Origin of the sequence: Acidovorax sp. SUPP3334 (assembly GCF_030159055.1) — a bacterium.
In the GTDB taxonomy this organism is placed as follows: domain Bacteria; phylum Pseudomonadota; class Gammaproteobacteria; order Burkholderiales; family Burkholderiaceae_C; genus Paracidovorax.
Map to the genome: position 1 here is coordinate 1 of NZ_BQXQ01000017.1, position 110,850 is coordinate 110,850.

The 110,850-nt window shown below is 65.8% G+C and carries 103 protein-coding genes, 1 tRNA gene and 6 pseudogenes; 43 read left to right on the forward strand and 67 right to left on the reverse strand.

What is annotated here, in order from left to right; translation table 11 throughout:
- Positions 1-60 precede the first annotated feature (60 nt).
- The 9 genes and pseudogenes from AVHM3334_RS11350 to AVHM3334_RS11390 all read right to left on the reverse strand — a co-directional run bounded on the left by AVHM3334_RS11350 (position 61) and on the right by AVHM3334_RS11390 (position 11,838).
- A complete protein-coding gene (locus AVHM3334_RS11350; RefSeq protein WP_284412340.1) occupies positions 61-423 on the reverse strand; it encodes a hypothetical protein in 363 nt (120 codons plus the stop codon).
- A 3-nt stretch (positions 424-426) separates the two neighbouring features.
- Positions 427-1,353: a hypothetical protein gene (locus tag AVHM3334_RS11355; protein WP_284412341.1), complete on the reverse strand. Its 927-nt coding sequence runs from the start codon at positions 1,351-1,353 to the stop codon at positions 427-429.
- Between the two features lie 122 nt (positions 1,354-1,475).
- Positions 1,476-1,952 carry a GNAT family N-acetyltransferase gene (locus AVHM3334_RS11360; RefSeq protein ID WP_284412342.1) on the reverse strand — a complete coding sequence of 159 codons (477 nt, stop codon included), beginning with the start codon at positions 1,950-1,952 and terminating at the stop codon, positions 1,476-1,478.
- Positions 1,953-2,372: 420 nt separating this feature from the next.
- Entirely contained in the window at positions 2,373-2,999 is a 627-nt protein-coding gene (locus tag AVHM3334_RS11365) for a LysE family translocator (RefSeq protein WP_284412343.1), read from the reverse strand.
- A 125-nt stretch (positions 3,000-3,124) separates the two neighbouring features.
- Positions 3,125-4,561, reverse strand: a complete 1,437-nt coding sequence (locus tag AVHM3334_RS11370; RefSeq protein WP_284412344.1) for an NAD-dependent succinate-semialdehyde dehydrogenase — start codon at positions 4,559-4,561, stop codon at positions 3,125-3,127.
- Positions 4,562-4,747: 186 nt separating this feature from the next.
- Positions 4,748-6,220, reverse strand: a complete 1,473-nt coding sequence (locus tag AVHM3334_RS11375) for an efflux transporter outer membrane subunit (RefSeq protein ID WP_284412346.1) — start codon at positions 6,218-6,220, stop codon at positions 4,748-4,750.
- A gap of 32 nt (positions 6,221-6,252) precedes the next feature.
- Positions 6,253-9,501, reverse strand: a pseudogene (locus AVHM3334_RS11380) (efflux RND transporter permease subunit).
- Positions 9,502-9,526: 25 nt separating this feature from the next.
- Positions 9,527-10,777 (reverse strand): efflux RND transporter periplasmic adaptor subunit, encoded by a 1,251-nt coding sequence (locus AVHM3334_RS11385; protein WP_284412347.1) that lies wholly within the window; start codon positions 10,775-10,777, stop codon positions 9,527-9,529.
- A 218-nt stretch (positions 10,778-10,995) separates the two neighbouring features.
- Entirely contained in the window at positions 10,996-11,838 is an 843-nt protein-coding gene (locus AVHM3334_RS11390; protein ID WP_284412349.1) for an alpha/beta hydrolase, read from the reverse strand.
- Between the two features lie 166 nt (positions 11,839-12,004).
- Here AVHM3334_RS11390 and AVHM3334_RS11395 point away from each other — a divergent pair, with 166 nt between their 5' ends.
- From AVHM3334_RS11395 to AVHM3334_RS11405, 3 genes are all read left to right on the forward strand, one after another.
- Positions 12,005-12,916 carry a LysR family transcriptional regulator gene (locus AVHM3334_RS11395; RefSeq protein ID WP_284412351.1) on the forward strand — a complete coding sequence of 304 codons (912 nt, stop codon included), beginning with the start codon at positions 12,005-12,007 and terminating at the stop codon, positions 12,914-12,916.
- A gap of 161 nt (positions 12,917-13,077) precedes the next feature.
- Positions 13,078-13,434, forward strand: a complete 357-nt coding sequence (locus AVHM3334_RS24040) for a VF530 family protein (RefSeq protein ID WP_502869894.1) — start codon at positions 13,078-13,080, stop codon at positions 13,432-13,434.
- A 229-nt stretch (positions 13,435-13,663) separates the two neighbouring features.
- On the forward strand, positions 13,664-14,026 hold the full coding sequence (locus AVHM3334_RS11405) for a DUF4148 domain-containing protein (RefSeq protein WP_284412353.1): 363 nt from the start codon (positions 13,664-13,666) through the stop codon (positions 14,024-14,026).
- Positions 14,027-14,074: 48 nt separating this feature from the next.
- Here the strand turns inward: AVHM3334_RS11405 and AVHM3334_RS11410 are convergent, their stop codons facing one another.
- The 4 genes and pseudogenes from AVHM3334_RS11410 to AVHM3334_RS11420 all read right to left on the reverse strand — a co-directional run bounded on the left by AVHM3334_RS11410 (position 14,075) and on the right by AVHM3334_RS11420 (position 19,441).
- Positions 14,075-15,049, reverse strand: a complete 975-nt coding sequence (locus AVHM3334_RS11410; protein WP_284412355.1) for an alpha-E domain-containing protein — start codon at positions 15,047-15,049, stop codon at positions 14,075-14,077.
- 71 nt (positions 15,050-15,120) lie between these two features.
- Positions 15,121-15,189 (reverse strand): annotated as a pseudogene (locus tag AVHM3334_RS24045) (alpha-E domain-containing protein); the annotation flags it as partial.
- Between the two features lie 85 nt (positions 15,190-15,274).
- On the reverse strand, positions 15,275-16,735 hold the full coding sequence (locus AVHM3334_RS11415; RefSeq protein ID WP_284412357.1) for a circularly permuted type 2 ATP-grasp protein: 1,461 nt from the start codon (positions 16,733-16,735) through the stop codon (positions 15,275-15,277).
- 141 nt (positions 16,736-16,876) lie between these two features.
- Entirely contained in the window at positions 16,877-19,441 is a 2,565-nt protein-coding gene (locus tag AVHM3334_RS11420) for a DNA internalization-related competence protein ComEC/Rec2 (RefSeq protein ID WP_284412359.1), read from the reverse strand.
- 212 nt (positions 19,442-19,653) lie between these two features.
- Here AVHM3334_RS11420 and AVHM3334_RS11425 point away from each other — a divergent pair, with 212 nt between their 5' ends.
- Both AVHM3334_RS11425 and AVHM3334_RS11430 read left to right on the forward strand, forming a co-directional pair.
- Entirely contained in the window at positions 19,654-21,324 is a 1,671-nt protein-coding gene (locus AVHM3334_RS11425; protein WP_284412361.1) for a methyl-accepting chemotaxis protein, read from the forward strand.
- 209 nt (positions 21,325-21,533) lie between these two features.
- Entirely contained in the window at positions 21,534-21,992 is a 459-nt protein-coding gene (locus tag AVHM3334_RS11430) for a RidA family protein (protein WP_284412363.1), read from the forward strand.
- 219 nt (positions 21,993-22,211) lie between these two features.
- Here the strand turns inward: AVHM3334_RS11430 and AVHM3334_RS24050 are convergent, their stop codons facing one another.
- The 5 genes and pseudogenes from AVHM3334_RS24050 to AVHM3334_RS11450 all read right to left on the reverse strand — a co-directional run bounded on the left by AVHM3334_RS24050 (position 22,212) and on the right by AVHM3334_RS11450 (position 29,256).
- Complete coding sequence (locus AVHM3334_RS24050) at positions 22,212-23,180, reverse strand: methyl-accepting chemotaxis protein (protein ID WP_502869895.1); 969 nt, start codon at positions 23,178-23,180, stop codon at positions 22,212-22,214.
- A 10-nt stretch (positions 23,181-23,190) separates the two neighbouring features.
- Positions 23,191-23,901: pseudogene (locus tag AVHM3334_RS24055) on the reverse strand (MCP four helix bundle domain-containing protein); the annotation flags it as partial.
- Positions 23,902-24,048: 147 nt separating this feature from the next.
- On the reverse strand, positions 24,049-26,400 hold the full coding sequence (gene parC / locus AVHM3334_RS11440) for a DNA topoisomerase IV subunit A (protein WP_284412364.1): 2,352 nt from the start codon (positions 26,398-26,400) through the stop codon (positions 24,049-24,051).
- Between the two features lie 15 nt (positions 26,401-26,415).
- Positions 26,416-27,198, reverse strand: a complete 783-nt coding sequence (locus tag AVHM3334_RS11445; RefSeq protein ID WP_284412526.1) for a lytic transglycosylase domain-containing protein — start codon at positions 27,196-27,198, stop codon at positions 26,416-26,418.
- 75 nt (positions 27,199-27,273) lie between these two features.
- Positions 27,274-29,256, reverse strand: a complete 1,983-nt coding sequence (locus AVHM3334_RS11450) for a DNA topoisomerase IV subunit B (protein WP_284412366.1) — start codon at positions 29,254-29,256, stop codon at positions 27,274-27,276.
- Positions 29,257-29,402: 146 nt separating this feature from the next.
- On the opposite strand from AVHM3334_RS11450, the gene AVHM3334_RS11455 reads away from it, so the two are divergent.
- From AVHM3334_RS11455 to AVHM3334_RS11480, 6 genes are all read left to right on the forward strand, one after another.
- Positions 29,403-30,617, forward strand: a complete 1,215-nt coding sequence (locus AVHM3334_RS11455) for an MFS transporter (protein WP_284412368.1) — start codon at positions 29,403-29,405, stop codon at positions 30,615-30,617.
- 11 nt (positions 30,618-30,628) lie between these two features.
- Positions 30,629-30,820, forward strand: coding sequence for a hypothetical protein (locus AVHM3334_RS11460; protein WP_284412370.1), 192 nt, complete (start codon positions 30,629-30,631; stop codon positions 30,818-30,820).
- Positions 30,821-30,887: 67 nt separating this feature from the next.
- Positions 30,888-31,445, forward strand: a complete 558-nt coding sequence (locus AVHM3334_RS11465; protein ID WP_284412371.1) for a class I SAM-dependent methyltransferase — start codon at positions 30,888-30,890, stop codon at positions 31,443-31,445.
- 35 nt (positions 31,446-31,480) lie between these two features.
- A complete protein-coding gene (dapA, locus tag AVHM3334_RS11470; RefSeq protein ID WP_284412373.1) occupies positions 31,481-32,374 on the forward strand; it encodes a 4-hydroxy-tetrahydrodipicolinate synthase in 894 nt (297 codons plus the stop codon).
- 52 nt (positions 32,375-32,426) lie between these two features.
- Positions 32,427-33,515: an NlpB/DapX family lipoprotein gene (bamC, locus tag AVHM3334_RS11475; RefSeq protein WP_284412375.1), complete on the forward strand. Its 1,089-nt coding sequence runs from the start codon at positions 32,427-32,429 to the stop codon at positions 33,513-33,515.
- 19 nt (positions 33,516-33,534) lie between these two features.
- The gene (locus AVHM3334_RS11480) at positions 33,535-34,314 is read left to right on the forward strand and encodes an MBL fold metallo-hydrolase (protein WP_284412377.1); all 780 of its coding nucleotides are present in this window, start codon (positions 33,535-33,537) and stop codon (positions 34,312-34,314) included.
- A gap of 145 nt (positions 34,315-34,459) precedes the next feature.
- Here AVHM3334_RS11480 and AVHM3334_RS11485 read toward each other — a convergent pair whose 3' ends face one another.
- From AVHM3334_RS11485 to AVHM3334_RS11495, 3 genes are all read right to left on the reverse strand, one after another.
- Positions 34,460-34,744 (reverse strand): hypothetical protein, encoded by a 285-nt coding sequence (locus AVHM3334_RS11485; RefSeq protein ID WP_284412380.1) that lies wholly within the window; start codon positions 34,742-34,744, stop codon positions 34,460-34,462.
- 200 nt (positions 34,745-34,944) lie between these two features.
- Positions 34,945-35,463: a hypothetical protein gene (locus AVHM3334_RS11490; RefSeq protein ID WP_284412381.1), complete on the reverse strand. Its 519-nt coding sequence runs from the start codon at positions 35,461-35,463 to the stop codon at positions 34,945-34,947.
- A 39-nt stretch (positions 35,464-35,502) separates the two neighbouring features.
- On the reverse strand, positions 35,503-36,639 hold the full coding sequence (locus AVHM3334_RS11495; RefSeq protein WP_284412383.1) for a JmjC domain-containing protein: 1,137 nt from the start codon (positions 36,637-36,639) through the stop codon (positions 35,503-35,505).
- Between the two features lie 52 nt (positions 36,640-36,691).
- Between AVHM3334_RS11495 and AVHM3334_RS11500 the strand changes: the two genes are divergently transcribed.
- Positions 36,692-37,216, forward strand: a complete 525-nt coding sequence (locus AVHM3334_RS11500; RefSeq protein ID WP_284412385.1) for an FKBP-type peptidyl-prolyl cis-trans isomerase — start codon at positions 36,692-36,694, stop codon at positions 37,214-37,216.
- A 117-nt stretch (positions 37,217-37,333) separates the two neighbouring features.
- On the opposite strand, the gene AVHM3334_RS11505 is transcribed toward AVHM3334_RS11500, so the two are convergent.
- The 4 genes from AVHM3334_RS11505 to coaBC all read right to left on the reverse strand — a co-directional run bounded on the left by AVHM3334_RS11505 (position 37,334) and on the right by coaBC (position 40,250).
- Complete coding sequence (locus AVHM3334_RS11505) at positions 37,334-37,858, reverse strand: outer membrane lipoprotein (protein ID WP_284412387.1); 525 nt, start codon at positions 37,856-37,858, stop codon at positions 37,334-37,336.
- 173 nt (positions 37,859-38,031) lie between these two features.
- Positions 38,032-38,478, reverse strand: a complete 447-nt coding sequence (gene dut / locus AVHM3334_RS11510; RefSeq protein WP_284412388.1) for a dUTP diphosphatase — start codon at positions 38,476-38,478, stop codon at positions 38,032-38,034.
- Between the two features lie 9 nt (positions 38,479-38,487).
- Positions 38,488-39,006 (reverse strand): hypothetical protein, encoded by a 519-nt coding sequence (locus AVHM3334_RS11515; RefSeq protein WP_284412390.1) that lies wholly within the window; start codon positions 39,004-39,006, stop codon positions 38,488-38,490.
- Between the two features lie 23 nt (positions 39,007-39,029).
- Entirely contained in the window at positions 39,030-40,250 is a 1,221-nt protein-coding gene (coaBC, locus tag AVHM3334_RS11520) for a bifunctional phosphopantothenoylcysteine decarboxylase/phosphopantothenate--cysteine ligase CoaBC (protein WP_284412392.1), read from the reverse strand.
- A gap of 101 nt (positions 40,251-40,351) precedes the next feature.
- Here coaBC and pyrG point away from each other — a divergent pair, with 101 nt between their 5' ends.
- From pyrG to AVHM3334_RS11555, 7 genes are all read left to right on the forward strand, one after another.
- Positions 40,352-42,022 carry a CTP synthase gene (gene pyrG / locus AVHM3334_RS11525; RefSeq protein ID WP_284412394.1) on the forward strand — a complete coding sequence of 557 codons (1,671 nt, stop codon included), beginning with the start codon at positions 40,352-40,354 and terminating at the stop codon, positions 42,020-42,022.
- Between the two features lie 48 nt (positions 42,023-42,070).
- Complete coding sequence (gene kdsA, locus AVHM3334_RS11530; protein WP_284412396.1) at positions 42,071-42,928, forward strand: 3-deoxy-8-phosphooctulonate synthase; 858 nt, start codon at positions 42,071-42,073, stop codon at positions 42,926-42,928.
- Between the two features lie 3 nt (positions 42,929-42,931).
- Positions 42,932-43,222 (forward strand): DUF1330 domain-containing protein, encoded by a 291-nt coding sequence (locus AVHM3334_RS11535; RefSeq protein ID WP_284412398.1) that lies wholly within the window; start codon positions 42,932-42,934, stop codon positions 43,220-43,222.
- Between the two features lie 58 nt (positions 43,223-43,280).
- Positions 43,281-43,769 carry a hypothetical protein gene (locus AVHM3334_RS11540; RefSeq protein WP_284412399.1) on the forward strand — a complete coding sequence of 163 codons (489 nt, stop codon included), beginning with the start codon at positions 43,281-43,283 and terminating at the stop codon, positions 43,767-43,769.
- 109 nt (positions 43,770-43,878) lie between these two features.
- Positions 43,879-45,165: a phosphopyruvate hydratase gene (eno, locus tag AVHM3334_RS11545; protein WP_092744375.1), complete on the forward strand. Its 1,287-nt coding sequence runs from the start codon at positions 43,879-43,881 to the stop codon at positions 45,163-45,165.
- Between the two features lie 81 nt (positions 45,166-45,246).
- Complete coding sequence (locus tag AVHM3334_RS11550) at positions 45,247-45,525, forward strand: septum formation initiator family protein (protein ID WP_284412402.1); 279 nt, start codon at positions 45,247-45,249, stop codon at positions 45,523-45,525.
- A gap of 25 nt (positions 45,526-45,550) precedes the next feature.
- The gene (locus AVHM3334_RS11555) at positions 45,551-46,132 is read left to right on the forward strand and encodes a hypothetical protein (protein ID WP_284412404.1); all 582 of its coding nucleotides are present in this window, start codon (positions 45,551-45,553) and stop codon (positions 46,130-46,132) included.
- Positions 46,133-46,212: 80 nt separating this feature from the next.
- Here the strand turns inward: AVHM3334_RS11555 and hslO are convergent, their stop codons facing one another.
- Complete coding sequence (gene hslO, locus AVHM3334_RS11560; RefSeq protein ID WP_284412405.1) at positions 46,213-47,202, reverse strand: Hsp33 family molecular chaperone HslO; 990 nt, start codon at positions 47,200-47,202, stop codon at positions 46,213-46,215.
- Positions 47,203-47,236: 34 nt separating this feature from the next.
- On the reverse strand, positions 47,237-47,761 hold the full coding sequence (locus AVHM3334_RS11565) for a gamma carbonic anhydrase family protein (protein ID WP_284412407.1): 525 nt from the start codon (positions 47,759-47,761) through the stop codon (positions 47,237-47,239).
- A gap of 48 nt (positions 47,762-47,809) precedes the next feature.
- Between AVHM3334_RS11565 and AVHM3334_RS11570 the strand changes: the two genes are divergently transcribed.
- The 3 genes from AVHM3334_RS11570 to AVHM3334_RS11580 all read left to right on the forward strand — a co-directional run bounded on the left by AVHM3334_RS11570 (position 47,810) and on the right by AVHM3334_RS11580 (position 51,341).
- Positions 47,810-48,613, forward strand: coding sequence for a ferritin-like domain-containing protein (locus AVHM3334_RS11570; RefSeq protein ID WP_284412409.1), 804 nt, complete (start codon positions 47,810-47,812; stop codon positions 48,611-48,613).
- 103 nt (positions 48,614-48,716) lie between these two features.
- Positions 48,717-49,982 (forward strand): EAL and HDOD domain-containing protein, encoded by a 1,266-nt coding sequence (locus tag AVHM3334_RS11575; RefSeq protein ID WP_284412411.1) that lies wholly within the window; start codon positions 48,717-48,719, stop codon positions 49,980-49,982.
- Between the two features lie 75 nt (positions 49,983-50,057).
- The gene (locus tag AVHM3334_RS11580) at positions 50,058-51,341 is read left to right on the forward strand and encodes an EAL and HDOD domain-containing protein (RefSeq protein WP_284412412.1); all 1,284 of its coding nucleotides are present in this window, start codon (positions 50,058-50,060) and stop codon (positions 51,339-51,341) included.
- 22 nt (positions 51,342-51,363) lie between these two features.
- On the opposite strand, the gene AVHM3334_RS11585 is transcribed toward AVHM3334_RS11580, so the two are convergent.
- The gene (locus AVHM3334_RS11585; protein WP_284412414.1) at positions 51,364-52,302 is read right to left on the reverse strand and encodes an AraC family transcriptional regulator; all 939 of its coding nucleotides are present in this window, start codon (positions 52,300-52,302) and stop codon (positions 51,364-51,366) included.
- 121 nt (positions 52,303-52,423) lie between these two features.
- On the opposite strand from AVHM3334_RS11585, the gene AVHM3334_RS11590 reads away from it, so the two are divergent.
- Positions 52,424-52,813 (forward strand): nuclear transport factor 2 family protein, encoded by a 390-nt coding sequence (locus tag AVHM3334_RS11590; RefSeq protein WP_284412416.1) that lies wholly within the window; start codon positions 52,424-52,426, stop codon positions 52,811-52,813.
- 125 nt (positions 52,814-52,938) lie between these two features.
- On the opposite strand, the pseudogene AVHM3334_RS11595 reads toward AVHM3334_RS11590, so the two are convergent.
- The 5 genes and pseudogenes from AVHM3334_RS11595 to pyrB form a co-directional block, all read right to left on the reverse strand.
- A pseudogene (locus AVHM3334_RS11595) lies at positions 52,939-53,535 on the reverse strand (Bug family tripartite tricarboxylate transporter substrate binding protein); the annotation flags it as partial.
- A gap of 118 nt (positions 53,536-53,653) precedes the next feature.
- On the reverse strand, positions 53,654-54,556 hold the full coding sequence (gene xerD / locus AVHM3334_RS11600; protein ID WP_284412449.1) for a site-specific tyrosine recombinase XerD: 903 nt from the start codon (positions 54,554-54,556) through the stop codon (positions 53,654-53,656).
- 84 nt (positions 54,557-54,640) lie between these two features.
- Positions 54,641-55,603, reverse strand: a complete 963-nt coding sequence (locus tag AVHM3334_RS11605) for a tripartite tricarboxylate transporter substrate binding protein BugE (RefSeq protein ID WP_284412451.1) — start codon at positions 55,601-55,603, stop codon at positions 54,641-54,643.
- Positions 55,604-55,848: 245 nt separating this feature from the next.
- Positions 55,849-56,598 (reverse strand): sulfite exporter TauE/SafE family protein, encoded by a 750-nt coding sequence (locus AVHM3334_RS11610; protein WP_284412453.1) that lies wholly within the window; start codon positions 56,596-56,598, stop codon positions 55,849-55,851.
- The gene (gene pyrB, locus AVHM3334_RS11615; RefSeq protein ID WP_284412455.1) at positions 56,592-57,620 is read right to left on the reverse strand and encodes an aspartate carbamoyltransferase; all 1,029 of its coding nucleotides are present in this window, start codon (positions 57,618-57,620) and stop codon (positions 56,592-56,594) included. The genes AVHM3334_RS11610 and pyrB overlap by 7 nt, the downstream gene beginning before the upstream one ends.
- A 190-nt stretch (positions 57,621-57,810) precedes the next feature.
- Here pyrB and AVHM3334_RS11620 point away from each other — a divergent pair, with 190 nt between their 5' ends.
- A complete protein-coding gene (locus tag AVHM3334_RS11620; RefSeq protein ID WP_284412457.1) occupies positions 57,811-58,731 on the forward strand; it encodes a LysR family transcriptional regulator in 921 nt (306 codons plus the stop codon).
- Between the two features lie 61 nt (positions 58,732-58,792).
- Positions 58,793-59,698 carry an AEC family transporter gene (locus AVHM3334_RS11625; protein WP_284412458.1) on the forward strand — a complete coding sequence of 302 codons (906 nt, stop codon included), beginning with the start codon at positions 58,793-58,795 and terminating at the stop codon, positions 59,696-59,698.
- Between the two features lie 42 nt (positions 59,699-59,740).
- Here AVHM3334_RS11625 and AVHM3334_RS11630 read toward each other — a convergent pair whose 3' ends face one another.
- The 3 genes from AVHM3334_RS11630 to queG form a co-directional block, all read right to left on the reverse strand.
- Entirely contained in the window at positions 59,741-60,493 is a 753-nt protein-coding gene (locus AVHM3334_RS11630) for an LrgB family protein (RefSeq protein WP_284412460.1), read from the reverse strand.
- 10 nt (positions 60,494-60,503) lie between these two features.
- Positions 60,504-60,863, reverse strand: a complete 360-nt coding sequence (locus AVHM3334_RS11635) for a CidA/LrgA family protein (RefSeq protein WP_284412527.1) — start codon at positions 60,861-60,863, stop codon at positions 60,504-60,506.
- Positions 60,864-60,936: 73 nt separating this feature from the next.
- On the reverse strand, positions 60,937-62,055 hold the full coding sequence (gene queG / locus AVHM3334_RS11640) for a tRNA epoxyqueuosine(34) reductase QueG (protein ID WP_284412462.1): 1,119 nt from the start codon (positions 62,053-62,055) through the stop codon (positions 60,937-60,939).
- A gap of 12 nt (positions 62,056-62,067) precedes the next feature.
- Here queG and tsaE point away from each other — a divergent pair, with 12 nt between their 5' ends.
- From tsaE to AVHM3334_RS11665, 5 genes are all read left to right on the forward strand, one after another.
- Complete coding sequence (gene tsaE, locus AVHM3334_RS11645; protein ID WP_284412464.1) at positions 62,068-62,583, forward strand: tRNA (adenosine(37)-N6)-threonylcarbamoyltransferase complex ATPase subunit type 1 TsaE; 516 nt, start codon at positions 62,068-62,070, stop codon at positions 62,581-62,583.
- A complete protein-coding gene (locus AVHM3334_RS11650) occupies positions 62,580-64,019 on the forward strand; it encodes an N-acetylmuramoyl-L-alanine amidase (protein WP_284412466.1) in 1,440 nt (479 codons plus the stop codon). Before tsaE ends, AVHM3334_RS11650 begins: the two co-directional genes overlap by 4 nt.
- Before the next feature lie 44 nt (positions 64,020-64,063).
- Positions 64,064-64,396, forward strand: a complete 333-nt coding sequence (locus tag AVHM3334_RS11655) for a cupin domain-containing protein (protein WP_284412468.1) — start codon at positions 64,064-64,066, stop codon at positions 64,394-64,396.
- Between the two features lie 186 nt (positions 64,397-64,582).
- Positions 64,583-64,810 carry a YMGG-like glycine zipper-containing protein gene (locus tag AVHM3334_RS11660; protein ID WP_284412470.1) on the forward strand — a complete coding sequence of 76 codons (228 nt, stop codon included), beginning with the start codon at positions 64,583-64,585 and terminating at the stop codon, positions 64,808-64,810.
- 292 nt (positions 64,811-65,102) lie between these two features.
- Positions 65,103-65,999 carry an alpha/beta fold hydrolase gene (locus AVHM3334_RS11665; RefSeq protein ID WP_284412472.1) on the forward strand — a complete coding sequence of 299 codons (897 nt, stop codon included), beginning with the start codon at positions 65,103-65,105 and terminating at the stop codon, positions 65,997-65,999.
- Positions 66,000-66,046: 47 nt separating this feature from the next.
- Here the strand turns inward: AVHM3334_RS11665 and AVHM3334_RS11670 are convergent, their stop codons facing one another.
- Positions 66,047-66,691: a DedA family protein gene (locus AVHM3334_RS11670; protein ID WP_284412474.1), complete on the reverse strand. Its 645-nt coding sequence runs from the start codon at positions 66,689-66,691 to the stop codon at positions 66,047-66,049.
- A 78-nt stretch (positions 66,692-66,769) separates the two neighbouring features.
- Here AVHM3334_RS11670 and mutL point away from each other — a divergent pair, with 78 nt between their 5' ends.
- Both mutL and AVHM3334_RS11680 read left to right on the forward strand, forming a co-directional pair.
- The gene (gene mutL / locus AVHM3334_RS11675) at positions 66,770-68,764 is read left to right on the forward strand and encodes a DNA mismatch repair endonuclease MutL (protein ID WP_284412475.1); all 1,995 of its coding nucleotides are present in this window, start codon (positions 66,770-66,772) and stop codon (positions 68,762-68,764) included.
- A 36-nt stretch (positions 68,765-68,800) separates the two neighbouring features.
- Complete coding sequence (locus tag AVHM3334_RS11680) at positions 68,801-69,487, forward strand: PA4824 family protein (RefSeq protein WP_284412476.1); 687 nt, start codon at positions 68,801-68,803, stop codon at positions 69,485-69,487.
- A 21-nt stretch (positions 69,488-69,508) separates the two neighbouring features.
- Here the strand turns inward: AVHM3334_RS11680 and AVHM3334_RS11685 are convergent, their stop codons facing one another.
- Positions 69,509-70,675 carry a glycerophosphodiester phosphodiesterase gene (locus tag AVHM3334_RS11685; RefSeq protein ID WP_284412478.1) on the reverse strand — a complete coding sequence of 389 codons (1,167 nt, stop codon included), beginning with the start codon at positions 70,673-70,675 and terminating at the stop codon, positions 69,509-69,511.
- A gap of 453 nt (positions 70,676-71,128) precedes the next feature.
- On the opposite strand from AVHM3334_RS11685, the gene AVHM3334_RS11690 reads away from it, so the two are divergent.
- The 9 genes from AVHM3334_RS11690 (at position 71,129) to AVHM3334_RS11730 (ending at position 81,168) form a co-directional block, all read left to right on the forward strand.
- Entirely contained in the window at positions 71,129-71,962 is an 834-nt protein-coding gene (locus tag AVHM3334_RS11690) for an alpha/beta hydrolase (RefSeq protein WP_284412479.1), read from the forward strand.
- A 75-nt stretch (positions 71,963-72,037) separates the two neighbouring features.
- The gene (locus AVHM3334_RS11695; protein WP_284412480.1) at positions 72,038-72,253 is read left to right on the forward strand and encodes a hypothetical protein; all 216 of its coding nucleotides are present in this window, start codon (positions 72,038-72,040) and stop codon (positions 72,251-72,253) included.
- Positions 72,240-73,232 (forward strand): tRNA (adenosine(37)-N6)-dimethylallyltransferase MiaA, encoded by a 993-nt coding sequence (gene miaA / locus AVHM3334_RS11700; protein WP_284412482.1) that lies wholly within the window; start codon positions 72,240-72,242, stop codon positions 73,230-73,232. The genes AVHM3334_RS11695 and miaA overlap by 14 nt, the downstream gene beginning before the upstream one ends.
- The gene (locus AVHM3334_RS11705) at positions 73,229-73,945 is read left to right on the forward strand and encodes an ABC transporter ATP-binding protein (protein WP_284412483.1); all 717 of its coding nucleotides are present in this window, start codon (positions 73,229-73,231) and stop codon (positions 73,943-73,945) included. Before miaA ends, AVHM3334_RS11705 begins: the two co-directional genes overlap by 4 nt.
- A 17-nt stretch (positions 73,946-73,962) precedes the next feature.
- Entirely contained in the window at positions 73,963-76,641 is a 2,679-nt protein-coding gene (locus tag AVHM3334_RS11710; RefSeq protein ID WP_284412484.1) for an FtsX-like permease family protein, read from the forward strand.
- Positions 76,642-76,865: 224 nt separating this feature from the next.
- Positions 76,866-77,573 carry an IPTL-CTERM sorting domain-containing protein gene (locus AVHM3334_RS11715; protein ID WP_284412485.1) on the forward strand — a complete coding sequence of 236 codons (708 nt, stop codon included), beginning with the start codon at positions 76,866-76,868 and terminating at the stop codon, positions 77,571-77,573.
- A 67-nt stretch (positions 77,574-77,640) separates the two neighbouring features.
- Positions 77,641-78,591 (forward strand): collagen-like protein, encoded by a 951-nt coding sequence (locus tag AVHM3334_RS11720; protein ID WP_284412487.1) that lies wholly within the window; start codon positions 77,641-77,643, stop codon positions 78,589-78,591.
- A gap of 96 nt (positions 78,592-78,687) precedes the next feature.
- Positions 78,688-79,740, forward strand: a complete 1,053-nt coding sequence (locus AVHM3334_RS11725) for a tetratricopeptide repeat-containing glycosyltransferase (RefSeq protein WP_284412528.1) — start codon at positions 78,688-78,690, stop codon at positions 79,738-79,740.
- Between the two features lie 282 nt (positions 79,741-80,022).
- The gene (locus AVHM3334_RS11730) at positions 80,023-81,168 is read left to right on the forward strand and encodes a lipocalin-like domain-containing protein (protein ID WP_502869893.1); all 1,146 of its coding nucleotides are present in this window, start codon (positions 80,023-80,025) and stop codon (positions 81,166-81,168) included.
- 99 nt (positions 81,169-81,267) lie between these two features.
- On the opposite strand, the gene AVHM3334_RS11735 is transcribed toward AVHM3334_RS11730, so the two are convergent.
- The 6 genes from AVHM3334_RS11735 to AVHM3334_RS11760 all read right to left on the reverse strand — a co-directional run bounded on the left by AVHM3334_RS11735 (position 81,268) and on the right by AVHM3334_RS11760 (position 87,256).
- Positions 81,268-82,260, reverse strand: coding sequence for a branched-chain amino acid ABC transporter permease (locus AVHM3334_RS11735; protein ID WP_284412488.1), 993 nt, complete (start codon positions 82,258-82,260; stop codon positions 81,268-81,270).
- Positions 82,261-82,275: 15 nt separating this feature from the next.
- A complete protein-coding gene (locus AVHM3334_RS11740; protein ID WP_284412489.1) occupies positions 82,276-83,160 on the reverse strand; it encodes a branched-chain amino acid ABC transporter permease in 885 nt (294 codons plus the stop codon).
- A 60-nt stretch (positions 83,161-83,220) separates the two neighbouring features.
- Positions 83,221-84,426, reverse strand: a complete 1,206-nt coding sequence (locus AVHM3334_RS11745) for an ABC transporter substrate-binding protein (protein WP_284412491.1) — start codon at positions 84,424-84,426, stop codon at positions 83,221-83,223.
- 49 nt (positions 84,427-84,475) lie between these two features.
- Positions 84,476-85,675, reverse strand: a complete 1,200-nt coding sequence (locus AVHM3334_RS11750; RefSeq protein ID WP_284412492.1) for an ABC transporter substrate-binding protein — start codon at positions 85,673-85,675, stop codon at positions 84,476-84,478.
- Positions 85,676-85,775: 100 nt separating this feature from the next.
- Positions 85,776-86,486, reverse strand: a complete 711-nt coding sequence (locus AVHM3334_RS11755) for an ABC transporter ATP-binding protein (RefSeq protein WP_284412493.1) — start codon at positions 86,484-86,486, stop codon at positions 85,776-85,778.
- Entirely contained in the window at positions 86,483-87,256 is a 774-nt protein-coding gene (locus AVHM3334_RS11760) for an ABC transporter ATP-binding protein (protein ID WP_284412495.1), read from the reverse strand. The genes AVHM3334_RS11755 and AVHM3334_RS11760 overlap by 4 nt, the downstream gene beginning before the upstream one ends.
- Positions 87,257-87,617: 361 nt before the next feature.
- Here AVHM3334_RS11760 and AVHM3334_RS11765 point away from each other — a divergent pair, with 361 nt between their 5' ends.
- The gene (locus AVHM3334_RS11765; RefSeq protein WP_284412496.1) at positions 87,618-89,408 is read left to right on the forward strand and encodes an ABC transporter transmembrane domain-containing protein; all 1,791 of its coding nucleotides are present in this window, start codon (positions 87,618-87,620) and stop codon (positions 89,406-89,408) included.
- 125 nt (positions 89,409-89,533) lie between these two features.
- Here AVHM3334_RS11765 and AVHM3334_RS11770 read toward each other — a convergent pair whose 3' ends face one another.
- From AVHM3334_RS11770 to AVHM3334_RS11880, 23 genes and pseudogenes are all read right to left on the reverse strand, one after another.
- A complete protein-coding gene (locus AVHM3334_RS11770) occupies positions 89,534-90,016 on the reverse strand; it encodes a DUF1178 family protein (RefSeq protein ID WP_284412497.1) in 483 nt (160 codons plus the stop codon).
- A 33-nt stretch (positions 90,017-90,049) separates the two neighbouring features.
- A complete protein-coding gene (locus AVHM3334_RS11775) occupies positions 90,050-90,355 on the reverse strand; it encodes a DUF2818 family protein (RefSeq protein WP_284412498.1) in 306 nt (101 codons plus the stop codon).
- Positions 90,356-90,392: 37 nt separating this feature from the next.
- Positions 90,393-91,886 carry an NADH-quinone oxidoreductase subunit NuoN gene (gene nuoN / locus AVHM3334_RS11780; protein ID WP_284412500.1) on the reverse strand — a complete coding sequence of 498 codons (1,494 nt, stop codon included), beginning with the start codon at positions 91,884-91,886 and terminating at the stop codon, positions 90,393-90,395.
- A 24-nt stretch (positions 91,887-91,910) separates the two neighbouring features.
- Positions 91,911-93,386 carry an NADH-quinone oxidoreductase subunit M gene (locus tag AVHM3334_RS11785; protein WP_284412501.1) on the reverse strand — a complete coding sequence of 492 codons (1,476 nt, stop codon included), beginning with the start codon at positions 93,384-93,386 and terminating at the stop codon, positions 91,911-91,913.
- Between the two features lie 13 nt (positions 93,387-93,399).
- Entirely contained in the window at positions 93,400-95,433 is a 2,034-nt protein-coding gene (nuoL, locus tag AVHM3334_RS11790) for an NADH-quinone oxidoreductase subunit L (protein ID WP_284412502.1), read from the reverse strand.
- 28 nt (positions 95,434-95,461) lie between these two features.
- The gene (gene nuoK / locus AVHM3334_RS11795) at positions 95,462-95,770 is read right to left on the reverse strand and encodes an NADH-quinone oxidoreductase subunit NuoK (protein ID WP_005793248.1); all 309 of its coding nucleotides are present in this window, start codon (positions 95,768-95,770) and stop codon (positions 95,462-95,464) included.
- Positions 95,767-96,435 (reverse strand): NADH-quinone oxidoreductase subunit J, encoded by a 669-nt coding sequence (locus AVHM3334_RS11800; protein ID WP_284412504.1) that lies wholly within the window; start codon positions 96,433-96,435, stop codon positions 95,767-95,769. The genes nuoK and AVHM3334_RS11800 overlap by 4 nt, the downstream gene beginning before the upstream one ends.
- Before the next feature lie 34 nt (positions 96,436-96,469).
- Positions 96,470-96,982, reverse strand: coding sequence for an NADH-quinone oxidoreductase subunit NuoI (gene nuoI, locus AVHM3334_RS11805; protein WP_092744422.1), 513 nt, complete (start codon positions 96,980-96,982; stop codon positions 96,470-96,472).
- A 12-nt stretch (positions 96,983-96,994) separates the two neighbouring features.
- On the reverse strand, positions 96,995-98,071 hold the full coding sequence (gene nuoH, locus AVHM3334_RS11810; protein ID WP_284412506.1) for an NADH-quinone oxidoreductase subunit NuoH: 1,077 nt from the start codon (positions 98,069-98,071) through the stop codon (positions 96,995-96,997).
- A complete protein-coding gene (nuoG, locus tag AVHM3334_RS11815) occupies positions 98,068-100,206 on the reverse strand; it encodes an NADH-quinone oxidoreductase subunit NuoG (RefSeq protein ID WP_284412508.1) in 2,139 nt (712 codons plus the stop codon). The genes nuoH and nuoG overlap by 4 nt, the downstream gene beginning before the upstream one ends.
- 14 nt (positions 100,207-100,220) lie before the next feature.
- Entirely contained in the window at positions 100,221-101,576 is a 1,356-nt protein-coding gene (nuoF, locus tag AVHM3334_RS11820) for an NADH-quinone oxidoreductase subunit NuoF (protein WP_284412510.1), read from the reverse strand.
- Positions 101,573-102,130: an NADH-quinone oxidoreductase subunit NuoE gene (gene nuoE, locus AVHM3334_RS11825; protein ID WP_284412511.1), complete on the reverse strand. Its 558-nt coding sequence runs from the start codon at positions 102,128-102,130 to the stop codon at positions 101,573-101,575. Before nuoE ends, nuoF begins: the two co-directional genes overlap by 4 nt.
- Positions 102,127-103,380 (reverse strand): NADH-quinone oxidoreductase subunit D, encoded by a 1,254-nt coding sequence (locus AVHM3334_RS11830; RefSeq protein ID WP_284412513.1) that lies wholly within the window; start codon positions 103,378-103,380, stop codon positions 102,127-102,129. The genes nuoE and AVHM3334_RS11830 overlap by 4 nt, the downstream gene beginning before the upstream one ends.
- A 27-nt stretch (positions 103,381-103,407) precedes the next feature.
- Positions 103,408-104,016: an NADH-quinone oxidoreductase subunit C gene (locus AVHM3334_RS11835; RefSeq protein ID WP_284412515.1), complete on the reverse strand. Its 609-nt coding sequence runs from the start codon at positions 104,014-104,016 to the stop codon at positions 103,408-103,410.
- A gap of 10 nt (positions 104,017-104,026) precedes the next feature.
- Positions 104,027-104,506, reverse strand: a complete 480-nt coding sequence (locus AVHM3334_RS11840) for a NuoB/complex I 20 kDa subunit family protein (protein WP_007849129.1) — start codon at positions 104,504-104,506, stop codon at positions 104,027-104,029.
- A gap of 24 nt (positions 104,507-104,530) precedes the next feature.
- Positions 104,531-104,890, reverse strand: a complete 360-nt coding sequence (locus AVHM3334_RS11845; protein ID WP_092744429.1) for an NADH-quinone oxidoreductase subunit A — start codon at positions 104,888-104,890, stop codon at positions 104,531-104,533.
- Positions 104,891-104,963: 73 nt separating this feature from the next.
- Positions 104,964-105,048: transfer RNA gene (locus tag AVHM3334_RS11850), tRNA-Leu, on the reverse strand.
- Positions 105,049-105,170: 122 nt separating this feature from the next.
- On the reverse strand, positions 105,171-105,545 hold the full coding sequence (gene secG, locus AVHM3334_RS11855) for a preprotein translocase subunit SecG (protein WP_284412517.1): 375 nt from the start codon (positions 105,543-105,545) through the stop codon (positions 105,171-105,173).
- A gap of 40 nt (positions 105,546-105,585) precedes the next feature.
- Positions 105,586-106,329 (reverse strand): triose-phosphate isomerase, encoded by a 744-nt coding sequence (gene tpiA, locus AVHM3334_RS11860; RefSeq protein WP_284412519.1) that lies wholly within the window; start codon positions 106,327-106,329, stop codon positions 105,586-105,588.
- Positions 106,326-107,318: an NAD(P)H-quinone oxidoreductase gene (locus AVHM3334_RS11865; protein ID WP_284412521.1), complete on the reverse strand. Its 993-nt coding sequence runs from the start codon at positions 107,316-107,318 to the stop codon at positions 106,326-106,328. The genes tpiA and AVHM3334_RS11865 overlap by 4 nt, the downstream gene beginning before the upstream one ends.
- A gap of 91 nt (positions 107,319-107,409) precedes the next feature.
- The gene (pnp, locus tag AVHM3334_RS11870; protein WP_284412523.1) at positions 107,410-109,656 is read right to left on the reverse strand and encodes a polyribonucleotide nucleotidyltransferase; all 2,247 of its coding nucleotides are present in this window, start codon (positions 109,654-109,656) and stop codon (positions 107,410-107,412) included.
- A 208-nt stretch (positions 109,657-109,864) separates the two neighbouring features.
- Positions 109,865-110,131: a 30S ribosomal protein S15 gene (gene rpsO / locus AVHM3334_RS11875; RefSeq protein ID WP_007849123.1), complete on the reverse strand. Its 267-nt coding sequence runs from the start codon at positions 110,129-110,131 to the stop codon at positions 109,865-109,867.
- A 127-nt stretch (positions 110,132-110,258) separates the two neighbouring features.
- Positions 110,259-110,702, reverse strand: a pseudogene (locus AVHM3334_RS11880) (aminotransferase class I/II-fold pyridoxal phosphate-dependent enzyme); the annotation flags it as partial.
- A 47-nt stretch (positions 110,703-110,749) separates the two neighbouring features.
- Here AVHM3334_RS11880 and AVHM3334_RS11885 point away from each other — a divergent pair.
- A pseudogene (locus tag AVHM3334_RS11885) lies at positions 110,750-110,850 on the forward strand (IS5/IS1182 family transposase); the annotation flags it as partial.

Consider the following 110,850-nt stretch of genomic DNA (forward strand, 5'->3'; position numbering starts at 1 on the left):
CCGGGCCTGCAAGGCCCATCATGCACAAGGCGCAGACCGCCGCAGGCCCTCATCACGCATTCAAACGGCTGCTGGCGCCCACTCGTCCCTATTGGGATTCGTCAAACATGGGTTGTGAGAGGCTCCCTTATACCCAGTCCGGGGATCTGGATAGGGCATTCCATAAGCGAATATTTTGGCCTCCGCTGTCTCATTGATCAGCTGCTGACAAACAGATCCATTGCACAGCGCAAAGCTATCTCCTTTGGCCCAAGCCTTCACCTCATAATTCACAACGGTACGCACGAAAAATACAATATCTTCCTGTGACGGCGGCATGGAAGAACAGTTAACACAAAGAAAGCGACCATAATCAGCAGCCAACACCGCAACTGCAATGGAAACGAGGCCCGCAGCCACCACCTTCCGATTGATTTTCTCCATGAGTTACTTTCCATTCAATGATTCGATGATTTTTTTCGACTCAGCACGCCCCAACTTGCGCTGCTCTTCAGAAAGTCCCGATTCAGCCCCATTCAGAAAATTACTCTTGAGCAAGGCCTGCCGTTTTGATTCATCGCGACCCGCCAGATAATGCCATGCGTGTGCATAAGCGTAGGAAAGCGTGGGATCGTAAAGATCGCTGAATACCGCATTCGGACGCTCGGGCACAGGTTTGTTGCCGTACACATCGGAAAGGAGCAGCAGAGCACCGATCTGCCCTTGCTGTGCAGCCACGTTCAACCATGAGACTGCCTGCCCCTGCCACTCTTTGACTCTCGGGTGTTCCAGAGTTTGAGGACCAGTGGATGTACCCCATTTTCCCAGGGGCCCCGCTGTGTAGAAAGCCACCATCGCCTCCAAATCCCCGTCTTTCGCCCAACCGCTCAAAATCTCCGAGCGTAGTTCGTAATCAGCATCTGAAAGGCGGGCACACATCTGGCTTTGGGCATGCACTTTGGAATCCAGAGCGGCAGTTTGAGCCGTCACACCCGAACGGCTCTTTTCTGCCACCGCTGCCTCCCTGTTCAGGTCGGCAGAGGCACAAAAAGAAAGCCCTGCGACGACCTCCTCCTGTATCGGCCGATCTTTTTTACCTTGGCGATATTCAACAACGCCTTGCCAGACAGGACGCACCGGTGTTTTCAAACCGCTTGCAAGCAATTTGGCACTCACCGACGGAGGGGCATTTTTATCCCCTGAATTGAGGTCGCTGGACGAACTGTTCCCTAAATTTTTTTGGGAGGTTTTGCCCAGAGGGGTCGTTTCGGCATATTTACTTGCCGGCAAAACATTCCCCTGCCATCGCACCAAAGCAATGCCCCCTCCAACAATCAATATTGCACCAATGATAAAAAATGCATTAATCTTCATTCGCGTGCAATTTTATTAATAAATAAAAAATGATTGATTTTATTTCGTTCTTGCCGCAATTCACCGTACGTCAATTGCTCGACTTCAGCTTCAATGACAAGGGAATTCAAATCATGCCATTTTTATTTATCCACCATGATGCGATGCCCCATCGATTCATTGCGACTTTTTTGAAGGTGGGCCCAACGCTCTGACTCAACCGCCATCTCCGACACGGAAAGTTGTGGCGTGAAGTGAATCCCGGCACAACTCAAGCTTCTGGCAAATTTCCAAAATCCACAGGAACTGGCGAGTTCTCTCACGACGGTGATGGGAATTTTGTAATTTTGGGCGAGGAAATTCAGCAAGGCTGTGCCGTAGCCCTGACGCCGATACGCGCTGAGAATTTCGACGTCATAGACATAGACACGGTCATTCAAAGGAGAGACTGCATAACAAGCCTCTCCTACCGCCATTCCCTCGCGATTTTTGATCACGACTTTCACATCCGGATTGGGTGCTGTGAACGTCATATAGTAATTTCTTGTCACATCCATGGTGATCTCTGGAACATGAGCGAGGCGCTGACGCGCACGCCAGTTGGACAGTAAATTGATCATTTTTATTCTCCCTATAATTTATTTAAATACCGGAAAAAATTCGAATCCCATCAAGCCCCACGGGCATTTTTCAGAGGGTTCAAAAAAGATAAGCTGGATGACTTTAGCGATTTGCGTTTCGCCCGTACAGGCAATTTGTTGCAAACCGTTTTTTTTATTGAAATCGTTCTGGCTCGATAACCGAAACCACGCAGGTGGGTCATGGGGCGATATTTCGGAATCCTCTCGGCAACGTCCGAGGCAGCCGTGCCACGGAAAGCATCGGCCCTTATCGACTGGTGCCAAGGTTTCCATCACCAGGATGGAGCGCAGAACGTGAGCAGATAGCCGGCGCACCCATCGCAAGGCGCATCAATGCATGACTACCGTCGTTTTTCCCTGAGCCGCAACCCGGAGAAAAGCCGCGCCTATTTCGAAAGGCTAGCGGCCCGCGATCATCTTGAGGCCCAGCCCCAAGAACACCGTGCCGGCCACCCGGTCCAGCCACAGGCCGGCGCGGGGCCGGCGGTTCAGCCAGGCACCGATGGCGCCGGCAAAGTAACCGAGCAGCCCGAACAGCAACGCCGCCTGCAGCGTGAAGACGAGCCCCAGCAGGCCCAGCTGCAGTGCGACGTTGCCTTGCGCAGGCACCACGAACTGCGGCAGGAACGACAGGAAGAACAGCACCACCTTCGGGTTGATCGCATTGGCGAGCATGCCCTTGAAGAACAGGTTCCCGAGCGATTGCGCCGGTGCGCCCGAGGCATCGACGCGGCTGGCGCCGGGGCTGCGCAGCGCCTGAATGCCCAGCCAGATCAGATACGCACCGCCCAGCCACCGCAACCCCGTGAAGGCGACGGGCGACGCGGCGATCAGCGCGCTCACTCCCACCACGGCCAGCAGCGTGTGGCTCAGGCACCCCAGCGCGCAACCCAGGCCGAACACGATGCCCTGCCATCGCCCCCGGGACATGCCCATGCCCAGCACGAGCAGGTTGTCAGGGCCGGGCGTGGCCGTGATGAGCACGGCGGTCAAAAGGAAAGCAAGCAGCTGGGCGAATGTGAGCATCGGGCCATGATATTCGCGCCTCGCCCCTGCCAGCCGGTGGCGGACTGCGCAGGGCTGAGACACCGCCTGCCCACCCAAAAAAAGGCCGCGCTGTGCAGCGCGGCCATGTCACTCGCCAGCGGCGATCACACGTTCATGATCGACACGAGGCGCGTGTTCAAGTGGGCTTCCACCGCTTCGGAACCGCCTTCGGAGCCGTAGCCCGAATCCTTCAGGCCGCCGAAGGGCAGTTCGGCCGCAGGCGCGGCAGGCTGGTTGATCCACAGCATGCCCACTTCCAGGCGCTGCGACAGCAGGTGCGCGTTCTTGAGCGAGCGCGTGAAAGCGTAGCCGGCCAGGCCGAACGGCAGGCGGTTGGCTTCGGCGATGGCGTCTTCGATCTTCTCGAAACCGCGCACCGCGGCCACGGGGCCGAAGGGCTCTTCGTTGAAGATGCGGGCCGACAGCGGCACGTCGTTCAGCACGGTCGGCTGGAAGAAGTTGCCTTCGGTGCCGATGCGTTCGCCGCCGGTGGCCAGTTGCGCGCCCTGCTGCACCGCGTCGGCCATCAGGTCGGCCATGGCGGTGATGCGGCGCGGGTTGGCCAGCGGGCCCATCTGGGTACCGTCGGCCATGCCGTTGCCCACCTTGAGGCCCTGCGCGTGGCGCGACAGCGCGGCCACGAACTCGGCACGGATGCTTTCATGCACCAGGAACCGCGTGGGCGAAATGCACACCTGGCCCGCGTTGCGGAACTTGGCGCCGCCGGCGGCCTTGATGGCCAGTTCGACATCGGCGTCTTCCGCCACGATCACCGGAGCGTGGCCGCCCAGTTCCATGGTCACGCGCTTCATGTGCTTGCCGGCGAGGGCCGCCAATTGCTTGCCCACGGGCGTGGAGCCGGTGAAGGTCACCTTGCGGATGATCGGGTGCGGGATGAGGTAGTTGGAGATTTCGGCCGGATCGCCATAGACCAGGCCCACCGTACCGGCCGGCACGCCCGCGTCCGCGAAAGCGCGGATCAGTTCAGCCGGGCTGGCCGGGGTTTCTTCCGGCGCCTTCACGAGGATCGAGCAGCCGGCCGACAGGGCGGCCGCCAGCTTGCGCACCACCTGGTTGATCGGAAAGTTCCAGGGCGTGAAAGCCGCCACGGGGCCCACGGGGTCCTTCACGACCATCTGGCGCGCGGCCAGGTTGCGGGACGGCACGATGCGGCCGTACACGCGCTGCGATTCGTCGGCGAACCACTCGATGATGTCGGCGGAGGCCATGGTCTCCATGCGGGCCTCGGCCAGGGGCTTGCCCTGCTCCTGCACCATGATCGCGGCGATGGCGTCAGCGCGTTCGCGCATCAGGGCGGCGGCGCGGCGCATGGTCTTGGCGCGGTCCACCGCGGGAATGTCGCGCCAGGCTTCGAAGCCCTTTTGCGCGGCTTCCAGGGCACGGTCCAGGTCGGCCTTGCCGGCATGCGCCACGCGCCCGATCTCCTTGCCGGTGGCGGGGTTGTGCACGGCGATGGACTTGCCGTCGGCGGCGTCCTGCCACTGGCCTGCGATGAAAAGGCGGGTGCTGGGGTAACTCATTGTGTGAATGCTCCTGCTGACTGGATGGGTGAAAAGAAGGGGCGAACCCTGCCGCGGGCGCCGAGGCCGCGCGGCAGCAACGGGCAACTATAGGCCCGTTCGCCCAGGCGTGCAGCCCGTCGGGAGACACCCGCGGCGGCCGTGTGGGAGCAGCCCTCGAAGCCCGCCGCCGCGGCCTTGCACCGGTCAGGGCCGCGCGGCGGCCACCTGCGCCGGGGCATCTCCCCAGCCACCGCCCAGCGCGCGAATGAGCCCCACCGTCGCCGTGTATTGCGCGGTGCGCACCTGCAGCGCCTGGCGGCGGTTGCGCAGTTCGCTGCGGCGCGCGTCCAGCAGTTCGAGCTGGCTCACCAGGCCGTTTCGGTAGCGCGAGTCCGACAGCTGGGTCGCCCGCGCGGCGGCCTGCACGGCGCGGCTCTGGGCTTCGGCCTGGCCTGCCAGCAGGCGCAGTGCGCCCAGTTGGTCCTCCACCTCGCGGAACGCCGTGAGCACCTGGCCGCGGTGCGCTGCCAGTGCGCCTTCCAGCCGGGCGCGGGCGCCCTCTTCCTGCGCGGCGCGCTGGCCGCCGTCGAAGATCGGCAGCGACAGCAGCGCGCCGATGCCCCACGAGCGGGCCGACCACTTGAAGAGGTCGCCCAACTCGGGCGAGGCATAGCCGCCATTGCCGGTCAGCGTGACGGCCGGAAACCAGGCCGCCTGCGCCACGCCCACGCGCGCCTGCGCCGCGAGCACCGAGGCCTGCGCCGCCGACACGTCGGGCCGGCGTGCCAGCACCGTGCCGGGCACGCCGGCGGGAATCACCGGCAGCACGGCTTCGCCAGCCGTGCCTGTACCGGCGGCGGGCGCCACGGTGAAGCCGCTGGCCACATCGCCCACCAGCACCGCCAGGGCGTTGTTCAGCAGCACCTGCTGGCGCTCCAGCGCCAGCGCTTCGGACTCGGTGGCGGCCACTTCCGTCTGCACGCGCGCCACGTCCAGCTCGGCCACGTCGCCGGCCTGGTAGCGCCGCTGCGTGAGGCGCAGCGTGTCGCGGTAGGCGGCCATGCTTTCCTCCAGCAGCGTGCGCTCGGCCTGCACCGAGCGCCATTGCAGATAGGTCTGCGCCACATCGGCCTGCACCATGAGCCGCGTGCTCTGCAGCAGCGCGTCGCGTGCCTGCGCGTCGAGCCGCGCGGCGTCGCTGGCCTGCGACAGGCGACCGAACAGGTCGAGTTCGTACGACACGTTCAGGCCGGCCGTGGCCAACGTGGCCGGCACCGGGCCGCCCGTCGCGGTGTTGGCGCCCGCCTGGCGCGAAACGCCCGTGGACACGCCGACCTGCGGGGCGCGATTGGCATCGGCCGAGCGCAGCAGCGCACGGGCTTCTGCCAGCCGCGCGGCGGCCTCCTGCACGGTGGTGTTGCCGCGGCCGGCACGTTCCACCAGGCCATTCAGCACCGGGTCCTGAAAGCCCAGCCACCATTCGCCGCGCGGCTGCGCTTCGGCAGGGGGTGCCGTGGTCCAGGACCGCGCACCGTCGGCCTCGCTGAACGTGGCCGGCACGGCCACGCCGCCATGCTCGGGTGCGGGGGCGACCGGGCTGCTCATGCAGCCGGCCAGCACCAGGGCTGCGGCCAGCGGCACCAGGCGCGACCAGGACGGCATAAAAATCGACTTCATGGGGGCAGTCATTGCAAGACTCCTTCGCTCGCTCATTCGTCATGCCCGCGTGGCGATGCCAGCACGGGGTGGGCCACGGCGCCGGGACCGGCCCCGGGAGCACCGGACGTACCGGTCAGGGGCGCGGTGTGGCTGCCGTGCTGCTGCAGCGGCCGGTTGCCGGCCAGGCGGCGCAGCACCACGTAGAACACCGGCGTGAGGAACAGGCCGAAGGCCGTCACCCCGATCATTCCGGCGAAAACCGCCACGCCCATGGCGCTGCGCATTTCGGCGCCCGCGCCGGTGGACAGCACCAGCGGCAGCACGCCCATCACGAACGCCAGCGACGTCATCAAGATGGGGCGCAGCCGCAGGCGGCTGGCCTCGATGGCGGCCTGCACCGGCGTGCGGCCGGCAAACTCCAGCTCGCGGGCGAACTCCACGATCAAGATCGCGTTTTTCGCGGACAGCCCCACCAGCACGATGAGCCCGATCTGCGTGAACACGTTGTTGTCGCCGCCGCTCAGCCACACGCCCGTCATCGCGGCCAGCAGGCCCATCGGCACGATCAGGATGATGGCGATGGGCAGCGTCAGGCTCTCGTACTGCGCGGCCAGCACCAGGAACACCAGCAGGATGGCGATGGGGAACACCAGCACGGCGGAATTGCCGGCCAGGATTTCCTGGTAGGTCAGCTCAGTCCATTCGAAGCTGATGCCCTGCGGCAGCGTCTCGGCGGCGATGCGCTCGATGGCGGCCTGCGCCTGGCCCGACGAGAAGCCGGGCGCGGGCCCACCGTTCACATCGGCCGACAGGAAGCCGTTGTAGCGCATGGCGCGCTCGGGGCCGAAGCTGGGTTCGAGCTTCATCAGCGCCGACAGCGGCACCATCTCGCCCGTGGTCGATCGCACCTTGAGCAGGCCCACGTCCTCGGCCCGCGCGCGGTAGGCCGCATCGGCCTGTACACGCACGCTGTACGTGCGGCCGAACTGGTTGAAGTCGTTGGCATACAGGCTGCCCAGGTAGATCTGCAGCGTCTCGAAGATGTCGGTCACCGGCACGCCCAGTTGCCGCGCCTTGGTGCGGTCGATGTTGGCGTACAGCTGCGGCACGTTGACCTGCCAGCTCGTGAACAGGCCCGCGAGTTCCGGCGTCTGGTACGCCTTGCCCATGAAGGACTTCACGGCGGCGTCCATGGCTTCGTAGCCCAGCGAGGCGCGGTCTTCGATCTGCAGCTTGAAGCCGCCCGTGGTGCCCAGGCCCGCCACGGGGGGCGGCGGGAACATGGCGATGAACGCGTCCTGGATGCTGCCGAAAGCCTGGTTCAACTGCCCCGCCACGGCGCCGCCGCTCTGGTCTGCGCGGTGGCGCTCGGCGAAGGGCTTCAGCGTGACGAACACGATGCCGGAGTTGGAGCTGTTGGTGAAGCCGTTGATCGACAGGCCCGGGAAGGCGATGGCGTCTTCCACGTTGGGGTTCTTCTTGACGATCTCGCCCATGCGGCGGATCACGTCTTCGGTGCGGTCCAGCGTGGCGCCGTCGGGCAGCTGCGCGAAGCCCACCAGGTACTGCTTGTCCTGCGCGGGCACGAAGCCGCCCGGCACGATCTTGAACAGGCCCCAGGTGGCTGCCACCAGTGCGGCGTAGATGACCAGCATCAGCGCCTTGCGGCCGATGACGCGCTTGACGCCGCCGCTGTAGGCTTCGGAGCCGCGGTGGAACACGCTGTTGAAGCGGCGAAAGAACCCGCCCAGCACCTTGTCCATGCCGCGCGTCAGAGCGTCTTTCGGCTCATGGTGGCCCTTGAGCAGCAGTGCGCTGAGCGCGGGCGACAGGGTCAGCGAATTGATCGCCGAGATCACCGTGGAGATCGCGATGGTCACCGCGAACTGGCGGTAGAACTGGCCCGTGAGCCCGCTGATGAAGGCCAGCGGCACGAACACCGCCACCAGCACCAGCGCGATGGCGATGATGGGGCCGGACACTTCGCGCATGGCCTGGTACGTTGCCTCGCGCGGGGTCAGGCCCGCCCCGATGTTGCGCTCCACGTTCTCCACCACCACGATGGCGTCGTCCACCACGATGCCGATGGCCAGCACCAGACCGAACAGGCTCAAAGCGTTGATCGAAAAGCCCAGCAAATGCAGCACGGCGAACGTGCCCACCACCGACACCGGCACGGCCAGCAGCGGAATGATGGAGGCGCGCCAGGTCTGAAGGAACAGAATCACCACGACCACCACCAGCGCCACGGCCTCCAGCAAGGTCTGGATGACCGACTTGATCGAGGCGCGCACGAATTGCGTCGGGTCTTAGGCGATGCGGAACTCCACGCCCTCGGGCATGTTCTTTTGCAGCTCGGCCATCGTCTTGCGCACGTTGGCCGAGATGTCCAGCGCGTTGGAGCCCGGCGCCTGGAACACGCCCATGCCCACGGCCGGGTCGTTGTTGAGCAGCGAACGCAGTGAGTAGTCGGCCGCGCCCAGTTCCAGCCGGGCCACGTCGCGCAGGCGCGTCACCGCACCGTCGCTGCCCGTCTTGACGATGATGTCGCCGAACTCCTCTTCCGTCGTGAGGCGCCCTTGCGCGTTGATGGACAACTGCATGTCCACGCCCTTCAAGCCGGGCGACTGGCCCACCACGCCGGCGGCGGCCTGCACGTTCTGGCCACGGATGGCGGCCACCACATCGGCTGCGGACAGGCCGCGCTGCGCGACCTTCTGCGGGTCGAGCCAGGCGCGCATCGAATAGTCGCCGCCGCCGAAGATCTGCACCTGGCCCACGCCGGTGATGCGGGCGAGCCGGTCCTTCACGTTGAGCACGGCGTAGTTGCGCAAATAGTCGATGCCGTAGCGTCCGTTGGGCGAGACCATGTGCACGACCATGGTGAGGTCGGGCGCGCTCTTGACCGTGGTGACGCCCAGGCGGCGCACTTCCTCGGGCAGGCGCGGCTCGGCCTGCGAAACACGGTTTTGCACCAGTTGCTGCGCCTTGTCGGGGTCGGTGCCCAGCGCGAAGGTCACGGTCAGCGTCATCACGCCGTCGGTCGTGGCCTGGCTGCCCATGTAGAGCATGCCTTCCACGCCGTTGATGGATTCCTCCAGCGGCGTGGCCACGGTTTCGGCGATCACCTTGGGGTTTGCGCCCGGATACTGGGCGCGCACCACCACGGAAGGCGGTGCGACCTCGGGGTATTCCGAGATCGGCAGCGCGCGCAGCGCGATCAGCCCGGACAGGAAGATGAGCACCGACAGCACCCCGGCAAAAATCGGGCGGTCGATGAAAAAGCGGGAGAGATTCATGGCGTTCTTTCTTGGCGCTCCGCGATCACGCTGCGGGCTGCTTCACGGCGGTGCGGGCCTGCTGGGCCCCGTCGCCGCCCAGTTCGGCCTTGGCGGTCATGGGGACGTCTTGCGGGGCGACCTGGGCACCGGGGCGCACGCGCTGCAGGCCGTTCACCACGATGCGCTCGCCGGCCTTCAGGCCCGAGGTGACGACCCGCAGGCCGTTCACCGGCGCGCCGAGCTGCACTTCGCGGTATTCGGCCTTGTTGCCTTCGCCCACCACCATCACGTACTTCTTGTTCTGGTCGGTGCCCACGGCGCGCTCGTTGATGAGCACGGCCTGGGTGTTCTTCACCTGGCCCATGCGAATGCGCGCGAACTGGCCTGGAATGAGCACGCCGTCGGCGTTGTCGAACACGGCGCGCACGCGCACGGTGCCGCTGCGGGTATCGACCTGGTTGTCGATCAGTTGCAGGTGCCCGGTGTGCGGCGTGCCGCCCGCCGTGCCCGTGCCCATCTGCACCGGAATGCTCTCGATGAGCGTGCGTGCGCTCTTGCCCGAGCGCAGGCCTTCCAGCGCCTTGGCCACGATCTGCTCGTCGGCGTCGAAGCTCGCGTAGATAGGGCTGACCGACACCAGCGTGGTCAGAATCGGCGCACCCGCGCCAGCGGCCACCAGGTTGCCCACCGTCACTTCGATACGGCCCACGCGGCCGGACACCGGGGCACGCACTTGCGTGTACCCCAGGTTCAGGCGCGCCGTCTGCAGTGCGGCTTGCGCGGCACGCAGGTTGGCATCGGCCTCTCGCTGGGCGTTCACGCGCTCGTCGTGCTCGCGCTGGGCGATGGCACGCTCTTCCCACAGGCGGGTGGCACGCTCCATCTCGCTGCGGGTGTAGGAAACGCGGGCCTGCGCGGCGACGACCTGCGCTTCGGTGCGGTCCACTTCGGCCGCATAGGGCGCGGGGTCCACGGTGACGAGCAGGTCGCCCTGCTTGACCAGCGAGCCTTCACGAAAGTGCACCGCCTGGACGGCGCCGCCCACGCGGGGGCGGATGTCCACGCGCTGCACGGCTTCCAGCCGGCCCGAGAATTCATCCCACAGGGCGATCTCCTGCTGCAGCACGGCTGCCACCGACACCGGCACGGCAGGCGGCGCGGCCTGGGGGTTGGGGGATTCGGCATGCGATGGTTGCAATCCGAAGACGGCACCGCCAGCGGCGGCGACGGCGGCTGCAGCGCCGGCGGCAGCCCACCAGCGGCGACGGGAAGGCATGGATTGTTGCGGGTTCATGGTGGAAGTCCTCCGGGTTTGTTCAAACGGCAAAAACGTGAAATCGATCGGGCAAAGCACGCCCCTTCCGGCACGCAATGGCCAGAAAAAGCAGGAAACAACGGGATGCCGCTGCAAACGGCGATGCGCAGCATCGAACCTCAACCACCGTTGAGGTCAATGCGCGCCGCGGTCAGCCGTCAGCAGCGGTCAGTAGGCAATGGGCAATCAGCGGGTGTTCAGGACGGTGCGGTCCATCGGGTGGCCTCGAAGAAAAGGCGGAACTGCGCCTGGACCTCTGGCGCACAGGGGCACTGGCCATTGCCGGACTGCAGCAGCGCGTCGGGCCATTGGTTTGCCTTGGTGAACACGTGCCGCGTGACCTCAAGCCCGGCGGCCTGCAACCGGGCGGCGTAGGCCAGCGCCTCGTCGCGCATGGGGTCGTCATCGCCCACCAGAACCAGGGTGTGCGGCAAACCTGCCAGGCGCTGGGCCATCGCGGGAACCGCATAGGGATGCTCGGCATCGCGGGTGCAGCGCAGGAACTGCAGCCACCCGTCGGCCCACTTGCAGGCCGTGGACTCGCCCATCGCCGCGCGCACCGAAGGCGTGCCGCCGCAGGGATCGAGCATGGGAGAGAGAAGGATTTGCCCCGCCAGCGGAGGATGGGCCTGGTCGCGCGCCATCAACGCCACACCGGCGGCCAGATTGCCGCCCGCCTCTTCGCCGGCCACATACACGCTGGCGCCGGGACCGGCCAGGCGGGTGCGATGCTTGTGCACCCACTTGAGCACGGCGTACCCTGCATCCACCGGCTGGGGGAAAGGATGGTCGGGCGAGAGCGGGTACGCGACCGAAACCACGAGCGCGCCGGCACGCTCCAGCAGTTGGCCGACCGTGCAGCCGTTGTCCAGATCGCCCGCCACGAAGGCGCCGCCATGAAAATGCACCACCAGCGGCAGTGTTTCTTTCGGCTTCTTGCGGCCATACATGCGCACGGTCACCTCCTGCCCCTTGGCCACCTCAATGGTGGTGTCGGTGCAGGAGGACGATGGGAGCGATGTAGGTTGGGTGCTGGACATGGCGGTGACCGGACAAGACCGGGTGATGTGAAATGTAGCGACGCGACCGCCCACAATAAATCCGCCAAACGCCACAGCTCTGTTTCCGATTGCACAACAATCGGCGGCGTCGGCCCGTGTGAAAATTCCCTGGCCCCATTCGGGGCCAGAGAGAGAAGGAGAACCCATGGACCAGATCCAGGCCATGCGGATATTCGCGAGGGTGGTGGAGGCCGGCACCTTCACGCGCGCTGCCGATTCATTGCAATTGCCCAAGGCCACCATCACCAAGCACGTTCAGGCGCTGGAGGCGCGGCTGCGCGTGAAGCTGCTCAATCGCACCACGCGCCGCGTGACCGTGACCGCCGACGGCGCGGCCTACTACGACCGCACCGTGCGCCTGCTGGCCGACTTCGACGACATCGAGGCCAGCATGACGCACGCGCGCGCCACGCCGAGCGGCCGTCTCAGGGTGGACGTGGGCTCGTCGGTGGCGCGGCTGCTCATCATTCCGCGGCTCGAAGAGTTCCAGGCGCGCTTTCCCGACATCCAGATCGACCTGGGCGTGAGCGACCGGCCGGTGGACCTGATCGGCGACAACGTCGATTGCGTGATCCGCGGTGGCGAGCTGACCGACCAGTCGCTGGTGGCGCGCCGCATCGGCAACCTGGACTTCGTGACCGTCGCTGCGCCGTCGTACCTGGAGCGCCACGGCACGCCCGGCCACCCGCTGGATCTGGAAACCGACCACAAGAGCGTGATCTATTTCTCGCCCCTGTCCACGCGCCGCTACCCGCTGGAGTTCGTGCGCGACGGAAAGATGATCGAGATCACCGGCCCCTCGCAACTGGCGGTGAACGAATCCAACGCCTACTCGGCCGCGCTGGTCGCGGGGCGCGGCGTGGGCCAGATCACGCTGTTCCAGGCGGCCCGCCTGATGGAGCGCGGCAGCCTGGTGCGGATACTGCCCGACTGGCACATTCCGCCCATTCCGGTCTATGTGGTGTACCCGCCCAACCGGCACCTGAGCGCCAAGGTGCGGGCCTTCGTGGACTGGGCAGCGGAACTGTTCGCGAACGAAAAGCACATGCAGCGGTGAGGGCGGCCCGCCGCCCTCATGGAACCCTTTTTTCCGCCCCGAATCAATTGCTACATTATTGATAGCACAATCCCCTAGTGGAATATGCGCTGGAGCCTTTTTTCATGCAGACCCCTGCCGTGCCGCACCAGGCCGGCCACGCGGGCCGTATGCTTGCCGCCATGACTGAATCCGAAGTCCCTGAAGCCAGCGAACCCCGCGAGCCCGCCAACCCCATTGCGTCCAGTGCGTCCGGCGAAGCACCCTCCAGCTCTCCCGCACCGGGCACGCAGCCGGCCCGGCAACCGCGCAACCCGCTGCACGGCCTCACCCTCGAAGCCATCGTGGTCGCGCTGCACGACCACTACGGCTGGGAGGGACTGGCCGACCGCGTGGCGCTGCGCTGCTTTCAAAGCGACCCCAGCGTGGCGTCGAGCCTGAAGTTCCTGCGCAAGACGCCCTGGGCGCGCGAGAAGGTAGAGAGCCTGTACCTCTTCATGCTGCGCGAGCAAAAGCGCCAGCGCGGCGGCCAAAGCTGATCGCGGCCGGCACGGCGATGCAGCGCAGGCCCGTTGCCTGACAGGCGCGGCGCCCCGCCCCGATTCGTTCACGTTCACGTTCACGTTCACGCCGCACGGCAGCAGTTCACGCGCCTCGGCGGCGCATTCGTCGCAATCGGCTCGCAGCGAAAAGCCCGGGTGGGCACATTGGAGGCACGGAAGGCAGCACGCCGTTCCGCCCCTTCAAACCGCCCCTGAGGAGCCTTTCATGCCGACCCTTTTGAACCGTTCAGGCCAGACGCCTTTTCGCACCGCCTTCGCCCTCTATGCCCTGTGTGCCGTTGCAGCCGCTTCGGCGGCAGTGGCGCAGGTGCCACCCTTGCCCCCAGCGCATGTGGCCACCGGCACCGCCGCGGTGGCATCGGTGCCGATGAAGGATGCGGCCAACGCCAACGCAGGCCGCACGCGCGACGAGGTGGTGGCGGAGCTGCTCTGCGCCTGCGCCTCGGGGGAGCTGGATTTCATGGCCATGCAGTCCCACGGCCTGCCGAGCCCGCCCGTGAACCGCGCCGTGCCCGAATGCGATGCACTGGCGCAAACGGCCGTGGCCGGCGGCGCCGCGGCACCTTGACCCGGCGCGGCGGTTGGAAGACGCCCAGGCGCTGCGGCGCAGCAGGCTTCAGCCCGGCACCGGCAGGAGGAAATCGCGGCTGATGCCCGCGCCCAGTTCGTTCACGCGGTCCAGGAACTGCGTGAGGTAGGCATGCAAGCCCGTGGACAGAATCTCGTCGATGCGGCCATAGCGCAGGTCGGCCAGCAGCCGGCCCGCCTTGCGCTGGGTTTCGGACGACTGGTCGTTGGCGACGACCGCCAGGTTCTCGCCCACCTCGTGCAGGCTGGCATGCAGCGAGCGCGGCATGTCACGGCGCAGGATGAGCAGGTCGGCCACGCGCTCGGGCGTGATGACGTCGCGGTACACGCGGCGGTACACCTCGAAGGCCGACACGCTGCGCAGGATCGCGCTCCAGTGGTAGAAGTCGAACTCCTGCGGCGCGGCGCGGCTGCGGTCGCGCGTCACCGAGCCGTGAAAGTCGCTCTGCACCGCGTGGAACTTCACGTCCAGCAGCCGGGCGGTGTTGTCCGAGCGCTCCAGGAACGTGCCCAGCCGCAGGAAGTGGAACGCTTCGTCCTGCAGCATGGTGCCCAGCGTCACGCCGCGCGACAGGTGCGAGCGGTATTTGACCCACTCGAAGAACTGGCCCGGATCGCGCTCGAACAAGTTGCCTTCCAACTGGCGGTGCAGTTCCAGCCAGGTCTGGTTCTGGGTTTCCCACACCTCGGTGGTGAGCGAGCCGCGCACGGCGCGCGCATTCTCGCGCGCGGCACGCAGGCACGAGAGGATGGAGGACGGGTTGTCGCCATCGCGCACCATGAACTCCAGCACCCCTTCGCGCGTGACCTCACCGTGCCGCGCGGTATAGGCCGGAATCAATTCGCTGATCGACAGCAGGCCCAGCCAGCTTTCCTGCGCCACGGCGGCGGACTGCGGCAACAGCGACGTTTCGTAGCTCACGTTGAGCATGCGGGCGGTGTTTTCTGCCCGCTCGGTGTAGCGGGACATCCAGAACAAATGATCGGCGGTGCGGCTCAGCATGCGCTCTCCTCGGGCAGAAAACCCCGCACGCGCTGCGCGCACTCGCGGTGTGTTGATGAAAGCCCGCCTGCGGCGGTCTTTTCTGCCCGCTCGGTGTAGCGGGACATCCAGAACAAATGATCGGCAGTGCGGCTCAGCATGCGCTCTCCCCAACAGAAACTTCACGAACCACCTGCAAATGCGTGCAATGGCGCAATGCACGGAAATATCGAAGGGCCTGCGTCTTCATGCAACGCTCCCTTCTTCCCCGAGCACCCAGGTGTCCTTGGTGCCCCCCCCTTGCGATGAATTCACGACGAGCGATCCTTCCTTGAGGGCCACGCGGGTCAGGCCGCCGGCCGCCATCTGCACCTTCTGCCCGCTCAGAACGAAGGGGCGCAGATCGATATGGCGCGGTGCGATGCCCGACTCCACGTAGGTCGGGCAGCTGGACAGCGACAGCGTGGGCTGGGCGATGTAGCCGGACGGGTTGGCCAGCACGGCCGCGCGGAAGTCTTCGATCTCGGCCTTGGTGGCGGCCGGTCCGATGAGCATGCCGTAGCCGCCGGCGCCGTGTACTTCCTTCACGACGAGTTCGTGCAGGTGGTCGAGCACGTAAGCCAGATCGTCGGGCTTGCGGCAAACCCAGGTGGGCACGTTGGCGAGAATGGGCTCTTCGCCCAGGTAGAAGCGGATCATGTCGGGAACGTAGGGGTACACCGACTTGTCGTCGGCGATCCCCGTGCCCACGGCATTGCAGATCGTGACGTTGCCCGCGCGGTAGGCGTTCATGAGGCCCGCGCAGCCCAACGTGGAGGTGGAGCGGAACACCTTGGGGTCGAGAAAATCGTCGTCCACGCGGCGGTAGATCACGTCCACGCGCTGCAGGCCGCGCGTGGTGCGCATGTAGACGAAGTCGTCCTTGACCACCAGGTCCTGCCCTTCGACCAGTTCGACGCCCATCTGCTGGGCGAGGAAGGCATGCTCGAAGTAGGCGCTGTTGTACATGCCGGGCGTGAGCACCACCACCGTCGGCTGCGCCGTGGCGGCCGGGGCGCTGGCGCGAAGGGTGTCCAGCAGCAGATCGGGATAGTGGGCCACGGGCGCCACGCGGTGCGTGCGGAACAGCTCGGGAAACAGCCGCATCATCATCTTGCGGTTTTCCAGCATGTACGACACGCCCGAAGGCACGCGCAGGTTGTCTTCGAGCACGTAGTAGATGCCGTTGCCGCTGGCGTCCGGGGCGCGGACGATGTCGATGCCCGCGATGTGCGCGTACAGGTCGCGCGGCACATCGACGCCGGCCATCTCGGGCCGGTACTGGGCGTTTTTCAGGATCAGGTCGGAGGGGACGATGCCCGCGTGCAGGATGTCCTGGCCGTGGTACACGTCGTGGATGAAACGGTTCAGCGCCGTCACGCGCTGCACCAGCCCCTGCTGCATGCGCGCCCACTCGTGCGCGGGAATGATGCGGGGGATGAGGTCGAAGGGAATGAGCCGCTCGGTGCCCGCGCCATCCTCGTCCTTGGCGCCGTACACCGCGAAGGTGATGCCCACGCGGCGGAAAATCATTTCGGCTTCGGCGCGGCGCGCCTGCATCGCATCGGCCGGCTGGGCCGACAGCCACTGGCCGTAGCGCTTGTAGTGGGGGCGCACGTCGCTGCCGTCGAACGGCAGCATCGTGTACATCTCATCGAACTTCTGCATAACTGGTGCCTCCTGCAACCAGCATAGCAAGTTGTGCGCCGGATTCAGCCGACTTTCGCGACTCATCCATGCATTGCGCGAGACGGCCCATGAAACCGCATCGAACGGCGGCACGCGGTTCGCCGCCCGTCCGCCCCGCCACTAACGCAGCGGGGCCGGCGTGTGGTGCCAGTAGCGGCGCGCCGCGTCGCGTTCGCACCGCCACTGGCCTGGCGAGGCGGACGCCCAGGTGGCCGCGCCGCAATGCGCTGAATCGACCAGCACCGCGCCCCGGTCGCGATACCGCGCCACCACCTCGGGCGCCGGGTGGCCGAACCGGTTGCGGTAGCCCGCCTGCACCAGTGCGGTGCGTGGACGGGCCGCGTCCAGGAACGCCGCGCTCGATGAGGTCTTGCTGCCGTGGTGGGGCACCAGCAGCACATCGACCGGCGCCACCAGGCCGCGCGCGAGCAAGGCCGCCTCCTGCGCCTGCTCGATGTCGCCCACCAGCAGCGCCGAGGGCGGCTTGCCCTGCGGTGTGGCCGCGGCCGTGATGCGCAGCACGCAGCTCTGCGTGTTGGGCCGCACGGCAGCGCGCGGGCCGGCAGCCGGCACGGACAGGAATGCGTGTACGTCCAGCGCCTGCGCCTCGTGCGGGTGCAGCACTTCGAACAGCACGCCGTCCCACGCCCAGCGTTGGCCTTCCACGCAGGGCACGGCAGGGCGCAATTGCTGCAAGGCGTGTTCGTTTTCGATCGACCCCATGAGCCCCGCCTTCGGCTGCTGCGCCAGCACCGCCGCCGCACCGCCCGTGTGATCGGTGTCGCGATGGCTCAGCATCAGCAGATCGATCCGCTCCCCCAGGGCGCGCAGCAGCGGCACCAGCACCCGGTCGCCGGCATCGCTCTCCAGTCCATAGCGCGGCCCGGCGTCGTACAGCATGGCGTGGTGCGCCGTGCGCACCAGCACGGCCTGGCCCTGCCCCACATCGGCCGCCAGCAATTCGAACTGGCCGGGCGGCGGGCGCTGCGGCTGCCAAAGCAGCACGGGAACCAGCAGCGGCAGCCCCAGGGCGCGCAATGGCCAGGGGCCGCGCAGGGCCAGCAGCGTGCCACCCGCCACGCCGGCCACGCCCGCCCACACGGGCGCTGCCGGCAAAGACAGCGACGCCCACGGCAAGGCGGCCAGCCCCAGCAGCAGCGCGGCGAACGGCTGCACCGACCACGCGGCAGCGGTCCACAACGGCGACCACACGGTGCCGCCCAGCGCCAGCGGGGTGACCACCAGCGTGATCCACGGAATCGCCACCAGATTGGCCAGCAGGCCCACGACCGACACCTGCCCGAACAGCAGCAGCGTGAGCGGCGTGAGGGCCAGCGTCACCACCCACTGCTCGCGCAGCATCGATACGAATCGGCCCGGTGCCGCCGTCTTTTCTGCCCCTATTGCTATCGAATTGGAAGCAAACAGCACCGCCACCGCCACGAAGCTGAGCCAGAACCCGGCCTGCAGCAGCGCCCAGGGATCGAACAGCACGACGACCGCGCAAGCCAGCAGCCAGACCTGCGGCCACGGCCAGCGCCGGCCGGACAGCCGCAACAGCGCCACTGCAGCCAGCATGCACACCGTGCGCTGCGCCGGCACGCCCCAGCCGCTGAACAGCGCATAGGCCCAGGCCAGCAGCACGCCGCCAGCCAGCGCCGCCGTGGGCGCGGGCAATGCGAGGCACAGCCGAGGACCCCTGCGCCACAGCGCGCCCACAACCGCCGCCGCGAGCCAGGCGAACAGCGTGATGTGCAGCCCCGAAATGCTGACCAGGTGCGCGACGCCCGTGGCCCGAAAGACATCCCAGTCGGCCCGGTCGATGGCCCGCTGGTCCCCGGTGACCAGCGCCGCCACCACGCCCGCAGCGCGGGCCCGGGCCATGCCGTCCCCATCGTCCGTGCCCGGCTCCATGCCGACAGGGGCGAGATGGGCCAGGATGGCATCGCGCACCCGCTGGCGGGCGCGCTGCACCGGGTAGTTCCAGGTGGCATCGATCCGCTGCGGTGGCTCGTCGCGCAGGCCGTTGCGCACGTATCCGGTGGCCTGCACGCCTTGCTCCCACCACGACAGTTCGGAATCGAACCCATGCGGATTGCGCAGGCCGTGGGGTGCTTTCAGGCGCACCGTCATGTGCCAGCGCTCGCCCGCCCGCACCTGGGCCGCCAGGCGCCGCACGTCGGCCACGCCAGCCGCCTCGCCGAAGGCGCCCGTGTACCAGGCCACGTCGATCAGCGGCGGCACGGCGACGTTCCGGCCGTCCAGCTCCGCCGACTCCACCGCCATGCGCAGCCGCACGCCCGTGTCGGCCACCTGGGGCATGGCGGCCACCAGCCCCACGATGCGGATGTCCCGCCCCTCCAGCGCGTCCGGCAAGGCCCCGCTCGAAAACAGGATGGCCCGCAGACCCGTCACGCCAGCCATGGCCACCAGCCCGGCGGCGAACATGAAGCCGCGCGACCGGCACCATCGGGGCAGCATGCGGCCGGGGAGCGCCGCAGCGGCCAGCGTCCCGGCCACTCCGCAGGTCGCCGCCATGGCATACACCGCCGTGGTCCACAAGTGCGCCTGCGCCAACTGCACAACCGCCCCGCCCAGCACGCCGCAAAGCCACCATGGCAGCCGCCAGGGGCGGCCGGTAGAAGGCGGCTCCGGAGCATCGGGGCCGTGGGTGGAAGGCGACATGCCCGGGATGCTAATGGTGGAGAGGGGCGGCTTTCGGAGATGGCGGGCGAAAGATGCGGGCCGGCTCTGTCTCCAATTGGCATCAGTCGTTTTCCATCTAACGGCATCACGGCTTCGATACAGCCCGCCAATCAGTTTCGACTTTACTTTTACATATTGTGACGTATCATTTGAATCATATTTATCACTTTTATGCTTCGAGGAGTTTTTTCATGTCCGTTCGAAATCTCACCGTCCGTGCGCAGCTGACGCTCTCATTCGGCGTGCTGGCCTTGCTGGTGCTGCTGGCCTCCAGCGTGGCGGTGTGGGGGCTGAACGGTGCCAGGGAGAACTTCAACGACTACGTGCATGGCGTCAACGTGCGCGCCAAGCTGGCCGAACAGGTGCGTGCCGCGGTGGACAGCCGCGCCATCGCGGCACGCAACCTGGTGCTGGTCACGAGCCCCGCCGACATGGCGCTTGAAAAGGCAGCGGCCCTGGAAGCGCACAAGAGTGTCCAGGAAAGCCTGGGCAAACTGAAAGACATGGTGAGCCACAACGAGGTGCCGCCTTCCGTCAAGAACCTGGTGACCGAAATCGACAAGGTGGAGCAAGCCTACGGAAAAGTGGCGCTGGACATCATCAACCTGGCGGTGACGGGCCAGCGCGATCAGGCCATCGCCAAGATGAACGCGGAATGCCGCCCGCTGCTGGCGGCACTGATCGCCAGGACGAACGAATACTCCGTCGCCACGGATCGGCGCGCCACCGCGATGGTCCAGGAGGCCGAGGCCGAATTCCAGTGGCAGCGCTCCCTGCTGCTGGGCGCGTGCCTGCTGGCCTTCGCTGCGGCAGCGGCGGCCGGCGTGCTGATCACCCGCAGCCTGACCCGCGCCCTGGGTGCGGAACCTGCCGAGCTGAGCCTGGCGGCACAGCGCGTGGCCGAGGGCGACCTGTCCGACATGCAAGGCTTGGCGAACGCCCGGCCCGGCAGCGTGCTCGCCTCGCTGGGCACCATGCAAAAGAGCCTGGTGGCCATCGTGGCCGAAGTGCGGCACGCCAGCGATTCCATCTCCACCGGATCGATGGAAATCTCCACCGGCAACACCGACCTGAGCCAGCGGACCGAAGAGCAAGCCAGCTCGCTGGAGCAAGTGGCCTCGACCATGGAGCAATTCAGCACGACGGTGCGCCACAACGCCGACAACGCCAAGCAGGCCGACCAGCTGGCGCAGAACGCCGCAACGGTGGCGACCCAGGGCGGCGGCGTGGTGACCCAGGTGGTGAAGACCATGAAGGACATCAACGACAGCTCGCGGCAGATCTCCGACATCATCGGCGTGATCGACAGCATCGCCTTCCAGACGAACATCCTCGCGCTGAACGCGGCGGTGGAAGCGGCCCGTGCGGGCGAACAGGGCCGCGGTTTCGCCGTGGTGGCCTCGGAAGTGCGCAACCTGGCGGGCCGTTCGGCCGAAGCCGCCAAGCAGATCAAGGGCCTGATCGGCACCAGCGTGGAGCGCGTGTCGCAGGGAACGGACCTGGTCGATCAGGCCGGCCGCACGATGCAGGACGTGGTCGGCGCGATCCAGCGCGTGACCGAGATGGTGGCGCAGATTCGCGGCGCCAGCGCCGAGCAGAGCATCGGAGTGGGCCAGATCAGCCAGGCCATCAGCCAGATCGACCAGACCACGCAGCAGAACGCCGCCTTGGTGGAGGAAAGCGCCGCGGCCGCCCAGAGCCTGGAGCAGCAAACGCGCAGGCTGCTGGACGCGGTGGCGATCTTCAAGCTCAACGCCCATGCCGCCTTGCCTGCCGCCACGAGCCTTCCGCCCGGTGGCAGCCCGCGCAGCCTCGCCAAGGCACTTCCGGCCTACGGCGCGCGGCGCCCCGCCCTGGCCTGAGCGCGCGCCACCTCGGGGTGCAGTGACCCGGGCGGTTCGCTGAACCGAAGCGGCTGCGGCCCTGGCGAAAGCCTTTCGACGCTCGGGTGGGCCGCGCCGGGTTCGAAACGCCAGGCGGGTTGTGCAACACTTGCGCGCTGTGCCACGGGCTCTCTGTCCGTGGCATTTCGCCTTCCGTTTTGCCTTCCACCGCTGCCCCGAGGAACACCATGAGCGTTTACGACAAGCTGAAAGAACTCGACATCACCCTGCCCCCCGTCTCCGTGCCTGCCGCGGCCTACGTGCCCTACGTGCAGACCGGCAACCTGGTGTTCCTGAGCGGACACATCGCCCGCAAGGACGGCAAGCCCTGGGCGGCGCAGTTCGGCCGCAGCATCACCACCGAAGAAGGCAAGGCCGCGGCCCGCGCCGTGGCGATCGACCTGCTGGGCACGCTGCATGCGGCCACCGGCGGCGACCTGAACCGCGTTCAGCGCATCGTCAAGGTGATGAGCCTCGTGAATTCGACGGGCGACTTCACCGAGCAGCACCTGGTGACCAACGGCGCGAGCGAGCTGTTCGGCCAGGTGTTCGGCGACAAGGGCATCCACGCCCGCAGCGCCTTCGGCGTGGCGCAGATTCCGATGGGCGCCTGCGTCGAAATCGAACTGATCGCCGAACTGGGCTGATCCAGCATCGCCGGCCCCACGGGTCGGCATCGCGCGGGACCGGGGCAGCAGGCGCTGGCCTCTGACCCAGCGCAACACAGTTCCTCCATTCCGGAACGTCCGCCGTTCCGGCTGTGCCCTCTGTGCCCTCTGTGCCCGCCCGGAGCCTAGGGCGCTGCCATGGCAAGGTGCTCGCCGACCGCTGAAAAGCTTCAGCGGTACCGGCACCCCAACACTCCCTTAAAAAGACGTCCAGTCGTCATCGCCGCCGTTGCCTTTGGCCCCCGCAGCCACGGCCGCCGGCTTGGCCAGCGCAGGGGTGCGAGACGGCGCTGGCGCAGCAGACTTGGCGGCGCCCGAGCCCGTCGCACTGGTGCGTCGGACGCCCGGCTGCGCTGCCGGGACGGGCGTACCCGCCTGACGGGCCGCCGTGCCCAAAGCCGGCGCGCCGCGACCGCCCTTCGCTGCAGCGAGGGCAGCAGCAGATGACGCAGCCGGGGCGGGCATGCGCGCAACGACGGTCGCGGCGGCTGGCGCGCGCGCTGCGGCGCCCATGGCCGGCGCAGCGCTCGCCACGGCACCGGGCTCTCCATCGACCCGGAACGCCGACACCGTCCTGGCCAGATGGTCCGCCTGCTCGCGCAGGCTTTGCGCGGCCGCGGCACTCTCTTCCACCAGCGCGGCATTCTGCTGGGTCATCTGGTCCAGGTGGCCGACGGCCTGGTTCACCTGTGCGATGCCGGAACTCTGCTGCGTGGCCGCCGCCGTGACCTCGCCGATCATGTCGGCCACGCGCTGCACGGACTGCACGATGTCCGCCATCGTGGCCCCGGCGTCCTGCACCAGCCGCGACGATGATGTCTTCGATCTTGCGGCTGCTCTGCTGGATCTCTTCCATCGTGGCCACCACCTGGGACACCACCTCACCGCCGCGCCGCGCCACGCCCGAGGCGCCTTCGGCCAGCCCGCTCGCCTCGCGCGCGCTGCCGGCGCTTTGCTGCAGGGTGCTGGAGAACTGCTCCATGGTCGCCGAGGTCTGCTGCAGGTTGCTCGACGTCTGCTCCGTGCGCGCCGACAGGTCCTGATTGCCCGCGGCGATCTCCGCGCTGGCGATGGCGATGCTGTCGGTGCTGCGGCGCACCTGCTGCACCATGCGGCCCAGCGAATCGCCCATGGTCTGCAGCGAGCGCAGCAGCTCGCCGAACTCATCGCCGCGCACCGAAGTTTTCGCGGCGCTCAGATCGCCGCCCGCGATGCGCGCGGCCAGCGCGTTGGCCTCGGCCAGCGGCTGCTGGATGCTGCGAATGAGAAAGTACGCACCCGCCACGATGGCCGCCACGAGCAGCGCCACCGCCAGTGCGCCCATGCGCACCGTCACCAGCCGATCCGCCGCCACGGCCTCCTGCCCTTGCACCGCATTCCTTTGCTGCAGTTGCACGAAGTCGCGCAGCGCCTGCAGGTAGGCGGCGACGGCCGGGTTGTAGCTTTGCTTGACCAGGGTCGCGGCCTCGGCCTGTTGCCCTTGGGACTTCAGCTGGCGGGCACGGGTGCGCAGATCGGTCATGCCCTTGCGGGTGGCGGCGATGGCCGCCATCTGCGCCTTGTCGGCGTCCGAGAGCGGCAAGGCTTCCAGCGATTTCTGCACCTCGGTGATCTGCGCGGACGTGGCGGCGATCAGGTCCTTGAACTCGGCCTCCAAGGCCGGGTCGGTGCTCACGATGATGGCCTGCGTGCGCGCGGCATTGGTTTCGGTCAGGCCGGCCCAGCGCAGCGCCGCTTCCACGCGGGTGGCCGTGTCGGCCGAAACCTGGGCAGAGCGCGCCTGCGTGGCGGCAGAACGGGCGGCCGAGGTGCCGACCACGGCGGCCAGGGCGAGCACGATCGCCAGAACCGCCCACCAGAGCTTGTGGGAAATGCGCAGATTCTTCATGGCCGATCTCCGTTGGCTCCGTAAAACCCAGTGATGGAGGGCCCATGGTGCGCACGGTTGGAGGGCTTGTGCAGCGCACAAACCCTTGGGCGCGGAGGCGCGAAAACCCCAGCCCCGGCCCTGCCCTGGAGAGCCAGGGCCGTCGGATTACTCGACCCGGAACAACGCTGCAGGCTTGAAGCCCAGGTCCGCCGCCTTGCCCTTGCGTCCGCGGGGCGAGCGGGCGTTGTTCAGCGAGCGGATCTCCAGCGTCTCCTCGCGCTCCTTGCCGCCACGCCCCAGGCCTTCCAGGCGGATGCTGCGCGTGTACGCCACGGCGCCCGCCAGGGTGTCCTTCGGCTCCAGGTCGATCAGCATCAGGCCGCGCCCGCCATTGGCCATGGTCTTCAATTCGCCGATCTCGAAGGTGAGGATGCGCCCGCCCGCCGAAGCGCAGGCCACGTGCGTGGCCGCCGGCAGCAGTTGCGCACCGCTCGTGCCCCAGGCGTGGGAGGGGCGGCACACCGTCTCGCCCTCGCCCAGCGACAGGAACGCCTTGCCGCCGCGCTGGCGCGCCGTCATGTTCTCCACCGAGGCCAGGAAGCCGTAGCCCCCCGACCCGGCCAGCAGCAGCGTGGCGGTGGCCGGCCCTGCGAAGTAATGCAGCAGTTGCGTGCCCGATTCCAGTTCGATGAGCGTGGTGACCGGCTGCCCGTCGCCCCGCGCACCCGGCAGCACCGACACCGCCACCGAATACACCCGGCCGTTGCTGCCGAAGGCCAGGAGCGTATCGACCGTGCGGCATTCGAACGTGGCGTACAGACCGTCGCCCGCCTTGAAGGCGAAGCTGCCCGCCTCATGCCCGTGCCCGCTGCGCGCGCGCACCCAGCCCTTTTGCGAGACGACCACGGTGACGGGCTCGTCCACCACGCGCACTTCCGCGATGGCTTTCTTCTCGGCCTGGATGAGCGTGCGGCGCGCGTCGGCGAAGGTCTTTGCGTCGGCCTCGATCTCCTTGATCATCAGCCGGCGCAGCGAGCCCGGGTTGCCCAGGATGTCTTCCAGCTTGCCCTGCTCGGTGCGCAGTTCCTTCAGTTCCTGCTCGATCTTGATGGCTTCCAGCCGGGCCAGTTGGCGCAGGCGGATTTCCAGAATGTCTTCGGCCTGCCGGTCCGACAGCGCGAAGCGCGCGATCAGCGCCGCCTTGGGCTCGTCGCTCGCGCGAATGATGGCGATCACCTCGTCGATGTTGAGCAGCACGATCTGCCGCCCTTCGAGGATGTGGACGCGGTCCAGCACCTTGGCCAGGCGATGCTGCGAACGCCGCGTGATCGTGCCCTGGCGGAAGGCGATCCATTCCTCGAGCATCTTGCGCAGCGACTTCTGCATGGGCTTGCCGTCGCCACCCACCATGGTCAGGTTGATGGGCGAAGAAGTCTCCAGGCTCGTGTGCGCCAGCAACGTGGTGATCAGCTCCTGCTGCGGCACCTTGCCGGTCTTGGGCTCGAAGACAAGCCGCACCGGCGCGTCCTTGCTCGACTCGTCGCGCACGGCATCCAGCACCCCCAGCACGCTGGCCTTGAGCTGCACCTGGTCTTGCGACAGGGCTTTCTTGCCGGCCTTGACCTTGGGGTTGGTGATTTCCTCGATCTCCTCCAGCACCTTCTGCGTGCTGACGCCGGGCGGCAGCTCGGTCACGATGAGCTGCCACTGGCCGCGCGCGAGGTCTTCGATCTTCCAGCGCGCGCGCACCTTCAAACTGCCGCGCCCCGTTCGGTACGCGTCGGCGATGTCGCCCGCCGTGCTGATGATCTGGCCGCCGCCGGGATAGTCCGGCCCGGGCACGATGGCCATCAGCTCGGCCTCGGACATCTGCGGCGTCTTGATCAGCGCCACGCAGGCATCGGCGATCTCGCGCAGGTTGTGGCTCGGGATCTCGGTGGCCAGCCCCACGGCGATGCCGCTGGCGCCGTTCAACAGCGCGAACGGCAGGCGTGCCGGCAGCTGGCGCGGCTCCTGCGTGCTGCCGTCGTAGTTGGGCATGAAATCGACCGTGCCCTCGTCGATCTCGTCCAGCAGCAGGCTGGTGATGCGCGACAGCCGCGCTTCGGTGTAGCGCATGGCCGCGGCGCCGTCGCCGTCGCGGCTGCCGAAGTTGCCCTGGCCGTCGATCAACGGATAGCGCTGGTTGAAGTCCTGCGCCAGGCGCACCAGGGCGTCGTACGCCGACTGGTCGCCGTGCGGATGGAACCGGCCCAGCACGTCGCCCACCACGCGGGCGCTCTTGACCGGCTTGGCCGCCACGTTGCGGGTCGGGCCCGAATACCCCAGGCCCATGCGGTCCATGGAATAGAGAATCCGGCGCTGCACGGGCTTGAGGCCGTCGCACACGTCGGGCAGCGCGCGGCCCTTGACCACGGACAGCGCGTATTCCAGGTAGGCACGCTGGGCGTAGCCGGCCAGGCCCAGGTTGTCGCCCGTGTCAGGCGAGGAAAGATCGAGAGGGGTTTGGTCGCTCATTCGGGGTCGGAAAAGTCAAGGGGCGCTCGGGGCGCCGACGTTGCGGGCCGGCAGGCCGGCCGCAGCGCTGAGGGGTTTTATGTCGTCGGAGCCGGCGCCCAGTTCCATGCGCACGCGGCCCGGGGCGGCGCGTTGTGCCAGCAGCGGCGCCGGGGGCTTGAGCTGGGCATACAGGCCCAGCACGCTCTTCACGTAGTTCTGCGTTTCGCGGTAGGCCGGAATGCGGTTGCCCGCGCGCTGCACGGCGCCCTCGCCCGCGTTGTAGGCGGCCAGCGCCAGGTCCATCCGGCCGTCGAAAAGGTCCAGCAGGTGCCGCAGGTAGCGCGTGCCGGCCGACACGTTGATGGCGGGCTCGGTGAGCTTTTGCTCGACCGAGCGGCGCGCCTCGCCCGCCACGCCGAAGCGGAACGCCGTCGCGGGCATGAGCTGCATCAGCCCCACCGCGCCCTTGGGCGAAACGGCGCGGGCGTCGAAGCCGGATTCGGTGGCGATCAACGCCTGCAGCAGTTCGTAGTCCACGCCGTTCTGGCTGGCCGAGGCGCGCAGATGGTGCTTGACGCGCTTGTAGTCCGGCGAGATGTCGAAGAACGCCAGCAGCCATGCACCGGACGGCGTGGCCACGGAGGAACCCGCGGCGGCCACGGGCGGGCCATCGCGGGTGAAGTCGAAATCGTTGCCGCGGAAAAACAGCCCGTAGCGCCCGTCCACCTGCTCGGCCGCGAAATGCGTCACGCCGCGTTCGTCCACATAGGCCCACAGATCGGCGCGCGCTGCTTGCTGCAAAAACAATAGCAGCATGCCGGCGCAGAACATGCGCCAGAGGCCGAAAAGGCTCAAACGCCTGGGCTGGTCGGACCACGCCATGGCCATGGCTCAGATGTCCACTTCCACGGCGTCGCCATGCAGTTCCATCAGTTCGCGGCGCGCGGCCGCTTCGCCCTTGCCCATCAGCTTGGTGATGAGGCCCTCGGTGGCGGCGAAGTCCATGTCGCCCAGCTGTACGGGCAGCAGGCGGCGCGTATCGGGGTTGAGCGTGGTCTCCCACAGCTGCTCGGCGTTCATCTCGCCCAGGCCCTTGAAGCGGCTGATCTGGCACTTCTCGCGCGCCACGCCGTCCTTGGCGCATTTGTCGAGAATGGCCACCAGCTCGCCTTCGTCCAGCGCATACATCTTGGAGGCCGGCTTCTTGCCACGCGCCGGCACGTCCACGCGAAAGAGCGGCGGGCGCGCCACGTAGATGTGGCCGGTCTCGATGAGCTTCGGAAAATGCCGGAAGAACAGCGTGAGCAGCAGCACCTGGATGTGCGAGCCGTCCACGTCGGCGTCCGACAGGATGCAGACCTTGCCGTAGCGCAGGCCCGACAGGTCGGGCGAGTCGTTGGGACCATGCGGGTCCACGCCGATGGCCACCGAGATGTCGTGGATTTCGGTGTTGCCGAAGAGCCGGTCGCGGTCCACCTCCCAGGTGTTGAGCACCTTGCCGCGCAGCGGCAGGATGGCCTGGCTTTCCTTGTCGCGGCCCATCTTGGCGCTGCCGCCAGCCGAGTCGCCCTCGACCAGGAAGACCTCGTTGTGGGCCAGGTCGCGGCTCTCGCAGTCGGTGAGCTTGCCGGGCAGCACGGCCACGCCGGAGCCCTTGCGCTTCTCGACCTTCTGGCCGGCTTTCTGGCGCGTCTGCGCCGCCTTGATGGCCAGCTCGGCCAGTTTCTTGCCGTAATCGACGTGCTGGTTCAGCCACAGTTCCAGCGCGGGGCGCACGAAGCCGCTCACCAGCCGCACGGCATCGCGCGAATTCAGGCGCTCCTTGATCTGGCCCTGGAACTGCGGGTCCAGCACCTTGGCCGACAGCACGTAGCTGGCCCGGGCGAAGACGTCTTCGGGCAGCAGCTTCACGCCCTTCGGTAACAGCGAGTGCAGTTCGATGAAGCTCTTGACGGCGTTGAACAGGCCGTCGCGCAGGCCGCTTTCGTGCGTGCCGCCGGCACTGGTCGGAATCAGGTTGACGTAGCTCTCGCGCACGGGGTGGCCGTCTTCGGTGAAGGCCACGCACCAGGAGGCGCCCTCGCCTTCGGCGAAGCTCTCGTTGTGGCGGTCGGCAAAGCCTTCGCCCTCGAAGAGCGGAATCACGGGGTCGCCGTTCAGGGTCTGGCCCAGGTAGTCGCGCAGGCCGCCCTTGTACTGCCAGGTCTGCGTCTCGCGCGTCTTTTCGTTCACGAGGGACACGGACACGCCGGGCATCAGCACCGCCTTGCTGCGCAGCAGGTGCGTGAGCTCGGCCATGGGCAGCGCGGTCGCCTCGAAGTATTTGCCGTCGGGCCAGACGCGCACGGTGGTGCCCTGCTTGCGCTCGCCCGCCGCCAGCGGCCGGGCCACCAGCGGCTCGGTCACATCGCCGCCTTCGAACACCAGGCGGGCGATCTTGCCTTCGCGGTGGGTGCTGGCCTCCAGCCGCAGCGCCAGCGCGTTGGTCACCGACACGCCCACGCCGTGCAGCCCGCCCGAGAAGCTGTACGCGCCGCCCGAACCCTTGTCGAACTTGCCGCCGGCGTGGAGCCGGGTGAAGACCAGTTCGATGACCGGCGCCTTCTCTTCGGGGTGCAGGCCGAACGGGATGCCGCGGCCGTCGTCTTCCACGCTCACCGAGCCGTCGGCGTGCAGCGTGACCTTGATCTTCTTGCCGTGGCCGGCCAGGGCTTCGTCGGCCGCGTTGTCCAGCACTTCCTGAACGATGTGCAGCGGGTTGTCGGTGCGGGTGTACATGCCCGGACGCTGCTTGACAGGCTCCAGTCCCTTGAGGACGCGGATCGAACCTTCGGAGTATTCGCTGGGTGGAGTGGAGGAGGGTTTGGCTGCCATGGGGGCGGATTGTAGTGCCGCAGGGCCTGCCAGGCTGTATGCAAACCCAGTTCCCATCCGATCCTGTGGAAGACCCCAGGGAACTTTCTGCGGAATGCACCGCGGCGGCAGCGGCGCGATCCCCCCGGTTTGGCTACATTTGCCGGATGCAGCAAGAGCCCAAAAACCTGTCCATGGCCCAGGTCCTGATCTGCGGCGCCGCCATCGTCACGCTGTCCATGGGCATCCGCCACGGCTTCGGGCTGTGGCTGCAGCCCATCACGCAGGACATGGGCTGGACCCGCCAGTCGTTCGCGCTGGCCATCGCGATCCAGAACCTCGCCTGGGGCTGCTTCGGGATTTTTGCCGGCATGGCGGCCGACCGGTTCGGCGCCTTCCGCGTGCTGATCGGCGGGGCGGTGCTGTATGGGCTGGGGTTGGCGGGCATGGCCCTGTCGCCCACACCGACGCTCTTCGCCCTCACGGCGGGCGTGCTGATCGGAGCGGCGCAGGCGGGTACCACCTATGCGGTGATCTACGGCGTGCTCGGCCGCCAGATCGCACCGGAAAAGCGCTCCTGGGCCATGGGCGTGGCGGCGGCGGCCGGCTCGTTCGGGCAGTTCCTGATGGTGCCGGTCGAAGGCCAGCTCATCGTGCGGCTGGGCTGGCAGGAAGCGCTGCTGGTGCTGTCCGCCTTCGTGCTGCTGATCGTGCCGCTGGCGTTCGGCCTGCGCGAGCCGGGCTTTCAGGGCCGCGCGGCGGGCCAGCGTTCGCAGACGGTGGGCCAGGCGATGGGCGAGGCCCTGCGCTACCCGAGCTTCCTGCTGCTGACCGCGGGCTATTTCGTGTGCGGCTTCCAGGTGGTCTTCATCGGCGTGCACATGCCCAGCTACCTCAAGGACCACGGCATGTCGCCGCAGGTCGCCAGCTACGCGCTCGCGCTCATCGGCCTGTTCAACGTGTTCGGCACCTACATCGCGGGCTCGCTGGGCCAGCGCAACCCCAGGCGCTACATCCTCGCCTTCATCTACTTCGCGCGCGCCGTGGTGATCACCATCTTCCTGCTGGTGCCGCTGTCGCCCATGTCGGTGTACGTGTTCTCGGCCGTGATGGGCGCGCTCTGGCTGTCCACCGTGCCGCCCACCAACGCCACGGTGGCGCAGATCTTCGGCGTGCAGCATCTGTCCATGCTGGGCGGCTTCGTGTTCTTCAGCCACCAGATCGGCAGCTTCCTGGGCGTGTGGCTGGGCGGTTATCTGTATGACACCACCGGCAGCTACGACGTCGTCTGGTATCTGTCGATCGGCCTGGGCGTGCTCGCCGGGCTGGTGAATCTGCCGGTCAAGGAAGGCCCCATCCACCGGGCGCCGCAACCCGCATGAACGGACCGCACATGCGCACCACCCCGCATGGCCCCGCCCACAGCGTGCCGCGCCGGCCGGCCAGCACCCGGCGCACCGGGTGGGCCTGGCGAACCGGGGTTTGGGCCGCCGTGGGCGCCGTGCTGCTGGGCACGGTCTTTCTGCTGTACGCCGAGCCGGATTTCATGGTGATGATGGCTGACCAGATGTGGGCGTGCTTCTGAAAGCATCTGCATCAAAACGGCCTCCAGCGCATATTCCCCCAGGGGGTATCGCTATTAATTTCATAGCATGACATTTTCACAGGCCACCGAGCCGCCTTCGGAATGGGTCCGCCGCTGGGCCCACCTCGTCGCGCCCGGCGCCAGCGTGCTGGACGTGGCGTGCGGCACGGGCCGCCACCTGCGCTGGTTCCACGGCCGTGGCCACCCCGTGGCGGGCGTGGACCGTGACCGCGAGGCCATCGCGCCGCTCGGGGACATGGGCGAAGTGGTCTGCGCCGACATCGAAGCCGGACCATGGCCGTTCGCCGGCCGCACGTTCGATGCCGTCGTCGTCACCCGTTACCTGTGGCGCCCGTTGCTGCCCACGCTGGTGGCCAGCGTGGCACCCGGCGGCGTGCTGCTGTATGAGACCTTCGCCGCCGGCAACGAAACCGTCGGCCGCCCCTCGCGGCCCGACTTTCTGCTACGCCCCGGGGAACTGCTGCAAGCCTGCGCGGGTCTGTGCACCGTGGCCTATGAAGATGGCTTCGTCGATGCGCCTGCGCGATTCGTCCAGCGCATCGCGGCGGTCCGCCTCGCACCGGGGGCTGCGCCAGGGCGACACCGGCTCGCACCGCCTCTCTAGTTAGAATGCGCCTTTACCCGTTTTCCACTGCGGACATGACCCTTCCCAGCTCTCTCACCGGCAGCATCGTCGCCCTCGTCACTCCCATGCACGAGGACGGCAGCGTGGACTATCCCACCCTGCGCCAATTGATCGACTGGCACATCGCCGAGGGCACCGACTGCATCGGCGTGGTGGGCACCACCGGCGAGTCGCCCACGGTGAACGTCGAAGAACACTGCGAGATCATCCGCGTGGCCGTCGAACAGGCCGCCAGGCGCGTGCCCATCATGGCCGGCTGCGGCGCCAACTCCACGGCCGAGGCCATCGAACTGGCCCGCTTCGCCAAGACCGTCGGCGCCGACACGCAGCTGCAGGTCGTTCCCTACTACAACAAGCCCACGCAAGAGGGCCAGTACCAGCACTTCAAGGCCATCGCCGAAGCCGTGGGCGACCTGCCCATCGTGCTGTACAACGTGCCCGGCCGCTCGGTGGCCGATATGCTGCACGACACCGTGCTGCGCCTGGCACAGGTGCCCGGCATCATCGGCATCAAGGAAGCGACCGGCAACATCGAGCGGGCGCAATGGCTCATCCGCGACGTGCCCAAGGGCTTCGCCGTGTATTCGGGCGACGACCCGACCGCCGTGGCGCTCATGCTGTGCGGCGGCCAGGGCAACATCAGCGTGACCGCCAACGTGGCGCCTCGCCTCATGCACGAACTGTGCGTCGCCGCCCTGGCCGGCGACGTGCGCCGTGCCATGGAAATCCAGTTCCAGCTCATGCCCGTTCACAAGCAGTTGTTCGTCGAAGCCAACCCGATTCCGGTGAAGTGGGCGATGCACCGCCTGGGCCGTTGCGGCGGCGCGATGCGCCTGCCCATGACCCCGCTGAGCCAGGGCAACGAAGCCGTGGTGGAAGCCGCCCTTCGCGCCGGCGGCTTGCTGTGACCCTGCCGCACTGCCCGCATTGCTCCCCCCAGACATCAAAGAGGATTTCCGCGTGAACGCTATCAACCGCCTGGGCCTGCTGGGCCTTGCCATGGCCCTGTCTGCCTGCTCCGTCCTGGAGAACGACAAGATCGACTACAAGAGCGCCACCAAAGGGGCGACGCTCGAAGTGCCACCCGACCTGAACCAGGTCTCGCGCGATTCACGCTATGCGGTACCCGGCGGCGTGGTGTCGGCCGCAGCCTTCGAGGCGGGCCAGTCGCAAAAGCCCGTGGGCTCCGTCAACGCGGCCACCCGCAACATCGGCGACGTGCGCATCGAACGCGACGGCAACCAGCGCTGGCTGGTCGTGAGCCGCCCGGCCGACGCCCTTTGGGACCCGGTGCGCGACTTCTGGACCGAAAACGGCTTCGTGCTGGTTCAGGAACAGGCCAACCTCGGCATCATGGAAACCGACTGGGCCGAAAACCGCGCCAAGCTGCCGCAGGACATCATCCGCTCCACCATCGGCAAGATGTTCGACTCGGTGTATTCCACCGGCGAGCGCGACAAGTTCCGCACCCGCCTGGAGCGCGGCCCCAACGGCAGCACCGAGATTTTCATCAGCCACCGCGGCATGGTCGAGGTCTATACCTCCGCCCAGAAGGAAAGCACCGTGTGGCAGCCCCGCCCGGTCGATCCTGAGCTGGAAACCGAATTCCTGCGCCGCCTGATGGTCAAGCTGGGCGTGAGCCAGGAACAATCCCGCGCCATTGCCGCCACACCGGCGCAGCAGGTGCCCACGGCCCGCATGGCGCGCCAGGGCAACGTGCCCGTGGTCGAAATGGACGAGAACTTCGACCGCGCCTGGCGCCGTGTCGGCCTGGCGCTCGACCGCACCGGCTTCACCGTGGAAGACCGCGACCGCGCGCAGGGCATTTACTTCGTGCGCTACGTCGAACCGACCGAAAAGAAAGACCCTGGCCTCTTCGGCAAGCTGCTGGGCCGCTCGTCGGACGCCGCGGCTCCGGTCAAGTACCGCGTCGTGGTGCGCAGCGTCGAGAACAAGAGCACTGTCTCTGTCCTGAACGCTGCCGGCACGCCAGAAACCTCGGCCAACGCCGAGCGCATCGTCCGCGTGCTGACGGACGACCTGAAGTAACACGGGGCCCCGGGGCTGCGTGCTGCGTTTCAAGAACCTGGGCAGCGGCAGTTCGGGCAACGCCACCGTCGTCGAAGGGCGCAGCGGCACGCAGGTGCGGCGGTTGCTCATCGACTGCGGGCTCGGCCTGCGGCAGCTGGCGGTGCGCCTGGGCGCAGCCGGCCTGTCGCTCGATGACCTCGACACGCTCTTCATCACCCACGAACATTCGGACCACGTGGGCTGCATGGAGAAGCTGGCGCTGCGGCACCGCATTCCGGTCTGGATGAGCCATGGCACGCACTCCGCCATCGGCGCCCCCGAACTGGACGGCTTGCTGAACATCGCCCAGGACGGAGTGCCCATCGATCTGGGCGCGTTCGAAGCCCTGCCCTTCACCGTGCCACACGATGCACGCGAGCCGCTGCAGCTGCGCTGCAGCGATGGCGAAACGCACATCGGCCTGCTGACCGATCTGGGCCATGCGACCGACCATGTGCTCGCCCACCTGAAGGGCTGCCATGCATTGCTGCTGGAATCCAACCACGACCCCGAACTGCTGGCCGGGTCGAGCTATCCGGCGTTCCTGAAGCGCCGGATCGGCGGGCTCTATGGCCATCTGGCCAACACCGTGGCGGCCGACATCCTGCGCGCCATGCAGCACACCGGCCTGAGCCGCGTGGTCGCCGCACACCTCAGCGCGCAGAACAACCGTCCCGAACTGGCCCAGGCCGCCCTGGCCTCGGCCTTGGGATGGGAGCTATCGCAGGTGGACGTGGCCAGTCCGGTCACGGGCTCCGACTGGATCGCCTGCCACTGAAGGCAACCCCCGCCCTGCGGGAGGCCCGGCCATTCCTGCGGGCATCGACCGCGCCCCCGCGCCAGAAACAAAAAAGCCCCGACCTGGTGGTACGGGGCTTTTGTCCGACGCTACGGCACCAGGTGCCGAAGATCGGTGGATGCGATTACTTGGCGGTCGAAGCGCCAGCAGCGGCTGCGGCAGCTGCGTCGGCAGCGGCCTTGGCTGCGTCGCCTGCAGGAGCGGAAGCTGCGTCGGAAGCGGGAGCCGACATGGAGGTTGCTGCTGCATCGGAAGCGGCAGGCATCACTGCAGGAGCGGGTGCGGGTGCGGGTGCCGGGGCTTCCACAGGAGCGGGAGCCGGTGCAGGAGCGGCAGCTTCTTCTTTCTTGCCGCAAGCGGCGAGAGCGACGGAGGCGACCAGGGCAGCCAGAACGAGAGAGTTCTTCATTTCAGTTTTTCCTATTGGACAGACGGATCTTGAATTACCGCCATCGGCGCCCTCTTGCAGCGTGCTCTTTGGCGGTGCTTGGCGCTCAGGGGCGCCTTTTTTACCTCAACCGCAAATTATAGGGAGATTCAGTCAATACAGACTAACACTGACGTGACGTTTTGTTTCCCAGCGGTAAACCCATCGGGATCCATCGCGCTTCACAGGCCGAGCGTCGTGGCTGGAAACCCGGGCGAACTCTTGCGCAGCAGCCATTCGTTGAGAGCCTCGCGCGCCAGCAGGCGGCGCTCCGGCTCGCGGCCTGCCACGCCGGCGCAGCGCTCGGGGTCGAGCCGCTGAAGGACCCACGCATCGGACCAGAGCACGCTGGGCAACTCCAGCCGGTCGGCCGATGGCGCACGCCGGCATTCGATCACGTGGTCCCACACGCCCCGCCACTGCACGAACCGCGCATGGCGCCGCACCATCTCGTCGTAGGTTCCCGCCAGCAGCGTCAGTCGTCGGCCCCGCCGCGCCCAGGCCTGCAGCGAGGCCACCACTTCGCGTTCGCCGAGCGGCCAGTCGTGGAAATCGAAATCGCTCAGCACGATCTCGCTCCAACCCTCCCTGGCGGCGCAGGCCAGCGCATCGCGCACCCACTGGCGGAAATCGTTTCGGCCATTGAACCGCCCGGCAGGCAGGGCCGCTGCGGACTCGGCGTAGGGCAATTCATCGGCCATGGCAACTCCTTCGATCCTTTCAGGGACGGCGGTGCCGATTCACTCCGGCGCGGCCCAGGCGTGCGCCCAGCCGGTCTCGCACCAGGAAGACAGCAGTTCGAGCGCATCGTCGCTGGCGCGGGCCAGGTCGCGGCGGTGGAGCACGCGCTCATCCGCCAGGCGGCGCATCAAGGTGGCGTCGCGGCCGGCAGCCAGGTAGCTGTCGCCGTTGATGAACACATGGCGCGCGTCGTACAGCATGCGCGTGCGGCGATCCAGTTGCACGCCTTCGAGCATGCCACCCGCACGACCGGGCTCGAACCACACGTTGGGCTTGGGCTCGGTCAGGCTTTCGCCCAGCGCCCGCTCCAGGGCCAGCGGCTCGGACAACGCGCGCTCCAGCGCTTCGCGAGCAAAAGCCTGCAGCGCCTGAGGAATCTCACCGGGCTGCGCCAAGGCTGGCTGCGACGGGTCGCGGTACAACTGCGGCGGGGCGTCGTCGTCGTCACCGGCATCGTCGGCCAGCCGCGACAGCAATTCCTGCGCAATGCCTGCACGGGCGGGCGCCCGGAAACCGATGGAATAAGTCATGCACTCGCCCTCGGCCACGCCGTCGTGGGCATAGCGGGGTGGCAGGTACAGCATGTCGCCGGGCTCGAGCACGAACTCCTGCTCGGGCTCGAACTCCGCCAGCACCTTGAGCGGAATGCCTTCGCGCAGCGAAAGGTCCTTTTGCCGCCCGATGCGCCAGCGGCGCCGTCCGTGGGCCTGCAGCAGGAATACGTCGTAGCTGTCGAAGTGCGGCCCGACACCGCCGCCATCGGACGCGTAGCTGATCATGAGATCGTCCAGCCGGGCCCGCGGCACGAAACTGAATTGCTCCAGCAGTGCATGCACCGCATCGTCGTGCAGATCGACACCCTGCACCAGCAGCGTCCACTCGCGCGTGGTGAGCGGGGGCAGCGAGCGGCGAGCGAACGGCCCATGCCTGAGCTTCCAGGCACCCGCCTTCAACTGCACGAGGCGCGATTCGACGCTTTCCTGCGCAGCCAGCGCGAACAGCTCGGCGCGGCCCAACGGCGGTGTGAACGCGGGGACGGCCTGGCGGACCAGCAAGGGCTTTTTCTGCCAGTGGCGGTGCATGAATTGCGCCGGCGTGAGGCCGCCCAGCAGCGCCAGAGGTTGTTGAACATCCATGGGGAAAATACGCCGTGTGTGCGGCTGAGGGTCGAACTGCGACAATTCTCCTATGGAAATCAACCAACAATGTGTGGTCGCTTTGACCTGGATCTTGAAAGACACCCTGGGCGAGGAGCTGGATGTGCTCGATGAGCCGGTGGAATTTCTCGTCGGCGGCGACGACCTGCTCACCCGCATCGAGGAGGCCCTGCAAGGGCACGCGGCCGGAACGTCGCTCTCCTTGCACCTGGAGCCGGAGGAAGCCTTCGGCGACTACCAGGACACCCTGCTCTTTCTGGAACCGCGCAACCTTTTTCCGGCCGACCTCGAAGAGGGCATGACGGTCGAAGGCAGCGCGTTGCCCGAAGGCACGAATCCGGCAGCGCCCCGCGACGTGCTCTACACGGTCGCGCAGATCTACCCCGAGCACATCGTGCTCGACGGCAACCACCCGCTGGCGGGCATTGCGCTGCGCCTGCATCTCACGGTGCAGAGCGTGCGCGAGGCGACCGAAGAAGAGATTGGCCGCGGCTCCGCCGGAACCGGTTTCTTCCGCATCCAGACGCCTTCTGCCGACAGCCCTACCCTCCATTGAGCTGATCCGGCCAACCCCTTCACACTTCCCACCTGCGCATGCGAAACGGGCTCCGAGGAGCCCGTTTTGCATGGCCGGCCAATGCGCCACAGCGCATCAGCCAGAAGGTCAGGGGGATCAGATGCGCGAGATCTGGCCGCCGTAGAGGCGAACGCGGTCGCCCGTGCGCAGGTCGCCCGGCGTGCTCACGTCATACACGCGCTGGCCGCCTTGGTCCAGTTGGATGGTCACGCGATAGCCTTCGACATGTCCATCGTTGTTGTTGCCGGTCCGGCCCTCGATCTGGTTGCCGACCACGCCGCCGCCGACAGCACCCAGCACGGTCGCTGCGGCACGTCCGCTGCCCTTGCCGACCTGGTTGCCCAGAACGCCGCCGGCCACCGCGCCCAGCACGGCGCCAGCACCGCTGGTGCCCTTGCGGCCCTGCAGGGTTTCGATGTTGGAGACCACGCCGAACTCGGTACCGTTCTGGTTCTGGTTCTGGTTCTGGTTTTGGTTCTGCGCAGCAGGGTAGGACGAGTAGCCCGGCTGGGGTTGGGCAGGGTAATTGTTGGAGTAGCGCGGCTGCTGGGCGCAGGCGGAGAGCAAGGTCACCAGAGCGACGGAACCAGCCAGGGTGGCAGAGCGGATGAAACGGGACATAAGAGTTCTCCTTCAGAGCGATGCGCAGGCCGTGAAAGCCTTTGACGTGAAGCGGATTGCACCATGCAGCCCGCTACCGAACCCGCCGGGCAATCGCGGCCAGGCAGGCAAGACAAAGACCGGCAGCCATGTCGGCGCCGGCCTACAAAAAGACGACGGGAAGGTGATCGGGATCAGGATTGACCGGTCGATCCGTAGCCGCCCTCACCGCGCTGCGTAGCGGGGAAGTCGCTGACCACGTTGAACTGCGCCTGCACCACCGGCACGATCACCAGTTGGGCCAGCCGCTCCATGGGCTCCAGAACGAAGGCAGTGCCGCTGCGGTTCCAGGCGCTGACCATGAGTTGTCCCTGGTAATCGCTGTCGATCAGACCCACCAGGTTGCCCAGCACGATGCCGTGCTTGTGCCCCAAACCCGAGCGCGGAAGGATCAGTGCCGCATAGGCCGGATCTTTCAGATAAACCGCAATGCCGGTCGGTACGAGTTGCCAGGCGTTGGGCTCGAGGTTGAGCGGCTCCTGAAGGCAGGCCCTGAGGTCGAGCCCGGCACTGCCCGGGGTGGCGTAGGAAGGCAGTTGCTCTGCCATGCGGGGGTCGAGAATCTTGACGTCGATCTTCACAAGCTCAGTTCATTTCTTCGGGTAACGGGGAAAGGAAGGCTGGCGCGCTGCATGGCGCAGCGCTGCCAGCAAGGATTGCAGCGGTGTGGTGCGGCCGGTTTCCTGCGCTGACATTGCGCCAGGCGCCTGGGTCGAAACACGGGCGGGCAGAAGATGTCCGGCCGCCCCCAGGCCCAGCCAGAAAAGGACCAGCAGTATCAGGCCGAACAGCGAGCCCCAGCCCGCTACCAGCCACAGCAGGCCTTTGGCCCATATGAGCATCAGCAGCAGTGCACGCGCCTTGCCCAGCCGTGTGGATGCGCCGGTGCCCAGCACTTTCGGAGCGACCCGGCCCAGGAGGGTATCGCGGGCGGGGGATTTCGCGGCGGCAGCGATGCGGGCAGTTGCCGACCGCTCACCGAAAAGATCGGGGCGCGCGCCAGGAATGGCCGGCCCCGCAGGTTGCTGCAACTGGACGAGGCGCTCGACATAGCTTGCGAAATCGCCGTCGGGCGGCGTATCCCATTCAGGCCGGAGTGGATGTTGCACGGACAGTGGCCGGTGTCAAAAGCTCAGGCCGCGCCAGCGAGGCGCTGGGCGATCTCGGCAACCAACTGCCGGGCGAGGTCACGTTTGGAAGCCCGCGGCAGTTCGCGATGGCCCTGCGCGTCCACCAGCAGCAGCGCGTTGTCGTCCTGGCCGAAGGTGGCCGGGCCGATGTTGCCAACCAGCAGCGGCACACCCTTGCGTTGGCGCTTGGCGCTGGCATGGCGCAGCAGGTCTTCGCTTTCGGCAGCGAAGCCGACGCAAAACAGTTGCCCTGAACGCGCACGATCCGACTGCGCCACCCGGGCAAGAATGTCCGGGTTTTCCACGAAAGCCAGCGCAGGCACCTGGCCAGACCCGTCCTTCTTGATCTTGTGGTGGGCGGCTTGAGCGGGGCGCCAATCGGCCACGGCGGCGGTTGCTACAAAAACAGTAGCATCAGGGGCATTCTGCACTACGGCGTCAAGCATATTCTGTGCAGATTGCACGTTCAAGCGTCGCACGCCGCGGGGCGTGGGCAGGTGCACCGGCCCGGCCACCAGCGTGACCTGCGCGCCTGCTTCGCGGGCGGCGCGGGCGATGGCAAAACCCATCTTGCCGCTCGACAGGTTGGTAATGCCGCGTACCGGGTCGATGGCCTCGAACGTCGGCCCGGCCGTCACCAGCATGCGCTGGCCCGCCAGCACCTTGGGGGCGAAAAAGGCGATCAACTCTTCGATGAGTTCGGAAGGCTCCAGCATGCGGCCGTCGCCGGTTTCGCCACAGGCCTGGTCGCCATTGCCCACGGCCAGCACCACGGCACCGTCGCGCGCCACTTGCGCCAGATTGCGCTGCGTGGCCGGGTGGGCCCACATTTCGCGATTCATGGCGGGCGCCAGCAGCAGCGGCACGCGGTCGATGGGCCTTGCCAGACAGGTAAGGCTCAGCAATTCGTCGGAGCGGCCCTGCGCCAGCCGTGCGATGAAGTCCGCGCTGCACGGTGCGATGACGATGGCGTCCGCCTCGCGGCCGAGGTTGATGTGCGGCATGTTGTTGGGCTCGCGCGCGTCCCACTGCGAGTGGTACACCGTGCGCCCGGTCAGCGCCTGCATCGTGACGGGCGTCATGAACTGTGCGGCCGCCTCGGTCATCACCACCTGCACGGTGGCCCCGGCCTTGATGAGCAGGCGGGCGAATTCGGCCGATTTGTAGCAGGCGATGCCGCCGGAGAGTCCCAGGAGAATGTGTTTGCCGGCAAGCTCGTTCATGGCGCGCAATTTAGCAGACGGGGGCCTCGGGCTTGCAGAGCGCCGGCCAGGGCCATGATGGCCGGCCTCTATAATCCCAATTTCCCACCACCTAAAAAGACATGACCAAATTTGTCTTCGTCACCGGCGGTGTGGTGTCTTCCCTGGGCAAGGGAATCGCCTCAGCCTCCCTTGCCGCGATCCTCGAATCGCGGGGCCTCAAAGTCACCCTCATCAAGCTCGACCCGTACATCAACGTGGACCCGGGCACCATGTCCCCGTTCCAGCACGGCGAGGTTTTCGTCACCGACGACGGCGCCGAAACCGATCTCGATCTGGGCCACTATGAGCGTTTCATCGAAACGCGCATGAAAAAGACCAACAACTTCACCACGGGCCGCATCTACCAGTCCGTGCTGGAGAAGGAACGCCGTGGGGACTACCTCGGCAAGACGGTGCAGGTCATCCCGCACGTCACCAACGAAATCCAGGAATACATCAAGCGCGGCGCTGGCGTAGGCACGGGTGACGCGGTGGATGTCGCCATCGTCGAAATCGGCGGCACGGTGGGCGACATCGAGTCCCTGCCCTTCCTCGAAGCCGTGCGCCAGTTGAGCCTCAAGCTCGGCCCCAACAACGCCGCCTTCGTGCACCTGACCTACCTGCCCTGGATCGCCGCGGCGGGCGAGCTGAAAACCAAGCCCACGCAGCACACGGTGCAGGAACTGCGCAAGATCGGCATTCAGCCCGACGCCCTGCTGTGCCGGGCGGACCGCCGCATTCCCGAAGAAGAGCGCGGCAAGATTTCGCTGTTCACCAACGTGCCCGAGTGGGGCGTGATCAGCATGTGGGACGTGGACACGATCTACAAGGTGCCGCGCATGCTGCACGAGCAGGGCCTGGACGGCCTGATCTGCGACAAGCTGCGCCTGAACACGCCGCCCACGACCCTCAAGCGCTGGGACCAGCTCGTCTACGAAACCGAGCATCCGCAGGGCGAAGTCACCATCGCCATGGTGGGCAAGTACGTCGATCTGTCCGACAGCTACAAGTCGGTGAACGAAGCGCTGCGCCACGCCGGCATGAAGAACCATGTGCGCGTGAAGATCGAGCACATCGATTCCGAAACCATCGGCGCCGCCGATGCGGCCGAGAAACTGGCCAAGTACGACGCCATCCTGGTGCCCGGCGGCTTCGGCGCGCGTGGCGTGGAAGGCAAGATCAGCACGGCCCGCTATGCCCGCGAGCACCAGGTGCCTTACCTGGGAATCTGCCTGGGCATGCAGGTGGCCACTATCGAATACGCACGCCATGTGGCCGGCCTCAAGGACGCCAACAGCACCGAGTTCGAACCCGCCACGCCCCATCCCGTGATCGCACTGATCACCGAGTGGAAGGACGCGGACGGCACCATCAAGACCCGCGACGAAAACTCCGACCTGGGCGGCACCATGCGCCTGGGCGCGCAAAGCTCCGACGTGGCAGCCGGCACCCTGGCGCACGAGATCTACGGCAACATCGTCACCGAGCGCCACCGCCACCGTTACGAAGCCAACGTGAACTACCTGGAGCAACTGCGCAAGGCAGGCCTGGTGATCTCGGCGCTCACGCAGCGCGAGCAGCTCACCGAGATCGTCGAACTGCCCAAGAGCGTGCACCCCTGGTACATCGGCGTGCAATTCCACCCCGAGTTCAAATCGACTCCGTGGGACGGCCACCCGCTGTTCAACGCCTTCATCAAAGCAGCGGTCGAGCGCCAGAAGCGCCAACAGCCGGCCCTCGCCGCGGCGTAAGCGCCCGTCCTGCAGCAACGACCGCCAAGAAAAGTAGAAAGACCTGCCATGAAACTCTGCGGCTTCGACGTCGGCCTGGAACACCGCTTCTTCCTCATCGCAGGCCCCTGCGTGATCGAGTCCGAGCAACTGCAGATGGACGTGGCCGGCCAGCTCAAGGAAACGGCGGCAGCCCTCGGCATTCCGTTCATCTTCAAAAGCAGCTTCGACAAGGCCAACCGGTCGTCGGGCACCAGCTTTCGCGGCCCCGGCCGTGAAAAGGGCCTGGAGATCCTGGCCAAGATCCGGCGCGACCTGGGCGTACCGGTGCTGACCGATGTGCACACCGAGGACGACATCGCCGAGGCCTCCAAGGTGGTGGACGTGCTGCAAACGCCCGCCTTCCTGTGCCGCCAGACCGACTTCATCCGCGCCGTGGCGCAGTCGGGCAAGCCGGTGAACATCAAGAAGGGCCAGTTCCTCGCGCCGCACGACATGAAGAACGTGATCGACAAGGCCCGCGCCGCCGCCCAGGAGGCAGGCCTGCCCGAGGACAGCTTCATGGCCTGCGAACGGGGGGCGAGCTTCGGCTACAACAACCTCGTCTCCGACATGCGCGGCCTGGCGATCATGCGCGAGACCGGCGCACCGGTCGTGTTCGATGCCACCCATTCGGTACAGCTGCCTGGCGGCCAGGGCACGAGCAGCGGCGGCCAGCGCGAAATGGTGCCGGTGCTGGCACGCGCTGCCGTCGCCGTGGGCGTGGCGGGCCTGTTCATGGAAACCCATCCCGACCCGGCCAAGGCCCTGTCCGACGGCCCCAACGCCGTGCCACTGAAGCACATGAAGGCGCTGCTGGAAACGCTGGTGGCCCTGGACACCGTCACCAAGCGCAACGGATTCCTCGAAAACAACTTTGGAGCTTAAAACATGAGCAGTAGTTACGTCATCGCATCCGTCACCGTCACCAACCCCGAGCAGTTCGAGGAGTACAAGAAGTGGAGCACCCACGCCATGCAGGTGCATGGCGCCGAGGTCTGCATCCGCGGCGGCAAGGTCGAGGTGCTCGAAGGTGACTGGAACCCCGGCCTCACCGTGCTGCTGAAGTTCCCGAGCTTCGAAGCGGCCCGCGCGTTCTATGACACGCCCGAATACCAGAAGGCCAAGGCAGCCCGCGACGGCGCGGCCGTCATACGCATGGTGTGCATCGAAGGCGTGTGAGCTTCAAGCATCTTGTTGGTCTGTTGATCGCATTTGCTGACGCCAGCAACCAGCGCTGATGATTCACTTTTCAGTGGTCGTGCTGTCGTCCTTGATCATGGGTTTGTTGCTTACGCCGACGATCTATATCGCCATGGGCGCGCTCGGGGGTTTTGCAACGGCTTTTACCTTCATCTCCTTGCCTTTGCTGCTCGCATGCACACTGTTCCTTCTGTGTCGATTCCTCGCAAAGCCGGGGTCCACCGCGACTCCAAGGCAATGGCTGGCTGGACTCGAATCCATCGCATGGCTCGGGGTCGTGTTTTTCTTGTTTATCGTCTCGGGCTTCACCCTGCTCACTCACGCAGAGCGCGTCGGCCTTTTTTGCACGCTGCTGTTGATCGCCTCCTTCTTGGCAGCGCCCTGGATGGCGTTGCGACCTTCCATGCTGGCGGCCCGAATCGCGCGCTGGCCAGCGAGATGGGTTTCAGCATCCTCATTGATCGCTCCCGTGGTTTTGATCGTGGGCAGTGCCATGTACCTGCACACGCCTGAACACTTTTTATAGCCTCATATCCTTGTTACGTGGGTTGGTGCGGACACCGCCATGATCGTTGCCGTTGACTGAGCGCAACCCGCCGCCAATCGATAATTCTTTTAAAACTGGAGAACCTTGAATGAGTGCCATCGTTGACATCGTAGGCCGCGAAGTGCTGGACAGCCGCGGCAACCCCACCGTTGAATGTGACGTGCTGCTGGAATCGGGCGTGATGGGCCGGGCGGCCGTGCCTTCGGGCGCATCCACCGGCAGCCGTGAGGCGATCGAACTGCGCGACGGCGACAAGGGCCGCTACCTGGGCAAGGGCGTGCTCAAGGCCGTGGAGCACATCAACACCGAGATTTCCGAGGCCGTGCTGGGCCTGGACGCTTCCGAGCAGGCCTTCCTGGACAAGACGCTGATCGACCTGGACGGCACCGACAACAAGAGCCGCCTGGGCGCCAACGCCATGCTGGCGGTGTCCATGGCCGTGGCGCGCGCCGCGGCCGAAGAGTCCGGCCTGCCCCTGTACCGCTACCTGGGCGGCATGGGCGGCATTCAGTTGCCCGTCCCGATGATGAACGTGATCAACGGCGGCGCACATGCCAACAACAGCCTGGATCTGCAGGAGTTCATGATCGTGCCGGTGGGCGCACCGAGCTTCCGCGAAGCCGTGCGCTGGGGCGCCGAGGTGTTCCACGCACTGAAGAAGATCATCAACGACAAGGGCATGAGCACCGCCGTGGGCGACGAGGGCGGCTTCGCCCCCAGCGTCGAAAACCACGAAGCCGCGATTCAGCTCATCCTGCAGGCCATCGACGCCGCAGGCTACACCGCTGGCGAACAGATCGCCCTGGCCCTGGACTGCGCAGCCAGCGAGTTCTACAAGGACGGCCACTATGTGCTGGAAGGCGAAGGCGGCATCCGCCTCACGGCCCAGCAATGGACCGACATGCTGGCGGCCTGGGTGGACAAGTACCCCATCATCTCCATCGAAGACGGCATGGCCGAAGGCGACTGGGACGGCTGGAAGCACCTGACCGAACGCCTGGGCGAGAAGGTGCAGCTGGTGGGCGACGACCTGTTCGTCACCAACACCAAGATCCTGAAAGAAGGCATCGACAAGCGCATCGCCAACTCGATCCTGATCAAGATCAACCAGATCGGCACGCTGACCGAAACCTTTGCCGCCATCGAGATGGCCAAGCGCGCCGGCTACACGGCCGTCATCTCGCACCGCTCGGGCGAAACCGAAGACAGCACCATCGCCGACATCGCGGTCGGCACCAACGCGGGCCAGATCAAGACCGGCTCGCTGTCGCGCTCCGACCGCATCGCCAAGTACAACCAGTTGCTGCGCATCGAGGAAGACCTGGGCGATATCGCCCACTACCCCGGCCGCGCTGCGTTCTATAACCTTCGCTGACCCTGTTGCCCCCTGCGGGGCGGCCACCGGGCCGATCTTTTCCGGTCATTTCCCTTAACTGCCCAGCAGCCTCAGGTTTCCATGAATTCCCGCATCGTTCCGCTGGTGCTGCTGCTCCTCCTCGTGGGGGTGCAGGCGCAGCTGTGGACGGGCCGTGGCAGCGTTCACCATGTGCAGGAAATGAGGGAGAAGATCGCGGTCCAGAAGCAGGCCAATGCCGAGGCGCGCCAAGCCAACGAGCGCCTCACCTCTGAAGTGCACGATCTTCGCGACGGCCTGGACATGGTCGAAGAAAAAGCGCGCAACGAGTTGGGCATGGTCAAGCCCAACGAAATCTACGTGCAGGTGACCCACCGCTGAGCGCGGGCATCTGCGGTGGTTTTCCTTGTCTGCCTTTCCGGTCCGCATCGCCCTGCTGGGCACGCCTGGCGAAAGCCTGGATGGTTTTGCCCGCAACGTTCTACGGCATCTCGACCCGGCCCATGCCACCCTGGATACCTGCCCTGCTCTGATCGCAGCGGTGCTTGATTGCCTGGACGCGCACGATGCCCCATCGCGGGCGGAGACTGCGAGACAGGCGTTGGCGTCACTGGCCAATGCCCATGCGGCGACGGGGGCGTTGACCCTGCTCGTTGGCCTGGAAGGCACGGGCAGCCTGGCGTTGCCGCCAAAGCCTTCATTGCCGGCTCCGCCTCGGCACGCCCTATCGGAGCGGTTCGATGCCTGTCTGCGCCAAGCGCTTTCCGACGCCGGGGTGGCGTACCGCGTGCTGTACGGCAGCGAGGACGAGCGTTTGCGATCCACACTGATTGCTATAAAAAGCATAGCTTCCAGCGCATTGAATACGGCGGCGGGGCCGGTTTTTGACTCCAATGCGCTGCGCTCGGTCCGGCTGCGCGCCTGGGCGTGCGAAAAATGCAGCGACCCCGAATGCGAACACAAGCTGTTCACCGCGCTGCGCGGCTGATGCCCCCGGCAGGCGCCAAGGCATACCCCGAAAAAAGACTCCGCCGCCCTGACGGAGCCCCTTGGGCAGCGGCGCAGCCGTTACTGAACGCTCGACGGCCCTGGCAATTGCTTGCCCGGCTCGGTGAAGATCTGCGCGGCATCGACCGCGTCGTAGCGGTATTGCTGGCCGCAGAACTCGCACGCCACCTCGATGTCGCCGCGTTCGGCAAGGATGCTTTCGGCCTCTTCCACGCCCAGGCTGCGCAGCATGGCACTGACGCGCTCGCGGCTGCAGGTGCAGGCGAAGCGGGGGCCGTCCACGCCCTGGCTCGGCACGAAGCGCAGCAGTTTTTCTTCCCAGAACAGGCGCCGCAGGATGGTGTCGACGTCCAGCCCCAGCAGTTCGTCGCGCGTGAGGCTGGCGGCCAGCGTGGCGATGCGGTTGTAGTCCTCGTTGCGGCCGATCTCGTCCTCGTTCTCGCGGTAGGTCATTTCGCCCGCCAGATTGCCCTCGCCCTTGATCGGCATGCGCTGGATGAGCAATCCGGCGGCCACCTTGTCGTCGGCTGCCAGCACGAGGGTCGTGTCGAGCTGTTCGGACTGCAGCATGTAGTGCTGCAGCACGTCGCTGAGCTTTTCGATCTTCTCGTTGTGGTCACCGTGCAGCGGCACCACGCCCTGGTAGGGCTGCTGACCCGGCAGGCGGTCCTTGGGGTCGAGCGTGATGGCGCAGCGACCGCCGCCGCCCACGTTCACCATGTCGCTCAGGCGCGCGGTGTCGGGCACGTCGCCGTTCACCGACGCCGTGGCGCGCAGGCTGAGGTCCGACTGCACCTCCGCCACCGCCAGCTTGACCGGGCCGTCGCCGAAGACCTGCAGCACCAGCGCCCCGTTGAACTTGATGTTGGACTGCATCAGCACGCCCGCCGCCGCCATCTCGCCCAGCAGCTCGCGAACCGGAGGCGGGTAGGCACCGGACGTGGTGTTGGCGGCGCGCCGCGCGAGGATCTCGGTCCAGGCGTCGGTCAGGCGCACGATCATGCCGCGCACGGGCAGCCCATCGAAAAGAAACTTGTGGAGTTCAGACACCTGATTGATTCCTGAAAAATGATTGCGCCGCGGCTCAGGCCAGCTTGCGCAGCCCGGCGCGAAAACGGCGGGCGTTGTCGATATAGGACTGCGCGCTTTTGCGCAGCCCTTCGATCTGCTCGGGCGAGAGCTGGCGCACCGCCTTGGCGGGACTGCCGATGATCATGGAGCCATCGGGAAACTCCTTGCCTTCCGTCACCAGCGCGCCGGCGCCGACGAGGCAATGCTTGCCGATCTTCGCACCGTTGAGCAACACCGCGCCGATGCCGACCAACGATTCGTCGCCCACCGTGCAGCCGTGAAGCACCACCTTGTGGCCCACCGTGACGCACTCGCCCAGCACCAGCGGCTGGCCGGGGTCGGAATGCAGCACGCTGCCGTCCTGCACGTTGGTACCGGCCCCGATGGTGATCGGTTCGTTGTCGCCCCGCAGCACCGCCCCGAACCAGATGCTGGAGGCTTCGCCCAGCACGACGTTGCCCATCACCTCGGCACTGTCTGCAACCCACGCCGAAGGCGCGGTGCGGGGTGATATGCCATCGAGTTCATAAAGCGCCATCAAAGTCTCCTTTTTTTGTAAGCCGGGCCGAATCCTAGAATTGTAGGGATGGACCTTCGCCAATGCGCTCTCTCGGCCCTGTGCCTGACCGATCCCCAGGCCAAAGCCGCCGCCACCATGGACCTGCACGCGCGTGCCGCTACCGGCTCCATCGGCACCCGTGGGCCTGCCAGCCCCGAAGACGCAACCGCCCTGCCCGGCCGGCCAGAGCGGCCCACCTTGCTGCGCCACACCGAAGTGGCCCGCCGGTCTCCGGCCACGCACGAAGGCCGCGCGGTGCTGATGCATGCCATTGCCCACATCGAGTTCAACGCCATCAACCTCGCGCTCGATGCCGTCTGGCGGTTCGACGGCATGCCAGAGGCTTTCTACCTCGACTGGCTGCGGGTGGCCGCCGAAGAAGCCACGCACTTCGGATGGTTGCGCGAACACCTGCGCGGCATGGGGCACGACTACGGCGACTTTCCCGCCCATCAGGGCCTGTGGACCATGTGCGAGAAGACCGCCGGCGATATCGTCGCGCGCATGGCCCTGGTGCCGCGCACGCTGGAGGCCCGCGGGCTCGACGCCACCCCGCTCATCCAGCGCAAGCTGCGGCAGGTAGGCACGCCGGATGCACTGGCCGCCGTGGACATTCTGGACATCATCCTGCGGGAAGAGGTGGGGCACGTGGCGATTGGTAACCATTGGTATCGCTGGCTGTGCGAGCGGGACGGGCTCGATCCGCTGGCGCATTACGGGCTGCTGGTGCGCCGCTATGAGGCGCCGCGCCTGAAGCCCCCGTTCAATGCCGAAGCCCGCCGCGCTGCGGGGTTCAGCGATGCGGAAATGGAGTGGTTGCAGCATGGCTGACAAGGCCACGCTGCCTTACGATCTTTCCTACAATGCCCCAAACCCGCAGCCCCCAACGCCGAGGGGTGCGGCCCGTCCACCGATCGCCTTCAGTTCGCCACCCATGCCACAAACGCCTGTCGCCGGCACCTCTCCGTCCATTGCCCCCGAAAGCAACCCTGCAGGCGCGATGATCGCGCGGCAGGCCATCATGAACGGGCAGCAGGCAGTGGTCGGCTACGAGCTTTTCAACCGGTCCCGCGCCGGCCACGCCCACACCGCCGCCACGGACGTGTTCCTGGTGTTCACCGCGCTGTCCCATGCCGGCAGCGAAGAGCTGGTGGGCAAGAAGCTGATCTTCGTCAACTGCACCCATGAAAGCCTCTCGGGCGGCCACCTCGAGCTGGTCGATCCGGACAAGGTGGTGCTGGAAATTCCGCCCCTCGGCCATGCGGCCGCCGAGGAAGTCAGCACGCGGCTGCCGATCCTGTCGGGCTTGCGCGAACGTGGCTTTCACCTGGCGTTCAATCACACCGTGCTGGAGTCGGCCTATGCGCCCTGGCTGCCGCTGGCCGACTACATCAAGCTGGACCTTTCGGTGCTGGCACCGGACCAATTGGCGGTGCTCATCAAATACGCGGGCCGCCACTCCAAGGCCGAGCTGATCGCCGAGAAGGTCGAGACCGCCAAACAGTACGACATGGCGTCGAGCACAGGCGTGCAGCTGTTCCAGGGGTACTGGTTCTCGCGCCCGTCGCTGGTGGAAGCCAAGCTGCTCACGCCGGCGCAAAGCAGCATCATCCATCTCATCAATCTCGTGCGGCAACAGGCCAGCACGGACGAGATCGAAGAGGTCCTCAAGAAGGATGCGGGCCTGGCCTTCAACCTGATGCGGCTCATCAATTCGTCCGGGTTCGGGCTGACGCGCGAGATCACCTCGTTCCGGCAAGCGGTGATGCTCATGGGCCTCAAGAAGCTGTTCCGCTGGGCCGCCCTGCTGCTCACCGCTTCGCGCGCCGGTGGCATTTCCGCCTCGGTCGGTCACACGGCCGTGGTGCGGGGCCGGTTGATGGAATTGCTCGCTCTGGAAACCATGTCGCAGGATGAAGCCGACCAAGCCTTCGTGGTCGGCATTTTCTCGATGCTCGATCAGATGCTGAGCATGCCCATGGAGTCCGCTGTGGGGCTGTTGCACGTGCCGGAGACGGTGTCCGAAGCGCTGCTGGAGCGCACGGGCGTTCTCGGGGAACTGCTGCGGCTGGCGGAGGCTTGCGAATCCAGCGACGATGCCGCTTTCGACCAGGCGGCCAGTTCGCTGCAGCTGTCGAGCCAGCAGATCAATATGGCCCATTTGCAGGCATTGGCCTGGGTGGACCAGTTGGTGGAATGAGGTCCGGAGTGGGCGACACCGCGCGACTCTGGTGGTAAGGTCACCGAATTCATTCAAATCACTGACGCAGACCCCATGTCGAGCAACTCCGAAAACGCCCCAGCTTTCGAGAACACCGCCCCCCAGGGGGATGACGAGGACTCGAGCAACCTGGCGATCATTGCGCGCCAGGCGATCGTGGACGAGCAGCGCGCCGTTTTCGGCTACGAGTTGTTCGACCGCTCCACCGCATCCGACGCCCACACCGCCGCCAGCGATGCCGCCCTGCTCTTCAACGCCCTGTCGTACGCCGGCACCGAAGCCCTGGTGGGCAAGAAGACGGTGTTCATCAACTGCACGCACGAAAGCCTTGCCGGCGGACACCTGGAACTGATCCATCCCGAAAAGGTGGTGCTGGAAGTGCCGCCGCTGGCCGATGGCGCCACGGCCGAAGAAATCGAAGGCCGAGTCTCCACGCTGGAAGGCCTGCGCACCCGGGGCTTTCGGCTGGCATTCAATCAGAACGTGTTGCGCCGCACCTACGCTGCCTGGCTGCCGCTGGCCGCCTTCGTGAAGCTGGACATGCAGGCGTTCCGGCCCGAACTGGCCGAGCCGCTCGTCAAATTCGCCCGCGCCAACTCCAAGGCCATCCTGGTGGCGGAAAAGGTGGAAACCGCCGAGCAGCATGAACGCATGTCGGCCCTCGGTGTGAAGCTGTTCCAGGGCTACTGGTTCGCCCAGCCTGCGCTGGTGAAGGCGCAGACGATCCGCCCTTCGCAAGCGACGATCATTCAGCTCATCAATCTGGTGCGCAAACAGGCAAGCACGGCAGAGATCGAGGAGCTGCTGAAGAAGGACCCCACGCTGTCCTTCAACCTGTTGCGGTTCATCAACTCGTCGGGCTTCGGCCTGTCGTGCGAGGTCACCTCGTTCCGCCATGCGGTGATGATTCTGGGCTTGAAGAAGCTGTTCCGCTGGGCAGCGCTGCTCATGACCACGTCGCGCGCTGGCGGCTCTCCGCCGGCCGTGGGCCAGACCGCCGTGGTGCGCGGCCGCCTCATGGAACTGCTGGCGGCCGAACTGTTGCCGCCCGAAGAATGCGACAACGCCTTCGTGGTCGGCGTGTTCTCGCTGCTCGACACCATGCTCGGCGTGCCGCTGGAAAAGGCCCTCGACTCGGTCGCCCTGCCCCAGCCCGTGATCGATGCGCTACTGCACGACACGGGTGTGTTCGCACCGTTTCTCGAACTCACCAAGGCCTGCGAAAGCGGCGACGAGGTGGCCTTCGCCCGTTCGGCCGAAGCCCTGCATCTGTCCAACCGGCAAGTGAACTGGGCCCACTTGCAAGCGCTGACCTGGGCCGAAAGCCTGGGCGAATGAGCGGCAGGAACGGCTCCGCCCGTTAATCCGATGGCAACGGCGGGCTTTCGCCCCGTTGCCTTCGCCGGAACTCCGCGGGCGAGCAACCCACTTCCCGCTTGAAGAATTTGGTGAAATGGGTCGCTTCGTCAAAGCCCAGTCTGTCGGCGATCATGCCCACGGGCAACTCGGTGTGTACCAGCAACCGCTTGGCTTCGAGATTGATCCGCGCGGCGATAAATGCTTTGGCGGTCGTCCCCGTAGCGGCGGCCAAAGACCGGCCCAAGCTCTTTTCGGTATAGCCCAGGTGGCTGGCGTAGTCGGCGACTTGGTGCCACCTGGCGAAGCGCTCTTCGACCAACGCCTGAAAGCGCTTGAAGCGCCGTGATGCCGCGGACGGCGGTGGCTCCACCGGCTGTTGCCTGGCTTGAAAGAGGTTCAGCCGGGCCAGCAGGGCGTGGAGTTGATGGCGCAGCAAGGCGTGCATGTGATCCAGGGCGGCGTCGAGATGCGTGTCATCGTGGATCTGTTGAATCGAACGGGTCACCGTTCGCAACCCGTCTCGATCCAACAGCACCTTTTCGGGCAACCTCCCCTGGCTCGGCACGAGCGAAAAATCGCCGGACACTCCAGCGGCGGGCACCGCAAACTCCGGGCGGAACAGGACGATCCAGCCATCCCATCCTTCGTCACGCCCGAGGTTATGGGCCTGCCCTGGCCGCAGCACCAGGAACGTTCCCTGGGCACAGGCAACCGGCTGGAAATCCACCCATTGGATGCACTCTCCCCGGGTGATGCACACCAGCATGAAAAAGTCGTAGCGGTGCGTCGTTTGCACCTGTGCCTTGCCACCGCGGCGCCATAGCTCGCTGGCGGGATACACCTCCAGATCGAACCGGTAGGGTGCCTTCGGGTCGTAGGGCAGCCGCCGAATGTCGGCCTGCAACGCGCTTTGCCGAGGCCGCTTCGCCGTCATCGTCATCTGCGCCCCATCTTCTTTATGAATGTCCTAAAAGTACCATTGATTGTCGAGTTTCGACCGTTCAATTGGACTTCATCTGTCCAACAATGACCATTCAAAATTTCAAAGAGACGGAAACCTCATGACCGGCCTCGACATTTCCAAAGCCTACATTCACGCAGTTCAGACCGGTGATCAGGCGGCCTTGGGTTCATTGATTTCTCCCGACGTGATCTGGCACCAGCCCGGCAGCCACCAGTTTTCCGGTACCCACCGGGGAATGGCGCAAGTCGGCCCGATGCTGGGCAGGATGATGAAAATCTCCAAGGGCACCTTCACGATCACCCATGCCAGCCATTACATGGCCAATGGCGATTGGGTCGCCGTTACCCTGGAGTTCGCCGGTGAAGCCAATGGCATCACGATGAAGCAGCAAGGGCTTGACCTCCTGCGCATCGAGGGAGGCCGGATCGTCGAGGTCCGCCTTTTCTCCAGCGATCAAGCGCAGGAAGACCTGTTCTGGGGGCATTGAGACTGAAACGGGCCCGCCTTTTTCAACGAATCCGCGCTGCCGAAGCTGGCCCATCGCAAGCAGCGCGTTTGCTCCAGCGGGCGGACGCACACCTGCCCTGTACCGGCCACCCAACGCCTTGCGACTCAATTCATTTGAATGCCCGCCGCGCGAATGATGCGGGCGTTGTTCTGTGATTCGTCCGCGATCTGCTTGGCGAAATCGGAGGCCTTGCCGCCCTGGGGCACGTTGTCGGTGGCCTCGAGCCGGGAGCGCATGTCGGGCAAGGCCAGGGCGTGGTTGATCTCGGCATTCAGCCGCTCCAGGATGGGCGCTGGCGTGCGGGCCGGCGCGAACACGCCGAACAGCGAGCTGACGTTGGCTGCGGGAATCCCCAATTCGGCCAGCGTCGGCACGTCGGGCAAGGTGTCGAGCCGAGCGGGTGCGCCGACCGCCAGCGCGCGCAGCTTGGCGGCCTTGATTTGCTGCATGACGGCGGGGCCGGCGTTGGTGGACAGTATTTCGAACTGCCCGCTGAGGGCATCGTTGAGCTGCTGGCCGCCGCCCTTGTAGGGTACGTGCGTGATCTGCACCTGCGTGGACTGCATGATCTGCTCCAGCATGATGTGCCCGAGCGAAGCCAGTCCCGAAGTGGCCCAGCGGACCTCACCGGGCCTGGCTTTCGCCGTCGCAAGCAGCTGGCGGAAATCCTTGGCCTGGTTCGACGGCGTGCCCAGCAGCAGCCGGCGGGAAGGATCGGTCATGAATGACTCCGGGTGCGCAAAAGAAACCCTGATTGTCCGCGCCTGCCGAACCTGCCAGCCCCTCGCGCGGCCCCGAGCCTGCAGATTCCACAGCCGCCTACCCGCGAGGATGGTGCTGCGCGTGCAGCGCCTTGAGCCGCTCGCGCGCCACGTGGGTATAGATGGTGGTGGTGGAGATGTCCGCATGGCCCAGCAGCAGTTGCACCACGCGCAAGTCGGCCCCGTGGTTGAGCAAATGCGTGGCGAAGGCATGGCGCAGCGTGTGGGGCGATAGTGGCACGGTGATGCCGGCCACCTGCGCCTGTTTCTTGACGATGACCCAGAACATCGCACGCGTCATGCCCGCTCCGCGCTGTGTCACGAAGAGATCATCGGTCTGCTGACCGCCCAGAATGGCGGCGCGGGCGTCGGACAGGTAGCGCTCCAGCCATGCGGCCGCTTCGTCACCGAACGGCACCAGCCGCTCCTTGCCGCCTTTGCCCATCACGCGCAGCACGCCTTCGCGCAGGCCCAGCTGAAACGTCTTGAGCGTCACCAGTTCGGTCACGCGCAGGCCGCTGGCGTACATCAGCTCAAGCATGGCGCGATCCCTCATGCCCAGCGGATTGCCCGTGTCCGGCGCGCGCAGCAAGGCCTCCACCTGGGCTTGCGACAGCGTCTTGGGCACCCGCAGCGGCTGGCGCGCGGCCTGCAGGCGAACGGTCGGATCGGCCACGATATGCCGCTCGCGCAGCGCCCAATGGAAGTAGCGGCGCAGCACGGTCAGGCGCCGGTTGGCCGACGTGGCGCGGGTCTGCGCGTGGCGCGCTGCGAAGTAGCCCTGCAGGTGGTGCTCTTGCGTGGCGTCGATGCGCAGCGGGGCGGGCGGCTGCTCCGCCAGCCACTGGGCATACAGCGTCAGGTCGCGCCGGTAGGCGGCCAGGGTGTTGCGCGAAAGGCCGTCCTCCAGCCACAGTGCGTCGATGAAAGTGTCGATGGAGGTCTGGCTATCGGGGAGCATGGCAAAACCATAGCACGATCAAAAAAAGAAAGGCCCGCGGGCAGTGCCTGCGGACCTGGTCGGATGCTGCGATGCAGCGCGGTATCAGTCCAGCGACAGCTTCTGCTTTTGCACCACCGTCTTGTAGACCTCGAACTCGGCCTTGATCTGCTCGGCGAACTGCTCAGGCGTGTTGCCGATGATGATCGATCCGGTGTCTTCGATGCGCTTGCGCACGGCGGGATCTTCCAGGGCCTTGCGCACGCCGGCGTTGATCTTGTCCACCACGTCCTTGGGTAGGTTCTTCGGGCCGAGGATGCCGTAATAGGCCATGCGGTTCACCGGCTCCAAGCCCACTTCCTTGAAGGTGGGCACGTTGGGCAACGCAGCCACGCGCTGGGGCGCCGCCACCACGATGGGCACCAGGCGGCCATCCTTGATGAAGGCCAGCGCCGAGGGCAGGTTGTCGAAGATCATCGGAACCTGGCCGGCCACCGTGTCGTTCAGGGCCGGACCGGCGCCGCGGTAGGGGATGTGCGTGACGAAGGTGTCGGTCAGGCTCTTGTACAGTTCCATCTGCAGATGGCCGATGCCGCCCGTGCCCGACGACGAGTACGAATATTTGCCGGGCACCTTCTTGATTTCGGCGGCGAACGACTTGTAGTCCTTGGCCGGAAAGCTGGGGTTCACCGCGATGATGTTCGGCGTGGCCGCGATGTTGATGATCGGGGTGAAGTCGGTCAGCGGGTTGTAGGGCGTCTTGGGGTTGATCGCAGGGTTGGCGGCCGTGGTGGACACGGTCGCGATGCCCAGCGTATAGCCGTCGGGCGTGGCCTTGGCCGTTTCGGCCGCACCCACGACGCCACCGCCACCGGCCCGGTTGTCCACGATCACCGGCTGGCCCAGCGCGCGCGACAGCGGGTCGGAAATCACGCGGGCGATGATGTCCGTCGTGCCACCGGGCGCAAAGGGCACCACCAGCCGGATGGGTTTGGTGGGATAGCCTTGGGCCATGGCACTGCCAGTGGCCACGACGAGAGCCAGACCCACCCAGTTTCGGCGCTGCATAGAAGTCTCCTTGTACTGCATGAACACGTTAAAACGATGGTGTGCATCCTAATCGCTGGCGCACGCCGATCGTGGTCCGCATTGCAGTCCACAGTGAGGGATTTCCCGCGCCATGACGGGCGGTTCCGAGCAGCAGAAAGGGGCTCAAACAGGAGCTGGAGGGTGGTGCGAGGCCGCTCCCGGCGAGGGGCGGCAAGTGAGTGGTTCGAACATGGTTCGGCGCTGGGCTTGGGGCAGGCTCCGAGTCAGGCCAGGGTGTCCCAGATCAGCTTGGCACCCACGAGCATGGTGCCAGCCAGAAACACTGTTTTCATTCGCGCAGGCGACAGCACCCTGGCCACCCAGGCGCCCAGCACACCGCCCAGTGCACAGCCGATGAAGAGGGGAATGCCCCACTGGAAATCGACCACCCCATGGGTGATGAAGGTCGTCACGGAAGACCCGATCACCAGCAGGTTGAGCCGCGTCATCACCGAAGCGCTGTCGGAAAACGACAGCCCGAAGAAATGCATCAGCGCAAAGATGAGAAACGTGCCGAACCCCGCGCCGAAGAATCCTGAATACACGCACAGCGCGAAAATGGTGGCGATCCCGGCAAGCGGCAGCTTGCTGGAGGCTTGCGGCTTGGCCGTGCTGGCGCAAAAGTCGGTGCGGTAGGTGATCCACAGCACGACCGCCATCATGGCGGCGACGAGAATCCGCAACACCCGGTCATCGACGCCCGTGACGATCAGCGAGCCCATGATGGACCCCGCCACGGCCAGGGGCCACAGCACCCAGGGAATTTGTACCGGAGCGCTCACGGCCCGGCGATGGGCGAGCGTGCCGGTGAAGAACGAGCCCACGAGCGCGAACTTGACGGTGGCGATCGCCACCGCCGCCGAGTGCCCCATCAGCAGCAGCAGCGGCACCCCGATGGTCACGCCCCCGCCCACCGTGACGGCAACGCCCCCCACCAGCAGCCCCATCAGGGCCATTGCCCAGAGCATCACCATGTGAGGGATGGCTCGTCGTTGCGCAGCACTTCGATGGCGCGGCGCGACATGGCATCGGCCATGTGCAGCCCGCCCGGGCCACCGCCGCCCCCGCTACCGCTGGAATGCGCCATGTAGCGGCGCAGCACGGCCATGCGCAGGGGCACGCCGTAGGCCGCCTGCAAAAAATACTTGTTCTGGGGCGTGGCGTCCACGTCGGTGTCCAGTTCTTCGGTGCGGGGCAGGCAGTGCATCACGGCCAGCCAGGGCGGCGCCTTGGCCAGCAATTCGCGGTGCACGCGGCACCGATCCAGTTGCCGCTGGTACAGCGCGCCATCGCTGAATTTTTCGCGCTGCACACGCACGACGTACAGCAGATCGACCTGCCCCATCATGGCCTGCACCGAGGCGTGCAGGCGGATGGGCCGGCCGGCTGCGGCGACCAGGGCGGCCGGCAGGGGACTGCCTTCGTCGGCCTCGTTGGCGGCATCGACGGCATGGAGTTCGATGTTGTTGAACAGCTTCAATCCGGCGAGCAGCGACTTGGCCGCGCGCGAGTACCGCAATCCCCCGACGAAACCCACACGCAGGCCGTCGATGGTGTCGAAGTGCTCGCGTGCGGTGTACAGGTCGATCAGGGTCTGGGTGGGGTGCCGGCCGAGCCCCTCGCCCGCGTTGATCAGCGGTACGTCGATGGTCTCGGTGATCTGCTCCATGACGCCATGGTCCGGGTGCCTGGCGATGAGCGCATCGGCGTAGTAGCCCGCCATGCGGGTGGTGTCGAGCAGGCTCTCCCCCAGGCTCTGGCGGGTGCTGTGCATGTCGAAAACGCTCAGTACGCGGGCACCGAGCCGGTAGGCTGCGGATTCGAAACTCAACCGCGTTCGCGTGCTGGGCTGGCAAAACAGGGTGAAGACGATCCTTCCGGACAGCGCGTTTCCGAACGACTCGGGAAACCGGCGGATGTCATCGGCATCGGAGAACAGCGATTCGATGTCTTCGCGCGACAGATCTTCGATGGAAATCAGATTTTTTGAGGCCATGCGCCCTCAATCATTGCAGCTCAGACAAACACAAGGCGCTATCGGTGCGCGCTTTGCGCACCGATAGCAGCTTGCTACCTCCCTCCCGGCTTTATTCTTATCCTGGAGATTTTTTATGTGCGTTGAATATTGACGGCAATGCTTCCATAAGTGAAGATTTGCAGTCTTATACAAAACATAAGCTAAGCCTATGGAACGTACCTTGGATCTCGATCAATTACGAACCTTCGCGCTGGTGCTGGAACTGGGGAGTTTTTCTGCTGCGGCACTTCGGCTGGGTGTGACCCAGCCTGCGGTGAGCCTGCAGGTGAGAAATCTGGAGCGCCGCCTTTCGGTCAGGCTCATCGAGCGGCTGGGCCGCCGCGTGGGGCCCACACCGGCAGGCGCCGATCTGCTGGCACATGTTCCGCATGTGTCGGCCGCAGTGGCCAACGCCGTGAGCGCCGCGACGTTCCACTCCGCGGGGGTCACCGGGCGGGTTCGCCTGGGCACGGGGCTGACCTCGTGCCTGTACCTGCTGCCGCCCATCCTGCATGACCTGCGGCGGCGCTATCCGTCGTTGAGCATCATCGTGAGCACCGGCAACACCGACGACTACGTGCGCCGCATCGAGGACAACTCGATCGACGCCGCCATCGTGACGCTGCCCATCGTCTCGCGGGCCGTGGCCGCCATTCCCATCGTGCAAGACGAGTTGATGGCCATCTGCCGCCGCGGCACGTGCGATTGGCCGGCGGCGGTCACCCCGCAGATGCTGAACCAGTACCCGCTCGTGAAGTTCGAGCCGGGCAGCAGCACGCGCGGCATCGTCGATGCCTGGCTGAGCACCGGCGGCGGGGCGCCCCCGCCCGCTGCCGTGATGGAGTTCGACAGCGTCGAAGCCATCAAGGCGATGGTGGCGGCCGGGCTGGGCTGCAGCATCCTGCCGCGCATGGCCCTGTCGGGCTACAACCGCCGCAACGATGACCTGGAGCTGCGGCCCCTGGACCCGCCGCTGTACCGCACGCAAGCCATCATCACCCGCCACGACAAACCCATGAACCGGGGCTTGCAGAAAGTGATCGAGGCCATCGTCGAAGGCGGCAAGGCAGCGGCGCCACCGGGTCGCTGAGGCGTCTCGCCCGCCGCGGCATCGGCCAAGGGGCGGACAGCCGCGCGTTATCCTGCACGCCGTGAATTACGCGCAGCTCCTTTTCCCCGACTTTGCCCTCATCCTATGCGGCTACCTCGTGTGCCGCTACACACCACTCAACCGCAGCGTCTGGCAGCCGGTGGAGAGCCTGGTGTACTACCTGCTCTTTCCCGTCCTGCTGTTCCAGTCGATCGTCAAAAGCCCCATCCACATCGGCGAGGCTTCGGGGCTGATCGGCGCGGGCGTGGCGACGGGCCTGGTGGGCATTGCGCTGGCCTACAGCCTGCCATGGCTGCCGGGGCTGCGAGGCCGCATCGACCCGCGCGACCATGCGGCCAGCGCCCAGATCGCCTTCCGCTTCAACTCGTTCATCGGCCTGGCGCTGGCGGAACGGCTGGCCGGTGCGCAGGGCCTCTTGCTGATCGCCGTGCTGATCGGGGTGTGCGTGCCGCTGTTCAACGTGGCCGCGGTGTGGCCCATGGCACGCACGGGGCAGCACGGGTTCTTGCAAGCACTGCTGCGCAATCCGCTCATCGTGGCCACCGGCTCCGGGCTGGCGGCGAATCTGATGGGCTTTCACATTCCGGTCTGGATGGAGCCCACGGTGAGCCGCATCAGCGCAGCGTCGCTGGCGCTGGGGCTCATGGCGGCGGGCGCGGGCATGCAGTTCGGGCTGCTCACGCGGGGCAAGCTGCTGTCGGCTTCGGTGCTGACCATCCGGCATCTGGTGCAGCCCGTGATCGCATTCGGCATGGCGCAGTTGCTGCGGCTCGATGCCGTGCAGACCACGGTGCTGCTGGCGTTTTCCGCCCTGCCCACCGCGTCCACCTGCTACGTGCTGGCGGCGCGCATGGGCTACAACGGCCCGTACGTGGCGGGACTGGTCACGCTTTCCACGCTGCTGGGCGTGTTCAGCCTGCCGTTCGCATTGGCCGTGCTGCGGTAGGCGGCACGTCGCCCGGCAGCCCGCCACACGATCGCCCACCGATCACCACACGCCCATCCACCGCAGCATCGCCGCCATCGCCGGCATGAGCAGCGCGGTGGCGATGCCGTTGAGCGCCATGGCCAGCGCGGCGAACGAGCCTGCGGTCGGGTTCGTCTGCAACTCGCGCGCGGTGCCGATGGCATGCGCGGTCAAACCCACGGCGAAGCCGCGCACCACGGGGTCGTCGTTCAGCCGCAGCAGGCGCAGCAGCGGCCCCGCGATCACCGCGCCGGCGATGCCCGTGATGGCAACAGCCACCGCCGCCAGCGAGGCGATGCCGCCCAGGCGCTCCGCCACCGCGGTGGCGATGGGAATGGTGGCGGATTTGGGAGCCAGCGACATCAGCGTCTGCAGCGAGCCGCCCAACGCCCAGGCCACCAGCACCGCCGACGCGATGGCCGCCACCGACCCGGCCAGCAGCGCGACGGCCACCGGCAGCCATATCTGCCGGATCCTGCCCAGTTGGCCGTAGAGCGGCACCGCCAGCGCCACCGTGGCCGGGCCGACGAAAAAGTGGATCAACTGCACGCCTTCGAAGTACACCGGATACGGCACGCCGAGCACCAGCAGCACGCACACGATGCCCACCACCGCCGTCAGCACGGGCAGCAGGAAAGGGTTGTTGCCGCTGCGGCGGTACAGCCACACCGCGGCCAGATAGGCCAGCAGCGTGAGCGCCAGCCAGGGCAGCGGCGAACGCTGCAGCGCCCCCAATGCGGCCAAGCCCGTGACGGCAGTGATCGGGTCGGTCATGCGGAGGCCCTCATGCCGGCGGTTCCGAGGGCTTGGCGCGGAGCAGCAGCCAGTGCAGGGTGAGCGCGGTCACCGCCATGGTCACGGCGGCGCCGACGATGCAGGCGATGAGAAAAGGCTTCCACTCGTCTGCCACGCGGCCGAAATGCACCATCACGCCGGTCACGGTCGGAATGAAGAGCAGCATCATGTGCTGCAGCAGGGTCGAGGCCGTGGACTGCAGCGCCTCGGGCACGCGCCGGCGCCAGGCCAGCCACCCCAGCAGGAGGAGCATGCCCACCAGCGCCCCCGGCAAGGGCCAGCCGGTCAGGCGCACCGTGGCCTCCCCCAGCAGCTGGAACGCGATGAGCAGGAACAGGGCGTAGATCATGGGCAGCGCGGTATTGTCGGCCAGGCTCGCCCGGCCGGCGATGGGACATTCGGCATTCGGGCGCATTCGATTGCTATTTAATTGATAGCGTAATGCCGCCGTATTCATTGCGCTGGAGGCCTTTTTGACCCAAACCCCATTCCACGTGCTCCCGCACCAGCGGGCTCGGGTCCGAGGCGCGGGACTGCAGGGCGGCCTGCACGCCAGGGTCGCCCGTGGCCCGCAGGGCATTGCCCAATGCCACGGCCACATTGCGCAGCCAGCGCTCATGCCCGATGCGGCGGATGGGACCGCCCTCCGTCATGCGCAAAAACGTGGGCTCGTCCCATGAAAACAGGTGGGCCAACTGCTGGCCCGCCAGGCCCGGCCGCGCGTCGAAATCGGGCAGGCGGCTGGTCTGCGCGAACTTGTTCCAGGGGCACACCAACTGGCAGTCGTCGCAGCCGTAGATGCGGTTGCCCATCAAGGGCCGCAGTTCGGCGGGAATGGGGCCTGCGTGCTCGATCGTGAGGTAAGAGATGCAACGCCGGGCATCCACCCGGTGCGGCGCGACGATCGCCTGCGTGGGGCAGATGTCCAGGCACGCCTGGCAACTGCCGCAGTGCGCGGTGACCGGCTCGCTGGGGTCGAGCGCCATGTCCACGTAGATCTCGCCCAGGAAGAACATCGACCCCGCCTCCCGGTTGAGCACCAGCGTGTGCTTGCCGCGCCAGCCCTGGCCGCTGCGGCTGGCCAGCTCGGCTTCGAGGACGGGTGCCGAATCGGTGAACACCCGGTGACCGATCGGGCCCACGGCCTCGCCGATCCGGTCGGCCAGCTTCTGCAGGCGCTGGCGCAGCACCTTGTGATAGTCGCGCCCCCGGGCATAGACCGAGACGATGCCTTCCGCAGGGCGCTCCAGCCGCGCGAATTCGATCGCCTGCCAGCCGGGGCCCGGTGCATTAGCGCCCGCCGGCGCGCCCTGCACGGGCGTGTCGCGCGGCAGATAGTCCATGCGCGCGGTGATCACGCTGACCGTGCCGGGCACCAGTTCGGCGGGGCGGGCGCGGCGCAGGCCGTGCGCCTGCATGTAATGCATCTCGCCATGGAACCCTTGCGCCAGCCACTGCATCAACCCCGGTTCTGCGGACGACAAGTCCACACCGGCCACGCCGATTTGGGAGAATCCCAGTTCGCGGGCCCAGCCTTGCATTTGAGGAACGAGTTGACTGCTGCTGAACATCACCACCGGATTGTAGAAAGCCCCCCTGCCGACGCGCCCGTCGCGTTGCGCTGGCACAGCGAGGAAGACACGGCCGCCTTCGCCGCGCGCCTGGCAGCGCAGCCCCTGATCGCCAACGCCTTCATCACGCTGCACGGCGACCTGGGGGCCGGCAAGACCACGCTGGTGCGCCACCTGCTGCGCGCGCTGGGGGTGCAGGGCCGCATCAAGAGCCCGACCTATGCCGTGGTGGAGCCGCACGAGGCGCCGGGGCTGGCCATCTGGCATTTCGACTTCTACCGCTTCAGCGACCCTCGCGAATGGGAGGACGCCGGCTTTCGCGACATCTTCGCGGGCCCGGGCCTCAAGATCGCGGAATGGCCCGAGAAGGCCGCCGCGCTCATCCCCGTTGAAGACCTTGCTATACACATTGAAGCGACCGATGATGCCGAGCGGCACGTCACCCTTCAGGCCCATACCGTTTCGGGCCGCACTCTCGCACAAGGATCGAAGGCATGAGCGAAGCGCCCTTCCCCCCCCAGCCCTCCCGCCGTTCGCTGCTGCAGGCAGGCACCCTCGTGCTGTTGCTGGGCACCCAGCAGATCGCGCGGGGCGCCAGCATTCTGGCGGTGCGCGTGTGGCCGGCACAGGACTATTCCCGCGTCACCATCGAATCCGACCGCCAGCTGGTGGCCAAGCAATTCTTCGTGACCACGCCGCCCCGTCTGGCAGTGGACATCGAAGGCATCGACCTGAACCCCGAGCTGCGCGAACTGGTTGCGAAGGTGAAGGCGGACGACCCCAACATCGCCGGCATCCGCGTGGGCCAGAACGCGCCCAACGTGGTGCGGCTGGTCGTGGACCTGAAGCGCGCCGCGCTGCCCCAGGTGTTCACGCTCCCCCCAATTGCGGCCTACCAGCATCGGCTGGTGTTCGATCTGTACCCGGCCGAACCCGAGGACCCGCTGGAGGCCCTGATTGCCGAACGGCTGCGCGAGGCCCCGCCATCCGCGCCGCTGCCCAACATCGCCGCGGCCAAGCCCGGCACGCCCGGCGATCCCCTGGGCGAGCTGATCGCCCAGCAGAGCCAGCGGCCCGGCGCCCCGCCCCCGCCGGTCGGCCTGCCCGCGCCAGCGGCACCGGCCACGCCGCCGCCCGTCGTGGCGGCCGCCCCGACCCCGCCGCATGCGCCGCCGCCCACGCCTGCCGCCCCCGCCATCGCGAAGGCGACCGACCGGCTCATCATCGTGGCGCTGGACCCGGGCCATGGGGGCGAAGACCCCGGCGCCACCGGCCCCGGCGGCACGCGCGAGAAAGACATCGTGCTCAAGGTGGCGTACCTGCTGCGCGACCGCATCAACGCCACCACGGTCGGCGGCAATCCGATGCGGGCGTTTCTCACCCGCGACGCGGATTACTTCGTGCCCCTGGGCGTGCGCGTGGACAAGGCCCGCCGCGTGCAGGCCGACCTGTTCGTGAGCATCCATGCCGATGCGTTCACCACGCCGGCCGCACGCGGCGCCAGCGTGTTCGCGCTGAGCCAGGGCGGCGCCTCCAGCTCTGCCGCCCGCTGGCTGGCCAACAAGGAAAACCAGTCCGACCTGATCGGCGGACTGAACGTGCGGGTGCAGGACCGGCATGTGCAAAGCGCCCTGCTCGACATGAGCACCACCGCGCAGATCAACGACAGCCTGAAGCTCGGCAGCGTGCTGCTGGGCGAGATCGGCAGCATGGCCAAGCTGCACAAGCCCCGCGTGGAGCAGGCCGGCTTTGCCGTGCTCAAGGCACCGGACATTCCCAGCGTGCTGGTGGAAACCGCCTTCATCAGCAACCCCGAAGAAGAAGCCAAGCTGCGCACTGCCGCCTACCAGCAGCAATTGGCCGACGCGCTGATGCGCGGCATCACGCGATACTTCGCCAAGAATCCGCCGCTGGCGCGCAGCCGGTCCGTGTGAGCGCGCAGCCAGCGCAGCGGGCCGGCATTCAACAGGAGGATCCCATGGCCCTGCCCCACGCACGTTCCGGAGAAGTCGTCAGCCTGAGCCCGCTGGGCGACCGGCTGGCCGATACCGCCACCACGGCCATCATCAAGGGCGCCCAGCTCGAAGTGATCCGGGTCGTGCTGCCCGCCGGCAAGGATTTGCGACAGCACGACACGCCTGGCGAAATCACCGTGCACTGCCTGGAAGGCGAGGCCGAGTTCCACACGGCCAGCGGCGCCCGCCTGCTGCGCACGGGCGACTTCGTGCACCTGCAGCCCAAGGCGGCGCATTCGCTGCGCGCGGTGACCAACGCCTCGCTCCTGGTCACCATCTGCCTCGCCCCCGGCTGACAGAGGCCCGGCAGCGGCCTCCGGCCATGCGGGGGCACCTCCTACAGCGGGGCCCCTCGACTGCCTACACCGCAAGCGTCGGGCCGGGGCGATAGTCTGGGCATGGGTTGGGACAGGCGAATTGCAGCGGTTTACACGGCTGGCCTGTCCAGATTCCATAACCCCCAAAGACACAAGGAGCCAGTCATGAACTACCGCCATCTCGTTTCCGCCGCCGCTGTTGCAGCCGCTCTCGGCCTCGTCGGCTGCTCGTCCAACCCCACCAATGCACAAGTGGGCACCGGCGTAGGCGCCGTGGCCGGCGGTGTGCTGGGCAGTGCCGTCGGCGGCACCACCGCCACGGTCATCGGCGCTGGCGCTGGTGCGCTGATCGGCCATGAACTGGGTGAAGACCGCGACCAACGCCGCCGTTGATGCACCAGGGATGGTTCAACACCATCCCGCCTCTTCTGAAAAAAGCCCGCACGGTTTGCACCGTGCGGGCTTTTTTATTGGGCGTCCGCTGGACTTGCAGAGCGCCAGGGAGCCCGCAGTAAGCATCTCGCCACCGATCGATACGGTTTAGTGCACCGGGACAGAGCTAGCAGAGATACCATCGCGTTTTTCCACTCTGCAGAATATTTCCATGCATCCAGCGCCCTCGGCACCTTCCACTCAAAATCCTCTGGTTGAGCCTTCGCTGAACCGCCGCCGTGCAGCGTTGCAAATGATGGCGATCCCTGCGGCCATGGCTTCGGGCAGCGTGCTGGCGAACGGCGCAGGCGACTCGGCAGGCGATGCAGCGCTATCGCGATACGTCACGCCGCAGGGCGCTCATCTGCATTACCAGGACCGGGGCAAGGGCCCCGTGGTACTGCTGGGGCACAGCTATCTGTGGACCTCGGCCATGTGGGCACCGCAGATCAAGGCCCTGTCGCGGCACTTCCGGGTCATCGCACCCGACCTTTGGGGCCATGGCGCATCGGGGCCGCTGCCTGCGGACACGCAGGATCTGAAAGGCCTCGCGGCGCAGATGCTGCAATTGCTGGATGCCCTGCGCATCCGCGAGTGCGCGGTGGTCGGCCTGTCGGTCGGTGGCATGTGGGGAGCGGAGTTGGCGCTGAAGGCGCCGGACCGGGTGCGCAGCCTGGTGATGATGGACACCTTTCTCGGGGCCGAGCCCGAGGCGACGCGCCAACGCTACTTCGGCTTGCTCGACGCGATCGAGACCGGTGGAAAGGTCACGCAGCCCCTCATCGACGCCATCGTTCCGATCTTCTTTCGCCCAGGCACCGATCCGGCCAGCCCAAGGCCAGCCGCCTTCGGGCGCAGCCTGGCGGCGATGACGGCAGACCAGTTGCGCGACTCGGTGGTGCCGCTGGGTCGCATCATCTTCGGACGCGCCGATGCGATGGACCGGCTGGCCGGGCTCGACGCCCGCACCACGCTGCTCATGGGCGGCGACGAGGACATTCCACGGCCGCCGCACGAGATGCACGCCATGGCCGAAGTCATCGGTTGCGAGTCGGTGCTGATTCCGCAAGCCGGCCACATTTCCAACCTGGACAACCCTTCGTTCGTCACGCAGCAATTGACGGCATGGCTGGACCGCACGATGCGCTGACACCGACGCCGGCGAACGCCCGGGTGGCCGGGGCCTCGGCTGCCGGGTCAGGCCGTCTTCTGGCGGCCTGCGCGCCAGCCGCCGTAGAGCGCGATCAGGCCGGGCACCAAAATCAACGCCCAGATGATCTTGTCCAGGTTCGCCTGCACCCATGGGAAATTGCCGAAGAAGTAGCCCGCGGTGCAGATGCCCAGCACCCACAGCAGCGCTCCGCCCACGTTGAACGCCGTGAACTTGGCGCGATTCATCTCGGCCACGCCGGCCACGAAAGGCGCGAACGTGCGAATGAAGGGCATGAAGCGCGCCAGCACGATGGTGACGCCGCCATAGCGCTCATAGAAATCATGGGCCTGCTGAAACGCACGGCGGTTGAACCAGCGCGAATCGGGCCACTGGAATACCTTGGGCCCGAAATAGCGGCCGATCGAATAATTGCACTGGTCGCCCAGGATGGCTGCGGCGATGAGCACCGCGCAGGCCAGCGGAAAGCTCATGAGACCGGCCCCGCACAGCGCGCCGACGATGAACAGCAGCGAATCGCCGGGCAGGAAGGGCATCACGACCACGCCCGTCTCCACGAAGACGATCAGGAACAGCAGCGCATAGACCCACGGTCCGTAAGCGGTGACGAACGCCGCGAGGTGCTTGTCCACATGCAGGATGAAGTCGATCAGGAATTGGATGATTTCCAAGGGCAGGCCTTCTGAGGTGGGTTGGAGGGATGACCAATGCGGCGCGTACTCTAACCGCACTCCCTAGAATGCCGGGCAATGACCACAGAGCCCCCCCTGCGCCGACCGATCCGCGACCTGCCCGACGAACTCATCAGCCAGATCGCGGCCGGCGAGGTGGTCGAACGGCCCGCCTCGGCCGTGCGCGAGCTGGTGGACAACGCGCTCGACTCCGGCGCGACCCAGATCGCCGTGCGCCTGCTGGCGGGGGGCGTGCGGCTGATTTCGGTGGAAGACGACGGCAGCGGCATCCCGCAGGACGAACTGCCCATCGCCTTGCGGCGCCACGCCACCAGCAAGATCACCAACCTGCACGACCTCGAATCCGTGGCCACCATGGGCTTTCGGGGCGAGGCGCTCGCGGCCATCGCTTCGGTGTCGGAAATGGCCCTGCTCTCGCGCACGGCGGAGCAGCCCAGCGCTTTTCTGCTGGATGCGCGCAGCGGCGAACTGCGGCCCGCCGCACGCAGCCAGGGCACGACGGTGGAGGTGAAGGAGCTGTTTTTCGCCACGCCCGCGCGCCGCAAGTTCCTCAAGACCGACGCGACCGAGCTGGCCCACTGCATCGAAGCGGTGCGCCGCCATGCCCTGGCCCGGCCCGACGTGGGCTTTGCCATCTGGCACGAAGGCAAGCTGGTCGAACAGTGGCGCGCCACGCTGACCGCCAGCGACGGCTCCGATGAAGCCCTGCAGCAGGCGCTCGCGCGGCGGCTGGCCGATGTGCTGGGGGAAGACTTTCTCGCCGAATCGGTGCCGGTGCACCACCGCCATGGCCCCATCACGGTCACGGGCCGCGCCGGCCTGCCGGATGCGGCACGCTCGCGCGCTGACCAGCAGTTTTGCTACGTGAACGGCCGCTTCGTGCGCGACAAGGTGCTCACCCACGCCGCGCGCAGCGCCTATGAGGACGTGCTGCATGGGCAAAAGCAGCCCGTGTATGCGTTGTATGTGGCGATCGATCCGCTGCGGGTGGATGTGAACGTGCACCCCACCAAGATCGAGGTGCGTTTTCGCGACAGCCGCGAAGTCCACCAGGCCGTGCGCCATGCGGTGGAAAACGCCCTGGCGGTCCCCCGCGCGCAGGCGCTCGCCGCCGCCTCGGCCTCGGCCAGCGGCACGGAAGCTGCGTCAGGAACCGGTGCGGCGGAAACACCCGCCCTGTCGCCGACGGCTTCGTCCGGCCTGCCCGGGTGGAAGGCGCAGGCCGCCATCCGCTTCGACGAGCCGGTCGTCGGTCACCGCGTGAGCGACCTGCAAGCGCTGTGGGGCGCACCCAAAGCGCCCGCCGCTTCGACTGCACCTTTGGCCGAATGGGGCAACGCCAGCGATGCAGGCGGCAGTGGCGCAGCATCGCCCAGCCCCGCGCCGTGGCCCGCCGCTGCCCCGCACCATGGTGTGCGGCCCGCAGCGGAGGGCGCTGCACCACCGCACCCGGACGATGCGCCCGCCTGGCCCCTGGGCCGCGCCGTGGCGCAGATCCAGGGCGTGTACATCCTGGCGGAGAACGCCCACGGGCTGGTCATCGTGGACATGCATGCGGCGCACGAACGCATCGTGTACGAGCGCCTCAAGGCGCAGGTGGATGGCAGCGAGCGCATCGCCAGCCAGCCGCTGCTGATTCCCGCGACCTTCGCGGCGACGCCCGAAGAAGTGGCCACCGCCGAGGCGCAGGCGGACACGCTGTCGATGCTGGGGCTGGAGATTTCACCGTTTTCCCCGAAGACGCTGGCAGTGCGGGCCGTGCCGACCACGCTGGCGCAGGGCAACGCCGTGGAGCTGGCGCGCAGCGTGCTGGCGGAGTTGGCCGCACACGACGCCAGCACGGTGGTGCAGCGCGCGCGCAATGAAATTCTGGGTACGATGGCCTGCCACGGCGCGGTGCGCGCCAACCGCCGGCTCACCCTCGATGAAATGAACGCCCTGCTGCGCCAGATGGAAGTCACCGACCGCTCCGACCAGTGCAACCACGGCCGTCCGACCTGGCGCCAGTTGTCCATGCGCGAGCTGGACGCCCTCTTTCTGCGCGGACGCTGACACCCAGGCGCCGCAGGCTCGAAAAGGTCACCTGCCATGTCCCTGCGCCGCCACCCCTGCAACCTTCGCACCGCCTGCCAGGGCTATGGCATGGCGGCTCTGGCGGCCATTGCCGCGACCACCCTTCCCGCCCACGCAGGCCGGCCGCTGACGGTGGACGATGCCGGGGTGAACGCTCCAGGCGACGGGCATGTGGAACTGTGGTGGGAAGGGGTACACCACGACCGCGGCGCGGTGTATCTGGCACCCGCCTATGCGCCGCTGGCGATGCCGGGCCTGGAACTGGGCGCCCTGCTGGCCCGCGACCTCGACGGCCACTCCACCGTACAAAGCGTGGTGGCCAAATGGCAGTGGGCGCCACCGCCCGAGCAGGGCTGCCATGCCGCCAGCAGCGTCGCCCTGTGGCACACCCACCGCGAGCCGCGCAGCACGCTCGCCCTCGGCATGCTCGGCACCTGCATCGCCAGTTGGGGCGCGGTGCATGCCAACGCAGGCACGCTGCGCGCACCCGATCACCGCTGGCTACCCACCTGGGGCGCGGCGGTCGAATCCACCTGGGGCTCGATCACCGCCCACGTCGAAGCCTTCGGCCAGCGCGGCGGGCCGCCCACCTACCAGACGGGCGCCCTGTGGGAATGGACGCCGGGCTGGCAGCTGGACGGCGTGATCGGCCGGCGGCAGGGCCGGACCCTGCTGAGCATCGGCGTCAAACGCAGCTTCTAGGCCGAAGGATCACCCACCGGGTCAGTCGTCCCGTGCCGACCTGGCATGGCCGGGGAAGTCGGCGAACACGCCGTCCACGCCCAGGCGATAGAACAGGCGGTATTCGGCCTTGGGATCGCCCTTGAAGTCCGAGGCCAGGCGCTTGGCCTCGCTGCGGAACGTGTAGGGGTGCACGAACAGGCCGGCCGCGTGCGCATCGGACACCACCGAGGTCGCGGGCATCATCACGCGATCGCTCTCGTCGATCTTGCCGTCGCCGTTCAGGTCGTCGGGCTTGCCATCGTTGTTGTTGTCCACCAGCTTGGACGGGATGAGGTACGGCTTCCAGGGGCCGATACCGTCCGCATACGTTTTCACTTCCTTCAGGCCCGCAGGCGTCAGCAGGCTGGCGAAGGTGCGCTGGTCGCCGGCCACGGCGAAGTCATACGGCTTGTCGAAAGGCGCGGTCAGGTCGATGCTGCCGTCGGCCTTCACGTCGTTCGCATCCACCAGCTGCACCAGGCGCACCTGCGTCTTGGTGCGCAGGTATTTGAGGTTGGACACTTCGAACGACTGCAGGATGACGGGCGACGTCGCCGTGGTGTAGCCGTACTGCGAGAGCGTGCTGAGCAACCGGTCTTCCAGCCGCAGGTTCAGGTTGGCGTGGTACGTGGGATGCTTGGTTTCGATGTACACGCCCACGGTGCGACCCACGCGCGTGCCTTCGGACTTGGCGAGGTCCAGCACTTCGACCAGCGTCGGGATCTGGAATTTGCCGTTGAACGACTGGTCGCGCTCGGGCAGCGGCTGGATGGCGCGCAGCGTCTTGATTTCGGCCAGCGTGAAGTCGGAGGCGAACCAGCCCTCTTCCACCACGCCGTCCACCGTCTTCTTGGTCTTGCGATTGGCGAACTCGGGCCGGGTCGATACGTCGGTGGTGCCGGTGATGTTGGGTTCGTGCCGGGCGATGAGCACGCCGTCCTTGGTGGCGACGAGGTCGGGCTCGATGAAGTCCGCACCCAGTTCGATGCCTTTCTTGTAGCCTTCGAGCGTGTGGTCCGGCAGGTAGCCTGCGGCCCCGCGGTGGCCGATCACGAGGGGCTTGTTGCCATTCAGGGTGGGAAAATCGTCGCCATCGCTTGCGCAGCCAGCCAGTGCTGCCATGACGGCCAGGGCCAGCGCGGCCCCCTTGAAACCAGACAGGTTCATGCTCTACCTCGTTGATCGTTGAAGCCCGCCACTGTGGCGGCGCCCTATGACAAGACGGTGACTCGGGGGAACTTAAACCCCGCATTGCCATCGCGCGCGGTCTTGCACCAAGGCCGTGCCATCGATTCGGGGGCAAATCACCAAGAGCGGGCATCCTAAGGCGCAGCGCGGCGTGCCGTCACGGCCTATCGATGTTGCGCTGCAACGTGGGGCTGCATCGATTTTTCCTGCCACGAAGCAGGGTTGGCCCAAGGAACCGAATCACCCGACCCGCGCCACAATTCCAGGTGTAACAAAGCGCATCGGCGGGCGCGTTTCTTGCAAAAGGCGGAAAAGACGGGGATTTCCCGGTTTGCTATCAATAAGTGAGCTTCCAGCACAATATCCACCACGGCATACCGCCTAAAACACCTCTAAAGAACTTTCCACCCGCCGCGGCACTCAGTCCTACCCATGAAACGCTGGCCCCTCCTTTCATCGATCGCTCTTGCCATCGCCGTCACGGCAGGATGCGCCACCCTCGACGTGAAGCAGCGCGAATGGATCTTTCAGCCCAGCGACCGCGCCTGGGGAGGTGCCCAGGCCACCGACGACATGGAAGACGTCTGGATCGCCTTCGACTCGCGATCCACCGGCAAGGCGGAGAAACTGCATGGCCTGTGGCTGCCCGCCGCAAAAGCCGACGCCCCCGTGCTGCTGTACCTGCATGGCGCCCGCTGGAACGTATCGGGCTCGGCCGGCCGCATGCGCCGGATGCAGAGCATGGGCTTTTCGGTGCTGGCGGTCGATTACCGGGGCTTCGGCCGCAGCAGCGCCGCCCTGCCTTCGGAAACCACGGCCCTGGAAGACGCCCGCGCCGCCTGGGACTGGCTGGCGCAGCGCGCGCCCGAGCGGCCCCGCTACATCTTCGGGCACTCGCTGGGCGGCGCCATCGCCATCGATTTGGCCGCCATGGTGGACGACGAAAAGGGCACGATCGTGGAGGGCACCTTCACCAACATTCCCGAAGTGGTGGCCACCTTCAAATGGGGCTGGCTGCCGGTGTCGGGCCTGATCACCCAGCGCTTCGAGTCGGCGCGCAAGGTGGCGCACATCGGCTCGCCGCTTCTGGTGGTCCACGGCAGCGAAGACAGCCTGATTCCGCCCACGCTGGGGCGCAAGCTGTACGACGCGGCGCAGGAACCCAAGCGCTTCGTGCTGGTGGAGGGCGGCACGCACCACAGCACCAACACGATCGGCGAGCCCCAGTACCGAGCGGCCCTGGCCGACCTGTTCCAGGTGTATTGATCCGGTTCGATCCGTCCCGATGGGAGCAGGCTTGGCCAAGCCATTGCGGGCATGCCATCTGGTAGGCTCGCCCGAATGTCCGTCCCTCCCTTCGCCACGGCGGGCCAGGCGACACCGGCCGCGGCCATCGCTCCGGGCCTGGTCACCACCGTGCTAGAGCTGCTGCCTAGCCTGCACCCCATCGCCATCGCCACCGACCCGTACCGGCCCTCGCCGGCCACGCTGGCACGGCCCGATCCCCATGCCCTGCAGCCCGTGCAAAACCGTGGAAAACCGCATGCCCCGGCCTGAATCCCTTCCCTGCATCGCACTGGCAGGCCCCACCGCGTCGGGCAAGACGGCAGGCGCACTGGCGCTGGCGGCATCGCTGGCGCCGCACCAGCCAGTGGAGATCGTGAGTGTCGATTCGGCGCTGGTGTACCGCGGCATGGACATCGGCACCGCCAAGCCGTCGCCGGCCGAACTGGCGGCGGTGCCGCACCACCTGATCGACATCCGCGACCCGCTGCACGCCTACAGCGCGGCGGAGTTCGTGGCCGATGCGACGCGCCTCATCACCGAGATCCGCGCCCGCGGCGCACTGCCGCTGCTGGTGGGCGGCACCATGCTGTACTTCAAGGCGCTGCTGGACGGCATGGACGACATGCCGCCTGCCGACCCCGCCGTGCGCGCCGAACTGGAAGCGCGCGCCGCCGACATCGGCTGGCCCGGCATGCACGCCGAACTGGCCCGCGTGGACCCCGAAACCGCCGCACGCCTCGCCCCGGCCGACAGCCAGCGCATTCAGCGCGCGCTGGAGGTCTGGCAGATCGCGGGCCAGCCGCTGTCGCACTTTCACACTATCAAAAAGAGAGCAGAAAATGTCGCCAATGCTGCGGTGGATGCCCTTTTCTCTTTGGAGCCGGAAGACCGCGCCTGGCTGCACGGCCGCATCGCCCAGCGCTTCGACGCCATGCTGGGCGCAGGCTTCGTGGACGAAGTGCGGCAGTTGCGCGCGCGCGGCGATCTGCACCCCGACCTGCCCTCCATGCGCTGCGTGGGTTACCGCCAGGCGTGGGAGACGCTCGATGCGGAGGCCGCCACGGGCGTGCTGGACATGAAGGCCCTGCGCGAGCGCGGCCTGGCAGCCACGCGGCAGTTGGCCAAACGGCAGGTCACCTGGCTGCGCAGCATGCCGACGCGCCAGGCCATCGCCTGCGACGCGCCCGATGCCACGGCGCAACTGGTCGCGGCCGTGCACCGCCGGCTTTCCGAAAAGACACGCGCATGAACGAGGCACCCCCCGGCGCCCCGCCCGAGGCCGCCATGCCCGGCCCGGCCCCCGTGCTGCGCGTCCAAGGGCTGGGCAAGCGCTATGGCGAAGCCGATGTGTTCGCCCAGGTGGACCTGGCGGTCCACCCGGGGGAGTTCGTGGCCATCGTGGGCGAGTCGGGCGTGGGCAAATCCACGCTGCTGAACTGCCTGGCCGGCCTCGACACCTGGGACACGGGCCGCATCGTGCATGGCGGCACCGATCTTTCCACGCTGGACGACACACGGCGCGCGCTGTGGCGGCGGGCGCACGTGGGCTTCGTGTTCCAGGCCTTCCATGTGCTGCCGCACCTGGACGTGGCGCAGAACGTGGCGCTGCCGCTCATGCTGCTGGGCCGATCCGACCCGGCGCGGGTGGCGCACATGCTGGATGCGGTGGGCCTCGAAGGCCTGGGCGAGCGCCTGCCGCAGCAGTTGAGCGGCGGGCAGTTGCAGCGGGTGGCCATCGCCCGCGCGCTGGTGCACCGCCCCGCCCTGCTGCTGGCCGACGAGCCCACCGGCAACCTCGACCCAGCCACCGCCGCGCGGGTGATGGACCTGCTGCTGGCGCAAACGCGCGAGCACGGCGCGGCGCTCGTGCTGGTGACCCATTCCGAATCCGCGGCGGCCCGGGCGGACCGCCGGCTGCGCCTCACGGCCCACGGCATGGCCGTTTCCGGCCACGGCGCCTGAAGGCAGGCAAAGCGGCCATGCTCCGACTGCTGCGGACCTTTTCCTGGCAGGAACTGCGCCACCACCCCTGGCGTGCGGCCGCGGCCGTGGCGGCCGTCATGCTGGGCGTGGCGCTGGCGTTCGCGGTGCATGTGATCAATGCGTCCGCCCTGTCCGAATTCGCGCAGGCGGTGCGCAGCATCAACGGCCAGCCGGACCTCGAACTGCGGGCCACGCAGGGCAGCCTGCCCGAGGCGCTGTATGGTCCGGTCGCCACGCACCCGCTGGTGGCCCGCGCGGGGCCGGTGCTGGAGGTGTCGGCGCAGGCCAGCGTGCCCGGTGCCGCGGCACCCGGGCCGGGCGCAGCTTCCGTCCCGCTGCGCGTGGTGGGTGCCGATGCCCTGCTGCTGCCCACCATGGCGCCTGGCCTCATGCCCCGCGCTTTCGCCGATGCCGACCGGCTCGCGCTGCTGTCGCCGGCCACGGTCTTCCTGAACGGTGCGGCGCTCAAGGCGCTGGGACTGCGCGGCGACGGCAAGGACGGCCACGAAGGGAGCCTGCCATCGCTGCAATTGCGCATTGGCCTGCAAACCCGCACGGTGCGCGTGGCGGGCACGGTGACGGCCGGCGGCGCACCGCTGGCGGTGATGGACATCGGCGCCGCGCAGGACCTGTTCCAGCGCGCGGGCGAGTTGAGCCGCATCGATGTCCAGCTGCGCCCGGGCGCCAGTGCCGATGCCTTCCGCCAGGCGCTGCAGGCCTCGGCCAGCGCATCGGCCGGCGCATCGGCCGGCGTGGCGGTTCTGCAGCCCGGCGATGCCACGGCACGCACCAGCAACCTGTCCCGCGCGTACCGCGTCAACCTGACGGTGCTGGCGCTGGTCGCGCTGTTCACCGGTGCCTTCCTGGTGTTCTCCGTGCTGGCGCTGAGCGTGACCCAGCGCGCCCCGCAGTTTGCGCTGCTGGCCGTTCTGGGCGCCACGCCGCGCCAGCGCCTCGCCCTGGTGCTGGCCGAATCGGCAGCGCTGGGCGTGGCAGGCAGCGCGGCCGGGATCGCCCTGGGCACGGCCCTCGCGGCCTCGGCGTTGCGCTGGCTGGGCGGCGATCTGGGCGGGGGCTATTTCGCGGGGGTACAGCCGGCGCTGCAATGGAGTGCGCCCGCCGCTGCGCTGTACGGCCTGCTGGGCCTGGCTGCCGCCCTGGTGGGAGGCTGGTGGCCTGCGCGCGCGGCGCAGCGCCTGCCGCCCGCGCAAACCCTCAAGGGCCTGGGGGCGGCGCTCGGCGGCCGGCAAAAGGGCTGGCCAGCCCTGGCGCTGGTCGTGGCGGGCGCCGTGCTGGCGGCCGCTCCGCCGGTGTTCGGCATTCCGCTGGCGGCTTATGTGTCGGTCGGGCTGCTGCTGGTGGGCGGCATCGCGCTGCTCCCTTGGGGCGTGGGTGCGCTGCTGAACGTTCTGGCGCCCTTGGCGGGCCGGCAGGTTCTGCCGCTGCTGGCGCTGGAGCGCGCACGACGCACGCGGGGCACCGCCGCCGTGGCAGTGGGCGGCGTGGTGGCCAGCCTGAGCCTGGCGGTGGCGCTCACGGTGATGGTGAGCAGTTTTCGCGGATCGGTCGGCCAGTGGCTGGACGCGGTGCTGCCCGCGCCCCTCTATCTGCGCATGGCCGGTGCGGCGGGCACGGACGACGGGCCGGCGTTTCCCGCCGGCTTCGACACCGCCGTGGCCCGGCTGCCCGGCGTGGCGCGCGTGCAGGCCCTGCGCACCAGCAGCCTGTTGCTGGACCCTGCCCGGCCCCCTGTCGCGCTGCTGGCGCGGCCGCTGGGCGGCGATCCGGCACAGGTGCTGCCGCTGGTGGGCACGCCGCTGGCCGTGCCTCAAGGGCGCATCGGCGTCTATGTGAGCGAGGCGGTGCTCGATCTGTACGGCGTGCGGCCCGGCATGGACTGGCCGCAGCTGTCAGGGTCTTTCAGGCCTCTGGCGCAAGAGAATCAACGGCAGGTAGCTATGTTTTTCATAGCAGGCGTCTGGCGCGACTACGTGCGGCAGTTCGGCGCGGTCACGCTGGACCGGGCGGACTTCGTGCGCCTGACGGGCGACGCCCGCTCCACCGACCTGGCACTGTGGCCCCGACCGGGCACCGATGAAGCCGCGCTGCGGCAGGCGATCGAAAGGCTGGCCGGCGAGGTGGCAGGCAGTTCGGCAGCAGGTGGGCCACAAAGTGCATCAGGGATCACGCCCCCCGCTGCGGGCGGCGCGCTGGAGTTCGACTCGGCGGCCGGCATCCGCGAACGGTCCCTGCGCATCTTCGACCGCAGCTTTGCGGTCACCTACTGGCTGCAGGCCGTGGCGATCGGCATCGGCCTGTTCGGCGTGGCGGCCAGCTTCAGCGCCCAGGTGCTGGCGCGGCGCAAAGAGTTCGGGCTGCTCGTGCACCTGGGCCTCACGCGCCGCCAGGTGCTGGCCGTCGTGGCAGGCGAAGGGGCCGCGTGGACGGCCATCGGCGCCGCGGCGGGCACCGTGCTGGGGCTTGCCGTGTCGGTGGTGCTGGTGCACGTGGTCAACCCGCAGAGCTTTCACTGGACCATGGACCTGCGGGTGCCGTGGCTGCGGCTTCTGGCGCTGTGCGCAGCGGTGCTGGCCACGGGCACGGTCACCGCGTGGCTCGCGGGCAGGGCGGCGGGCGGCCGGCAGGCCGTGTTGGCAGTCAAGGAGGATTGGTAACCGCGTAGCAAGTTCAAGGGCCACCTCGACGGGCGCGCCATGGGCGTTTACCCGATTGATGCACACACGTCACAAGCGTTAAATATTGTTTGCAAGACATTATTTATTTCACGATGATGCGAACCGATAGTTAAAAAAACACCGCACAGCGGACCCCAGAACAGCGAGCACGGGACAGGAGTGGCCCCGGCTTCACACGCTGTTCTTTCATCAAGGAAAACGGTATGAAAAACACCTTCGGGCGTCTCCTGTGCGGACTGGCGGCTGCCTTCTGCTTGTGCGGCCCTGCTTCGGCGCAGTGGGTCTTTCCACCGGGCTCGTCACTCGACGTTGCCGCGGGAGGCCAGACGGATCTGGGCTGCTCAGCGCTCGACATGCAAGGCACGCTGAACCTCAATGGCGGCACGGTGAACGTGGACACCGACGCCACCTTCGGCTCGGGCTCCAACGTCACGGGCAGCAATGGCGTCATCTCGGTGGGTGGCAACCTCATCTCCGGCGGCAACATCAATACCGGCAACAACACCGTGGTGCTGCGCGACGGCTGCGATCCCGGCAACACCAGCCAGATCAGCGGCAACTTCGTGTTCCAGAACCTGACGATCTCCAGCACCACCGGCCGCACCTTCGTGCTGCCTGCGGGCACCAACATCACGGTGCTGGGCACGCTCACCGTGCAGGGCGCGCCGGGACAGAACGTGCAGCTCGTGTCATCCAGCGGCACCACGGCCGTGGTCAACCTGGGCCCCAACGCCACCGTGGTGCGCAACTTCGCCACCGTGACCGGCACGGTCCAGATCGGTGCCGCGACCGCCGTGGCAGCCATTCCCACGCTCAGCGAATACGGCCTGATGCTGCTGTCGCTGCTGATCGGCATGGTCATGTACTGGAAGCGGCGCGAATTCGCGGCGTCCGTCCGCCGGGCCGGCTGACGGACGCCGCCAGCCATCCTGCGCTGAAAAACATTCACCACACCGATAGACAAGAGAGGGTTTCGCCATGTCCAAGAATCGCCTGCACCGCTACTGGGTCGTTCCCGCGCTGAGTTCCGTCCTCGCCCTGCATGCCGCTGGCGTGCTGGCTGCGGACATCTCCGTCACGCCGCCTGCCGGCGGAGGCTTCGTCGTGAAGGGCCAGGGCGGCCAGGAGCGCCTGCGGGTGCAAGGCACGGGCGAGGTCTATGTGCCAGGCCTGTCCACCACACCGACCAACAGCAACCTGGCTTGCTACGACGCCGGCACGGGCCAGTTGACGCAGTGCGCGGCGGGCGTTGGGGCCGGGGCGACAGGCGCCACCGGGGCCACGGGAGCAACGGGCGCCACCGGAGCGACGGGGATTGCGGGTCCGACCGGTGCGGCAGGGCCGACGGGCGCGACTGGCGTGACCGGTGCCACAGGGGCGTCCGGAACCGGCGCCACCGGCATCACGGGCGCGACTGGCGCTACAGGGGTGACTGGAGCCACCGGCGTGACCGGAGCTACCGGCCCAACGGGGTCAACTGGCGCAACGGGCACCACTGGCGCCACCGGCGCAACGGGGGTTACCGGCGCCACTGGCACGACCGGCGCCACGGGACCTACCGGCGCTCAAGGCATACAGGGTATTCAGGGCATCCAAGGAATTCAGGGCGTTACCGGTGCGACAGGCGTCACCGGTGCCACGGGAACCACGGGTGCGACCGGATCGACGGGTGCGACAGGCGCTACGGGGGCCACGGGCAGCGTGGGCACGCTCACGACCACGTCGAATACGGCAGCCTGCTTGGCAAACTCTGCCGGTACAGTCACCGCAACCTGCAGTAGCGGCAACGTCGTTTCAGGCGGTTGTTCGACAAATACCCCACTGACCAATTACCTGGTATCGACTCGACGCTCCGCAGTCAACGCTTGGACGTGCGGTTACTCCTGCGCTGACGCTAATCAGATGACGGCGGAAGCCTACTGCCAGTGATCTCGGTGGATGAGCGGATCGCATTGCATCGCATTTCATGATCCCCGTCCTATTGGGACTCGTTTCAAAGTGAGCGACTCGGGCATCTGCCTCAACATGATCGTGAAGAACGAGGCACCGGTGATCGCCCGGTGCCTCGCTTCGGTGCGGCCTTTCATCGACCACTGGGTCATCGTGGACACGGGCTCCACGGACGGCACGCAGGACATCGTTCGCCGCTTCCTGCAAGACGTGCCGGGCACCCTGCACGAACGCCCCTGGAAGAACTTCGCGCACAACCGCAACGAGGCCCTGGAACTGGCGCGGCCACATGCCGACTATCTGCTGTTCATCGACGCCGACGAACAGTTGCGCATGCCGGCGCAGTACCGCTGGCCGGCGCTGGATGCCGACGGCTACCTCTTCCTGTGCGACATGAACGGCTGGGAATACCAGCGCAACAGCATGGTGGCCGCGCGCGTGCCGTGGCGCTGGGAAGGCGTGCTGCACGAATACCTGTCAGCGCCGGCGCACGGGGCATGGCAGACGCTGGCGGGGCCGGTCATCGAGGTGGCGCACGACGGTGCGCGCGGCCGCGACCCCGACACTTACTTGCGCGACATCGCAGTGCTCGAACAAGACCTGCGCGAGCACCCTGACAACACCCGCACCGTGTTCTATCTGGCCCAGAGCTATCGCGATGCGGGCCGCCTGGCAGAGAGCCTGGAGTGCTACCGCCGCCGCGCCGCAATGGGGGGCTGGGATGAAGAGCGCTGGTACGCCGTGTTCCAGGCGGCGGTGCTGACCGAGCGCCTGCAGATGCCGGAAAGCGCCGTGCGCGACGCCTATCTCGCCGCCTACGCGCAGCGGCCCCAGCGCGCGGAGCCACTGTGCGAGCTGGCGCGCTACCACCGCCTTCGGTCTGAATTCGCACTGGCGCACCTCTACGCCCAGCAGGCCGCGCGCATTCCAAAGCCGGCTGACATCTTGTTCGTGGATGGCGGCGTGTATGCGTGGCGCGCGCTGGACGAACTGGCCGTCAGTTCCTTCTACGCCCCCGGCGCGCAGGACCAGGGCCGCGATGCCTTGCGCCAACTGCTGCGCGAGCAGCGCTTTCCCGCATCGGAGGCGCCGCGCATGCAAGCCAATCGCACCTTCTACGGGCTGTGACGGCCGGCGGGCCCCGCCCGGCCATCCGGTGGGGAGGCGGTGCCGACAAGGCTCACCGCTGCAAGGCGCGGCGGAAGGCCGACTCCGTCGCACGGTTCTCCCGCATCGAACCCTGTGGCCGTGTCAGCGAACCGTGGCGCCGCCCTTTGCAGTCATTGCAATGCCGGTGTTTTCTCGGCGAGACGACAATCGTGCGATGCGCCTGTCCGTCGCTCCCATTCCTGCCCGCCTCTTCACCCTGCGCGGCGCTGCGCACGGCGGGCAGTCCACCGGCTTCATCCCATGAGACTGCACATTTCCCCATCGCCCGCCAGCGATCCATGGCGCGCCAGCACGCGGCGTGCCTGGCTGGTGTCCGCTGCCGCGGCCGGCGCAGCGCCGTGGCTCATGGACCCTGCCCGGGCACTGGCACCGCGCACGCTGACCTTTCCGAGAGACCACGGCAGCCACCCGGATCTGCGCACCGAATGGTGGTACGTCACCGGACAGGCGCAGGCGGCGGGGCAATCCTGGGGTTTTCAGGTGACGTTTTTCCGGTCGCGCGTGGAGGCGGCGCAGCCGCTGCAATCGGCCTTCGCGGCCAGGCAGCTGGTGTTTGCGCACGCAGCGCTCACCGACCTGCGCGGCGGTACGCTGCACCACGACCAGCGCATCGCACGGGCGGGCTTCGGTATCGCGCAGGCGAGCGAGGCGGACACCAGCATCCGCCTGGGCGCATGGGCGCTCACACGCGCGCAGCAAGGCGCAGGGAGCCGTTACGCGGCGACGGTTCAGGCGGAAGGCTTCGGGCTGGAGCTGCAATTCGACACGACGCAGCCGGTGCTGCTGCAGGGCGCGCAGGGCTTGTCACGCAAGGGGCCCGATGCATCGCAAGCGAGCTACTACTACAGCCAGCCCCAAATGACCGTGTCGGGGCACTTGCAACTGGCGGGCCGGCGCATGGCCGTGGAAGCCGCCGGTTCGAGCGGCCTGGACAACCGGGCCTGGCTCGACCATGAATTCGGCGATGCGCTGGTGCCACCCGATGCGGTGGGCTGGGACTGGATCGGCATGAACTTGCTGGACGGCAGCGCCCTCACGGCGTTTCGCTTGCGGCACCGGAACGGGTCGGCACTGTGGGCGGGTGGATCGCTGCGCACCGCAGGCGGCGAAACCCGCGCGTTCGGGCCACAGGCCGTCACCTTCACACCGCTGCGCCACTGGGTCAGCCCGGCCAGCCAGGCCCGCTATCCGGTGCAGTGGCGAATCGAGACACCGGCCGGTACCTTCGAGGTGCATGCGTTGCTGGACATGCAGGAGCTGGACAGCCAGGCATCGACCGGCGCCATCTACTGGGAAGGCCTGAGCGAACTGCGGGACGGCTCAGGCCGCACCGTGGGGCGCGGCTACCTGGAGATGACCGGCTACGCGAAGCCTCTGCGGCTATAGCGGCTATAGCGGCTATAGCAGCGATATCGGGGCTGGCCGCAGCGGGGACCGGAGAACGCCCTGCATTGCAGCGCGCCCCCGGCTCTCGATGCACTTCGATCAGACCTTGCGTGGTGCGCGCCGGGGCAGGCGCGCGATGATCTCGCCCATGATCCCGCGGCGAAAAGCCAGCACGCAGACCACGAAGATCAGCCCCGTGACCATGGTGACCGACTCGCCCAGCGTGTTGAACCAGTCCACGCCCGTCAGCGAAGCGAGCAGGTGGCCGAATTCGCCGATCTTGTTTTCCAGCAGCACCACCACCGCCGACCCCACGAGCGGGCCCGACAGCGTGCCCAGGCCGCCGACCAGGGTCATCAGAATGACCTGGCCCGAGGCCGTCCAATGCACGTCGGACAGCGTGGCGAAGCCCAGCACCAGGGTCTTGAGCGAGCCGGCCAGCCCGGCGAGCGCAGCCGAGATCACGAACGCCAGCAGCTTGAAGCGGTGCGTGTCGTAGCCCAGCGAAATGGCACGGGGTTCGTTCTCCTTGATGCTCTTGAGCACCTGGCCGAACGGCGAGTGGATGGTGCGCACGATGAGCAGGAAGGCCAGCACCACGACCGCCAGCGCCACGTAGTACATGGTGAGGTCGCTGGACAGGTCGATGAGCCCGAAGAGCTTGCCGCGCGGCACGCCCTGCAGGCCGTCTTCCCCGCCCGTGAACGGCGCCTGCAGGCACGCGAAGAACAGCATCTGCGCCAGGGCCAGCGTGATCATCGAGAAATAGATGCCCTGGCGGCGGATGGCCAGCCAGCCGAACAGCAGCCCGAGCAAGGCACCGCCGGCCGTGCCCGCCAGCAGGCCCAGTTCGGGCGTGAGGCCCCAGACCTTGATGGCGTGGCCGGCGACGTAGGCCGCACCGCCCAAAAAGGCGGCGTGCCCGAAAGACAGCAGCCCGGTGTAGCCCAGCAGCAGGTTGAATGCCGAGGCGAACAGCGCGAAGCACATGAGCTTCATCACGAAGACCGGGTAGGCGCCCAGGAAGGGTGCCGCGAGCAGCGCGGCGAACAACAGGCCGTAGCCGATGGGGGCGAGTTTTTGGGAGTTCATGCGTGCGGCCCCTGCTTATCTCTCTTTGCCGAACAGGCCGGCGGGGCGGATGAGGAGAACGATCACCATGATGACGAACACCACGGTGGAAGAAGCCTCGGGATAGAACACCTTGGTGAACCCTTCGATCACGCCCAGGCCGAGGCCGGTCAGGATCGATCCCATGATCGAGCCCATGCCGCCGATCACCACCACGGCGAACACGACGATGATGAGGTTCTGCCCCATGAGCGGCGTGACCTGGTACACCGGCGCGGCCAGCACGCCGGCAAAGGCGGCGAGCGCCGCGCCGAACGCGTAGGTGAGCGTGATCATCACCGGCACGTTCACGCCGAAAGCCTCGACCAGGCGCGGGTTCTCGGTGCCCGCGCGCAGGTAGGCGCCGAGCTTGGTCTTTTCGATCACGAACCAGGTGCCCAGGCACACGACGAGCGAGGCCAACACCACCCAGGCGCGGTAGTTGGGCAGGATCATGAAGCCGAGGTTGGTGGCGCCCTCCAGCAGTTCCGGCGTGTCGTACCCCAGGCCCGAGACGCCGTAGATGGATCGGAACACGCCCTCGATCAGCAGCGTGAGCCCCAGCGTCAGCAGCAGGCCGTAGAGGTGGTCGAGCTTGTAGATCCAGCGCAGCAGCAGCCGCTCGATCAGTACGCCCAGCGCCCCCACCACCAGCGGCGCGGCCAGCAGCATCACCCAGTAGTTGATGCCCAGGTAGGTCATGCCCATCCAGGTGAGCATCGCGCCCAGCATGAACAGCGCGCCGTGCGCGAAGTTGATCACGTTGAGCAGGCCGAAGATCACCGCCAGCCCCAGGCTGAGGATGGCGTAGAACGACCCGTTGACCAGCCCCAGCAGAAGCTGGCTCAGCAGGCCCGGCAGTGAGACACCGAAGATTTGCATGGGAGGGCGCGAGTGGCAGTGAAGCGGTGAAAGGGGAGAGTCAGCGGAACAGGCGGCGCGTCATTTCCAGGCGGCGCACTTGCTCTCGGCCTTGGTGGCGAACACTTCTTCGCCAGGCAGCTTCTTGACGAGCTTGTAGTAGTCCCACGCGCCCTTGGATTCGGACGGTGCCTTGACCTGCATCAGGTACATGTCGTGCACGTAGCGGCCATCGGCGCGCAGCGTGCCGGCGCCGAAGAAGTCGTTCATCTTCATGCCGCGCCAGGCTTGCATGACCTTGTCGGCATCGGTGCTCTTGGCCGCTTCGACGGCTTTCAGGTAGTTCATGGTGGCGGAGTAGTCGGCCGCCTGGATCTCGGTGGGGCGGCGCTTGGTCTTTTCCATGAACTTGTCGGCGAACTTGCGCGTGTCGTCGTTCAGGTCCCAGTACCAGCTGGTGGTGAACTGCAGGCCCTCGGTGGTCTTGAGACCCAGGCTGTGGATGTCGCTGAAGAAGATCAGCAGGCTGGCCAGCTTCATGCTTTTGCCGATGCCGAATTCCTTGGCGGCCTTGATGGAGTTGATGGTGTCGCCGCCCGCATTCGCCAGGCCCAGCACCTGGGCCTTGGAGTTCTGCGCCTGCAGCAGGAACGACGAGAAATCCGACGCGTTGAGCGGGTGCTTCACGCTGCCCACCACGGTGCCGCCCTTGGCCTTGACCACGGTGCTCGCGTCCGCTTCGAGCGCATGTCCGAAGGCGTAGTCGGCCGTGAGAAAGAACCAGCTCTTGCCGCCGCCGTCCACGATGGTCGCGCCTGTGCCCTTGGCCAGCGCGACGGTGTCGTAGGCGTAGTGCACGGTGTAGGGGCTGCACTGTTCGTTGGTGAGGGCCGAGGTCGCCGCGCCGTTGTTGATGAACACGCGCTTCTTCTCCTGCGCCACCTTGGCCATGGCGAGCGCCGTGCCCGAGTTGGTGCCGCCGAACACCAGGGTCAGGCCTTGCGTGTCGATCCATTCGCGCGCCTTGGAAGCGGCGATGTCGGCCTTGTTCTGGTGGTCCGCGCTCATCATCTCAATGGGCATGCCCAGCACCTTGCCGCCGAAGTCGTCGATGGCCATCTGGATGGCCACGGCGCCGTTTTTGCCCTCCACGTCGGCGTACAGGCTGGACATGTCGGTGATGAAGCCGATCTTGACCTTGTCCTGCGCCTGCGCGGCCGATGCGGCCAGGCCCATGGCGCCCAGCACCAGGGCCAGCCGAGTGAGTTTGTTGCTGCTGTTTTTCATGTCTTTGTCTCCTGATCCCGGATGTGTTTTTTAAACCGTGCGCGTCAGGTCATTTCCACAGCGCGCATTTGCTCTCGGCCTTGGTGGTCCACACCTGGTCGGCGGGCAGCTTGCTCACGACCTTGTAGTAGTCCCAGGGCTCCTTGGATTCGGCGGGCGCCTTGACCTGCACCAGGTACATGTCGTGCGCGAAGCGGCCATCGGGCCGGATCACGCCCTTGCCGTAGAAGTCGTCGATGGGCGTGGACTTGAGCTTTTCCATCACCTTGTCGGCATCGAGCGTCTTGGCGGCTTCGACGGCCTTGAGGTAGTTCATCGTGGCCGAGTAGTCGGCGGCCTGGATGTCGGTGGGCATGCGCTTGGTCTTGGCGAAGAACTTGCGGCCGAAGGCGCGGGTCTTGTCATCCAGGTTCCAGTCCCAGCTCGTGGTGAGCAGCAGGCCTTCGGTGTTCTTGAGGCCCAGGCTGTGGATGTCGGTCACGAAGACCAGCAGGCCGGCCATCTTCATGCTCTTGTTGATGCCGAACTCACGCGCGGCCTTGATCGCATTGATGGTGTCGCCGCCCGCGTTGGCCAGGCCCAGGATCTGCGCCTTGGAGTTCTGCGCCTGCAGCAGGAACGAAGAGAAGTCCGATGCGTTGATCGGGTGCTTCACGCTGCCCACCACCTTGCCGCCCTTTTCCTTGACCACCTTGGCCGTGTCGGCCTCCAGCGCAGCGCCGAACGCATAGTCGGCCGTGAGGAAGAACCAATCCTTGCCCCCCTGCCCCACGATCGCGCCGCCCGTGCCCTTGGCCAGTGCGACGGTGTCGTAGGCGTAGTGCACGGTGTAGGGGCTGCACTGCTCGTTGGTGAGGGCCGAAGAGCCCGCGCCGTTGACGATGAAAACGCGCTTCTTTTCCTGCGCCACCTTGGCCATCGCCAGGCCCGTGCCCGAGTTGGTGCCGCCGAACAGCATGGTCAGGCCCTGCGTGTCGATCCATTCGCGCGCCTTGGAGGCGGCGATGTCGGCCTTGTTCTGGTGGTCCGCGCTCAACAGTTCGATGGGCTGCCCCAGCACCTTGCCGCCGAAGTCGTCGATCGCCATCTGGATCGCCACGGCGCCGTTCTTGCCTTCCACATCGGCGTACAGGCTCGACATGTCGGTGATGAAGCCGATCTTGACCTTGTCCTGCGCCTGCACGGAGAACGTCGCGAGGCCTGCGGCCCCCAGCAGGACGGCGAGCGCCTTGAGGTTCATCTTCTTCATGTCGTTGTCTCCTTGGGTCTTCGATGGAACTTGGGATCAGGGGATCGGGGGATCGAGGTGCTCTGGACGAAGGCGGTGGCCGAAGCAGCGCCGCGCCGGGTCAGACGCCCAGCAGTTCGTTGAGCACGGGCATCTTGGCCTGCAGCTCGGCAGCGCCGAACTGCTCGACGATGCGGCCGTGCTCCATCACGTAGAAGCGGTCGGCCAGGGGCGCGGCGAAGTGGAAGTTCTGCTCCACCATCACCACGGTGTAGCCCTTTTGGCGCAGCGTCGTGATCATGCGGGCCAGGGCCTGCACGATGACCGGCGCCAGGCCTTCGGAGATCTCGTCGAGCAGCAGCAGCTTGGCGCCCGTGCGCAGGATGCGCGCCACCGCCAGCATCTGCTGCTCGCCGCCCGACAGGCGCGTGCCCTGGCTGTGGCGGCGCTCGGCCAGGTTGGGGAACATGGCGTAGATCTCGTCCACCGACATGCCTTGCGTGCCCGTCTTGAGCACCGGGGGCAGCAGCAGATTTTCCTCGCACGACAGGCTGGAGAAAATGCCGCGCTCTTCGGGGCAATAGCCCACGCCCAGATGGGCGATGCGGTGCGTGGGCATGTTGATGGTTTCCGTGCCGTGGATGCTCACCGATCCCTTGCGGGCGCCCGTCAGCCCCATCACGGCGCGCATGGTGGACGTGCGGCCCGCGCCGTTGCGGCCCAGCAGCGTGACCACTTCACCCGGCTGCACCGTCATGTCCACGCCGTGCAGCACGTGCGATTCGCCGTACCACGCCTGCAGGCCGCGGATCTCGAGGGCCGGCGCGGTCATGCGTGGGCCCCTTGCAGCTGGCCATCGGTGGTGCCCATGTAGGCCTCCATCACCTGCGGATTGCGGGAAACCTCTTCATACGGCCCCTCGGCCAGCACCGCGCCGCGCTGCAGCACCGTGATGCGGTCCGCGATGGTCGAGATCACCTTCATGTTGTGCTCGACCATGAGAATGGTGCGGCCGGCCGATACCTTTTTGATGAGCTGCGTCACGCGGTCCACGTCTTCGTGGCCCATGCCCTGCGTGGGTTCGTCCAGCAGCATCAGTTCGGGCTCCATCGCCAGCGTGGTGGCGATTTCCAGCGCACGTTTGCGGCCATAGGGCAGATTGACGGTGGTCTCGTCGGCCAGGTCCTGCAGGCCGACTTCGGCCAGCAACTCCATGGCCCGCTGATCGAGCTGCTGCAGGCTGCGTTCGCTGCGCCAGAAGTGGAACGCGGTGCCCAGCTTGCGCTGCAGGCCGATGCGCACGTTCTCCAGCAGCGTGAGGTGCGGGAACACCGCCGAGATCTGGAACGAGCGAATCACGCCGCGCCGCGCGATCAGCGCAGGCCGCTCCCGCGTGATGTCTTCGCCATTGAACCGGATCACGCCGGAGGTGGGCTCCAGGAACTTGGTCAGCAGGTTGAAGCAGGTGGTCTTGCCAGCGCCATTGGGGCCGATCAGCGCATGGATGGAGCCCCGGTGGACGGCGAGATTGACATCGCTGACCGCAGTGAAGCCTCTGAACTCCTTGGTCAGGCTGTGGGTTTCGAGAATGACGTCGCTCATTGCGCCTTGGCCGCTCCGTGGTGGTGCTTTGGTGCCGGACAGGGCGCTTCGCCCGTGAGAGCGAGGCATCCTGGCCTGCGTTAGGTTGCACCGCATCCTAAGGCGCGCCCCTGCTGCGCAGATACTGGGACAAATGCCTATGTATAAACGCCTACCCGGCCGGCGGTCCGCGCCGCCCCCCGGGCGCTTCCGACGCGGACCGGGGGCAGGTATTGCCCCCACACATGGCTTTGGATGAAAACCGCTCCATGCCCTAGATCCGATTGCACTGATAGCTATCAAATAAATAGCAAACCTGTTTTGTGACAGGCTTCCCGGCAGGGCGCGTACCGATCCGGGCGCCGACTCCTACACTGCCACCATGCCCTCCTCCCCCACCCCCGGCGCGCCGCGCTCGCTCGGCGGCCTGCTGCCCTTTCTTCGTCCCTATGCCGGGCGCATTGCGCTCGCGCTGGTTTTTCTGGTGCTGGCGGCGCTGGCCACGCTGGCATTTCCGCTGGCGCTGCGCGAACTCATCGATGGCGGGCTGGTCGGTGCCACGCGCGGCGAACAGGCCATGCAGCTGCGCGAGCATTTCGGATTGCTGTTCGCCGTGGCCGTGGCGCTGGGCCTGTTCTCGGCCGCGCGTTTTTACACCGTGAGCTGGCTGGGCGAGCGCGTGACGGCCGACCTGCGCAACGCCGTCTATGCCCATGTGCTGGAGCAAAGCCCGCAGTTCTATGAAACCACGCAGACGGGCGAAGTGCTGTCGCGACTGACGGTGGACACGACGCTCGTTCAGACGGTGGTCGGGTCGTCGCTGTCCATGGGCCTGCGCAACGCGGTGATGGGCATCGGTGCGTTGGGGATGCTGGTGTGGACCAATCCGTACATCATGTCGGTGGTGTTCGCGGCCATCGTCGTCGTGGTGCTGCCCACGCTGTGGATCGGCCGCTGGGTGCGCCGCCTCTCGCGTGCCAGCCAGGACCGGGTGGCGGATTCGAGCGCGATCGCGGCCGAGGTGCTCAACGCCGTGCCCGCCGTGCAAAGCTACACGGCCGAGTCGCGCGAAGCACAGCGCTTTCAGGCATCGACCGAGAACGCGTTCCAGACCGCCGTGCGCCGCAGCCGGGCGCGGGCGGCGCTGGTGGCGTTCATCGTCATCGCCAACGCGGCGCTGCTGCTGTGGGGGCTGTACCGCGGCACGCAAGCCGTGCTGGCCGGCGAAATGTCGGCCGGCCATCTGGGGCAGACGGTGATCTACGTGATGTTCCTCGCAGGCGCCGTGGCCGTGCTGGGCGAGGTGTACGGTGACCTGCTGCGCGCGGCGGGTGCCACCGAGCGGCTGATGGAACTGCTGGCCAGCCGCTCGCCCATCGCCAGCCCTGCACAGCCCGTCGCGCTGCCGGGCACCGGCGGCGGCCTGCGCGTGGACTTCGACCGGGTCGCGTTTCACTATCCCTCGCGCCCGCAGGCGCCGGCCCTGCGGGGTTTCGATCTGCACCTGTCGGCCGGTGAAACCGTGGCGCTGGTGGGTGCCAGCGGTGCCGGCAAGACCACCGTGTTTCAACTGCTGCAGCGCTTTTATGACGTCGATGCCGCAGCGGGCGGCGCCATTGCGCTGAACGGCGTGGACATTCGCCAGCTGTCGCTCGCCGACCTTCGGGCGCACGTGGGCATCGTGCCGCAAGACGCGGTGATCTTCTCGGCCTCGGCCCTGGAGAACATCCGCTACGGCCGCCCGGGCGCGACCGAACAGGAAGTGCAGGAAGCGGCGCGTGCAGCCTTTGCACACGATTTCGTCATGGCCTTGCCCGAAGGCTATGGCACGTTTCTCGGGGAGCGCGGCGTGCGGCTTTCGGGCGGGCAGCGCCAGCGAATCGCCATCGCACGTGCGCTGCTCAAGAACCCGCCACTGCTGCTGGACGAAGCCACCAGCGCGCTCGACGCCGAGAGCGAACGCATGGTGCAGGCCGCCCTGGATGCTGCCATCCAACGCCACAGCGGGCAGCGCACCACGCTCGTGATCGCCCACCGGCTGGCCACCGTTCAAAATGCCGACCGCATCGTGGTGATGGACCAGGGACAGATCGTGGAAGAAGGCCGCCATGCGGAACTGGTGCGGCAAGGCGGCGTGTACGCCCGACTGGCGGCGCTGCAGTTCACCACGTGAACCACACGGGCCACGGGCCATTGACCCTCGGAATCCAGTGACGTGAGACGGAACGGGATAGAGGATTGAAGAGACGCCGGGACAGCGCCCCCACCCCCCACCCCCCACCCCCCACCCCCCTCGCCCTACTGCAGCGTTTCCTTGGCGGCGTCCGGCAGCAGCAGCGGCATCACGGCAATGCCCTCTTCCAGCAGCTGCGCGGCTTCCTGCGGACTGGCCTGCCCCCGAATGCCTCGCTCCTGCGTCTCGCCGTAGTGCATGCGGCGCGCCTCGTCTGCAAAACGCGGGCCGACATCTTCGGTGTGCGCGACGATGTGCCGGGCCACCCGCAACCATGCGGCGTGCAGAGCGGCGTCATTCGGGGCCGGAGGCGTCGGCGGATTCGGTAGGGACACGGTCACCGCGCCGCCAGTGGGCCGAGCGGCGGCATCCGGCGGAGAAGCGCCCAGGTTCAGGCGAGGTGCGCTCAAGCCCTTGCGGATTTCTCCGCTGCCGCACAGCGGGCACTGCACGAGATCGCGGGCCAACTGGCTTTGGAAATCGGCTTCCGACCCGAACCAGCCTTCGAACACATGGCCTTGTGCGCAATGGAGATCGAGCACCTTCATGAAAGCACCAGATAAACGCCCACAGCGCGGCCCTCAGGCCTTGCGCCGCAGCAGGTAGCGGTAGATGAAGCCGGGAAACGCCAGCGTGATGAACAAGGTGGCGGTGATCGCATAAAACTCCCACTGCTGGGGAGCGATCTGCCCGACACGGCGCTCCAGCAGCAGCGCCACGCCACCCACCACGAAGTACAGCACCACCATTTCGGCAAGCCGGACTGCCATGGGTTTGGCGGGCACGGCCCTGGGCCCGACCACCAACCATCGCTGGCTCAGAAAAGGCAGGTTGGCGCCCAGAGCGGCCAACACGATCACCAGCCAGATGGATGCAGTGGCGGACACGTCGTGAAGAACCGCTGGCGTAAAAGCGCAGGCGCGCTCAGGTGGCCAGTGCGCGAACGACCGCGTCGGCGCACAACGCCATCAGGCCGCCCGGCAGCAAGCCCAGCACCAGGATCAACGCGCCGTTGAGCGTGAGCACCATGCGCACGTCCAGCGGTGCCGACACGTTCACGGCCGTGAGCGGCGCGTCGAAATACATCACCTTCACTACACGCAGGTAGTAGAAGGCGCCGATCAGAGACATCAGCACGGCGAACACGGCGAGTGCGATGTACGGCGTCTGGCCGGAAGCCACCAGCGCCTGCAGCACCGACAGCTTGGCGTAGAAGCCCACCAGGGGAGGCAGACCGGCCAGCGAGAACAGGCACACCGCCATCACGCCGGCATACAGCGGGCTGCGCTGATTGAGGCCTGCCAGATCGGAGATCTCTTCGCTTTCGAAGCCTTCACGGGCCAGCAGCAGAATCACGCCGAAGCTGGCCAGCGTGGTCAGCACATAGCTCACCACATAGAACATGGAAGAGCTGTAGGCATTCTCGACCGCGTTGGCATCCACGTTGCCGTTGACCACGCCCGACAGCAGGCCGAGCAGCACGAAGCCCATCTGCGAAATGGTGGAGTAGGCCAGCATGCGCTTGAGGTTGGTCTGCGCGATGGCCGCCAGATTACCGACCAGCAGCGACCCGATGGCCAGCACCGCAAGCATCTGCTGCCAGTCGATCGCCAGCGGGAGCAACCCGTCCACCAGCAGGCGGATGGTGATCGCGAACGCGGCCAGCTTGGGCGCGCCGCCGATGATCAGCGTGACGGCCGTTGGAGCACCCTGGTACACGTCGGGAATCCACATGTGGAATGGCACCACACCCAGCTTGAACGCGAGGCCGGCCACTACGAACACCAGGCCGAACACCAGCACCTGATGGCGGATCTGGCCCGAATTGACGGCCTTGAACACCTGGCCGATGTCGAGCGAGCCGGTCGCACCGTAGAGCATCGACAGCCCATACAGCAGGAAACCGCTGGCCATCGCCCCCAGCACGAAATACTTCATCGCGGCCTCGGTCGAGGTCGCATGGTCGCGGCGCAAGGCCACCAGGGCATAGCTCGACAGCGTGAGCAGTTCCAGCCCCAGGTAGATCACGAGGAAGTTGTTGCCCGAGATCATGATGAAGATGCCCAGCAGAGCGAACATCGACAGCGTGAAGAATTCGCCGCCGCGCAGCATGCCGCGGTCGCCCGCATACGGACGGCCGTACACCAGCGTGACCATCATGGCGACGGTGGCGAAGCACTTGAGCCAGTTGCCCATGGCGTCGCTCACCACCATGTTGCCGAAGCCGTAGAACGTGTTGCCGGTGTTGGCATACAGGGCCTGAAGCACCGCCACCACGGTCAGGGTGAGCAAGGTGAGCACGTAGGTGCCCGTGCGCCGGGGGCTGGTCACGCCCAGGTCCACGAGCGCGATCACGCAGGCCATGACCAGGAGCACGATCTCCGGATACACCGCCAGCCAGCTGATGTTGTCAATCATCTCGAATCTCTCGTTTCAGTCTGGTCAGTTGAGCTTGGACAGCGCCACGTGCTTGAGCAGCTGCGCCACCGAGGCATCCATCACGTCGGTGAACGGACGTGGGTACAGGCCCATGTAGAGCACGGCGATGGCGAGCACGGCCATCACCAGGAACTCGCGGGCACCGATGTCCTTGAGATCCCTCACGTTGTCGTTGGCGACGGGGCCGAGGTACACGCGCTTGTACATCCACAGCGTGTAGGCCGCGCCGAAGATCAGCGCAGTGGCTGCGGCCAGGCCGATCCAGAAGTTGGCCTTGACCGCGCCCAGGATCACCATCCACTCGCCCACGAACCCGGCGGTGCCCGGCAGGCCGCAGTTGGCCATGGCGAACAGCAGCGCGAAGGCCGCGAACTTCGGCATGGTATTGACCACCCCTCCGTAGGCCGCGATTTCACGGGAATGCACGCGGTCGTACAGCACGCCGATGGACAGGAACATCGCGCCCGAAACGAAGCCGTGCGCAATCATCTGTACGAGGCCGCCCGACACGCCCAGGTCGTTGAAGATGAAAAAGCCCAGCGTAACGAAGCCCATGTGCGCCACGGACGAATACGCCACCAGCTTTTTCATGTCCTTTTGCACCATGGCCACCAGGCCCACGTAGATCACGGCCACGAGCGACAGCGCGATCATCAGCCACGCCCACTCCCGAGCGGCGTCAGGCGCGATGGGCATGGAAAAGCGCAGGAAGCCATAGGCGCCCAGCTTCAGCATGATGGCGGCCAGCACGGCGGAGCCGCCTGTAGGCGCCTCCACGTGCACGTCGGGCAGCCAGGTGTGCACCGGCCACATCGGCACCTTCACCGCGAACGCGGCGAAGAAGGCGAAGAACAGCAGGGTCTGCGCACGGGCCGACAGCGGCAGTTGGTGCCAGGTGGCGATGTCGAAGCTGCCGCCGGACTGGTTGTACAAATAGATCAGCGCGATCAGCATCAAGAGCGAGCCGAGCAGCGTGTACAGGAAGAACTTGAATGCCGCGTAGATCTTTTTCGGCCCGCCCCAGATGCCGATGATCAGGTACATCGGGATCAGCGTGGCTTCGAAGAAAACGTAGAACAGCAAGCCGTCGAGCGCGCTGAACACGCCGATCATCAACCCCGAGAGGATCAGGAAGGCGCCCATGTACTGGTTCACGCGCTCGGTGATCGACTCCCACGACGCGATCACCACGATCACCGTGATGAACGCCGTCAGCGGCACGAACCAGAACGAGATGCCGTCCACCCCCAGGTGATAGTGCACGTTGAAACGTTCGATCCATTGCGCTTTCTCGACGAACTGCGCAGCAGCCGAGGTGGCCTCGAAGCCGCCGTACAACGGCAGCGTGACGGCCAGGCCCACCAGCGAACCGATGAGGGCCAACCAGCGCACGGCACGGGCGTGCTCGTCGCGGCCGAAGGCCAGCAGCAGGGCACCGAATGCGATCGGAACCCAGATGGCAAGACTCAACAAACCCATTTTTCTTTTCCCTCTACTTGTTGAGCCACACGAAGTACGTCATGAGCGCGAAGATGCCCAGGATCATGACCAGCGCGTAGTGGTAGATGTAACCCGACTGGAACCAGCGCACCACCCCGGCGATACGGCCCACCAGCTTCCAGGAACCATTGACCAGAGCGCCGTCGATCACGGCCTGGTCGCCGCCCTTCCACAGGCCCATGCCCAGGGCGCGCGCACCGCGAGCGATGATGTTTTCGTTGATCCAGTCGAGGTAGTACTTGTTTTCGAACAGCACGTAGATCGGATGGAAGATGCGCTTGATCGCCGTCGGCAGGGCCGGGTTGACCATGTACATGTAGTAGGACGCCGCCACGCCCGCCAGGGCCAGCCAGAACGGTGCGGTCTGCAGGCCGTGCAGCGCCATGCCCACGGGACCGTGGAAGATTTCCGCCAGCTCCGCCATCGCGGGGTGCTTGGCGGCGTCGACGAAGATCACGTTCTTGAAGAAGTCGCCGAACAGCATGGGCTGGATGAACAGGAAACCGATCACCACGGACGGAATGGCCAGCAGGATCAGGGGCACGGTCACCACCCAGGGCGACTCGTGGGGCTTCGCATCATGGCCATGGCCGTGGTGGTCGTCATGGGCATGGTGGTCATCGTGGTGCGCATCCGGATTCTGGTCGTAGCGCTCCTTGCCATGAAAGACCAGGAAATACATGCGGAACGAGTAGAAAGCGGTAACGAACACGCCCGCAAGCACGGCAAAGTGGGCGAAGCCAGCGGCCGGCAGCGTGCTGGCATGCACGGCTTCGATGATGCTGTCCTTGGAGTAGAACCCCGAGAACAGCGGCGTGCCGATCAGCGCCAGCGAACCCAGCAGAGACGTGATCCAGGTGATGGGCATGTACTTGCGCACGGCACCCATCCAGCGGATGTCCTGGTTGTGGTGCATGCCCATGATGACCGAGCCGGCGCCGAGGAACAGCAATGCCTTGAAGAACGCGTGCGTCATCAAATGGAACACCGCCACCGAATAGGCGGAAGCACCGAGCGCCACCGTCATGTAGCCCAGTTGCGACAGCGTCGAATAGGCCACCACTCGCTTGATGTCGTTCTGGATGATGCCCAGAAAGCCCATGAACAGCGCAGTGATCGCACCGATCACGAGGATGAAGTTGAGCGCGGTGTCCGACAGTTCGAACAGCGGAGACATGCGCGACACCATGAAGATGCCGGCCGTCACCATGGTGGCGGCGTGGATCAGCGCGGAGATGGGCGTGGGGCCCTCCATCGAGTCCGGCAGCCAGACGTGCAGCGGAAACTGCGCGCTCTTGCCCATCGCGCCGATGAACAGGCAGATGCAGATGACGGTGATCAGCATCCAGTCAGTGCCAGGGAACGACAGTGCGCCCAGCTCGCCGGCCTTGCCGAAGATTTCGCCATAGTTCAGCGTGTTGGTGTACGCGGCGATCAAGCCAATGCCGAGAATGAAACCGAAGTCGCCCACGCGGTTGACCAGGAACGCCTTCATGTTGGCGAAAATGGCCGTCGGCTTGTTGAACCAGAAGCCGATCAACAGGTACGACACCAGGCCCACCGCTTCCCAGCCGAAGAACAACTGCAGCAGGTTGTTGCTCATGACGAGCATGAGCATCGAGAACGTGAACAGCGAGATGTAGGCGAAGAAACGGTTGTAGCCGTCGTCTTCTTCCATGTAGCCGATGGTGTAGATGTGCACCATCAGCGACACGAAGGTCACCACGCACATCATCATGGCGGTAAGGCTGTCCACGAGGAAGCCGACTTCCATCTTGAGGCCGCCGACGACCATCCAGGTGTAGAGCGTTTCGTTGAAGCGTGCGCCGTCCATCGCCACGCTCTTGAGCGTCATGGCCGAAAGCACGAAGGCCACCATGACACCGAGAATGGTCAGCGTGTGGCTCAGCCGCCGGCCGATTCGGTTGCCGCCGAAGGCCGTGCCGAAAATACCCGCCAGGGCGGAACCCACCAGCGGCGCCATGGGCACCGCCAGCAGTGTCGAAGCAGAAAGGGTTTGGCTCATTCTTGAGGACCTTGCAAGTACCGTCGACTCAACCCTTGAGGGTGTTGAGATCTTCCGCGTTGATGCTGGACTTGTTGCGGAACAGCAGCACCAGGATCGCGAGGCCGATGGCCGACTCCGCCGCAGCGACCGTCAGGATGAAGAACACGAACACCTGCCCGTGCATGTCGCCCAGGTAGTGCGAGAACGCGACGAAATTCATGTTCACCGCGAGCAGCATCAACTCGATCGCCATCAGCAGCACGATCAGGTTCTTGCGGTTCAGAAAGATGCCGATCACCGCGAGTGCGAAGAGCATCGCACCCAGCGACAAAAAATGGCCCAGGGTCAATGTCATGCCTTCTTCTCCTCGGCTGCGGGCGATGCTGCCACTTCTTCTGCTGGCTTTTGCGTCACGGCCACCTTCACCAGCTCCACACGGTCGCTGGCGCGCACACGGATCTGCTCGGACGGATTGATCGCCTTGCTGTCCTTGCGCTGGCGCAGGGTCAGCGCGATCGCTGCAATCATGGCGACCAGCAGAATGACGGCCGCGATTTCCACCGGGTAGAGGTATTCGGTATAGAGCAGCTTGCCCAGCGCCTTGGTGTTCGAATAGGGAACCACGTTGCCGGCTGCATCGACCACCGCAGCGATTGCCTTGGGTTCGTCCATGCCGCGAAAACCGCCCATCAGCACTGCTGCCATTTCCAGCGTGATCAGTGCGCCGATGAAAGCCGCCAACGGGAAATGGCGCCAAAAGCCCCGCCGGATGGTGTCGATGTGAATGTCCAGCATCATCACCACGAAAAGGAAGAGCACCATCACCGCACCGAGGTACACCAGCACCAGGGCGATCGCAAGGAATTCGGCCTTCAGCAGCAGCCACACGGCCGCTGCCTGTGAAAACGCAAGGATGAGATACAGCACCGCATGCACAGGGTTGCGCGCGGTGATCACTCGGAAGGCTGCAAACAGCAGCACGACCGAGAACAGATAGAAGAAACCAGTCTTGGCGTCCATGAATCGGGTCTTTTTAGAGGTTCAGGAGCCGCCTTCAGCGGTACTTGGCGTCGGCCGCCTTGGCTGCGGCAATCTCGGCCTCGTAGCGATCCCCGACCGCCAGGAGCATGTCCTTGGTGAAGTACAAGTCGCCGCGCTTTTCGCCGTGGTATTCCAGGATCTGCGTCTCGACGATGGAATCCACCGGGCAGCTTTCTTCACAGAAGCCGCAGAAGATGCACTTGGTCAGGTCGATGTCATAACGGGTGGTACGGCGGGAGCCGTCCGCACGGACGTCGGATTCGATCGTGATGGCCAAGGCAGGGCACACGGCTTCGCACAGCTTGCACGCGATGCAGCGCTCTTCCCCGTTGTCGTAACGGCGCAGGGCATGCAATCCGCGGAAACGCGGCGACAAGGGCGTCTTCTCTTCGGGAAACTGCACGGTCACCTTGCGGCGAAACGCATAGCGGCCCGTGAGGGCCATGCCCTTGACCAGCTCCACCAACATGAAGCTCTTGAAAAAATCCTTGATCGAAAAGGATGCAGTAGCAGCAACAGCAGTCATCAGTGTCCCCGCTCAATTCCAGATGTTCCAGGGCGAGTGCAACCACGCGCCCACGATAAGCAGCCACACGAGGGTGACCGGAATGAAGATCTTCCAACCCAGGCGCATGATCTGGTCATAGCGAAAGCGAGGGAATGTCGCGCGGATCCAGATGAACATGGACACCACGAGGAAAGTCTTGAGGCCCAGCCAGATCCATCCGGGGATGAAGTCCAGTGCCGAGACAGGCGACAGCCAGCCGCCCAGGAACATGATGACGGCCAGAATCGATACGAGCCACATGCTGGCGTACTCGGCCAGGAAGAAGATCGCGAAGCCCATGCCCGAATACTCGACCATGTGGCCGGCAACGATCTCGGCCTCGCCTTCGACCACGTCGAAGGGGTGGCGGTTGGTTTCAGCCACGCCAGAGATCAGGTACACGATGAAGATCGGCAGCAGCGGCAACCAGTTCCAGGACAGGAACCCCAGCCCCTTGGCAGCGGCCATGCCAGCGCCCTGCCCCAGCACGATCTCGGTCAGGTTCATGCTGCCCGACACCATGATGATCACGAGGAAGCAAAAACCCATCGCGATTTCATAGCTCACCATCTGGGCCGAGGCGCGCAGCGCGCCCAGGAACGCGTACTTGGAGTTGGATGCCCAGCCGGCAATGATCACGCCATAGACCTCGATCGAGGTGATGGCCATCACGAGCAGCAAGCCTGCATTCACGTTGGCCAGCGCGACATCGGGGCCGAAAGGAATCACCACCCATGCGGCCAGCGCCGGCATGATGGCCATCACCGGACCAAGCACGAACAGGCCCTTGCTGGCAGCAGCGGGTTGAATGATTTCCTTGGTCAACAGCTTGAGACCGTCGGCCAGCGGTTGCAGCAGGCCGAAGGGGCCCACACGGTTGGGGCCATGCCGCACCTGCATGAAGCCGAGCAGCTTGCGCTCCCACAGCGTGAGGTAGGCGACGGCGCCCATCAGGGGCGCCACGATGGCAACGATCTTGATCAGGTTCCAGATCACGGGCCAGACCGCTGCCGTCCACCAGGACTGAGCGAACAGATGCAGGCCGCCGTTGTACAGCGCGTCGATCATGCGGCGACTCCTTCAGCGGCGCGGCGGGCGTCGGCCGTCAACTGCAGCGAGGGGGCACGGCGCACCAGGCCGTCCAGCTGATAGATGCTGGCCACGACTGGAGCAGCCACTGCGCCGGAAGACACGGCGATTTCGGCGCGCGTGGTATTCACGAGGCGATCGGCTGGCAGTTGCGCCAGCGGAGCCGACACCGTCGCACCGGTGGACTTTGCAAGCACATCCTGCGAGGTTTCGAAATCCAGGCCCTGCACACCCAGCAGATTGCCCAGGACGCGAAGCACCTTCCAGGCAGGACGGGCATCGGCCAGCGGCTTGACCACGGCGTGGAAGCTCTGCACACGGCCTTCGGCATTGACGAAGGTGCCCGAGGTTTCGGTGAACGGAGCGATGGGCAAAAGCACATCGCTGAACTCCATGTTGGCCTTGAAGGGGCTCAGCGTGACGACCATCTCGGCCTTCGACAGCGCGGAAGCCGCCTGCGCACCAGCAGCGGAGTCGTACACGGGTTCGGTATTCAGCAGCAGCACCGCCTTGAGGTCCCCCGCCAGCATCTGGCCTGCATTCAGGCCGCCTTGTACCGGTTGTGCCCCCACGAACTGCGCGCCCACGGTGTTGGCGGCTTCGGTCAGGTACCCCACCACGGCGCCCGTCTGGGCACCGATCCATTGCGCCAGCGCCAGCAAGCCGGAAGCCTGGGCATGGTGGGCGGCAGCATTGCCGAGCAGGATGGCTTTGCTCTCTCCAGAGGCGAGCGCACTGGCAACAGCGGCCGAAACATCGGTCACCTGGCCACTGGCCACGGGCGCAGCGACGCCACGGTCTTTCGCCACGGCGGCGGCCACATCGGCCAAGGCCGCAGCCCAATCTTGAGCGGGGGCCACGATGGATTGCGCCATCGGCATGGCCCAGTCGCTCGCCACCGCATTGATGGCGCTGACCGAGCAGCCCTTGCGTGCGGCCTGGCGAATGCGTTGCGCGAACAAAGGATGGTCTTTGCGCAGGTTGGAGCCCACGACCAGCACGGACTGCAAAGAGGACAACGAGGCGATGCTCGTACCCAGCCAATGAATTCCGTCGGTCTGGGTGAAATCTGCGTGGCGCAGGCGGTGGTCGATGTTGTCGCTGCCGAGGCCGCGCACCAGGGCACCAGCGAGGAACAACTCTTCCAGGGTGCTGTGCGGGCTCACCAAGGCACCGATTTGCTGGGCGCCATGGTCAGCACGAATGCTCTGCAGGCCGTTGGCCACGTATTCGAGGGCAGTCTGCCAGTCCACTTCCTTCCATTCGCCACCCTGCTTGAGCATGGGGCGCGTCAGGCGCTCCTCGCCATTCAAGGACTCGTAGGAGAAACGGTCGCGGTCGGCGATCCAGCACTCGTTGACGTCTTCGTTCTCGAAAGGAACGACACGCATCACCTTGTGGTTCTTCACCTGGACGATGAGGTTGGCCCCCGTGGAGTCGTGCGGACTGACCGACTTGCGACGGGACAATTCCCAGGTCCGCGCGCTGTAGCGGAATGGCTTGCTCGTCAGCGCCCCCACGGGGCAGATGTCGATCATGTTGCCCGACAGTTCGGAATCGATCGTGTCGCCCAGCACCGTGGTGATCTCGGAATGCTCACCGCGGTGGATCATGCCCAGTTCCATCACGCCGGCCACTTCCTGGCCGAAACGCACGCAGCGAGTGCAATGGATGCAGCGGGTCATCTCCTCCATGGAGATCAGCGGGCCCACGTCCTTGTGGAACACCACGCGCTTTTCTTCTTCATAGCGCGAAGAAGACCCGCCGTATCCCACAGCCAAGTCCTGCAGCTGGCATTCCCCACCCTGATCGCAGATCGGGCAGTCCAGCGGGTGATTGATGAGCAGAAACTCCATCACCGACTGCTGGGCCTTGATGGCCTTTTCGCTCTTGGTGCGAACGATCATGCCCTGCGTCACCGGCGTGGCGCATGCGGGCATCGGCTTGGGAGCCTTCTCCACGTCCACCAGGCACATGCGGCAGTTGGCAGCGATGGAGAGCTTCTTGTGATAGCAGAAATGGGGAATGTAGGTGCCCGCCTTCTCGGCTGCATGCATCACCATGCAGCCCTCGGCGACTTCTACCTTCTGCCCGTCCAGTTCGATTTCAACCATATGCGTTCTCGCGATCAGGCAGAGGCAGAAGCCTGAGGGGTCTTGTTGCGGATCAGCGCTTCGAATTCAGGGCGGAAGTGCTTGATCATGGCGCGTACCGGCATGGCAGCGGCGTCTCCCAGAGCGCAGATGGTGCGCCCCTGGATGTTGTCCGCCACCGAATTGAGAAGGTCCAGATCGCCTTCGCGTCCTTCGGCGTGCTGGATGCGGTCGATCACGCGCCACATCCAGCCAGTGCCTTCGCGGCATGGCGTGCACTGCCCGCACGATTCATGCGAATAGAAATAGGACAGGCGCAAAAGGCTTTCCACCATGCTGCGCGAATCGTCCATCACGATCACGGCCCCCGAGCCCAGCATGGAGCCGGCCTTGGCGATCGAGTCGTAGTCCATCGTGCATTCCATGATGACGGACGCCGGCAGTACCGGAGCCGACGAACCGCCCGGGATCACGGCCTTGAGTTGGCGGCCCTTGCGCACGCCGCCTGCCAGTTCCAGCAGCTTGGCGAAGGGGGTTCCCATGGGCACTTCGTAGTTGCCGGGCTTTTCCACGTCGCCGGACACCGAAAATATCTTGGTGCCGCCGTTGTTGGGCTTGCCGCAGGCGAGATAGGCTGCGCCGCCGTTGCGGATGATCCAAGGCACCGCAGCAAACGTCTCGGTGTTGTTGATGGTGGTGGGCTTGCCGTAGAGCCCGAAGCTCGCGGGGAATGGTGGCTTGAAGCGCGGCTGGCCCTTCTTGCCTTCCAGCGATTCCAGCAAGGCGGTTTCCTCGCCGCAGATGTAAGCGCCGAACCCATGGGCCGCGTGCAGCTGGAAGCTGAAGTTGCTGCCCAGGATCTTGTCACCCAGATAGCCTGCAGCGCGCGCTTCCTCGAGCGCTTCTTCGAAACGGTCGTAGGTCTGGAAGATTTCGCCGTGGATGTAGTTGTAGCCCACGGAAATGCCCATCGCGTAAGCCGCGATGATCATGCCTTCAATCACGATGTGCGGATTGAACTGCAGGATGTCACGGTCCTTGCAGGTCCCCGGCTCGCCCTCGTCGGAGTTGCAGACGAGGTATTTCTGACCCGGGAACGAGCGGGGCATGAAGCTCCACTTGAGGCCTGTCGGAAAGCCCGCGCCGCCGCGGCCACGCAGGCCAGATTCCTTGACGGTCGCAATGACCTGGTCCTGGGTAAGGCCCGCGCCTTCGCCCTGCTCCAGAATCTTACGCAACGCGGAATAGCCGCCGCGCGCTTCGTAGTCCTTGATGCTCCAGTTGGTACCGTCCAGGCCCGCATAAATTTGCGGATCGATGTGGCGGTCATGGAAGCAGGTTTGAACGCCCGTCGCCTGGAACTGGGACAGGATCTGTGTGGCGGTGGTCATGCTTGCCCTTCCGCCCGAGCCGTGGATGCCACGCCTTCGGCTTGCCGCAGGCCATCCACGAGCTGATCGAGCTTGTCGTTGTCCATGAAACTGCACATGGTGCGGTCATTGACCAGCATCACGGGCGCGTCAGCGCAAGCACCGAGGCATTCGCATTGCTGCAGCGTGAACAGGCCATCGACCGTGGTCTCGCCCATTGTCACACCCAGCTTCTTTTCCAGGTGGTGCAGAGCTTTTTGCCCGTCGCGCAACTGGCATGGCAGATTGGTGCAGACGTTGAGCTTGTACTTGCCCGTCGGCTGCTGGTTGTACATGTTGTAGAACGTGGTCACTTCGTGCACCGCGATCTGGGGCATGCCCAGGTAATCGGCAATCACGACCTCGCTCTCGGTACTGACCCAGCCCTGTTCCTGCTGCACGATGGCCAAGCAGGCCATCACTGCGGACTGCTTTTGCTCTGCGGGGTATTTCGCCACTTCCCGTGCAAAGCGCGCCAGCGTTGCCTCGGTGATGCGGGACGCGCCCGCACCCACGCTTTTCGTCTCGGTATTCATCGGTCAATCTCCCCGAACACGATATCCATCGTGCCAATGATGGCCACAGCGTCGGCGATCATGTGGCCGCGGGCCATTTCGTCCAAGGTGGCCAGATGGGCAAACCCAGGCGCCCGAATCTTGAGGCGGTAGGGCTTGTTGGCGCCATCGCTCACCAGATAAATGCCGAACTCGCCCTTCGGGTGTTCGACGGCTGCATAGGCCTCGCCTTCGGGCACGCGAAAGCCTTCGGTAAAGAGCTTGAAATGGTGGATCAACTCTTCCATGTTCGACTTCATGGATTCCCGCGAAGGTGGTGCCACCTTGTGGTTGTCCGTGATCACCGGCCCAGGATTGGCGCGCAGCCAGTCAACGCACTGCTTGATGATGCGATTGGACTGACGCATCTCCTGCACGCGGACGAGGTATCGGTCGTAGCAGTCGCCGGTCTTACCCACTGGCACATCGAAGTCCATGCGGTCGTACACGTCATAGGGCTGCGTCTTGCGCAAGTCCCAGGCAATGCCCGATCCGCGGATCATCGGGCCGGTCATGCCCAGGTTGAGTGCGCGTTCCGGCGTCACGACGCCGATGCCGACCGTGCGCTGCTTCCAGATGCGGTTGTCGGTGAGCAGCGTTTCGTATTCATCCACGCATTTCGGAAAGCGCTGCGTGAAATCGTCGATGAAGTCCAGCAACGAACCGCTGCGGTTCTGGTTCAAGGCAGCGATCGCCTTGGCATTGCGGATCTTGTTCACCTTGTACTGCGGCATCGAATCCGGCAAGTCGCGGTAAACGCCACCTGGACGGAAGTAGGCCGCATGCATGCGCGCGCCCGACACTGCTTCGTACATGTCGAACAGGTCTTCGCGCTCACGGAAGGTGTAGATCAGGATCGTGGAGCTACCACAATCGTTGCCGTGCGAGCCCAGCCACATGAGGTGGTTCAGCAGGCGCGTGATTTCGGAGAACATCACGCGGATGTACTGCGCACGCAAAGGCACGTCCAGGCCAAGCAGCTTTTCAATGGCCAGGCAATAGGCGTGCTCATTGCACATCATCGACACGTAATCCAGCCGATCCATATAGGGCAGCGACTGGATGTAGGTTTTGTGCTCGGCCAGCTTTTCGGTGGCGCGGTGCAGCAAGCCAATATGGGGGTCGGCACGTTGCACCACTTCGCCATCGAGCTCAAGCACAAGGCGCAGCACACCGTGCGCGGCAGGATGCTGAGGCCCGAAGTTCAGGGAATAGTTCTTGATTTCAGCCATGGTGAATCACTTGTTGGCGCAAACGCCTCAGTGCAGGCCTCCGTATTTTTCTTCGCGGATGATGCGGGGCGTGATCTCACGCGGCTCGATCGTCACAGGTTCGTAGATGACGCGGCGCTGCTCGGCGTCGTAGCGCATCTCCACATGTCCGGACAGCGGAAAATCCTTGCGGAAGGGATGCCCGATAAAACCGTAGTCGGTCAGAATGCGCCGCAGATCGCTGTGGCCGTCGAACACGATGCCATACAGGTCAAAGGCTTCACGCTCGTACCAGTTGGCAGAGTTCCAGAGGTCGGACACCGAAGGAACCACCGGGAAATCGTCATCGGGACAGAACACCTTGACGCGCACCCGCTGATTCATGCTGACCGACAGCAGATGCGAAACCACGCAATAGCGCGGACCTTCCACACCCACATCGCCATAAGACGAGTAGTCCACACCGCACAGATCCACCAATTGCTCGAAACGGCAACCGGGCGCATCGCGCAGCATTTGCATTGCAGCCAGGTAGTCAGACGAGGCCACCACCAAGGTGACTTCGCCCAGCGCCACGGAAATCTGGCGCACCTTGTCGCCGAGCGCAGCGGCAATCGCGTCCCGAAGTGCTTCGGGTCGAATAGCAAAGGCAGTCATCGTCAACCCTTCAGACGCGAGCGATGGTGTTGGTGCGGCGGATTTTCTGCTGCAGCTGGATGATGCCGTAGATCAGCGCTTCGGCCGTCGGGGGGCATCCAGGCACATACACATCCACGGGAACGATGCGGTCGCAGCCACGCACTACCGAATAGCTGTAGTGATAGTACCCACCACCGTTGGCGCAGGATCCCATGGAAAGCACCCAGCGCGGCTCCGACATCTGGTCGTACACCTTGCGCAAAGCCGGCGCCATCTTGTTGCACAGCGTGCCTGCCACGATCATCAGATCGGACTGGCGTGGACTGGCACGAAACACTTCTGCGCCAAAACGGCCGATGTCATATCTCGCCGCTGCGGCGTGCATCATCTCCACCGCGCAACAGGCCAGACCAAAAGTCATGGGCCAGAGCGAACCCGTCTTGGCCCAATTCACCACCGAGTCGTAACTGGTGGTGATGAAGCCTTCCTTCATCACGCCTTCAATCATCGTGTCATTCCTTATGAAGACCGGTCATTCCCAATCCAGGGCACCCTTTTTCCACTCATAGGCAAAGCCGACGACGAGGATGGCCAGAAAGATGACTACGGCAATGAAACCCGTCAATCCCACTTCGTGCAGCGAAACAGCCCACGGAAACAGGAAAGCGATTTCCAGATCAAAAAGAATGAAGAGGATGGCGACGAGGTAGTAACGCACGTCGAACTTCATGCGCGCGTCTTCGAAGGCCTCAAAGCCGCACTCGTAAGGGGAATTCTTTGCGGCATCCGGGCGATTCGGGCCGAGCACATAGCCCAACACCAGCGGTACGACGCCGACACCGATGCCGACCAGGATGAACAAAAGGACGGGGAGGTACTGATCGAGGTTCATCTGGAGGATGTGCTCACCGCTGAAGCGGCACCCAAACGCCCCAGGATAGGCGTGTTGGATGGGCTTTTTGTTTTGGTGCCGTCGGCGAGACTCGAACTCGCACAGCTTTCGCCACTACCCCCTCAAGATAGCGTGTCTACCAATTTCACCACGACGGCTGATTTATGCATCTGGATGGCATGAGGAACCCGCTTGGGGTTTTGGCTTTCCAGACAATCCGGGATTCTACTCCGGAAAAACCCTGCTCCGAAGAGCCGGGTCAAATTTTGCGCTTTTCTTCTTACTTGGTCGGAATCTGACCCGCGCCGGAGGCCGGCACCACTGGCGCGACAGGCACCTGCGAGGCCGCACCGGAAGCTGGCTGAGCCGGCGCCACTGCCGCCGGCGTTTCCAGCACGCTTCCAACGCCAGCAGGACGGACATTGCCGAAATAGGCCAGCGCCAGGGTCGCCACAAAAAATACGCCCGCCAAAACAGCCGTGGTGCGGGACAGAAAGTTGGCACTGCCGCTGGCACCGAACAGGCTGCCAGAGCTACCACTGCCAAACGCTGCACCCATATCGGCACCCTTGCCATGCTGAATCAGGATCAAGCCGATCATTCCCAATGCGGCCAGAATCTGGACCGCCAAAATCACGTTCACAAGCGCGTTCATTCTCGATTACTCCTAATTTGATAGCTAGATGCCGGCGTCTTTATTGCGCGGCAGCAATGATTTGCAAGAAGTCCTGGGCCTTGAGCGATGCCCCACCCACCAGGCCTCCGTCAATATCGGTTTGCGCCAGCAACTGGGCGGCATTGGCTGCATTCATGCTTCCGCCGTACAGCAAACGAATGCTCCTGGCCTGAGAACTCGCCGCCGCCAGTTGCGCGCGCAACACCGCGTGCATCTCCTGCGCTTGCTCAGGGGTCGCGGTACGGCCGGTTCCGATGGCCCACACAGGCTCATAAGCCACGATGATTTCGCTGATGCAATGACCGTTCGTATGGATCACAGCGGCCAGTTGCCGCTTGACGACCGTCTCGGTCTGCCCCGCCTCCCGCTCCGCCAAGGTTTCGCCGACACAGACGATGGGCGCGATGCCTGCGGCCAGCGCGCGCTGCGCCTTGGCCGCAACCATCTCGTCGGTTTCTCCATGGTATTGGCGCCGCTCGGAGTGCCCCACCAGCACGTACCGCACACCGAACTCCAGCAGCATGGCCGCCGAGGTCTCGCCCGTGTAAGCACCCGCCTCATGGACCGAAACATCCTGAGCAGCCACCGCCACGGCGGAGCCATCCACAAGCGCCTTCACCTGCGCCAGATAGGGCGCCGGCACAGCCACCGCCACGTCGCAACCGGGTTGCTCGATCCCTGCACGCAGTGCATTCAATAAAGCCTGATTGGCAGCCAAGCTGCCGTTCATCTTCCAATTACCGGCGATCAGTTTCTTTTTCATGCGGACCATGTCAAAACAATCTTTCCTGCGTGCTGACTGGACTCCATCAGGGCATGGGCTTTTGCAGCGTCCGCAGCTGGAAACGTGCTATGAACGACCGGTCGCACGTCGCCGGATGCCAGCAGCGGCCAGACCTTCTCACTCAAAGCACTGGCGATGGCGCCCTTGAACGCTACGGAGCGGGGACGAAGCGTGGAACCCGTCACCGTCAGGCGGCGGCGCAACACCAAGCCGGCATTCAACTCCGCCTTGATGCCGCCCTGAACCGCGATGATCACCAGCCGCCCGTCTTCGGCGAGGCATTCGATTTCGCGGGCCACGTAGTCGCCCGCCACCATATCGAGCACCACGTCCACACCCTTGCCGCCGGTGATGCGCTGCACCTCCGCGACGAAGTCCTGGGTTTTGTAGTTGATCGCGTGGTGGGCACCGATTTGCAAGCAAGCCGCGCACTTCTCGTCGCTGCCAGCCGTGACGATGACCTTTGCACCGAATGCACGGCCCAGCTGAATGGCCGTCACACCGATCCCACTGCTGCCACCTTGCACCAGCAGCGTTTCGCCTTCGGACAGATGCCCGCGGTCGAAGACGTTGCTCCACACGGTGAAGAACGTCTCCGGCAACGAAGCCGCTTCAACGTCGCTGAAGCCCTCCGGCACCGGCAGGCATTGAACAACCGGGGCCACGCAATACTCCGCGTAGCCGCCACCAGCGACCAGCGCACATACGCGGTCGCCGAGCCGCAAGCCCGCCTTGGCCATCTCTGCCTCGTCGCCGCCTTCGATCACGCCAGCCACCTCGAGTCCGGGCAATTCCGATGCTCCCGGCGGGGGCGCATAGTTGCCTTTTCGCTGAAGGACGTCCGGCCGATTGATCCCGCTGGCAGCGACCCGAATCAGCAACTCGCCCTGGACAGGTTTCGGGATCGAGCGTTCGCTCAACCGAAGAACTTCAGGGCCGCCAGGGCTCTCGATTTCCACCACACGCATAGCAGTCACCTTGCCAAAAGAGTTGAGATGAATACAGCGCCAGCGCAGACCAGGTCTGCGCCAGCCGCTCTCATATCAATAGCATTTGAGCTCAGGCGTCCATCTGACCCGACGATTCGCCGGACGTCAGGGATTGCTGCTGCTGTTGCTGGTCTGCGCCATCGCGACGCTCGCGGCGTTGTTCGCCACGGTCCGAACGCTCGCCGCGCTCGGCGGGTGCGGGACGGCCACCGCCGTCACCCATTGGGCGATCGGTCAGCGCCTTCATGGACAGCTTGACGCGGCCTTTTTCGTCCGTTTCGAGCACCTTGACCTTGACGATCTGTCCTTCGGTCAGATAGTCGGTCACTTTCTCGACACGCTCGTGCGCGATCTGGCTGATGTGCAGCAGGCCATCCTTGCCAGGCAGCAGATTGATCAGCGCGCCGAAGTCCAGAATCTTGACGATCGGGCCTTCGTAGATCTTGCCGATTTCGACCTCGGCAGTGATCTGTTCGATACGGCGCTTGGCTTCGTCCGCCTTCGCGCTGTCGGTGGACGCGATGGTGATGGTGCCGTCCTCGTCGATGTTGATTTGCGTGCCGGTTTCTTCCGTCAGCGCACGAATCACCGCACCACCCTTGCCGATCACGTCGCGGATTTTTTCGGGATTGATCTTCATCGTGAACAGCTTCGGCGCGAAGTTGCTCACCTCGGTCTTGGCTTCGCCCATGGCCTCTTGCATCTTGCCCAGGATGTGCAGACGCGCTTCCTTGGCCTGAGCCAATGCGACCTGCATGATTTCCTTGGTGATGCCCTGGATCTTGATGTCCATCTGCAGAGCGGTGATACCACCCGTGGTACCGGCCACCTTGAAGTCCATGTCGCCCAGATGATCTTCATCGCCCAGGATGTCGGTCAGGACGGCAAAGCGGTTGTCTTCCTTGATCAGGCCCATCGCTATACCGGCCACGTGGGCCTTCATCGGCACCCCAGCGTCCATCAGGGACAGGCAGCCGCCGCACACCGATGCCATCGACGAGGATCCGTTGGATTCCGTGATCTCGGACACGACACGCATCGTGTAGGGGAATTCTTCCTTCGTCGGCAGCACGGCGATCAGCGCCCGCTTGGCCAACCGGCCGTGGCCGATTTCGCGCCGCTTGGTCGAGCCCATGCGGCCCACTTCGCCAGTGGCGAAGGGAGGCATGTTGTAGTGCATCATGAAGCGGTCTTCATATTCACCTGCCAGTGCGTCGATGCGCTGAGCATCACGCTCGGTTCCCAGCGTGGCGATGACCAGTGCCTGCGTTTCACCACGCGTGAACAGCGCGGAGCCGTGGGTGCGGGGCAGCACGCTATTGCGGATCTCGATGGGGCGCACCGTGCGGGTATCGCGGCCGTCGATGCGGGGCTCGCCCGACAGAATCTGGCTGCGCACGATCTTGGCTTCGATGTCGAACAGCAGGCCTTCCACCTTGACCGCATCGAATTCGACGCCTTCCGCTTTCAATGCGGACAAGACCGATGCAGTCGCTTCGCGCAGTGCCTGGGTGCGGGCCTGCTTGCTGCGGATCTGATAAGCCGCACGGAGTTTTTCTTCTGCCAGGGCGTTGACCTTGCCGATGAAAGACTCGTCCTTGGCGGGAGGCTGCCAATCCCAGACGGCCTTGCCAGCGTCACGCACCAGTTCGTGGATCGCATTGATGGCCACGTTGCCTTGCTCATGGCCAAACACCACGGCACCCAGCATGATTTCTTCGGACAATTGCTGCGCTTCGGATTCGACCATCAGCACGGCAGCCTCGGTGCCAGCCACCACGAGATCCATCTGGGAATTCTTGCGCGCCGTCTGGCCGGGATTCAACACGTATTCGCCATTGATGTAGCCCACGCGGGCTGCACCGATCGGGCCATTGAACGGAATCCCGGAGATGGAAAGCGCGGCGCTCACAGCGATCATCGCCGCGATGTCTGCGTCCACTTCGGGGTTCAGCGACACGGTGTGAATGACCACGTGCACTTCGTTGAAGAAGCCTTCGGGAAAGAGGGGGCGGATCGGGCGATCGATCAGGCGGCTTGTGAGCGTCTCGTGTTCGCTGGGCTTGGCTTCGCGTTTGAAGAAGCTGCCGGGAATCTTGCCAGCGGCGTATGTCTTCTCGATGTAATCCACCGTCAGGGGGAAGAAGTCCTGACCAGGCTTGGCAGTCTTGGAACCCACCACCGTGGCCAGCACGACGGTGTCTTCGATGTTCACCAGCACCGCACCCGATGCCTGGCGGGCGATTTCGCCCGTTTCCATGACGACGGTCTTGTCGCCCCATTGGAAAGACTTGGTGACTTTGTTGAAAATGCTCATTTTTGCTCCATTTTTGATAGCTGAATACACAGCTTCAGCTAGGGAAGGAGTGCAATTCAGAACACGATGCCATTCCAATGATTCAGTCTTTTTTCACCTTGAAAGACAAGGCCATTGGAATGACACAGCTTCGATCTGTTTTGCGGCTCCGAAGTAAAAAACGCCTGAGCTAGCGTGCTAACCCAGGCGTTTTGGCATGCGAATGCGCTTACTTGCGCAGACCCAGCTTGGCGATCAAAGCCGTATAACGCTCAGCGTCCTTCGCCTTCAGGTAGTCCAGCAGCTTGCGGCGGCGACTCACCATGCGCAGAAGGCCACGGCGACCGTGGTGATCCTTGGCATGGGTCTTGAAGTGAGGAGTCAGTTCGTTGATGCGGGCGGTCAGCAGGGCCACTTGCACTTCCGGGCTACCGGTGTCATTGGCAGCACGGGCATTGGCCTTGACGACTTCGGCCTTGATAGAGGATGCGATCATTGGTTTTCCTTGAATTGCGGGGCCGGTGAGTACGGCATGAACAGCCGCACAGCCCCTGACTTACTTGCGCAAGCGGCTGGAATGGCCACGAGCGTGCGTCTTGCACCATGCAAAAACTCGTCGATTGTACCCCGAGCCATTTTTCAAGACGCCTCACCCCTCGAACCAGTCGATCAGGATCGTGCGACGCGAAGCACCATCGCAGCCATCCTTGCGCTTCATCGCCGAACGCGCTGCCAGGAGCCAAGCCCAAGCCGGCCTCCTGCACTAAACGCTTGGCGAGAGTCAGCGAGTCGCCCTGCCCCGACATGCGAAAGAATGCATACATCGCGCCTTTGGGTAGCCCAACCTCGACGCCTGGGAGCGACTGCAATAGAGGCACCAAGGTATCCCGGCATATTTGAAGATGGGAAACGACACGCGGAGTGATTTCCGATGAATGCCGTAACGCGGCGAGTCCCGCTCGCTGCGTGAAAACACTGGTGCACGAGGTATTGAATTCAATCAGCTTACCAATGTCATGGGTCAGATCGGCGGGCATGACCAGCCAACCCAACCACCACCCTGTCATGGGCTTTGTTGCACAAACCGCCCCCTTTGCGCTGGTAGCCTGCACGCATGAGTGAACCCGTGCAGCCAAAGACCCGCTACAAGACCACCAATTGGACTGAGTACAACGCAGCACTCAAAGCGCGTGGATCGCTCACGATCTGGCTGGA

Coding starts and splice junctions, on each gene's coding strand:
- AVHM3334_RS11350 (WP_284412340.1), bottom strand. CDS start 423: ATGGAGAAAATCAATCGGAAGGTGGTGGCTGCGGGCCTCGTTTCCATT.
- AVHM3334_RS11355 (WP_284412341.1), bottom strand. CDS start 1,353: ATGAAGATTAATGCATTTTTTATCATTGGTGCAATATTGATTGTTGGA.
- AVHM3334_RS11360 (WP_284412342.1), bottom strand. CDS start 1,952: ATGATCAATTTACTGTCCAACTGGCGTGCGCGTCAGCGCCTCGCTCAT.
- AVHM3334_RS11365 (WP_284412343.1), bottom strand. CDS start 2,999: ATGCTCACATTCGCCCAGCTGCTTGCTTTCCTTTTGACCGCCGTGCTC.
- AVHM3334_RS11370 (WP_284412344.1), bottom strand. CDS start 4,561: ATGAGTTACCCCAGCACCCGCCTTTTCATCGCAGGCCAGTGGCAGGAC.
- AVHM3334_RS11375 (WP_284412346.1), bottom strand. CDS start 6,220: ATGAAGTCGATTTTTATGCCGTCCTGGTCGCGCCTGGTGCCGCTGGCC.
- AVHM3334_RS11385 (WP_284412347.1), bottom strand. CDS start 10,777: ATGAACCCGCAACAATCCATGCCTTCCCGTCGCCGCTGGTGGGCTGCC.
- AVHM3334_RS11390 (WP_284412349.1), bottom strand. CDS start 11,838: ATGTCCAGCACCCAACCTACATCGCTCCCATCGTCCTCCTGCACCGAC.
- AVHM3334_RS11395 (WP_284412351.1), top strand. CDS start 12,005: ATGGACCAGATCCAGGCCATGCGGATATTCGCGAGGGTGGTGGAGGCC.
- AVHM3334_RS24040 (WP_502869894.1), top strand. CDS start 13,078: ATGACTGAATCCGAAGTCCCTGAAGCCAGCGAACCCCGCGAGCCCGCC.
- AVHM3334_RS11405 (WP_284412353.1), top strand. CDS start 13,664: ATGCCGACCCTTTTGAACCGTTCAGGCCAGACGCCTTTTCGCACCGCC.
- AVHM3334_RS11410 (WP_284412355.1), bottom strand. CDS start 15,049: ATGCTGAGCCGCACCGCCGATCATTTGTTCTGGATGTCCCGCTACACC.
- AVHM3334_RS11415 (WP_284412357.1), bottom strand. CDS start 16,735: ATGCAGAAGTTCGATGAGATGTACACGATGCTGCCGTTCGACGGCAGC.
- AVHM3334_RS11420 (WP_284412359.1), bottom strand. CDS start 19,441: ATGTCGCCTTCCACCCACGGCCCCGATGCTCCGGAGCCGCCTTCTACC.
- AVHM3334_RS11425 (WP_284412361.1), top strand. CDS start 19,654: ATGTCCGTTCGAAATCTCACCGTCCGTGCGCAGCTGACGCTCTCATTC.
- AVHM3334_RS11430 (WP_284412363.1), top strand. CDS start 21,534: ATGAGCGTTTACGACAAGCTGAAAGAACTCGACATCACCCTGCCCCCC.
- AVHM3334_RS24050 (WP_502869895.1), bottom strand. CDS start 23,180: ATGAGTTCGGCGAGCTGCTGCGCTCGCTGCAGACCATGGGCGATTCGC.
- parC (WP_284412364.1), bottom strand. CDS start 26,400: ATGAGCGACCAAACCCCTCTCGATCTTTCCTCGCCTGACACGGGCGAC.
- AVHM3334_RS11445 (WP_284412526.1), bottom strand. CDS start 27,198: ATGCTGCTATTGTTTTTGCAGCAAGCAGCGCGCGCCGATCTGTGGGCC.
- AVHM3334_RS11450 (WP_284412366.1), bottom strand. CDS start 29,256: ATGGCAGCCAAACCCTCCTCCACTCCACCCAGCGAATACTCCGAAGGT.
- AVHM3334_RS11455 (WP_284412368.1), top strand. CDS start 29,403: ATGCAGCAAGAGCCCAAAAACCTGTCCATGGCCCAGGTCCTGATCTGC.
- AVHM3334_RS11460 (WP_284412370.1), top strand. CDS start 30,629: ATGCGCACCACCCCGCATGGCCCCGCCCACAGCGTGCCGCGCCGGCCG.
- AVHM3334_RS11465 (WP_284412371.1), top strand. CDS start 30,888: ATGACATTTTCACAGGCCACCGAGCCGCCTTCGGAATGGGTCCGCCGC.
- dapA (WP_284412373.1), top strand. CDS start 31,481: ATGACCCTTCCCAGCTCTCTCACCGGCAGCATCGTCGCCCTCGTCACT.
- AVHM3334_RS11485 (WP_284412380.1), bottom strand. CDS start 34,744: ATGAAGAACTCTCTCGTTCTGGCTGCCCTGGTCGCCTCCGTCGCTCTC.
- AVHM3334_RS11490 (WP_284412381.1), bottom strand. CDS start 35,463: ATGGCCGATGAATTGCCCTACGCCGAGTCCGCAGCGGCCCTGCCTGCC.
- AVHM3334_RS11495 (WP_284412383.1), bottom strand. CDS start 36,639: ATGGATGTTCAACAACCTCTGGCGCTGCTGGGCGGCCTCACGCCGGCG.
- AVHM3334_RS11500 (WP_284412385.1), top strand. CDS start 36,692: ATGGAAATCAACCAACAATGTGTGGTCGCTTTGACCTGGATCTTGAAA.
- AVHM3334_RS11505 (WP_284412387.1), bottom strand. CDS start 37,858: ATGTCCCGTTTCATCCGCTCTGCCACCCTGGCTGGTTCCGTCGCTCTG.
- coaBC (WP_284412392.1), bottom strand. CDS start 40,250: ATGAACGAGCTTGCCGGCAAACACATTCTCCTGGGACTCTCCGGCGGC.
- pyrG (WP_284412394.1), top strand. CDS start 40,352: ATGACCAAATTTGTCTTCGTCACCGGCGGTGTGGTGTCTTCCCTGGGC.
- kdsA (WP_284412396.1), top strand. CDS start 42,071: ATGAAACTCTGCGGCTTCGACGTCGGCCTGGAACACCGCTTCTTCCTC.
- AVHM3334_RS11535 (WP_284412398.1), top strand. CDS start 42,932: ATGAGCAGTAGTTACGTCATCGCATCCGTCACCGTCACCAACCCCGAG.
- AVHM3334_RS11540 (WP_284412399.1), top strand. CDS start 43,281: ATGATTCACTTTTCAGTGGTCGTGCTGTCGTCCTTGATCATGGGTTTG.
- eno (WP_092744375.1), top strand. CDS start 43,879: ATGAGTGCCATCGTTGACATCGTAGGCCGCGAAGTGCTGGACAGCCGC.
- AVHM3334_RS11550 (WP_284412402.1), top strand. CDS start 45,247: ATGAATTCCCGCATCGTTCCGCTGGTGCTGCTGCTCCTCCTCGTGGGG.
- AVHM3334_RS11565 (WP_284412407.1), bottom strand. CDS start 47,761: ATGGCGCTTTATGAACTCGATGGCATATCACCCCGCACCGCGCCTTCG.
- AVHM3334_RS11570 (WP_284412409.1), top strand. CDS start 47,810: ATGGACCTTCGCCAATGCGCTCTCTCGGCCCTGTGCCTGACCGATCCC.
- AVHM3334_RS11575 (WP_284412411.1), top strand. CDS start 48,717: ATGCCACAAACGCCTGTCGCCGGCACCTCTCCGTCCATTGCCCCCGAA.
- AVHM3334_RS11580 (WP_284412412.1), top strand. CDS start 50,058: ATGTCGAGCAACTCCGAAAACGCCCCAGCTTTCGAGAACACCGCCCCC.
- AVHM3334_RS11585 (WP_284412414.1), bottom strand. CDS start 52,302: ATGACGATGACGGCGAAGCGGCCTCGGCAAAGCGCGTTGCAGGCCGAC.
- AVHM3334_RS11590 (WP_284412416.1), top strand. CDS start 52,424: ATGACCGGCCTCGACATTTCCAAAGCCTACATTCACGCAGTTCAGACC.
- xerD (WP_284412449.1), bottom strand. CDS start 54,556: ATGCTCCCCGATAGCCAGACCTCCATCGACACTTTCATCGACGCACTG.
- AVHM3334_RS11605 (WP_284412451.1), bottom strand. CDS start 55,603: ATGCAGCGCCGAAACTGGGTGGGTCTGGCTCTCGTCGTGGCCACTGGC.
- AVHM3334_RS11610 (WP_284412453.1), bottom strand. CDS start 56,598: ATGGTGATGCTCTGGGCAATGGCCCTGATGGGGCTGCTGGTGGGGGGC.
- pyrB (WP_284412455.1), bottom strand. CDS start 57,620: ATGGCCTCAAAAAATCTGATTTCCATCGAAGATCTGTCGCGCGAAGAC.
- AVHM3334_RS11620 (WP_284412457.1), top strand. CDS start 57,811: ATGGAACGTACCTTGGATCTCGATCAATTACGAACCTTCGCGCTGGTG.
- AVHM3334_RS11630 (WP_284412460.1), bottom strand. CDS start 60,493: ATGACCGACCCGATCACTGCCGTCACGGGCTTGGCCGCATTGGGGGCG.
- AVHM3334_RS11635 (WP_284412527.1), bottom strand. CDS start 60,863: ATGATCTACGCCCTGTTCCTGCTCATCGCGTTCCAGCTGCTGGGGGAG.
- queG (WP_284412462.1), bottom strand. CDS start 62,055: ATGCAAGGCTGGGCCCGCGAACTGGGATTCTCCCAAATCGGCGTGGCC.
- AVHM3334_RS11650 (WP_284412466.1), top strand. CDS start 62,580: ATGAGCGAAGCGCCCTTCCCCCCCCAGCCCTCCCGCCGTTCGCTGCTG.
- AVHM3334_RS11655 (WP_284412468.1), top strand. CDS start 64,064: ATGGCCCTGCCCCACGCACGTTCCGGAGAAGTCGTCAGCCTGAGCCCG.
- AVHM3334_RS11660 (WP_284412470.1), top strand. CDS start 64,583: ATGAACTACCGCCATCTCGTTTCCGCCGCCGCTGTTGCAGCCGCTCTC.
- AVHM3334_RS11665 (WP_284412472.1), top strand. CDS start 65,103: ATGATGGCGATCCCTGCGGCCATGGCTTCGGGCAGCGTGCTGGCGAAC.
- mutL (WP_284412475.1), top strand. CDS start 66,770: ATGACCACAGAGCCCCCCCTGCGCCGACCGATCCGCGACCTGCCCGAC.
- AVHM3334_RS11680 (WP_284412476.1), top strand. CDS start 68,801: ATGTCCCTGCGCCGCCACCCCTGCAACCTTCGCACCGCCTGCCAGGGC.
- AVHM3334_RS11685 (WP_284412478.1), bottom strand. CDS start 70,675: ATGAACCTGTCTGGTTTCAAGGGGGCCGCGCTGGCCCTGGCCGTCATG.
- AVHM3334_RS11690 (WP_284412479.1), top strand. CDS start 71,129: ATGAAACGCTGGCCCCTCCTTTCATCGATCGCTCTTGCCATCGCCGTC.
- AVHM3334_RS11695 (WP_284412480.1), top strand. CDS start 72,038: ATGTCCGTCCCTCCCTTCGCCACGGCGGGCCAGGCGACACCGGCCGCG.
- miaA (WP_284412482.1), top strand. CDS start 72,240: ATGCCCCGGCCTGAATCCCTTCCCTGCATCGCACTGGCAGGCCCCACC.
- AVHM3334_RS11705 (WP_284412483.1), top strand. CDS start 73,229: ATGAACGAGGCACCCCCCGGCGCCCCGCCCGAGGCCGCCATGCCCGGC.
- AVHM3334_RS11710 (WP_284412484.1), top strand. CDS start 73,963: ATGCTCCGACTGCTGCGGACCTTTTCCTGGCAGGAACTGCGCCACCAC.
- AVHM3334_RS11715 (WP_284412485.1), top strand. CDS start 76,866: ATGAAAAACACCTTCGGGCGTCTCCTGTGCGGACTGGCGGCTGCCTTC.
- AVHM3334_RS11720 (WP_284412487.1), top strand. CDS start 77,641: ATGTCCAAGAATCGCCTGCACCGCTACTGGGTCGTTCCCGCGCTGAGT.
- AVHM3334_RS11725 (WP_284412528.1), top strand. CDS start 78,688: ATGATCGTGAAGAACGAGGCACCGGTGATCGCCCGGTGCCTCGCTTCG.
- AVHM3334_RS11730 (WP_502869893.1), top strand. CDS start 80,023: ATGAGACTGCACATTTCCCCATCGCCCGCCAGCGATCCATGGCGCGCC.
- AVHM3334_RS11735 (WP_284412488.1), bottom strand. CDS start 82,260: ATGAACTCCCAAAAACTCGCCCCCATCGGCTACGGCCTGTTGTTCGCC.
- AVHM3334_RS11740 (WP_284412489.1), bottom strand. CDS start 83,160: ATGCAAATCTTCGGTGTCTCACTGCCGGGCCTGCTGAGCCAGCTTCTG.
- AVHM3334_RS11745 (WP_284412491.1), bottom strand. CDS start 84,426: ATGAAAAACAGCAGCAACAAACTCACTCGGCTGGCCCTGGTGCTGGGC.
- AVHM3334_RS11750 (WP_284412492.1), bottom strand. CDS start 85,675: ATGAAGAAGATGAACCTCAAGGCGCTCGCCGTCCTGCTGGGGGCCGCA.
- AVHM3334_RS11755 (WP_284412493.1), bottom strand. CDS start 86,486: ATGACCGCGCCGGCCCTCGAGATCCGCGGCCTGCAGGCGTGGTACGGC.
- AVHM3334_RS11760 (WP_284412495.1), bottom strand. CDS start 87,256: ATGAGCGACGTCATTCTCGAAACCCACAGCCTGACCAAGGAGTTCAGA.
- AVHM3334_RS11765 (WP_284412496.1), top strand. CDS start 87,618: ATGCCCTCCTCCCCCACCCCCGGCGCGCCGCGCTCGCTCGGCGGCCTG.
- AVHM3334_RS11770 (WP_284412497.1), bottom strand. CDS start 90,016: ATGAAGGTGCTCGATCTCCATTGCGCACAAGGCCATGTGTTCGAAGGC.
- nuoN (WP_284412500.1), bottom strand. CDS start 91,886: ATGATTGACAACATCAGCTGGCTGGCGGTGTATCCGGAGATCGTGCTC.
- AVHM3334_RS11785 (WP_284412501.1), bottom strand. CDS start 93,386: ATGGGTTTGTTGAGTCTTGCCATCTGGGTTCCGATCGCATTCGGTGCC.
- nuoL (WP_284412502.1), bottom strand. CDS start 95,433: ATGAGCCAAACCCTTTCTGCTTCGACACTGCTGGCGGTGCCCATGGCG.
- nuoK (WP_005793248.1), bottom strand. CDS start 95,770: ATGACATTGACCCTGGGCCATTTTTTGTCGCTGGGTGCGATGCTCTTC.
- AVHM3334_RS11800 (WP_284412504.1), bottom strand. CDS start 96,435: ATGGACGCCAAGACTGGTTTCTTCTATCTGTTCTCGGTCGTGCTGCTG.
- nuoI (WP_092744422.1), bottom strand. CDS start 96,982: ATGACTGCTGTTGCTGCTACTGCATCCTTTTCGATCAAGGATTTTTTC.
- nuoH (WP_284412506.1), bottom strand. CDS start 98,071: ATGATCGACGCGCTGTACAACGGCGGCCTGCATCTGTTCGCTCAGTCC.
- nuoG (WP_284412508.1), bottom strand. CDS start 100,206: ATGGTTGAAATCGAACTGGACGGGCAGAAGGTAGAAGTCGCCGAGGGC.
- nuoF (WP_284412510.1), bottom strand. CDS start 101,576: ATGACCACCGCCACACAGATCCTGTCCCAGTTCCAGGCGACGGGCGTT.
- nuoE (WP_284412511.1), bottom strand. CDS start 102,130: ATGAATACCGAGACGAAAAGCGTGGGTGCGGGCGCGTCCCGCATCACC.
- AVHM3334_RS11830 (WP_284412513.1), bottom strand. CDS start 103,380: ATGGCTGAAATCAAGAACTATTCCCTGAACTTCGGGCCTCAGCATCCT.
- AVHM3334_RS11835 (WP_284412515.1), bottom strand. CDS start 104,016: ATGACTGCCTTTGCTATTCGACCCGAAGCACTTCGGGACGCGATTGCC.
- AVHM3334_RS11840 (WP_007849129.1), bottom strand. CDS start 104,506: ATGATTGAAGGCGTGATGAAGGAAGGCTTCATCACCACCAGTTACGAC.
- AVHM3334_RS11845 (WP_092744429.1), bottom strand. CDS start 104,890: ATGAACCTCGATCAGTACCTCCCCGTCCTTTTGTTCATCCTGGTCGGC.
- secG (WP_284412517.1), bottom strand. CDS start 105,545: ATGAACGCGCTTGTGAACGTGATTTTGGCGGTCCAGATTCTGGCCGCA.
- tpiA (WP_284412519.1), bottom strand. CDS start 106,329: ATGAAAAAGAAACTGATCGCCGGTAATTGGAAGATGAACGGCAGCTTG.
- AVHM3334_RS11865 (WP_284412521.1), bottom strand. CDS start 107,318: ATGCGTGTGGTGGAAATCGAGAGCCCTGGCGGCCCTGAAGTTCTTCGG.
- pnp (WP_284412523.1), bottom strand. CDS start 109,656: ATGAGCATTTTCAACAAAGTCACCAAGTCTTTCCAATGGGGCGACAAG.
- rpsO (WP_007849123.1), bottom strand. CDS start 110,131: ATGATCGCATCCTCTATCAAGGCCGAAGTCGTCAAGGCCAATGCCCGT.